Source organism: Micromonospora sp. NPDC007220 (assembly GCF_040634035.1).
Classification (GTDB): Bacteria; Actinomycetota; Actinomycetes; order Mycobacteriales; family Micromonosporaceae; genus Micromonospora; species Micromonospora reichwaldensis.
In genome coordinates this window covers 55285-168454 of record NZ_JBEYEU010000004.1, presented here as the reverse complement: position 1 = coordinate 168454, position 113170 = coordinate 55285, and the positions used below count along the sequence as shown (strand labels likewise).

The 113170-nt window shown below is 74.0% G+C and carries 107 protein-coding genes, 2 pseudogenes and 1 riboswitch (1 of these 110 cut by a window edge); of the genes and pseudogenes, 33 read left to right on the top strand and 76 right to left on the bottom strand.

What is annotated here, in order from left to right; translation table 11 throughout:
- On the bottom strand, nucleotides 1-236 hold the 5' end (the start) of the coding sequence (locus ABZ573_RS11330; protein ID WP_151455192.1) for an ATP-binding protein. 1030 nt of this gene lie to the left of the window's left edge; only the first 236 of its 1266 coding nucleotides appear in the window; the start codon lies at nucleotides 234-236; the stop codon falls past the left edge of the window.
- Between the two features lie 171 nt (nucleotides 237-407).
- Between ABZ573_RS11330 and ABZ573_RS11325 the strand changes: the two genes are divergently transcribed.
- From ABZ573_RS11325 to ABZ573_RS11315, 3 genes and pseudogenes are all read left to right on the top strand, one after another.
- Entirely contained in the window at nucleotides 408-2048 is a 1641-nt protein-coding gene (locus tag ABZ573_RS11325) for a PspC domain-containing protein (RefSeq protein ID WP_358117573.1), read from the top strand.
- Nucleotides 2045-2230: pseudogene (locus ABZ573_RS11320) on the top strand (hypothetical protein); the annotation flags it as partial. The gene ABZ573_RS11325 and the pseudogene ABZ573_RS11320, both read left to right, overlap by 4 nt.
- An 820-nt stretch (nucleotides 2231-3050) precedes the next feature.
- Nucleotides 3051-4304, top strand: coding sequence for a phosphatidylserine decarboxylase (locus ABZ573_RS11315; RefSeq protein ID WP_151457468.1), 1254 nt, complete (start codon nucleotides 3051-3053; stop codon nucleotides 4302-4304).
- A gap of 67 nt (nucleotides 4305-4371) precedes the next feature.
- On the opposite strand, the gene ABZ573_RS11310 is transcribed toward ABZ573_RS11315, so the two are convergent.
- The 3 genes from ABZ573_RS11310 to ABZ573_RS11300 all read right to left on the bottom strand — a co-directional run bounded on the left by ABZ573_RS11310 (nucleotide 4372) and on the right by ABZ573_RS11300 (nucleotide 7637).
- Complete coding sequence (locus tag ABZ573_RS11310) at nucleotides 4372-5292, bottom strand: CDP-alcohol phosphatidyltransferase family protein (protein WP_358117570.1); 921 nt, start codon at nucleotides 5290-5292, stop codon at nucleotides 4372-4374.
- A gap of 362 nt (nucleotides 5293-5654) precedes the next feature.
- Nucleotides 5655-6575 carry an NUDIX domain-containing protein gene (locus ABZ573_RS11305; RefSeq protein ID WP_358117567.1) on the bottom strand — a complete coding sequence of 307 codons (921 nt, stop codon included), beginning with the start codon at nucleotides 6573-6575 and terminating at the stop codon, nucleotides 5655-5657.
- A gap of 114 nt (nucleotides 6576-6689) precedes the next feature.
- Nucleotides 6690-7637: an NUDIX hydrolase gene (locus tag ABZ573_RS11300; protein ID WP_151456081.1), complete on the bottom strand. Its 948-nt coding sequence runs from the start codon at nucleotides 7635-7637 to the stop codon at nucleotides 6690-6692.
- A 144-nt stretch (nucleotides 7638-7781) separates the two neighbouring features.
- Here ABZ573_RS11300 and ABZ573_RS11295 point away from each other — a divergent pair, with 144 nt between their 5' ends.
- Complete coding sequence (locus ABZ573_RS11295; RefSeq protein WP_151456082.1) at nucleotides 7782-8099, top strand: PspC domain-containing protein; 318 nt, start codon at nucleotides 7782-7784, stop codon at nucleotides 8097-8099.
- A 7-nt stretch (nucleotides 8100-8106) separates the two neighbouring features.
- Here ABZ573_RS11295 and guaA read toward each other — a convergent pair whose 3' ends face one another.
- Entirely contained in the window at nucleotides 8107-9663 is a 1557-nt protein-coding gene (guaA, locus tag ABZ573_RS11290; protein ID WP_151456083.1) for a glutamine-hydrolyzing GMP synthase, read from the bottom strand.
- A gap of 286 nt (nucleotides 9664-9949) precedes the next feature.
- Between guaA and ABZ573_RS11285 the strand changes: the two genes are divergently transcribed.
- Nucleotides 9950-10648, top strand: a complete 699-nt coding sequence (locus ABZ573_RS11285; RefSeq protein ID WP_192581494.1) for a bacteriorhodopsin — start codon at nucleotides 9950-9952, stop codon at nucleotides 10646-10648.
- A gap of 25 nt (nucleotides 10649-10673) precedes the next feature.
- Nucleotides 10674-11708: a Brp/Blh family beta-carotene 15,15'-dioxygenase gene (locus ABZ573_RS11280; protein ID WP_327029561.1), complete on the top strand. Its 1035-nt coding sequence runs from the start codon at nucleotides 10674-10676 to the stop codon at nucleotides 11706-11708.
- Between the two features lie 14 nt (nucleotides 11709-11722).
- On the opposite strand, the gene ABZ573_RS11275 is transcribed toward ABZ573_RS11280, so the two are convergent.
- On the bottom strand, nucleotides 11723-13417 hold the full coding sequence (locus ABZ573_RS11275) for a GMC family oxidoreductase (protein ID WP_358117560.1): 1695 nt from the start codon (nucleotides 13415-13417) through the stop codon (nucleotides 11723-11725).
- 136 nt (nucleotides 13418-13553) lie between these two features.
- On the opposite strand from ABZ573_RS11275, the gene ABZ573_RS11270 reads away from it, so the two are divergent.
- Nucleotides 13554-14678 (top strand): LCP family protein, encoded by a 1125-nt coding sequence (locus tag ABZ573_RS11270; RefSeq protein ID WP_358117557.1) that lies wholly within the window; start codon nucleotides 13554-13556, stop codon nucleotides 14676-14678.
- Nucleotides 14679-14684: 6 nt separating this feature from the next.
- Here ABZ573_RS11270 and ABZ573_RS11265 read toward each other — a convergent pair whose 3' ends face one another.
- The 4 genes from ABZ573_RS11265 to guaB form a co-directional block, all read right to left on the bottom strand.
- Complete coding sequence (locus ABZ573_RS11265; protein WP_358117554.1) at nucleotides 14685-16142, bottom strand: M1 family metallopeptidase; 1458 nt, start codon at nucleotides 16140-16142, stop codon at nucleotides 14685-14687.
- A 155-nt stretch (nucleotides 16143-16297) separates the two neighbouring features.
- On the bottom strand, nucleotides 16298-17707 hold the full coding sequence (locus tag ABZ573_RS11260; RefSeq protein ID WP_358117551.1) for a M1 family metallopeptidase: 1410 nt from the start codon (nucleotides 17705-17707) through the stop codon (nucleotides 16298-16300).
- A gap of 49 nt (nucleotides 17708-17756) precedes the next feature.
- On the bottom strand, nucleotides 17757-18875 hold the full coding sequence (locus ABZ573_RS11255) for a GuaB3 family IMP dehydrogenase-related protein (protein WP_151456090.1): 1119 nt from the start codon (nucleotides 18873-18875) through the stop codon (nucleotides 17757-17759).
- 29 nt (nucleotides 18876-18904) lie between these two features.
- On the bottom strand, nucleotides 18905-20467 hold the full coding sequence (guaB, locus tag ABZ573_RS11250) for an IMP dehydrogenase (RefSeq protein ID WP_327029566.1): 1563 nt from the start codon (nucleotides 20465-20467) through the stop codon (nucleotides 18905-18907).
- 185 nt (nucleotides 20468-20652) lie between these two features.
- On the opposite strand from guaB, the gene ABZ573_RS11245 reads away from it, so the two are divergent.
- A complete protein-coding gene (locus tag ABZ573_RS11245; protein WP_132230961.1) occupies nucleotides 20653-21063 on the top strand; it encodes a DUF5319 domain-containing protein in 411 nt (136 codons plus the stop codon).
- A gap of 143 nt (nucleotides 21064-21206) precedes the next feature.
- Here the strand turns inward: ABZ573_RS11245 and ABZ573_RS11240 are convergent, their stop codons facing one another.
- Nucleotides 21207-22031, bottom strand: a complete 825-nt coding sequence (locus ABZ573_RS11240; RefSeq protein WP_358117546.1) for a LuxR C-terminal-related transcriptional regulator — start codon at nucleotides 22029-22031, stop codon at nucleotides 21207-21209.
- A 252-nt stretch (nucleotides 22032-22283) separates the two neighbouring features.
- On the opposite strand from ABZ573_RS11240, the gene ABZ573_RS11235 reads away from it, so the two are divergent.
- Nucleotides 22284-22667, top strand: coding sequence for a WhiB family transcriptional regulator (locus ABZ573_RS11235; RefSeq protein WP_089003203.1), 384 nt, complete (start codon nucleotides 22284-22286; stop codon nucleotides 22665-22667).
- Nucleotides 22668-22850: 183 nt separating this feature from the next.
- On the opposite strand, the gene groL is transcribed toward ABZ573_RS11235, so the two are convergent.
- Nucleotides 22851-24497 carry a chaperonin GroEL gene (gene groL / locus ABZ573_RS11230; RefSeq protein WP_151456655.1) on the bottom strand — a complete coding sequence of 549 codons (1647 nt, stop codon included), beginning with the start codon at nucleotides 24495-24497 and terminating at the stop codon, nucleotides 22851-22853.
- A gap of 70 nt (nucleotides 24498-24567) precedes the next feature.
- Nucleotides 24568-24882: a co-chaperone GroES gene (gene groES / locus ABZ573_RS11225; RefSeq protein WP_088998427.1), complete on the bottom strand. Its 315-nt coding sequence runs from the start codon at nucleotides 24880-24882 to the stop codon at nucleotides 24568-24570.
- A gap of 249 nt (nucleotides 24883-25131) precedes the next feature.
- Between groES and ABZ573_RS11220 the strand changes: the two genes are divergently transcribed.
- The 7 genes from ABZ573_RS11220 to ABZ573_RS11190 all read left to right on the top strand — a co-directional run bounded on the left by ABZ573_RS11220 (nucleotide 25132) and on the right by ABZ573_RS11190 (nucleotide 32558).
- Nucleotides 25132-26355: a methyltransferase domain-containing protein gene (locus ABZ573_RS11220; protein ID WP_358117542.1), complete on the top strand. Its 1224-nt coding sequence runs from the start codon at nucleotides 25132-25134 to the stop codon at nucleotides 26353-26355.
- 63 nt (nucleotides 26356-26418) lie between these two features.
- Nucleotides 26419-26898: a Cys-tRNA(Pro) deacylase gene (gene ybaK, locus ABZ573_RS11215; protein WP_357580248.1), complete on the top strand. Its 480-nt coding sequence runs from the start codon at nucleotides 26419-26421 to the stop codon at nucleotides 26896-26898.
- A 193-nt stretch (nucleotides 26899-27091) separates the two neighbouring features.
- Complete coding sequence (locus tag ABZ573_RS11210) at nucleotides 27092-28189, top strand: substrate-binding domain-containing protein (RefSeq protein ID WP_151456652.1); 1098 nt, start codon at nucleotides 27092-27094, stop codon at nucleotides 28187-28189.
- A 105-nt stretch (nucleotides 28190-28294) separates the two neighbouring features.
- Nucleotides 28295-29119, top strand: coding sequence for an ATP-binding cassette domain-containing protein (locus tag ABZ573_RS11205; RefSeq protein WP_151456651.1), 825 nt, complete (start codon nucleotides 28295-28297; stop codon nucleotides 29117-29119).
- Nucleotides 29116-30375: an ABC transporter permease gene (locus tag ABZ573_RS11200; RefSeq protein ID WP_151456650.1), complete on the top strand. Its 1260-nt coding sequence runs from the start codon at nucleotides 29116-29118 to the stop codon at nucleotides 30373-30375. The genes ABZ573_RS11205 and ABZ573_RS11200 overlap by 4 nt, the downstream gene beginning before the upstream one ends.
- Nucleotides 30376-30403: 28 nt before the next feature.
- Complete coding sequence (locus tag ABZ573_RS11195) at nucleotides 30404-31585, top strand: ROK family protein (RefSeq protein WP_151456649.1); 1182 nt, start codon at nucleotides 30404-30406, stop codon at nucleotides 31583-31585.
- A 235-nt stretch (nucleotides 31586-31820) separates the two neighbouring features.
- A complete protein-coding gene (locus ABZ573_RS11190; protein ID WP_132230952.1) occupies nucleotides 31821-32558 on the top strand; it encodes a DUF4142 domain-containing protein in 738 nt (245 codons plus the stop codon).
- A gap of 665 nt (nucleotides 32559-33223) precedes the next feature.
- On the opposite strand, the gene ABZ573_RS11185 is transcribed toward ABZ573_RS11190, so the two are convergent.
- From ABZ573_RS11185 to ABZ573_RS11120, 14 genes are all read right to left on the bottom strand, one after another.
- Nucleotides 33224-34804 (bottom strand): Na+/H+ antiporter, encoded by a 1581-nt coding sequence (locus tag ABZ573_RS11185; protein WP_327029571.1) that lies wholly within the window; start codon nucleotides 34802-34804, stop codon nucleotides 33224-33226.
- Between the two features lie 170 nt (nucleotides 34805-34974).
- The gene (locus tag ABZ573_RS11180; RefSeq protein WP_358117534.1) at nucleotides 34975-36756 is read right to left on the bottom strand and encodes an ABC transporter ATP-binding protein; all 1782 of its coding nucleotides are present in this window, start codon (nucleotides 36754-36756) and stop codon (nucleotides 34975-34977) included.
- Nucleotides 36756-38456, bottom strand: a complete 1701-nt coding sequence (locus tag ABZ573_RS11175; RefSeq protein ID WP_358117531.1) for an ABC transporter ATP-binding protein — start codon at nucleotides 38454-38456, stop codon at nucleotides 36756-36758. Before ABZ573_RS11175 ends, ABZ573_RS11180 begins: the two co-directional genes overlap by 1 nt.
- 103 nt (nucleotides 38457-38559) lie before the next feature.
- Nucleotides 38560-38814, bottom strand: a complete 255-nt coding sequence (locus ABZ573_RS11170) for a hypothetical protein (RefSeq protein ID WP_091627865.1) — start codon at nucleotides 38812-38814, stop codon at nucleotides 38560-38562.
- Nucleotides 38815-38832: 18 nt separating this feature from the next.
- Nucleotides 38833-39879 carry a tRNA (adenosine(37)-N6)-threonylcarbamoyltransferase complex transferase subunit TsaD gene (gene tsaD, locus ABZ573_RS11165; protein WP_358117528.1) on the bottom strand — a complete coding sequence of 349 codons (1047 nt, stop codon included), beginning with the start codon at nucleotides 39877-39879 and terminating at the stop codon, nucleotides 38833-38835.
- The gene (gene rimI, locus ABZ573_RS11160; protein WP_151455735.1) at nucleotides 39872-40327 is read right to left on the bottom strand and encodes a ribosomal protein S18-alanine N-acetyltransferase; all 456 of its coding nucleotides are present in this window, start codon (nucleotides 40325-40327) and stop codon (nucleotides 39872-39874) included. Before rimI ends, tsaD begins: the two co-directional genes overlap by 8 nt.
- A gap of 120 nt (nucleotides 40328-40447) precedes the next feature.
- The gene (tsaB, locus tag ABZ573_RS11155) at nucleotides 40448-41125 is read right to left on the bottom strand and encodes a tRNA (adenosine(37)-N6)-threonylcarbamoyltransferase complex dimerization subunit type 1 TsaB (protein ID WP_151455729.1); all 678 of its coding nucleotides are present in this window, start codon (nucleotides 41123-41125) and stop codon (nucleotides 40448-40450) included.
- A 151-nt stretch (nucleotides 41126-41276) separates the two neighbouring features.
- The gene (locus tag ABZ573_RS11150; RefSeq protein WP_358117524.1) at nucleotides 41277-42227 is read right to left on the bottom strand and encodes a maleylpyruvate isomerase family mycothiol-dependent enzyme; all 951 of its coding nucleotides are present in this window, start codon (nucleotides 42225-42227) and stop codon (nucleotides 41277-41279) included.
- Nucleotides 42228-42256: 29 nt separating this feature from the next.
- Nucleotides 42257-42958 carry a uracil-DNA glycosylase gene (gene ung, locus ABZ573_RS11145; RefSeq protein WP_151455727.1) on the bottom strand — a complete coding sequence of 234 codons (702 nt, stop codon included), beginning with the start codon at nucleotides 42956-42958 and terminating at the stop codon, nucleotides 42257-42259.
- A gap of 60 nt (nucleotides 42959-43018) precedes the next feature.
- Entirely contained in the window at nucleotides 43019-43501 is a 483-nt protein-coding gene (gene tsaE, locus ABZ573_RS11140; protein ID WP_151455726.1) for a tRNA (adenosine(37)-N6)-threonylcarbamoyltransferase complex ATPase subunit type 1 TsaE, read from the bottom strand.
- Nucleotides 43498-44589 carry an alpha/beta hydrolase gene (locus ABZ573_RS11135; protein ID WP_327029577.1) on the bottom strand — a complete coding sequence of 364 codons (1092 nt, stop codon included), beginning with the start codon at nucleotides 44587-44589 and terminating at the stop codon, nucleotides 43498-43500. The genes tsaE and ABZ573_RS11135 overlap by 4 nt, the downstream gene beginning before the upstream one ends.
- On the bottom strand, nucleotides 44586-45704 hold the full coding sequence (gene alr, locus ABZ573_RS11130) for an alanine racemase (protein WP_358117519.1): 1119 nt from the start codon (nucleotides 45702-45704) through the stop codon (nucleotides 44586-44588). Before alr ends, ABZ573_RS11135 begins: the two co-directional genes overlap by 4 nt.
- A gap of 79 nt (nucleotides 45705-45783) precedes the next feature.
- The gene (locus tag ABZ573_RS11125) at nucleotides 45784-47253 is read right to left on the bottom strand and encodes an NAD(P)H-hydrate dehydratase (RefSeq protein ID WP_358117515.1); all 1470 of its coding nucleotides are present in this window, start codon (nucleotides 47251-47253) and stop codon (nucleotides 45784-45786) included.
- 52 nt (nucleotides 47254-47305) lie between these two features.
- The gene (locus tag ABZ573_RS11120; RefSeq protein ID WP_132230942.1) at nucleotides 47306-47674 is read right to left on the bottom strand and encodes a holo-ACP synthase; all 369 of its coding nucleotides are present in this window, start codon (nucleotides 47672-47674) and stop codon (nucleotides 47306-47308) included.
- Nucleotides 47675-47849: 175 nt separating this feature from the next.
- Between ABZ573_RS11120 and ABZ573_RS11115 the strand changes: the two genes are divergently transcribed.
- Together ABZ573_RS11115 and ABZ573_RS11110 are read left to right on the top strand one after the other, a co-directional pair.
- Complete coding sequence (locus ABZ573_RS11115; protein ID WP_327029579.1) at nucleotides 47850-48146, top strand: type VII secretion target; 297 nt, start codon at nucleotides 47850-47852, stop codon at nucleotides 48144-48146.
- A gap of 104 nt (nucleotides 48147-48250) precedes the next feature.
- On the top strand, nucleotides 48251-50020 hold the full coding sequence (locus tag ABZ573_RS11110; protein ID WP_358117511.1) for an alpha/beta hydrolase: 1770 nt from the start codon (nucleotides 48251-48253) through the stop codon (nucleotides 50018-50020).
- Nucleotides 50021-50087: 67 nt separating this feature from the next.
- On the opposite strand, the gene glmS is transcribed toward ABZ573_RS11110, so the two are convergent.
- Nucleotides 50088-52001, bottom strand: a complete 1914-nt coding sequence (gene glmS, locus ABZ573_RS11105) for a glutamine--fructose-6-phosphate transaminase (isomerizing) (protein ID WP_151457587.1) — start codon at nucleotides 51999-52001, stop codon at nucleotides 50088-50090.
- A gap of 204 nt (nucleotides 52002-52205) precedes the next feature.
- On the opposite strand from glmS, the gene ABZ573_RS11100 reads away from it, so the two are divergent.
- On the top strand, nucleotides 52206-53396 hold the full coding sequence (locus tag ABZ573_RS11100; RefSeq protein WP_327029581.1) for a pyridoxal phosphate-dependent aminotransferase: 1191 nt from the start codon (nucleotides 52206-52208) through the stop codon (nucleotides 53394-53396).
- A gap of 59 nt (nucleotides 53397-53455) precedes the next feature.
- Here the strand turns inward: ABZ573_RS11100 and ABZ573_RS11095 are convergent, their stop codons facing one another.
- A complete protein-coding gene (locus tag ABZ573_RS11095; RefSeq protein WP_358117507.1) occupies nucleotides 53456-54061 on the bottom strand; it encodes a helix-turn-helix transcriptional regulator in 606 nt (201 codons plus the stop codon).
- Between the two features lie 97 nt (nucleotides 54062-54158).
- Between ABZ573_RS11095 and ABZ573_RS11090 the strand changes: the two genes are divergently transcribed.
- Nucleotides 54159-56993: an FtsX-like permease family protein gene (locus tag ABZ573_RS11090; protein WP_358117504.1), complete on the top strand. Its 2835-nt coding sequence runs from the start codon at nucleotides 54159-54161 to the stop codon at nucleotides 56991-56993.
- A 2-nt stretch (nucleotides 56994-56995) separates the two neighbouring features.
- Nucleotides 56996-57742 carry an ABC transporter ATP-binding protein gene (locus ABZ573_RS11085; protein WP_151454578.1) on the top strand — a complete coding sequence of 249 codons (747 nt, stop codon included), beginning with the start codon at nucleotides 56996-56998 and terminating at the stop codon, nucleotides 57740-57742.
- A gap of 173 nt (nucleotides 57743-57915) precedes the next feature.
- Here the strand turns inward: ABZ573_RS11085 and glmM are convergent, their stop codons facing one another.
- From glmM to ABZ573_RS11050, 7 genes are all read right to left on the bottom strand, one after another.
- Nucleotides 57916-59271 (bottom strand): phosphoglucosamine mutase, encoded by a 1356-nt coding sequence (glmM, locus tag ABZ573_RS11080; RefSeq protein WP_151454579.1) that lies wholly within the window; start codon nucleotides 59269-59271, stop codon nucleotides 57916-57918.
- Nucleotides 59272-59381: 110 nt separating this feature from the next.
- Nucleotides 59382-59849: a 30S ribosomal protein S9 gene (rpsI, locus tag ABZ573_RS11075; RefSeq protein ID WP_121399850.1), complete on the bottom strand. Its 468-nt coding sequence runs from the start codon at nucleotides 59847-59849 to the stop codon at nucleotides 59382-59384.
- 20 nt (nucleotides 59850-59869) lie between these two features.
- A complete protein-coding gene (rplM, locus tag ABZ573_RS11070; RefSeq protein ID WP_088998398.1) occupies nucleotides 59870-60313 on the bottom strand; it encodes a 50S ribosomal protein L13 in 444 nt (147 codons plus the stop codon).
- A gap of 192 nt (nucleotides 60314-60505) precedes the next feature.
- The gene (locus ABZ573_RS11065; protein ID WP_358117499.1) at nucleotides 60506-61891 is read right to left on the bottom strand and encodes a nitrate/nitrite transporter; all 1386 of its coding nucleotides are present in this window, start codon (nucleotides 61889-61891) and stop codon (nucleotides 60506-60508) included.
- A gap of 125 nt (nucleotides 61892-62016) precedes the next feature.
- On the bottom strand, nucleotides 62017-62310 hold the full coding sequence (locus tag ABZ573_RS11060) for a hypothetical protein (protein ID WP_151454581.1): 294 nt from the start codon (nucleotides 62308-62310) through the stop codon (nucleotides 62017-62019).
- Nucleotides 62300-62557, bottom strand: coding sequence for a DUF6364 family protein (locus ABZ573_RS11055; protein ID WP_132230932.1), 258 nt, complete (start codon nucleotides 62555-62557; stop codon nucleotides 62300-62302). Before ABZ573_RS11055 ends, ABZ573_RS11060 begins: the two co-directional genes overlap by 11 nt.
- A 51-nt stretch (nucleotides 62558-62608) precedes the next feature.
- Nucleotides 62609-63304 (bottom strand): methyltransferase domain-containing protein, encoded by a 696-nt coding sequence (locus tag ABZ573_RS11050; protein ID WP_358117495.1) that lies wholly within the window; start codon nucleotides 63302-63304, stop codon nucleotides 62609-62611.
- Nucleotides 63305-63447: 143 nt separating this feature from the next.
- Here ABZ573_RS11050 and ABZ573_RS11045 point away from each other — a divergent pair, with 143 nt between their 5' ends.
- The 5 genes from ABZ573_RS11045 (at nucleotide 63448) to ABZ573_RS11025 (ending at nucleotide 71130) form a co-directional block, all read left to right on the top strand.
- A complete protein-coding gene (locus tag ABZ573_RS11045) occupies nucleotides 63448-65571 on the top strand; it encodes a molybdopterin oxidoreductase family protein (RefSeq protein ID WP_358117492.1) in 2124 nt (707 codons plus the stop codon).
- A gap of 37 nt (nucleotides 65572-65608) precedes the next feature.
- Nucleotides 65609-67048 carry an FAD-dependent oxidoreductase gene (locus ABZ573_RS11040; protein ID WP_358117489.1) on the top strand — a complete coding sequence of 480 codons (1440 nt, stop codon included), beginning with the start codon at nucleotides 65609-65611 and terminating at the stop codon, nucleotides 67046-67048.
- 76 nt (nucleotides 67049-67124) lie between these two features.
- The gene (gene nirB / locus ABZ573_RS11035; RefSeq protein ID WP_358117486.1) at nucleotides 67125-69650 is read left to right on the top strand and encodes a nitrite reductase large subunit NirB; all 2526 of its coding nucleotides are present in this window, start codon (nucleotides 67125-67127) and stop codon (nucleotides 69648-69650) included.
- Nucleotides 69651-69696: 46 nt separating this feature from the next.
- Nucleotides 69697-70041 (top strand): nitrite reductase small subunit NirD, encoded by a 345-nt coding sequence (nirD, locus tag ABZ573_RS11030; protein ID WP_358117860.1) that lies wholly within the window; start codon nucleotides 69697-69699, stop codon nucleotides 70039-70041.
- Nucleotides 70042-71130 (top strand): uroporphyrinogen-III synthase, encoded by a 1089-nt coding sequence (locus tag ABZ573_RS11025; protein ID WP_151454586.1) that lies wholly within the window; start codon nucleotides 70042-70044, stop codon nucleotides 71128-71130.
- A gap of 28 nt (nucleotides 71131-71158) precedes the next feature.
- On the opposite strand, the gene ABZ573_RS11020 is transcribed toward ABZ573_RS11025, so the two are convergent.
- From ABZ573_RS11020 to ABZ573_RS11005, 4 genes are all read right to left on the bottom strand, one after another.
- Nucleotides 71159-71782 (bottom strand): ATP/GTP-binding protein, encoded by a 624-nt coding sequence (locus ABZ573_RS11020; RefSeq protein ID WP_088998389.1) that lies wholly within the window; start codon nucleotides 71780-71782, stop codon nucleotides 71159-71161.
- Complete coding sequence (locus ABZ573_RS11015; RefSeq protein ID WP_151454587.1) at nucleotides 71763-72128, bottom strand: DUF742 domain-containing protein; 366 nt, start codon at nucleotides 72126-72128, stop codon at nucleotides 71763-71765. Before ABZ573_RS11015 ends, ABZ573_RS11020 begins: the two co-directional genes overlap by 20 nt.
- A gap of 87 nt (nucleotides 72129-72215) precedes the next feature.
- Entirely contained in the window at nucleotides 72216-72623 is a 408-nt protein-coding gene (locus tag ABZ573_RS11010; RefSeq protein ID WP_067359650.1) for a roadblock/LC7 domain-containing protein, read from the bottom strand.
- Nucleotides 72620-75793, bottom strand: coding sequence for a sensor histidine kinase (locus tag ABZ573_RS11005; protein ID WP_327029586.1), 3174 nt, complete (start codon nucleotides 75791-75793; stop codon nucleotides 72620-72622). The genes ABZ573_RS11010 and ABZ573_RS11005 overlap by 4 nt, the downstream gene beginning before the upstream one ends.
- Before the next feature lie 445 nt (nucleotides 75794-76238).
- On the opposite strand from ABZ573_RS11005, the gene ABZ573_RS11000 reads away from it, so the two are divergent.
- On the top strand, nucleotides 76239-77420 hold the full coding sequence (locus ABZ573_RS11000; RefSeq protein WP_151454589.1) for an ABC transporter substrate-binding protein: 1182 nt from the start codon (nucleotides 76239-76241) through the stop codon (nucleotides 77418-77420).
- Between the two features lie 109 nt (nucleotides 77421-77529).
- On the opposite strand, the gene ABZ573_RS10995 is transcribed toward ABZ573_RS11000, so the two are convergent.
- Both ABZ573_RS10995 and ABZ573_RS10990 read right to left on the bottom strand, forming a co-directional pair.
- On the bottom strand, nucleotides 77530-78375 hold the full coding sequence (locus tag ABZ573_RS10995; RefSeq protein ID WP_358117480.1) for an ABC transporter permease: 846 nt from the start codon (nucleotides 78373-78375) through the stop codon (nucleotides 77530-77532).
- A 101-nt stretch (nucleotides 78376-78476) separates the two neighbouring features.
- The gene (locus ABZ573_RS10990; protein ID WP_358117477.1) at nucleotides 78477-79508 is read right to left on the bottom strand and encodes an ABC transporter substrate-binding protein; all 1032 of its coding nucleotides are present in this window, start codon (nucleotides 79506-79508) and stop codon (nucleotides 78477-78479) included.
- A gap of 265 nt (nucleotides 79509-79773) precedes the next feature.
- Between ABZ573_RS10990 and ABZ573_RS10985 the strand changes: the two genes are divergently transcribed.
- From ABZ573_RS10985 to ABZ573_RS10970, 4 genes are all read left to right on the top strand, one after another.
- Entirely contained in the window at nucleotides 79774-80559 is a 786-nt protein-coding gene (locus ABZ573_RS10985; protein ID WP_151454592.1) for an ABC transporter ATP-binding protein, read from the top strand.
- A gap of 2 nt (nucleotides 80560-80561) precedes the next feature.
- Nucleotides 80562-81512: an LLM class F420-dependent oxidoreductase gene (locus tag ABZ573_RS10980; protein WP_151454594.1), complete on the top strand. Its 951-nt coding sequence runs from the start codon at nucleotides 80562-80564 to the stop codon at nucleotides 81510-81512.
- The gene (locus tag ABZ573_RS10975) at nucleotides 81509-81811 is read left to right on the top strand and encodes a cupin (RefSeq protein ID WP_088998381.1); all 303 of its coding nucleotides are present in this window, start codon (nucleotides 81509-81511) and stop codon (nucleotides 81809-81811) included. Before ABZ573_RS10980 ends, ABZ573_RS10975 begins: the two co-directional genes overlap by 4 nt.
- 76 nt (nucleotides 81812-81887) lie before the next feature.
- Nucleotides 81888-84731 carry a hypothetical protein gene (locus ABZ573_RS10970; RefSeq protein ID WP_358117473.1) on the top strand — a complete coding sequence of 948 codons (2844 nt, stop codon included), beginning with the start codon at nucleotides 81888-81890 and terminating at the stop codon, nucleotides 84729-84731.
- 113 nt (nucleotides 84732-84844) lie between these two features.
- Here ABZ573_RS10970 and thiC read toward each other — a convergent pair whose 3' ends face one another.
- From thiC to thiE, 7 genes and pseudogenes are all read right to left on the bottom strand, one after another.
- Entirely contained in the window at nucleotides 84845-86437 is a 1593-nt protein-coding gene (thiC, locus tag ABZ573_RS10965) for a phosphomethylpyrimidine synthase ThiC (RefSeq protein WP_358117471.1), read from the bottom strand.
- 17 nt (nucleotides 86438-86454) lie between these two features.
- Nucleotides 86455-87243 carry a bifunctional hydroxymethylpyrimidine kinase/phosphomethylpyrimidine kinase gene (gene thiD, locus ABZ573_RS10960; protein ID WP_358117469.1) on the bottom strand — a complete coding sequence of 263 codons (789 nt, stop codon included), beginning with the start codon at nucleotides 87241-87243 and terminating at the stop codon, nucleotides 86455-86457.
- A 341-nt stretch (nucleotides 87244-87584) separates the two neighbouring features.
- Nucleotides 87585-88178 (bottom strand): annotated as a pseudogene (locus ABZ573_RS10955) (thiamine phosphate synthase); the annotation flags it as partial.
- A 170-nt stretch (nucleotides 88179-88348) separates the two neighbouring features.
- On the bottom strand, nucleotides 88349-89119 hold the full coding sequence (locus ABZ573_RS10950; RefSeq protein WP_358117467.1) for a thiazole synthase: 771 nt from the start codon (nucleotides 89117-89119) through the stop codon (nucleotides 88349-88351).
- 4 nt (nucleotides 89120-89123) lie between these two features.
- Nucleotides 89124-89324, bottom strand: a complete 201-nt coding sequence (thiS, locus tag ABZ573_RS10945; protein WP_358117464.1) for a sulfur carrier protein ThiS — start codon at nucleotides 89322-89324, stop codon at nucleotides 89124-89126.
- Complete coding sequence (gene thiO, locus ABZ573_RS10940) at nucleotides 89315-90628, bottom strand: glycine oxidase ThiO (RefSeq protein ID WP_358117460.1); 1314 nt, start codon at nucleotides 90626-90628, stop codon at nucleotides 89315-89317. The genes thiS and thiO overlap by 10 nt, the downstream gene beginning before the upstream one ends.
- Nucleotides 90622-91248 (bottom strand): thiamine phosphate synthase, encoded by a 627-nt coding sequence (thiE, locus tag ABZ573_RS10935; protein WP_358117457.1) that lies wholly within the window; start codon nucleotides 91246-91248, stop codon nucleotides 90622-90624. The genes thiO and thiE overlap by 7 nt, the downstream gene beginning before the upstream one ends.
- Nucleotides 91243-91351, bottom strand: a riboswitch (TPP riboswitch). Its footprint overlaps the gene before it by 6 nt.
- A gap of 92 nt (nucleotides 91352-91443) precedes the next feature.
- Between thiE and ABZ573_RS10930 the strand changes: the two genes are divergently transcribed.
- Complete coding sequence (locus ABZ573_RS10930) at nucleotides 91444-92379, top strand: DUF559 domain-containing protein (RefSeq protein ID WP_358117452.1); 936 nt, start codon at nucleotides 91444-91446, stop codon at nucleotides 92377-92379.
- A gap of 439 nt (nucleotides 92380-92818) precedes the next feature.
- On the opposite strand, the gene ABZ573_RS10925 is transcribed toward ABZ573_RS10930, so the two are convergent.
- The 4 genes from ABZ573_RS10925 to ABZ573_RS10910 form a co-directional block, all read right to left on the bottom strand.
- Nucleotides 92819-93781, bottom strand: a complete 963-nt coding sequence (locus ABZ573_RS10925; RefSeq protein WP_327029595.1) for an aldo/keto reductase — start codon at nucleotides 93779-93781, stop codon at nucleotides 92819-92821.
- A 137-nt stretch (nucleotides 93782-93918) separates the two neighbouring features.
- Nucleotides 93919-94716 (bottom strand): nucleotidyltransferase domain-containing protein, encoded by a 798-nt coding sequence (locus ABZ573_RS10920; protein ID WP_358117449.1) that lies wholly within the window; start codon nucleotides 94714-94716, stop codon nucleotides 93919-93921.
- On the bottom strand, nucleotides 94713-96392 hold the full coding sequence (locus tag ABZ573_RS10915) for an ATP-binding cassette domain-containing protein (RefSeq protein WP_151457535.1): 1680 nt from the start codon (nucleotides 96390-96392) through the stop codon (nucleotides 94713-94715). Before ABZ573_RS10915 ends, ABZ573_RS10920 begins: the two co-directional genes overlap by 4 nt.
- A gap of 41 nt (nucleotides 96393-96433) precedes the next feature.
- The gene (locus ABZ573_RS10910; protein WP_358117445.1) at nucleotides 96434-97039 is read right to left on the bottom strand and encodes a methyltransferase; all 606 of its coding nucleotides are present in this window, start codon (nucleotides 97037-97039) and stop codon (nucleotides 96434-96436) included.
- Between the two features lie 172 nt (nucleotides 97040-97211).
- Here ABZ573_RS10910 and ABZ573_RS10905 point away from each other — a divergent pair, with 172 nt between their 5' ends.
- The gene (locus ABZ573_RS10905) at nucleotides 97212-98396 is read left to right on the top strand and encodes a hypothetical protein (protein WP_358117442.1); all 1185 of its coding nucleotides are present in this window, start codon (nucleotides 97212-97214) and stop codon (nucleotides 98394-98396) included.
- Between the two features lie 79 nt (nucleotides 98397-98475).
- On the opposite strand, the gene ABZ573_RS10900 is transcribed toward ABZ573_RS10905, so the two are convergent.
- The 23 genes from ABZ573_RS10900 to rplN all read right to left on the bottom strand — a co-directional run bounded on the left by ABZ573_RS10900 (nucleotide 98476) and on the right by rplN (nucleotide 113162).
- Nucleotides 98476-99528 carry a P1 family peptidase gene (locus ABZ573_RS10900; protein WP_225852014.1) on the bottom strand — a complete coding sequence of 351 codons (1053 nt, stop codon included), beginning with the start codon at nucleotides 99526-99528 and terminating at the stop codon, nucleotides 98476-98478.
- Nucleotides 99529-99590: 62 nt separating this feature from the next.
- Nucleotides 99591-100421 (bottom strand): tRNA pseudouridine(38-40) synthase TruA, encoded by an 831-nt coding sequence (gene truA, locus ABZ573_RS10895; protein ID WP_151453336.1) that lies wholly within the window; start codon nucleotides 100419-100421, stop codon nucleotides 99591-99593.
- 69 nt (nucleotides 100422-100490) lie between these two features.
- Nucleotides 100491-101051, bottom strand: a complete 561-nt coding sequence (gene rplQ, locus ABZ573_RS10890; RefSeq protein ID WP_132230911.1) for a 50S ribosomal protein L17 — start codon at nucleotides 101049-101051, stop codon at nucleotides 100491-100493.
- Between the two features lie 34 nt (nucleotides 101052-101085).
- The gene (locus ABZ573_RS10885) at nucleotides 101086-102108 is read right to left on the bottom strand and encodes a DNA-directed RNA polymerase subunit alpha (RefSeq protein ID WP_013735931.1); all 1023 of its coding nucleotides are present in this window, start codon (nucleotides 102106-102108) and stop codon (nucleotides 101086-101088) included.
- Between the two features lie 98 nt (nucleotides 102109-102206).
- Entirely contained in the window at nucleotides 102207-102833 is a 627-nt protein-coding gene (rpsD, locus tag ABZ573_RS10880) for a 30S ribosomal protein S4 (protein ID WP_327029600.1), read from the bottom strand.
- Between the two features lie 14 nt (nucleotides 102834-102847).
- Nucleotides 102848-103255 carry a 30S ribosomal protein S11 gene (gene rpsK, locus ABZ573_RS10875; protein WP_020513613.1) on the bottom strand — a complete coding sequence of 136 codons (408 nt, stop codon included), beginning with the start codon at nucleotides 103253-103255 and terminating at the stop codon, nucleotides 102848-102850.
- Nucleotides 103256-103346: 91 nt separating this feature from the next.
- Nucleotides 103347-103727 carry a 30S ribosomal protein S13 gene (gene rpsM, locus ABZ573_RS10870; RefSeq protein WP_088998365.1) on the bottom strand — a complete coding sequence of 127 codons (381 nt, stop codon included), beginning with the start codon at nucleotides 103725-103727 and terminating at the stop codon, nucleotides 103347-103349.
- Between the two features lie 262 nt (nucleotides 103728-103989).
- The gene (rpmJ, locus tag ABZ573_RS10865) at nucleotides 103990-104103 is read right to left on the bottom strand and encodes a 50S ribosomal protein L36 (protein ID WP_012184307.1); all 114 of its coding nucleotides are present in this window, start codon (nucleotides 104101-104103) and stop codon (nucleotides 103990-103992) included.
- A gap of 93 nt (nucleotides 104104-104196) precedes the next feature.
- Nucleotides 104197-104418: a translation initiation factor IF-1 gene (gene infA / locus ABZ573_RS10860; protein ID WP_007073013.1), complete on the bottom strand. Its 222-nt coding sequence runs from the start codon at nucleotides 104416-104418 to the stop codon at nucleotides 104197-104199.
- Between the two features lie 228 nt (nucleotides 104419-104646).
- Complete coding sequence (locus tag ABZ573_RS10855) at nucleotides 104647-105270, bottom strand: DUF1707 domain-containing protein (protein WP_358117435.1); 624 nt, start codon at nucleotides 105268-105270, stop codon at nucleotides 104647-104649.
- Between the two features lie 543 nt (nucleotides 105271-105813).
- The gene (gene map / locus ABZ573_RS10850) at nucleotides 105814-106665 is read right to left on the bottom strand and encodes a type I methionyl aminopeptidase (RefSeq protein WP_358117432.1); all 852 of its coding nucleotides are present in this window, start codon (nucleotides 106663-106665) and stop codon (nucleotides 105814-105816) included.
- 93 nt (nucleotides 106666-106758) lie between these two features.
- Nucleotides 106759-107412, bottom strand: a complete 654-nt coding sequence (locus ABZ573_RS10845) for an adenylate kinase (protein WP_151453332.1) — start codon at nucleotides 107410-107412, stop codon at nucleotides 106759-106761.
- Nucleotides 107413-108741 (bottom strand): preprotein translocase subunit SecY, encoded by a 1329-nt coding sequence (secY, locus tag ABZ573_RS10840; RefSeq protein ID WP_132230908.1) that lies wholly within the window; start codon nucleotides 108739-108741, stop codon nucleotides 107413-107415.
- Nucleotides 108742-108976: 235 nt separating this feature from the next.
- Nucleotides 108977-109420, bottom strand: coding sequence for a 50S ribosomal protein L15 (gene rplO, locus ABZ573_RS10835; protein ID WP_121399885.1), 444 nt, complete (start codon nucleotides 109418-109420; stop codon nucleotides 108977-108979).
- Nucleotides 109420-109602 (bottom strand): 50S ribosomal protein L30, encoded by a 183-nt coding sequence (gene rpmD / locus ABZ573_RS10830; protein ID WP_074314584.1) that lies wholly within the window; start codon nucleotides 109600-109602, stop codon nucleotides 109420-109422. Before rpmD ends, rplO begins: the two co-directional genes overlap by 1 nt.
- Nucleotides 109602-110216: a 30S ribosomal protein S5 gene (rpsE, locus tag ABZ573_RS10825; protein ID WP_132230907.1), complete on the bottom strand. Its 615-nt coding sequence runs from the start codon at nucleotides 110214-110216 to the stop codon at nucleotides 109602-109604. Before rpsE ends, rpmD begins: the two co-directional genes overlap by 1 nt.
- Before the next feature lie 33 nt (nucleotides 110217-110249).
- Complete coding sequence (gene rplR, locus ABZ573_RS10820; protein ID WP_172896629.1) at nucleotides 110250-110627, bottom strand: 50S ribosomal protein L18; 378 nt, start codon at nucleotides 110625-110627, stop codon at nucleotides 110250-110252.
- 8 nt (nucleotides 110628-110635) lie between these two features.
- On the bottom strand, nucleotides 110636-111178 hold the full coding sequence (gene rplF / locus ABZ573_RS10815) for a 50S ribosomal protein L6 (RefSeq protein ID WP_132230906.1): 543 nt from the start codon (nucleotides 111176-111178) through the stop codon (nucleotides 110636-110638).
- Nucleotides 111179-111194: 16 nt separating this feature from the next.
- The gene (gene rpsH / locus ABZ573_RS10810) at nucleotides 111195-111602 is read right to left on the bottom strand and encodes a 30S ribosomal protein S8 (RefSeq protein WP_073828943.1); all 408 of its coding nucleotides are present in this window, start codon (nucleotides 111600-111602) and stop codon (nucleotides 111195-111197) included.
- A gap of 118 nt (nucleotides 111603-111720) precedes the next feature.
- A complete protein-coding gene (locus tag ABZ573_RS10805) occupies nucleotides 111721-111906 on the bottom strand; it encodes a type Z 30S ribosomal protein S14 (protein ID WP_007465272.1) in 186 nt (61 codons plus the stop codon).
- Between the two features lies 1 nt (nucleotide 111907).
- Entirely contained in the window at nucleotides 111908-112477 is a 570-nt protein-coding gene (rplE, locus tag ABZ573_RS10800) for a 50S ribosomal protein L5 (RefSeq protein ID WP_132230905.1), read from the bottom strand.
- Nucleotides 112477-112797, bottom strand: coding sequence for a 50S ribosomal protein L24 (gene rplX, locus ABZ573_RS10795; protein ID WP_007465276.1), 321 nt, complete (start codon nucleotides 112795-112797; stop codon nucleotides 112477-112479). The genes rplE and rplX overlap by 1 nt, the downstream gene beginning before the upstream one ends.
- Nucleotides 112794-113162, bottom strand: a complete 369-nt coding sequence (gene rplN, locus ABZ573_RS10790) for a 50S ribosomal protein L14 (protein WP_007465279.1) — start codon at nucleotides 113160-113162, stop codon at nucleotides 112794-112796. The genes rplX and rplN overlap by 4 nt, the downstream gene beginning before the upstream one ends.
- Nucleotides 113163-113170: the final 8 nt, after the last annotated feature.

The following is a 113170-nucleotide window of genomic DNA, read 5'->3' as shown; positions in this document are numbered from 1 at the left end:
GCCGGTACGGCGGTGTCGCCCGGGCGCAGCGGCACGACCGCCCAGAAGGCCGCGTAGAGCAGCAGGCCGAGCCCGCTCAGCCCCAGCAGCACCATGAAGGCGACCCGTACCCGCAGCACCGAGATGCCGAGGTGGTCGGCGATGCCGGCGGCCACCCCCGCGGCCATCCGGTGCTCGGGGGCGCGGTAGAGGCGGGGTGGCTGGGTCACGGCGCTGATCGGAGACTCCCTGGTCACGGCGGGCACGGAGCGGGCGACGGTCCGTTTCCGGTGTCGGATCGATCGTCACACGACGCACCGGGGCCCGACCACGGGGACGCCCCCGACATTCGGGCCGCCGGGATCTCAGGGTGGGGTCAGGGTCGGGTCCTGAGGCCGTCCGGCGGGTCGGGGCAGCAGGATCGAGGCATGACCGAGGAAGCTGCCCACCCCGCCGACCCCCGGGCCGCTCAGCCGGGCGGGCCACCGCCGACCGCGCCACCGCCCGCCGGCTCCGCCGCGCCGCCCCCCGTGGCCGCGCCGCCCCCCGCCGGGGACGCGGGCGGGACGCCACCGCCGGGCCCCGGACCGCAGCCGTCGTTCGGCGGCGCCGGCTTCACCTCGCGGTACGGCCTGGTGCGCCCCCGCGACGGCCGCTACCTGGCCGGCGTCTGCGCCGCCATCGGCCGGGCCACCAACACCGACCCGGTCCTCTGGCGGGTGCTGCTGGCGGTGCTCGGCTTCTTCGGCGGCATCGGCATCCTGGTCTACGTCACCGCCTGGCTGATCATCCCGGGCGAGGGGGACAGCGCCTCTCCCGTCGAGTCCATGCTGGGCCGGGGCCGGTCCAGCATGTCCCCGGTCACGGTGATCGTGCTGAGCATCCTGGTCGCGATCAGTTTCGGCTACATCGTCACGGACGCGTTCCGGGCGGTGCTGCTCGGCGCCACGATCCTGATCGGCGGCGCGCTGCTGCTGAACCGCGACAACAGGGCCGCCCAGGGCGCGCCGGTCGGCCCCGTCCCGCCCGTTCCGCCCACCGCCCCGCCCGGGCCGGTGCCACCGGTCGGCCATCCCGCCCCGGTCGCGTACGCGGCCCCGCCGACCGTGGCCGTGGCCCCCGGAGCGGGCCCGGTCCCGGCCCCGCCGGCGACCGTCGCCCAGCCCGCCTGGAGCGCCCCGGTCTCCCCACCGACCGCCGAGCTGCCCGCCTGGCCGCCGGCCGCCCCGGCCCCGCCCGCCCGTCCACCCGCGGGTACGCCGACCGTCGGCTGGCCCCCGGCAGCGCCCACGTCCGGCTGGCCCGCCGCGACCTCGGGCGCACCGGGACCGGGCCACCCGGTGCCCCCGCCCCGGCCCCCGGGCTACCGGCCCCCGTTCGCCCCGCACGGCCCGTACGCCGGGCAGACCGTCGTGCCGCCCGCACCGCGCAAGCCGCCGAAGCCGCCGAAGCGACCGAAGGAGCGCTCCCCGCTCGGCGCGGTGACGTTCTCGCTGATCTTCCTCGCCCTGGGCGTGGTCGCCGTCGTCGACCTGCTGGACGTCTACGCCATCGGGGCGTCGGCCTACTTCGCGGCCACGCTGGCCACCATCGGGCTCGGCCTGCTGGTCGGCACCTGGTTCGGACGGGCCCGCTGGCTCATCGCGCTCGGCGTGGTGGCCGCCGCCGCGCTCGGCGTGGCCACCGTGGCCGAGTCCTACGACCGGATCCGGGGCGTCGACGGCAACGTCACCTGGGCGCCCACCGACCACCGCGACCTCGCCCTGCGGTACGAGAACAGCTTCGGCGACACGGTCCTGGACCTGCGCGCGGTCGACTTCGACAAGAAGAACACCGAGATCACCGTCTCCGTCAACTTCGGCGAGTGCACGGTGGTGGTGCCGCCGAACGTCGACGTCACCACGGTCGCCGACGTCAACGCCGGCGACGCGGTCGTCTTCGGCAAGCACTCCGGCGGGCTGGCGGGCGAGCTGCGGGAGACGACCGACCTGGGTCCGGACGGCCCCGGCGGCGGCACGCTGCGCCTCTACATCCACGTCAACGCCGGCAACCTGGAGGTGACCCGGTGAAGGCCCACCGCACCGACATCGTATCCTTCGCCTTCGGGCTGATCTTCCTCGGCCTCGCCGCGTGGTGGCTGCTCGCCCAGTTGCTCGGGCTCGCCCTCCCTCCGGTCGGCTGGTTCCTGGCCGGCGCGCTGATCCTGATCGGCCTGCTGGGCCTGCTGGGCGCGCTGCGATCCGGGCGGTCCGGCGCCGCGCCCACGCCCGGCGACGCCCCCTCCGGCGACGCCCTCACCGACACCACCGCCTCCGACGCGGTCGCCCCGGACACCGTCGCGCCCGTCTCCACCCCGCCGGGCGCGGAACCGGCGGGCCGGGCCACGGACCGACAGGCCACCGGGATCGACCCGACCCGCTGGGACCTCGACCGGCCCGCGCCGGCCGACGAGCCGACGGCGTGGGGCGGCCGGCGCTCCGACTGGGGCGAGCCGACCGACTGGGGCACCCGGTCCGAGTGGGACGTCTCCGCGCCGACCACCGGCGCACCGACGACGGCCGGACTGCCGCCGAGCGGACAGCCGGCGGAGGAACCGACGACCGCCGGGCAGACGGCGGAGGTGCCCACAACCGGCGGGGCGACCACGGAGACGCCGGCGACGGTCGGGCAGACGGCGGAGGTGCCGACGACCGGCGGGGCGACCACGGATACGCCGGCGACGGTCGGGCCGACGACGGGTGGCCTGCGGGCCGGGGACGAGGCCGACGAGTGGCCGACGGAGGCCGTCACCGACGTCCGGCCCGAGGCGGTCGAGGACCGCGCCGCCGACGAGGACGCCCTGTCCCGGCGGACCGACGGGCCGTCGGCCGGTGGGGAGCACCCGCGCGGCTGACCACAGCGGTGCGGCCGTCGTCGGCGGCGGCCTATGCTGGCCGTGGAGAACTCGCCTCCGCCGGCCGGCCCGCGCCGACCTGGCCGCCGCACCGACCTGGCCGCCCGCGCCGGCCGGACGCGCCGCCGTGGCGGTCCCGCCGCGATTCCCGTCTCTACCCGTCAGGAGTCCGTCCGACATGACGCAGTCCCCCGCCGTGCGCACCTTCGGCCGGTCCGGTCCGGTCCGCATCGGCGAGCGAGCCGCCCGTACCCTCGTCTCCGAGCTCGCCCGGATCAACGATCCGAAGGCCGCGCTGCTGGTCGGCGCGACGCCCGAGTCCGCGGTGCTGACCGCGGCGATCGACGCGCTGCTGCCCGGCGACACCCTCACCCTGGTGCCCGCCGGGTCGGCCTCCCCGGCGGCCCTCCGGGAGCACGTCACCGCCCAGGGTCGCTGGGTGGCCGACCGGGTCCGCGTGGTCGACACCCTCGCCGAGGCCGAGCCGGCCGCGGTGGTCGTCGCCGCGGAGCCGCTCACCGGCACGGCCGACGAGACCCGCGCCGCCGTCGAGGGCCTGACGAAGTACCTCGCCGACGGCGCGGTGCTGAGCGTGGCCACGACCGCGACGCCGGGGCGTACCGCGGGCGCCGCCGCCGAACTGGACCGGCAGGGCGCGTTGTACGGCGTCGGGGTCGACCTGGTGCTGCGCAACACGCCGCCGCTGCGGGTGTACCGGCTCCGCTACACCCCGGCCGACGCCGCGTCGGCGGCCCGGCTGGCGCCGGCGTACCGCCCGTCCAGCGTCCCGCTGACCCGTGGGATGCACATCGACTCCAACGGGGTGGCCGCGGCCGGCATCGCGCTGGGCCTGGCCGCGGTGGCCCGGGCGACCCGGCCGAAGTCGAAGCTCTGGCTGCTCCCGGCCCTGGCCGCCGCTCCCGTGGCCGCCTTCTTCCGGGACCCGGAGCGCGACGTGCCGGAGGACCCGTCGGCGGTCGTCGCCTCGGCCGACGGTCGGGTGCTGTCCGTGCAGCGGCTGCACGACGAGCGTTTCGGCGAGGGCGAGTGGCTGCGGATCGCGGTCTTCCTGTCGGTGCTGGACGTGCACGTCAACCGTGCCCCGGTGGCCGGCAAGGTGGTCGACTACTTCGTCGCCGACGGTGGCTTCGCCAACGCGATGAAGCCGGCGGCGGAGCACAACGTGGCCGCGTACACGGTGCTGGACACCGCGCGCGGCACGGTGGTCGTGGCGCAGCGCACGGGCCTGATCGCCCGGCGGATCGTGCAGCGGGCGCCGATCGGCGCGCTGCTGGCCCGGGGCGAGCGCTTCGGCCTGATCCGGTTCGGCTCGCGCACAGACGTCTACCTGCCGGCGGACGCGGCGGAGCCGCTGGTCGGCCCGGGGGACAAGGTCGTCGGGGGTTCGACCGTCATCGCCCGCTGGCGCTGAGGCCCGGGCCGGACGACACGAAGAAGGGGCGCCGCGAATGCGCGGCGCCCCTTCTCGCGTACGTGTGTCAGGCGGTACGACGCTGACGCAGCCAGAGCACCGGGCCGCTGACCAGGTAACCGACCACGATCAGGGCGAAGGTGAGCCGGATGTCGATCAGCGCGCCGATCACCGGGGCCAGCCACAGCCACGGCGGCAGCTTCAGCAGCCGGGCGAGCTTCGCGTAGGGGAAGCTGGAGACCATGGCGAAGGCGAGCAGCGCCACGCCGGCGACCAGGACGATGCCCGGCACCGGCAGCCCGATGGCGACGGTCAGCGCGAGCACTGCGGCGGCCATGGTGGTGGGCACGCCGCAGAAGAACCGGCCGTCCTTCGGCGAGACGTTGAACCGGGCGAGCCGGATCGCCGCGCACGCCGCCACGAGGGCGCAGGCCACCGCGGCGGCCGGCGTGGAGACCGAACCGGCCAGCGAGGCGTAGACCACCACGGGGGCGGCGAGCCCGAACGAGCACATGTCGGCCAGCGAGTCCATCTGCGCCCCGAACGGGCTGGCCACCCCGAACTTGCGGGCGAGCGCGCCGTCGAGGCCGTCGAAGACGACGCAGGCGATCAGGCAGAGCGCGGCGACGCGCACCTCGCCCTGCATGGCCAGGAAGATGGCCAGCATGCCGAGCATCAGGCTGCTGAGTGTGCAGGCGTTGACCACCGCGAACTTCATCCGGCGGGCGACCGTCCGCTCGCCCGGAAGCAGCGGGATCGACATCGCCGAGTCGTCGTCGACCGGGGTCGTGGGGCCGAGCGCGGGGCTGACCGGGACGATCGAGGCGACGTCGGCGCGCTCGACCCGGGTGAGTCCGTAGCGGCGTCGCGGCCGGTCGGCGTAGCGGTGCTCGGACATCGAGAGGTCGCTGGTCGCGTGCAGGTCGCCGTCGCGGCGCCCCACCCGGACCAGCAGCACCTGCCGGGCGAGCGTGCTGCTGCGGCGCAACGGGCCCGCCCAACGACGCCCTGCGGGACGCGGACTGTCAGTGGTACGACGCCGGCGCCATGGGGCTCTCGGCACGTTTCCTCCATCACCGGATCGGTTTACCGTCGCGAGGGCGGCTGTCCGGCTGTCTCGTGCCGGACCTTTCTGGCCCGGCAGCCGTTTTGCGGAGTACACCATCGCATAGGGGAACGGGGATTGGCGATAGCTGCCGGCGGTACTTATATCTGGTCTAACCGCGCGTACCGCTCTCTTATTCCCATCTCGGGCTCCATCGCCCGTTTCCTCCACCAACCCCACATCGAATGTACCGGACCCCGTCTCCGTCGGCTCGGTGAGCGGGTGCCGGGGACACCGATGTCCGGTTACGGACGCTCGTCGGTAGGGGCATTGGCCAGCGCCAGTGCGGCGATCCCGCTCAGCGGCAGCCCGGCGAGTTGCTCCGGCGTGAACCAGCCCGCGCGGGCGGTGGAGCCGCCGGCGAGCTCGGTCACCCGTGGCTCCGTGGGCGCGTCCACCGCCACCCGGTAGAGCACCCGGATGCCGTGCCAGTCGAGCGGGCGCCCCTCCGGGCCCAGCGCGGCCGGGTTGTGCAGGTTGTCGACGCCGATCAGCTCGACCACCCGACCGAGCTGGCCGGACTCCTCGACCAGCTCGCGCAGCAGCGCGGCGACCGGCTGCTCGCCGTGGTCGGTCCCGCCGCCGGGCAGGTGCCACCGGCCGGCGCCCGGGTAGCCGTCGGCGATCATGGTGAGCAGCACCCGGCCGGCAGGGTCGGTGACCAGGCCGTACGCCCCGAAGCGCTGCCTCCGGTCGGACGGGGTGGCCGGACCTTCCGCCGGCGAGCGGGGCAGATCGGACGGCAGGGGCGACACGGGCACGCCGAGCAACTCGGCGGTGAACGGCATGAGCGGCACCGCCGCCGCCTCGTCGGTCGTGAACCAGCCCAGCTCGTCGGTGCCGCCGGCCGGCTCCGGCCGGGGTTCACCGCCCCGCACGGTGACGTCGAAGACCACGCGATCGGTGTGCAGCGCGACGTCGGCGGCACGGAAGGTCGTGACGTCGGCGGACACCGCCCGCAGCCCGGTCACCTCCACCGTGAGGCCGGTCTCCTCGGCGAACTCGCGGACCACCGCGTGCGCCGGGTGCTCGGCGTGTTCGAGGCCTCCGCCGGGCACCTGCCAGACGCCCGGGACCGGGCACGAGGCGGAACCCCGGACCAGCAACACCCGCCCGTCCGCGCCCCGACACACCCCGAACGCGCCGACCCGCCGCCGCTTCTCCACCCGCCCGCACTCCCCCGCCCGCGCCGACCCGTTCCGTCGATCATGAGGTTAGCCGCAGCGGGTCCGGCGTGCCGCCCGGTCGACCTCGTGATCAAGGAACAGGGGGCCGGGCGGTCAGGCCAGGCGGGCGGCCTGGACGGCTTCCGCCGTCACCTCGGTCAGGCGGTCGGTGGGGAGGGCGCCCAGTTCCTCGCGGCCGAACCAGCGGGCCTCACAGGTGGAGCCGCCGACGTCGGCGACGGTGGGCGGGGCCGGCTTGTCGACCACGACCCGGTAGAAGGCGCGGACGCCGTGCCAGTCGATCGGGTAGCCCTCGGGGCCGAGGGAGGCCGCGTCCCGGTGGCTGGCCACCCCGAGCAGCTCGACGAGGCGCCCGGTCTGCCCGGTCTCCTCGACCAGCTCCCGGATCAGGGCCGCGCCGGGCTGCTCGCCGTAGTCGGTGCCGCCGCCGGGCAGGTGCCAGCAGCCCGCGCCCGGGTAGCCGTCGGAGACCCGGGTGAGCAGCACCCGGTCGTCCGGGTCGGTCACCACGGCGTACGCGGCGAAGCGCTGGGCCCGGTGCAGCCCGTCGGGGCCGGGCACGGCGTAGAACGAGGGGAACTCCGGCGCCTCGTCCGGAACGATGTCGGCGGACGAGGCGGGCAGGCCCAGGGCCCGCGCGGTGAACGACCGCAGCGGCAGCTCGCGGGCCTCCGCCGGGGTGAACCAGCGAACCAGGTCGGTCGGCCGGTCGACCCGGTCGGCGAGCGTCCCGCCACGGACCGAGACCTGGTAGATCAGGCGGTCGGTGTGGATGGTGATGCCCCGCTCCGGCAGCGCCCGCATGTCGGCGAGCACGTCGTGCAGGCCGGCGACGGTGACGGAGAGGCCGGTCTCGGCGGCGGTCTCCCGGACGACGGTGTGGTGGGGATCCTCACCGTGGTCGACCGCCCCGCCGGGCAGCGACCACGTGCCGGGGGTGCCGGAGCGCTCCGATGCGCGGACCAGCAACACCCGGCCGACTGAATCAGCACAAACTGCGTATGCCGCGATCCTGCGGAGCGGCTCCAGCATGGTGGTCACGGGGGCAAATTCTCCCCGGCCCGGGTTACCTCCATCGAAAAGAGTCAGATTCCTGACTGAATGCTCGCGCCTCAGGGGCGGGTCAGGGTAGGGATCCGGGCGGTCACCGAGGACGGCCCGACGACGGGCGCGGACCGTGGAGACATGACCTACACCGCCCCTCCCCAGCCCCCGTACAAGCAGCTCCGTCGCCCCGTCACGGACCGGATGGTCGCCGGAGTGGCCAGCGGCCTCGGCCGGTACTTCGCCGTCGACCCCACCCTGGTCCGGGTGGTCTTCGCGGTCACCGGCCTGCTCACCGGCGGGCTCGCGCTGCTCGCGTACCCGATCATGTGGTTCCTGATGCCCGAGGAGCCGGCCGACGCGCCCGCCTGGCCGCACCCGGCGCAGGCCCCGCCGCCCACGGTGGCGCAGCCGACCGTGGCGCCGCCCACGCAGCCGACCTATCCGCCGGCGGCGTGAGGCGGGATCACTCCCACTCGATCGTGCCCGGCGGCTTGCTCGTGACGTCCAGCACCACGCGGTTGACCTCGGCGACCTCGTTGGTGATCCGGGTGGAGATCCGCGCCACCACCTCGTAGGGCAGCCGGGACCAGTCGGCGGTCATCGCGTCCTCGCTGGAGACGGGCCGCAGCACCACGGGATGCCCGTAGCTGCGGCCGTCGCCCTGCACGCCGACGCTACGCACGTCGGCCAGGAGCACCACGGGGAACTGCCAGACGCCCCGGTCCAGGCCGGCGGCGGTGAGCTCCTCGCGGGCGATCAGGTCGGCCCGCCGGAGCAGGTCGAGCCGCTCCTGGTCGACCGCGCCGATGATCCGGATGGCCAGGCCCGGGCCCGGGAACGGGTGCCGCCAGACCATCGCCTCGGGCAGGCCGAGCTGGAGCCCGAGCGCCCGGACCTCGTCCTTGAACAGCGTGCGCAGCGGCTCGACCAGCGCGAACTTCAGGTCCTCCGGCAGGCCGCCGACGTTGTGGTGGCTCTTGATGTTGGCGGTGCCGGTGCCGCCGCCGGACTCCACCACGTCCGGGTAGAGGGTGCCCTGGACGAGGAACTCGACGTCGCCGTGGGCGGCGACCTCCCGCGCCGCGGCCTCGAAGACCCGGATGAACTCCCGACCGATGATCTTGCGCTTCTGCTCGGGGTCGGTGACCCCGGCCAGGGCGCCGAGGAACCGGTCGGCCGCGTCGACCACCTTGAGCTTGATGCCGGTGGCGGCGACGTAGTCCTTCTCCACCTGCTCGGCCTCGCCGGCGCGCAGCAGGCCATGGTCGACGAAGACGCAGGTGAGCTGGTCGCCGACGGCCTTGTGCACCAGCGCGGCGGCGACGGCCGAGTCGACCCCGCCGCTCAGGCCGCAGATGACCTCCTTGTCGCCGACCTGCTCGCGGATTCGGGCGACCTGCTCGTCGATGATGTTCTCGGGCGTCCAGGTCGGCGCGATGCCGGCGATGTCGTGCAGGAAGCGGCGCAGCATCTCCTGGCCGTGCGCGGTGTGCCCGACCTCCGGGTGGAACTGCACGCCGGCCCGGCGGCCGGCCACGTCCTCGAACGCGGCGACCGGCGCCCCCGCCGACTCGGCGGTGACCGTGAAGCCCGCCGGGGCCTCGGTCACGCAGTCGCCGTGGCTCATCCAGACCGGCAGGTCGGCCGGCAGGTCGCGGAGCAGCACGCCCGGGTCGAGCAGGCGGGGACGCAGCGGGGTGCCGCCGTACTCGCGGTTGCCGGTGCGGGCCACCGTGCCGCCGAGCGCCTGGGCCATCGCCTGGAAGCCGTAACAGATGCCGAAGACCGGCACCCCGGCCTCGAACATGCCGGCGTCGATCTGCGGGGCGCCCGGCGCGTAGACGCTGGACGGGCCGCCGGAGAGGATGATCGCCGCCGGGTCCTTCGCCAGCATCTCGGCGACCGGCATCGAGTGCGGCACGATCTCGGAATAGACGTTGGCCTCACGCACCCGACGCGCGATGAGCTGGGCGTACTGGGCTCCGAAGTCCACCACGAGGACGGGGCGAGGCGTGCTCATGGCAGCAAATCCTACCGACGACGCCGCCGCGCCCCCCGCCGGTCCGCCCCCACGCCGCCGTCGCGGCGGAGGTGACGTCGCCCACCGTACGGGCGATCCGGCGCGCCACCGCCCTTCCGGCGGAAGTGATTAGGCCTGTATGCGCTTTTTGACCCGTATACGGTGTCCGTACCGCCCGCCGCCGGGGCACGCACGGGACCCGACGGGTCCGGGCGGCTGCCCGGCCGTACGCCCGGGTCGTCAGCAGCGGCGGGCGCGGGACGCCGGGAGCCGGCCGGGGGTGGGCATGACCGAGTGGTGGCTGTGGATGTACGTCGCCGCCATGGCGGGCGGAGTCGTGCTGTTCAGCCGGTGGCGCGCGGACCCGCGGGGAGTCCCGCGCAGCGAGTACCGGGTCGCGATCGCCATCCCGCTCTGGTCCGGCTCCTGGTACCTGCTCATGGCGCTGGGCGGCGGGCGCACGGAGGTGGCCGGCCACACGCTCTACTGGGCGCGGTACGTCGACTGGGTGGTAACCGCCCCACTGTTGCTGGTGGCCCTGATGCTGACCGCGACGCACTCCCTGCCCGGACGCTGCTGGCGGCTGATGGGCGTCCTCGCCGGGGCGAACGTGGTGGTGATCCTCAGCGGCCTGTTCGCCGACCTCACGGCCGACGGCGCGGCCCGCTACACCCTGTACGCGATCGGGGTGCTGGCCCTGCTCGCGGTCTACGCCCTGATCTGGGGACCGCTGCGCGCCCACGCGCACCGCCAGCCGGAAGAGATCGCGGGGGTCTACACGGAGGCCGCACTGCTGCTCAGCGCGCTCTGGGCGGGCTATCCCGTGTTCTGGATCCTCGGCCCATCCGGGGTCGGCCTGTTCAGTTCCGCCACCACCAGCCTGCTCCTCGTCGTGCTGTCCATCGTGTCGAAGGTGGGCTGGAGCATCCTCGATCTCGGCCGGCTACGCGCCCTGTCAAACCGTGGTCACCTCACCGTCGTCTGACCCGGCCACCGGAGCCGGCTCCCGGGTGCCGGCGTCGGACGACCGGGCGCCCGCCCGGACCCGACGACCGCCGGCGGGCACGACAACCGGCGCGGCGGAGGGCCCGGGGCGGCCGGACCGGCTGCTGCGGCGCGCCGGGACCGCCTCGCAGCTCGCGCTCGGCGGGCTGCTGGCGATGTCGCCGCTGATCGACGCCGCCGGGCCGGGCGGCTCGCCGGCCTTCCTGGTCGCGGGACTGCTCCTCGGGCTGCCGCACGGCGCGGTCGACCATCTCGTGCCCGCTCGACTGTCGGAGCGCGCCCGGCCGCTGGCGGCGCGCGTGGCGCTGCTGGTGGTCTACACCGCCGTGGCCGGCGCCGGGCTGGCGGCCTTCCTGGCCGCGCCGGACCTGGCGCTGGTCGGTTTCCTCCTCGTGTCGGTCGTCCACTTCGGCACCGCCGACGTGGCGTTCCACGCCGAGCGGGACCGCCGGCCGGTCCGGGCGAGGGTGACCGCCGTGCTCGCGCACGGGGGACCGCCGGTGGTCGTCCCGTTGGCGCTGTGGCGGGACCAGGTCGACCCGTTGCTGGCGGCAGTGGCACCTCGGGCACCGGCGCTGCTCACCGTCGAGGTGCGGGCGCTGGCGCTGGCCACCGTGCTGGGCGCGGTCGCGGTCACCGCGATCCGGTACGCCCGCGCCGGACGCGCCCGCGACGCCGTCGAACCCGTCCTCCTCGCCGGGCTGTTCGGCACCGTGCCGCCGGCCCTGGCCGTGGGGGCGTACTTCGCGGCCTGGCACTCCTGCCGCCACGTCGCCCGGTTGCTGCGGCACGACCCGCGTAACACGGCCGACCTGGCGGCCGGACGGGTCGGGCCGCCGCTGCGGCGCTTCGCCCGGCAGGCGGCAGCTCCCACGGCGGTGGCCGTCGCCGCGCTGATCGCCCTGGTCGCCTGGCCCGGCCACCGGTCGGACCCGCTGCCCGCGACGTTCGCCGTGCTGGCCGCGCTGACCCTCCCGCACGCGGTCCTGGTCGCCTGGACGGAGCGACGCGGGCCGGAGCCGTCAGGCTGGACAAGGTGACCACTGGGCCCTGGTCAGCTGCGCAGGGCACCGGGGGCGTCGGCCGGCACCGCCGGGAGGCGCGGTGGCACCGGCTCCAGCCGGCGGTACGGCTCACCCAGCGGCGGCCTCGGGTCCGCGTCGCCCCTGTTGGGCCAGAAGGACATCGCGCGTTCCGCCTGGGCGGTGATGGTCAGCGACGGGTTCACCCCGAGGTTCGCCGAGACCGCCGCGCCGTCGACCACGTGCAGCCCCGGGTGGCCGAACACCCGGTGCCACGGGTCGATCACGCCGTCGGCCGGGGTGGCGCCGATCACCGCTCCGCCGAGGATGTGGGCGGTCATCGGGATGTCGAACGGCTCGGTCAGGGCGCCGCCGGGTGTACCGCCGATCTCCTCGGCCAGCAGGCGGGCCGCCTGGTTGCCGGCCGGGATCCAGGTCGGGTTGGGCGCGCCGTGGCCCGGCCCGGAGACCAGGTGCCGGCCGAACGGGCCGCGCCGCAGCCGGGTGGTCAGCGAGTTGTCCACCGACTGCATGACCAGGGCGATCACCGTCCGCTCCGACCAGCCACGCACCGACAGCAGCCGGGCCGCCGTGCCGGGCTGGCGCAGCAGGATCCCCAGCCAGCGGCGGACCCGGCGCGGCCCGCCGTCGACCAGCAGCGACTGGAGCAGGCCCATCGCGTTCGAGCCCCGGCCGTAGCGGACCGGCTCGACGTGGGTCTGCGGGTCGGGGTGGAACGAGCTGGTGATCGCCACCCCCTCGGTGAAGTCGAGCCCCTGGGCGCGGGCCTGCCGGCGGGGCACCGAGGCGCCGAGGATCGCCTCCGAGTTGGTCCGGGTCAGCTCGCCGAGGCGGGGCGAGAGCGCGGGCAGGGCACCCTCCGCCTTCATCGCGTGCAGCAGCCGCTGGGTGCCGAGCGCGCCGGCCGCGAAGACCACCTGGTCGGCGTGGATCACCTGCCGCCGCGCGCGCAGCCAGGCCCCCGTGCGCACCGTGTGCACCGCGTATCCGTCGCCGGCCGGGCGGACAGCCGTGACCGTCGTCAGCGGGTGCACCCGCGCGCCGAGTCGCTCGGCCAGCCAGAGGTAGTTCTTGACCAGCGTGTTCTTCGCACCCTGCCGGCAGCCGGTCATGCACGCGCCGCAGTGCGTGCAGCCGGTGCGCTCCGGCCCGGCGCCACCGAAGTAGGGGTCGGTGGCCCGCTGGCCGGGGCGGCCGATGAACACGCCGACCGGGGTGGCGTGGTGGGTGTGCCCCACCCCCATCCGGTCGGCCACCGCCCGCATCGCCCGGTCCGCGCGGGTGACGAGCGGGTACGTGGTGGCGCCGAGCATCCGCTTCGCCTGGTCGTAGTGGCCGGCCAGCTCGTCGCGCCAGTCGGTGACGTCCCGCCACTGCGGGTCCGTGTAGAAGGCGTCCAGCGGCTCGTAGAGGGTGTTGGCGTAGACCAGTGAGCCGCCGCCGACCCCGGCGCCGGAGAGCACCAGCACGCCGCCGCCGGCCTTCCGGTCGGCCGGGCGCAGCAGGGTGAGCCGCTGGAGGCCGTAGCAGCCGAGGCGGGGCGCCCACAGGAAGCGCCGCAGCCGCCAGGAGGTCTGCGGGAACTCGTCGTCGGCGAAGCGACGCCCGGCCTCCAGCACCCCGACCGAGTAGCCCTTCTCGGCCAGCCGGAGCGCGGTGACGCTGCCGCCGAAGCCGGACCCGATGACGAGCACGTCGTACCGCATGACCGCATCATTACCGCTCGGTAGCCATCGCGCCAGCGCCCGATTTCGCGGGATCATGCTCCGGTCCACGATCCCGGAGGCGCCCGCCCACAACTCGGCGCCCCCGTCGAGGCGTTGTCATCACCGGGGGTGTCGCATGACTCAGCGGACAGGGGCGCCACGCCCGCGATGGGTGCTGGGGCTGGCCGCCCTGGCGGTCGTGGTCCTGGTGGCCGCGGGCGCCCTCGTCGTCACCCGGCTCGTCCGCGACGACGGGCCGCGGCGCGCGATCGGGCCGACGGGCGCCACCGGGACGCCGCAGGCGAGCCCCACCCCGAGCCCGAGCCCGACCGCGACGCCGGGCGCCGGCATCACCGGCCCGCTCAACCTCCTGCTCGTCGGGGTGGACACCCGGGTCAGCGTGCCGGGCTGGGAGCCGCACGGTGACGCCGTGCTGGTGCTGCACGTGCCGAAGGGACTCGACCGGGCGTACCTCTTCTCCCTCCCCCGCGACCTGCTGGTCGACATCCCGGCCTTCCCGAAGGCCGGCTACCGCGGCGGCAGGACCAAGCTCACCCACGCGATGAGCTACGGCAGCCGGGTGCCCGGCAAACCGAAGCAGCCGAGCACCGCCCAGGGCTACGAGCTGCTGCGCAGCACGGTCAGCGGCTACACGGGGCTGCGCTTCGACGCCGGCGCGGTGCTCACCTTCAACGGCTTCGACCGGCTGGTGGACAGCCTCGGCGGGGTGGACCTCTACGTCGATCAGCGGGTGGAATCGCTGCACCGCCGCCCCGACGGCCGGCACCGGGAGCCCGCGCCGGGCGGTGGCGGCTACACCGGGCCACAGATGGTCTACGAGAAGGGCGAGCGGCACCTCACCGGCTGGCAGGCGCTGGACTACGCCCGGCAGCGCTACGTCACCGGCGGCGGCTACGCCCGGCAGCGCCACCAGCAGCAGCTGGTCAAGGCGCTGGCCACGAAGATCCTCGGCGAGGACCTGGCCCGGCAGCCGGAGCGCGTCCAGCAGGTGGTCGACGCGCTCGGCGACACCCTGGTCTACGCGGGCGGGCCGCGCGTCGTGGACGTCGCGTACGCCCTCGGCGGGCTCACGCCGGAGAGGTTCGTGCTGGTCGACCTGCCCGGCGCTGGCGTCGGCAGGGGCAGCGCCTACCGGGGCGAGGAGCTCACGCAGACCGGGCGGAAGTTCCTCACCGAGCTGCGCGCCGGCCGGGCCGACGCCTACCTCGCCGCCAACCCGAAGCTGCGCGTCACGCGCTGAGCGTCGTCACACCCGCTCGGGACGGTCCGGCCGCTGCTTGCCGTACAGCCACGCCTCGAAGAGGTCGTCGAGCTGCTTGCCCGAGACCCGCTCGGCCAGCGCGACGAACTCGGCCGTGGTCGCGTTCGCGTCGCGCTTCTGCGCCGCCCAGGTCTTCAGGATCTCGAAGAACGCCTTGTCGCCGACGGCCACCCGCAGCGCGTGCACGGTCATCCCGCCACGCTGGTAGACCGACTCGCTGAACAGGTTCGCCACCCCCGGCTCGCCCGGCGGCGTCCGCCACACCTGGCCCGAGGAGCCCGCGTACCGGGCGTCGAACTCCTGCTGGGCGGTGCGCCCGCCGTCGTGCTCGGCCCACAGCCACTCGGCGTACGTGGCCAGGCCCTCGTTGAGCCAGATGTCCTGCCACCTCGCCAGCGACACGCTGTTGCCGAACCACTGGTGCGCCATCTCGTGGGCGACCACGGCCGTGTTCTCGCCGCGGGAGAAGAAGCTCGCGGAGTAGACCGGGCGGCTCTGCGTCTCCAGGGCGTACCGGATCCGGGCGTCGGAGATCACCACACCGCCGTACGCCTCGAACGGGTACGGCCCGAAGACGCTCTCCAGGTAGTCGGTCACCTTGACCGTGTCGGCGATCGACCGGTCCGCCGCGCCCGAGGGCAGGTCGGTGGTGACCGCGTGAAACACCGGCCGTCCCTTGTGCTCGCCCTCGGTGATCCGGAACTTCCCGATGACCACGGTGCTCAGGTAGCTCGCCATCGGGCTGCGCTCGGCCCACTTCCAGGTGGTCCAGTCGCCGGTCGTGCTCTTTCCCGCCGGCACACCGTTGCTGACCGCCGTAAGCCCCTTCGGCACGGTGATCTCGAAGTCGTAGGTGGCCTTGTCCGAGGGATGGTCGTTGACGGGGAACCACGTGCTCGCCGACTCGGGCTGGCCGAGCGCGATCGCCCCCTCGTCGGTGTGCAGGAAGCCGCCGCTGCCGAGGACCTCGTTGCGCAGGGGCTCCGGCTTGCCGTCGTACGCGATCTCGACGACGAAGCCGTTGCCGGCGATCAGGCCACGGGCCGGAGTCACCACCAGCTCGTCGCCCTTGCGGCCGTGCTTCGCCGGGGCCCCGTCCACCGTCACGGACCGCACGGTCAGCCCGGCCAGGTCCAGGTTGAACGCGGACAGGTCGCCGGTCGCCGCCGCCTGCACGGTGGTGGTTCCGGTCAACCGGTCCTCCGCCGGGTCGTAGCGCACCTTGACCGTGTAGCGGCTGACGTCGTACCCGCCGTTGCCGTAGGTCGGGAAGTAGGCGTCGCCGACGCCGGCCGCGCCGAGGAGGAACTGGCGCGGCGCGGCCGGCGCGGCGGTGCTCGGGGCCGGAACCGGTTCCTCGGCCGACCCGCAGCCGGCCAGCCCCAGCATCCCGGCCAGTAGCAGGCCGGTGCCCGCGCACAGCGTCCGCCGCGACAGCGTCATCGCCTCTTCTCCTCCCTGCGTCGCCGGCTGCCCCACCGACGAGCGTGGTGGACCCGCGCCGGCGGGTGCCGCCAGCCCTGCCGCACGGGGGCGGGCGGGCAGGCGGTGCCGCGCCGGGTCCGGCCGCAGCCTACCGATCGCCGGCGGGAGCCGCGTCAGGGCAGGGCGGGGGCGCTCCCGCCGACGAGCCAGGCGTCGAAGAATGGGCGCAGGGGCTTGCCGGCGACCCGCTCGGCCAGGGCGATCAGGTCGTCGGTGGTGGCGTTGCCGTCGCGCCGCTCGGCCGTCCAGGTCCGCAGGACGCGGAAGAACGCCTCGTCGCCGACCGTGCGGCGCAGCGCGTGCACGGCGAGCGCGCCACGCTTGTAGACGGCCGCGCCGAACAACCGGGACCGTCCGGGGTCGACGGACGGCCGGGACCAGTCGGTCGCGGCGTACTCCAGCTCGAAGTTGCGCTGCGCGGTACGACCGCCGTCGTGCTCCTCCCACAGCCACTCCGCGTAGCTGGCGAAGCCCTCGTTGAGCCAGATGTCGCTCCACCGGCTCAGCGCCACGCTGTTGCCGAACCACTGGTGGGCCAGCTCGTGCGCGACCACCCCCGGGTTGGGTCGCCCGCCACGGAAGAAGCCCGGCCCGTAGACCGGTCGGGACTGGGTCTCCAGCGCGTAGCCGATCCGGGCGTCGGTGACCACGACACCGCCGTAGGACTCGAACGGGTACGGCCCGAAGCGGCTGGCCAGGAAGTCGGCGATCTCGCCGGTGCGGGCCAGCGAGGCGGCCTCCGGCCCGTTCTCCGGCAGGCTCGCCGGCACCGCCGTGACCATCGGTTTACCGGCGTGCGTGCCGCTGCGCACCCGGTAGTCGCCGATCACCAGGGTCGTCAGGTAGCTGGCCATCGGCGACCGCTCGGCCCAGCGCCAGGTGGTCCAGCCGTCGGCGCTGGTCTTCTCCCCCGGCACCCCGTTGCTCAGCGCGGCCAGCCCGTCCGGGACGGTCACCTCGATGTCGTACGTGGCCTTGTCGGACGGGTGGTCGTTGACCGGGAACCAGGTGGCCGCCGACCAGGGCTGGCCGAGGGCGATCGCGCCGTCGTCGGTGTGCAGGAAGCCGCCGCTGCCGAGCTGCCCGTCGGCCTTGGCCGCCGGCACGCCGGAGTAGTCCACCTCGACGACGAACCGGGCGCCCCGGGGAAGGCCGTCGCGCGGGGTGACCACCAGCTCGTCGCCGTCGCGGGCGGACCCGGCCGGTCGGCCGTCGACGGCCACCCGCGACACGTCCAGCCCGGCGAGGTCCAGGTTGAACCGGGACAGCCCGGTGGTGGCGGTGGCCGTCAGCGCGGCCCGCCCGGCGAGCCGGTCGGTCGCCGGGTCGTAGCGCACGGCGAGCCGGTAGCCCGCGACGTCGTAGCCGCCGTTGCCGGCCCCCGGCACGTACGGGTCGCCGAGGTCGGTCGCCCCGGGCCGGAAGCCGCCCCGCTCGTCGCCGCTCGTGCAGGCCGGGGACACCAGGGCCGCGACGACGGCGACGGCGAGCGCGGGGCGGATCCGACGGCGGGTACGACGCACCGGCCGAGCCTATCGGCGCGGCCGGTGCGGGTGGTGCTGCTTGCGCAGGTCAGCGGTCGAGGACCAGGCCGACCTTCTGGAACTCCTTCAGGTCGCGGTAGCCGCACTTGGCCATCGCGCGGCGCAGGCCACCGAAGAGGTTGAGCTGGCCGTCCGGCTCGTCGGCCGGGCCGAAGAGCAGCTGCTCCATCGAGCCGAGCGGGTCGCCGGCGGTCTCGAAGGCGCCCCGGGGCAGCGACGGGTGGCTGGCGGCGGAGTGCCACCAGGCGCCACCGGCCGGCGCCTCGGCGCAGAGCGACAGCGGCTCGCCGAGCATCACCGCGTCGGCGCCGCAGCCGAGCGCCTTGGCGATGTCGCCCGAGGTCTCGATGTCGCCGTCGGCGATCAGGTGCACGTACCGGCCGCCGGTCTCGTCGAGGTAGTCCCGGCGGGCCGCCGCCGCGTCGGCGATCGCGGTCGCCATCGGTACCCGGATGCCCAGCACCGACTCGGTGGTGGACCACTCGTCGCCGCCGATGCCGACGATGACGCCGGCCGCGCCCGTACGCATCAGGTGCAGCGCGGTCTTGTAGTCGGTGCAGCCGCCGACGACGACCGGGAGGTCCAGGTCGGCGATGAACTCCTTGAGGTTGAGCGGCTCGTCGGTGGTCGAGACGTGCTCGGCGGAGACGATGGTGCCCTGGATGACGAGGATGTCGACGCCGGCGTCGAGGATCACCGGGGCCAGCGCCAGGGTGTGCTGCGGGGAGACCCGCACCGCCACCGTGCCGCCACCGGCGCGCAGCTCGCGGACCCGCTCGGCGATCAGGTCGGGGCGGATCGGCTCCGCGTAGACCTCCTGGAGCCGCTTCGTGGTGCGGGCGTCCTCGTCGAGCCCGGACAGCTCCTCCAGGACCTTGGTCGGGTTCTCGTAGCGGGTCCACAGGCCCTCGACGTTGAGCACGCCGAGGCCGCCGAGCTGGCCGAGCCGGACGGCGGAGGCCGGGCTCATCGTCGCGTCCGACGGGTGCCCGACGCAGGGGATGCCGAACTGGTACGCGTCGAGCTGCCAGGCGGTGGAGACGTCGTCGACGTCCCGGGTCCGGCGGCTCGGCACGATGGCGATGTCGTCCAGGTGGTAGCCGCGCTGCGCGGTCTTGCCCAGCCCGATCTCGACCACGTCACGCATGGGGGACTCCAGTTGTCGCAGGGGGATGGTCAGCGGGAGTGGTAGTTGGGCGCCTCGACCGTCATCTGGATGTCGTGCGGGTGGCTCTCCTTGAGCCCCGCCGCGGTGATCCGGATGAGCTGACCGCGGCGGTGCAGCTCGGGGATGCTCTCCGCGCCGACGTACCCCATCGCCGCGCGCAGCCCACCGGTGAGCTGGTGGGCGACCGCGGACAGCGGGCCACGGTAGGGCACCTGGCCCTCCACGCCCTCGGGGACCAGCTTGTCCTCGGCGAGCACGTCCTGCTGGAAGTAGCGGTCCTTGGAGTAGGACTTGGCCTGGCCCCGGGACTGCATCGCGCCGAGCGAGCCCATGCCCCGGTATGCCTTGTACTGCTTGCCGTTGATGAAGATCAGCTCGCCGGGGCTCTCCTCGCAGCCGGCCAGCAGGCTGCCGAGCATCACCGTGTCGGCGCCCGCGACGAGCGCCTTGGCGATGTCGCCCGAGTATTGGATGCCGCCGTCGCCGATGACCGGGACGCCGGCCGGCCGCGCGGCGCGCGCGGCCTCCATGATCGCGGTGATCTGCGGTACGCCCACCCCGGCGACGATCCGGGTGGTGCAGATCGCGCCCGGCCCGACGCCGACCTTCACGCCGTCGGCGCCCGCCTCGACCAGCGCCCGGGCGCCGGCGTAGGTGGCGACGTTGCCGCCGACGATGTCGATGGTGACGTCCTTCTTGAGCTGGGCGACCATCTCCAGCACCGCCCGCTGGTGGCCGTGCGCGGTGTCCACGATCAGCACGTCGACGCCCGCGTCCACCAGCGCCCGCGCCCGCTTGTAGGCGTCGTCGCCCACCCCGACGGCGGCGGCGACCCGCAGCCGGCCGGCGTCGTCCTTGGTGGCGTTCGGGTACTGCTCGCTCTTGGTGAAGTCCTTGACCGTGATCAGGCCGCGCAGCCGGCCCGAGTCGTCGACGATCGGCAGCTTCTCGACCTTGTGCTGGCGCAGCAGGTCGAGCGCGTCCTCCTTGCGCACCCCGACGGGGGCGGTGACCAGCGGGGTGCGGGTCATGATCTGGTGGACCGGGGTGGCCGGGTCGGAGACGAACCGCATGTCGCGGTTGGTGACGATGCCGACGAGCTGGCCCTCGCCGTCCACGACGGGCACCCCGGAGATGCGGTAGCGCCCGCAGAGGGCGTCCACGTCGCGCAGGGTGTCGTCGGGGCTGGCGGTCACCGGGTTGGTGATCATGCCGGACTCGGAGCGCTTCACCAGGTCGACCTGGAGCGCCTGGTCCTCCAGGGAGAGGTTGCGGTGCAGCACGCCGATACCGCCCTGGCGGGCCATGGCGATCGCCATCCGGGCCTCGGTCACCGTGTCCATCGCGCTGGACAGCAGCGGGATGCTCAGGCTGATGTTGCGGGTCAGCTTCGTCACCGTGTTGACCCGGCTGGGCACCACGTCCGACTCGCCCGGCTGGAGCAGCACGTCGTCGAAGGTCAACCCGAGTGGGACCACCCGGGCGGAGCCGGCGGGCAGCTCCGGCAGGTGGCCGCCCAGCTCGCCGTTGTCGGCGCCGGCCGGTAGATCGGTGCTGGGCGAAAATTCCACGATTGCTCCCCTGAGCTGCTCGGACGGGCTTCAGCGAGGTGGCGCGGGCGGGCACCGGCACACGCCGGGTGACGGGCGCGTCGTCCCATCGTACCCACCGGCACGGGCCGTCCCCGGGCGGTGGCAGCCCAGGTCACCGGTGGCGGGGGCGGACGCGGCCCTGGCGTTGGGTCTACGGTGAGGGGGTGCACGACGAGCCCATCGACCCCTTCAACGGCGACCCGGCAGATCCGGCCGCCGGCCTGCACGATCCGGGCGACGACGCCCCGCTCGACCCGCTGACCGACGTCGAGCGTCAGGACGTGCTGGAGGATCTCGCCGACCTGGAGATCTACCAGGCGCTGCTGGCGCCGATCGGGGTGCGCGGGCTGGTCATCGAGTGCGAGGACTGCCGGGAGCCGCACTACTTCGACTGGGACCTGCTGCGGGGCAACCTGCGCCACCTGCTCAGCTCGGGGCGTCCCCGGGTGCACGAGCCGGCCTACGACCCCGACCCGGACCACTACGTCACCTGGGACTACGCCCGTGGCTACGCCGACGGGGTGCACGACACCCTGACCGAGGGCGCCGACGAGGAACCCGACGCCGAACGCTGAGGCGGGCCGGGGCCGCACCGGCAGGGCCCGGGCCGTCCGCCCGGCTCCACGCCCCGAGGCCCCCGGCTCCACGCCCCGAGGCCCCCCGGCTCCCGCTCCGAGGCCTTCCGGGCGGCCGTGCGGCCGGGGGTGCGGTTCAGGCCTCAGGCCACCAGGCCGGCGCGGAAGCCGGCCGCCACCGCGTGCGCGCGGTCCCGCGCGCCGAGCTTGCGGAACAGCCGCCGGGCGTGGGTCTTCACGGTGTCCTCCGAGACGAACAACTCCCGGCCGATCTCGGCGTTGCTCTTGCCCTCCGCCATGCCCAGCAGCACCTGGAGTTCGCGTTCGGTGAGCCCGACCTGGGACCGGCCGCCGCGCGGGCCGGGCCCGGACCGCCGACCGGAGGGCGTGGCCTCGGCCGGCTCGTCGGCGGGCTCGGCCGGGTCGTCGCCGCGCTGCGACGGCACCACCGTCGGGGTGCCGCCCGGGCCGTCGGGGGCCGTCGCCTGCCAGCCGGGTCCCGGTTCGGCCGGCGGCCGGCCGGCCGGGCTGTTACGGGCGGGACCGCCGACCGCCGCGGTGTCCCGGGCCGGGTCGGTGGCCGGGCGTCGGGCTGCCCGGCCGGGCGAGGAGAGCAGCAGCAGGGCCTTGGCCACCGCGCTGGTCAGGTCCTGGTCGACGCCCTGGATGAGGCCCCGGGCACCCGCGCTGATGGTGGCCGCGGCGGCCTCCGACTCCTCCGTGCCGAGCAGCAGCACGGAGGCCTGCGGCGCGCGGGCGAGCACCCGCCGGACGAAGCCCGCGCTGTCCGGCCGGGTGAGGGCCGTGTCCGCGAGCACCACGTCGGCCGGGCGCTCGGCCAGCCGCAACATCACCTCGGGATCGGAGACGGCCGTCCGCACCACGGCGGACAGCCCGAGCCGTGCCGCCGCGGACGCCAGATGCTGCGCCGCGAGCGGTGTCCGAACGCACACGAGAACCGTACGCACAGTGGTCTCCTCTCCGTCCAGAAGCAGACCATGACCGGGTCGGGTCGCGAGGGGGTTCGGGCAATCCTCCGAACTTTTCCGACAAGTGGGGCATATGCCGCTAGTTGCCGGAAGTTTTCGATCACAGGTGTGTGAGCCGGCAACGGCCCGGGTACGGAGGTCCCAGGCCGGAAACGGCGCGCCTGCGCGGACCGTCGCCCGGACGCCGATTCACCAGGATCTGCGCGGTGCCGCGCGGGAGGAGGGGTGCTGATGTCGAACGTACGCAGACTGCCCGGACCCATCGTCGACCTCTGGGACTGGCAGCGGCTCGGTGCCTGCCGGGGCCGGGACAGCGCGCAGTTCTTCCACCCGGACGGCGAGCGTGGCTCGTCCCGCCTGCGCCGGGAGTCCGGCGCGAAGGCCGTCTGCCGCGCCTGCCCGGTGCGGGCCGAGTGCGCCGCCCACGCCCTCGCCGTGCGCGAGCCGTACGGCGTCTGGGGCGGCTTCAGCGAGTCGGAGCGGCTGCGGCTGCTCGCCGTCGGCTGGGAGGACCTGGCCGACCGCCGGCAGAGCCGGGTCGACGTGGCCCGGCTGGAGGCCCGCCTGGGCCAGCCGCACCGGTCGACCGTCCCCGCCCAGCGCAAGATCGCCTGAGCCGGCAACCTCCGCGATAGACCACACCGACGCCGCGTCCCCGCCCGGGGACGCGGCGTCGCGGCGTTCCCGCCCGGGTTCACGAGGCACCGGCCGGCCGACGGTCACGCCCCCGGCCCGCCGAAAGGCATCGGGGCGCACCGCCACAGGGACGGTGCGCCCCGACTGGGCGTACGGCGAGGGTCAGAAGCCCGGGCCGTGCTGGTGGCCGTGGCCGTGGCTGTGGCCGTGCCCACCGGCGGCGGCCGGCTCGGCCTTCTCCGGCTTCTCCACCACGAGGCTCTCCGTGGTGAGCAGCAGGCCGGCGATCGACGCCGCGTTGGTGACCGCGTTGCGGGTCACCTTCACCGGGTCGACGATGCCGGACTTCGCCAGGTCGACGTACTCGCCGGTGGCGGCGTCGAGGCCGTGGCCCCACTCCTTGCCGGCGACCTTCTGCACCACGACGTAGCCGTCGTGGCCGGCGTTCTGGGCGATCCAGCGCAGCGGCTCGACCAGCGACTTGCGCACGATCGAGACGCCGACCTTCTCGTCCCCGGTGAAGCCGAGGTCGTCGTCGAGCGCCGGCAGGATCTGCACCAGGGCGGCGCCGCCGCCGGGGACGGTGCCTTCCTCGACCGCGGCCTTGGTGGCGGCGATCGCGTCCTCGATGCGGTGCTTGCGCTCCTTCATCTCGACCTCGGTCGCGGCGCCGACCTTGATGACCGCGATGCCGCCGGACAGCTTGGCCAGCCGCTCGGCGAGCTTCTCCCGGTCCCAGTCGGAGTCCGAGGCCTCGATCTCCTTGCGGATCTGCGCGACCCGGTCGGCGACCTCGCTCGACTTGCCGCCGCCGTCGACGACCGTCGTGTTCTCCTTGTCGACCACCACGCGCCGGGCGGTGCCGAGCACCTCCAGGCCCACCTGGTCGAGCTTGTAGCCCAGCTCGGGCGCGACCAGCTCGGCGCCGGTGAGGATCGCCATGTCCTGGAGCATCGCCTTGCGCCGGTCACCGAAGCCGGGGGCCTTGACCGCGCAGACCTTGAGGGTCTTGCGGATCGAGTTGACCACCAGCGTCGACAGCGCCTGGCCGTCGACGTCCTCGGCGATGATCAGCAGCGGCTTGCTGTTCTGGAGGACCTTCTCCAGCAGCGGCAGCAGCTCCTCGATCGCCGAGATCTTCTGGGTCGTGATCAGGATGTACGGGTCCTCCAGGACCGACTCCTGCGACTCCATGTCGGTGACGAAGTTGGGCGAGATGAAGCCCTTGTCGAACTGGAGACCCTCGGTCACGTCCAGCTCGGTGTGCAGGGCGGAGCCCTCCTCGACGGTGATGACACCGTCGCGGCCGACCCTCTCCATCGCCTCGGCGATCAGCTCGCCGATCGTGGCGTCCTGCGCGGAGATCGTCGCGACGTGCGCGATCGACTTCTTGTCGGCGACCTCGACCGCGCGGCCGAGCAGCGCCTCGGAGACCTTGGCAGCCGCCGCGTCGATGCCCCGCTTGAGGCCGGCCGGGTTGGCGCCGGCCGTGACGTTGCGCAGGCCCTCGCGGACCATCGCCTGGGCCAGCACGGTGGCGGTGGTGGTCCCGTCGCCGGCGACGTCGTTGGTCTTGGTCGCCACCTCCTTGACCAGCTGCGCACCGAGGTTCTCGTAGGGGTTGGTGAGCTCGATCTCCTTGGCGATGGTCACGCCGTCGTTGGTGATCGTGGGCACACCGAACTTCTTGTCCAGGACGACGTTGCGCCCGCGCGGGCCGAGGGTGACCTTGACCGCGTCCGCGAGGGCGTTGACACCGTGCTCGAGCAGGTGCCGGGCGTCGTCCGAGAAGCTCAGGATCTTCGCCATGAATGTCCCTTCGAAGCGACGTCGCCCCGGCCCGGCGAGCCGGACCGGGGCGACGACACTGATCGGTTGCTTACTTCTCGATGACCGCGAGGACGTCGCGGGCGGAGAGCACCAGGTACTCCTCGCCGGCGTACTTGACCTCGGTGCCGCCGTACTTCGAGTAGAGGACGGTGTCGCCGACCTTCACGTCGACCGGCACGCGGTTGCCCTTGTCGTCGATCCGGCCCGGGCCGACAGCGAGGACGGTGCCCTCCTGCGGCTTCTCCTTGGCGGTGTCGGGAATCACGATGCCGGAGGCGGTGGTGGTCTCGGCCTCGTTCGCCTGGACCACGATGCGGTCCTCGAGCGGCTTGATCGCAACCTTGGTCGCGGTAGTCACGGGCATACCCTCCCGGGTACTTGGTTTCGTTACCGGCCGGCATGCCGACCAGCGTCAATCTGCCACATGCCACCGGGCGGGGCCGTCGTCGCGGGTGCCGGTCCGCCTGGCGTTCAGCAGCCGGACCATGGGGCCCGGAAGCTGGCACCCTCGGGGTGAGAGTGCTAATCGCAGGTTATTCCTCGGCTAGCACTCCGTCAAGGAGAGTGCCAACCCGCCGGCCGGCGCGTCGGGTCCGCCGACCACAATGACCGGGTGGATCTCGACCAATTCGCCGCCCTGCGTACGCCCGAGGGGTCGGCCGCGCTCGCCGCCGCCGCGCGGGTGGCCGGCGGCGATCCGCTGACCGCGGCGGCCGCGCTCCGCTCGACGGGACTGCCGGCCGACCTGGCGTCGGCCGCCCTCACCCAGGCCGAGCTGCGCCGCCGGGCAGTCGGCAAGTTCGGGCCGGCGGCGGCCGGGATGTTCCTCACCCGGGCCGGGCTGGAGCAGGCCACGCGGGGCGTCGTCGCGGCACGGCGGGCCGAGCGGCTGCGGGCCGCCGGGGTGCGCGTCCTCGCCGACCTCGGCTGCGGCCTCGGCGCGGACGCGCTCGCCGCCGCCCGCGCCGGCATCCGGGTGTACGGCGTGGAGGCCGACCCGCTGACCGCCGCGATGGCCGCCGCGAACGCCGAGGCTGTCGGGCTGGCCGAGCTGTTCACGGTGGAGTGTGGCGACGCCACGGCGTTCGGCGTGGACCGGGTCGACGGGGTGTTCTGCGACCCGGCGCGCCGGAAGGCGGGCACCGGGCGGCGGATCTTCGACCCGAACGCCTACTCGCCGCCCTGGGACTTCGTCGTCGGGCTGGCGGAGCGGGTGCCGCACACCGTCGTGAAGGTGGCGCCCGGCATCGACCACGCGCTGGTCCCGGCGGGCGCCGAGGCGGAGTGGGTGAGCGTCGACGGCGACCTGGTCGAGGCGGCCCTGTGGTGCGGCGAGCTGGCGCAGGTCCCCCGCCGCGCCACCCGGCTGCACGGCAAGGAAGGGCCCCCTGTCGACGCCTCCGGCAGCGGAAGGGTCCCCTGCTGGCAGTTGACGGGCTCCGGGGACGCCGAAGCACCGGTCGGCCCGGCGCGCCGCTTCCTGTACGACCCCGACCCGGCGGTGGTCCGCGCGCACCTGGTCGCGGAGCTGGCCGAGACGCTGGGCGCGACGCTGGCCGACCCGAGCATCGCCTACCTCTACGCGGACGCGCCGACGCCGACGCCGTTCGCCCGCTGCCTGGAGGTCACCGACGTGCTGCCGTTCTCGCTCAAGCGGCTGCGGGCGCTGCTGCGGGAGCGCCGGGTCGGGCGGGTGGAGATCCTCAAGCGCGGGTCCGCCCTGGAGCCGGAGAAGCTCCGCCGGGACCTGCGGCTGACCGGGGGCGAGGCGGCCAGCCTGGTGCTGACCCGGGTCGCCGGGGCGCCGACGGTGCTGGTCTGCCGGCCGGTCGGGTAGCGCGCGAGGGCGTCCGGCCTTTTCGGCTCGCGGGTCGTACGGGGCCGGGTTAGCTTGACCGTCATGGCGGGACAGGGCACTCCGGCGACCGCGCTGCTGACGAAGCGGAAGATCGCCCACAGCACCCATCCCTACGACGTCTCCCCGGACGCGCCCCACTACGGCGCGCTGGTCGCGGCGGCCCTGGGGGTGCCGCCGGAGCGGGTCTTCAAGTCGCTGGTCGCCGAGGTCGACGGCGCGCTGACGGTGGCGGTCGTGCCGGTCACCGGCGAGCTGGACCTCAAGGCGCTCGCGGCGGCGGTCGGCGGCAAGCGGGCCGCCATGGCCGACCGGGCGGTCGCCGAACGGGCCACCGGCTACGTGCGCGGCGGGATCAGCCCGCTCGGCCAGCGCCGGCGACTGCCCACGGTGCTCGACTCGTCGGCGCTCGACCATCCCACCGTCTACGTCTCGGCGGGCCGGCGCGGGCTTCAGCTCCAGCTCGCCCCGCAGGATCTCGTCGCCCTCACCGGGGCGGTCACGGCCCCGCTGTCGGCCCGCTGAGCTGCGCCGCTCCCGTCAGCCACGAGAGAGCGCTCCCCGGTGGACGACGGCCGGGTGTCAGGGACGTTGCTGAATTGTTACTGCCGACAACAAACTCGCCACCTCGGCGCTCTTGTGCCCACGGCGCGAACCGGAATACGTTGCCGGACACAACAAACCAACATCATCCCCCACCCCCGAAAGGACCCTGCTGATGCGCAAGGGCTTCCTCACCTTCGCCGCCGTGGGCCTGCTGGCCGCCGGCGGCCTGACCGCCTGCGGCGACGACTCCGGTTCCGATGCCGGCGGCTCCACCGAGAAGAAGCCGAAGATCGGCGTGATCCTTCCGGACAGCAAGTCCTCCGCCCGCTGGGAGGGCGCGGACCGAAAGTTCCTGACGGAGGCGTTCCAGGCGGCCGGCGTCGACTTCGACATCCAGAACGCCCAGGGCGACAAGACGGCGTTCCAGACCATCGCCGACCAGATGATCACCAACGGCGTGACCGCCCTGATGATCGTCAACCTGGACTCCGGCACCGGCAAGGCCGTCCTCGACAAGGCGAAGTCCCAGGGCGTGGCGACCATCGACTACGACCGGCTCACGCTGGGCGGCTCGGCCACCTACTACGTCAGCTTCGACAACGAGGTCGTCGGCAAGCTCCAGGGCGAGGGCCTGAGCAAGTGCCTGACCGACAAGGGCGCCAAGAACCCGGTGGTGGCGTACCTCAACGGCTCCCCCACCGACAACAACGCCACCCTGTTCAAGAACGGGTACGACTCGGTGCTCAAGCCGAAGTTCGACTCGAAGGAGTACACCAAGGGCCCGGACCAGAACGTGCCGGAGTGGGACAACACCCAGGCGGCCACGATCTTCGAGCAGATGCTGACCCAGCAGCGGGGCAAGATCGACGGCGTGCTCGCCGCCAACGACGGCCTCGGCAACGCGGCCATCTCGGTGCTGAAGAAGAACAAGCTCAACGGCAAGGTCCCGGTGACCGGCCAGGACGCCACCCCGCAGGGCCTGCAGAACATCCTCTCCGGCGACCAGTGCATGACCGTCTACAAGGCGATCAAGGAGGAGGCGAAGGCCGCCTCGGACCTGGCCATCGCGGTCGCCAAGGGTGAGAAGAAGGAGACCGGCCAGACGGTCAAGGACCCGGAGGGCGGCCGGGACGTCCCGTCGGTCCTGCTGACCCCGAAGCTGATCTTCAAGGAGAACGTCAAGGACGTCATCGCCGACGGCTTCGTCACCAAGGACGAGGTCTGTGCCGGGGCGTACGCCAAGCTCTGCGCCGACGCCGGCATCAGCTGACCCGTACCCGATTCCACGCGCACGCCGCCCGGCACGGACCCTGTGCCGGGCGGCGGTTCGCGCCGGACGGGATCCGAGACCTCCCCTCCACCTGAAGGAGCCCCCGTGTCCGCAACCCCCCTGCTGGAACTACGCGGGATCGACAAGAGCTTCGGTCCCGTCCAGGTCCTGCGCGACGTCGCCTTCACCGCCCACCCGGGCGAGGTGACCGCGCTGGTCGGCGACAACGGCGCCGGCAAGTCGACCCTCGTCAAGTGCATCAGCGGCATCCACCCCACCGACGCCGGCGAGTTCCGCTTCGACGGCCGGCCGGTGACCATCAACAGCCCCCGCGACGCCGCCGCGCTCGGCATCGAGGTCGTCTACCAGGACCTCGCGCTCTGCGACAACCTCGACATCGTGCAGAACATGTTCCTCGGCCGGGAGAAGCGCAGCGGCATCGTGCTCGACGAGCCGACCATGGAGCAGATGGCCGCCGACACCCTCGCCGGGTTGAGCGTGCGGACCGTCAAGTCGCTGCGCCAGCACGTCTCCAGCCTCTCCGGCGGCCAGCGCCAGACCGTCGCGATCGCCAAGGCCGTGCTCTGGAACAGCAAGCTCGTCATCCTCGACGAGCCGACCGCCGCGTTGGGCGTCGCGCAGACCGCCCAGGTGCTCGAACTGGTCCGCCGGCTCGCCGACAACGGCCTCGCCGTGGTGCTCATCTCGCACAACATGAACGACGTCTTCGCCGTCTCCGACCGGATCGCCGCGCTCTACCTCGGCCAGATGGTCGCCCAGGTGAAGACCACCGACATCACCCACTCGCAGGTGGTCGAGCTGATCACCGCCGGTCGCTCCGGCGGGCTCGGGCTCGCCGCCGAGCCGACCAACGGCGGCAACGGGAACGGCGCAGGGCCGGCCGGCAGCAACTCAGGAGGCGTCCGATGACCACCACCGTCGTGCACAAGGACGGCCCGGCGGCCGTCACACCGCCGGCCACCCTCGCCAGCCACGTCCGCAACTACGTCGGTCGGGTCCGTGGCGGCGACATCGGGGCGCTGCCCGCCGTACTCGGCCTGGTCGTGCTCTGCACGGTCTTCTCGATCATGCAGCCGACGTTCCTCAGCGCCGGCAACTTCGCCAACCTGTTCACCCAGGGCGCCGCGGTCACGCTGATCGCCATGGGGCTGGTCTTCGTCCTGCTGCTCGGCGAGATCGACCTCTCCGCCGGCTTCGCCAGCGGCGTCTGCGCCGCCATCCTCGCCAACGTGGTCACCGTGCTCGGCTACCCGTGGTACGTGGCCGTGATCGCCGCGATCGTCACCGGCGTGGCGATCGGCACCACCCTCGGCTTCCTCGTCGCGAAGATCGGCATCCCGTCGTTCGTGGTGACCCTCGCCGGGTTCCTCGCCTTCCAGGGCATCGTGCTGATGCTGATGGAGGAGGGCGCCAACATCTCGGTGCGCGACGAGGTGCTGGTGGCCATCGCCAACCGCAACCTCCCGCCCGTCCTGGGCTGGCTGCTGGCCGCGGTGGCGGTCGCCGGCTACGCGGCCGTGCAACTGCTCCGGCACCGTACGCGGGTCGCCCGGGGTCTGGTCACCGACCCGATCGCGGTGGTCTTCGCCCGCATCGGCGGGCTGGCGCTCGTCCTCGGCGTCGCGGTCTTCATCCTCAACCTGGAGCGCAGCCGCAACGTCGTGATCAGCTCGCTCAAGGGCGTGCCGATCGTGGTGCCGATCATCGCGGTGCTGCTGGTCTTCTGGACCTTCGTGCTCCAGCGCACCAGCTACGGCCGGCACGTCTACGCGGTGGGCGGCAACAAGGAGGCGGCGCGCCGCGCCGGCATCAACGTGGACCGCATCCGCATCTCGGTCTTCGTCATCTGCTCCTCGATGGCGGCCGTCGGCGGCATCGTCGCCGCCAGCCGGGCCAACTCGGTGGACCCCAACACAGGCGGCAGTGATGTACTGCTCTACGCGGTCGGCGCGGCCGTCATCGGAGGCACCAGCCTCTTCGGCGGCAAGGGCCGGGTGCTGGACGCCGTCCTCGGTGGCGCGGTCGTCGCGGTCATCGACAACGGGATGGGCCTGATGGGATACAGCTCGGGGGTGAAGTACGTGGTCACCGGCGTGGTGCTGCTGCTCGCCGCGAGCGTGGACGCGTTCTCCCGCCGGCGTTCCACCGCCACCGGCAACCGCTGACCGCGCGGCACCGGAAGTGACGACGGCGATGCGCGCAGGACCGAGCCAGGACGAGATCCGCCGGCAGAACCTGGGCGCGTTGCTGCGGTACGTGCACGTGCACGGGGCCACCACCCGTGCCGAGCTCACCACCACGCTGGGGCTCAACCGCAGCACCATCGGCGCGCTGACCGCCGACCTGGCCGGCGCCGGGCTGGTCAGCGAGGGGACGCCGAAGGAGACCGGTCGGGCCGGGCGACCGTCGCTGGTCGTCCGGCCCGAGTCGGACCGGGTGCACGCGTACGCGTACAGCATCGAGGTGGACCGGCTGCGCGCCGCGCGGATCGGTCTCGGCGGCGCGGTGCTCGACCGCCGGGAGCTGGACCGCCCCCGGGGTCTGACCGCCGCGGAGGCCGCCCCGCTGCTGGCCGGGGCGGTCAAGGACATGCAGCAGAGCGCGCCGGCGGACGCCGTCTGCGTCGGCGCGGGCGTCGCGGTCTGCGGCATGGTCCGCCGCGACGACGGGCTGGTCCGGCTGGGCCCGACCACCGGATGGGTGGACGAGCCGATCGGCGCGGCGCTCGGCGCCGAGCTGGGCTGCGACGTGCCGGTCACGGTCGGCAACGTGGCCGACGTGGCGGCCTTCGCCGAGCACGCCCGGGGCGCGGCGGCCGGCTGCGACAACGTCATCTACCTGTACGGGGACGTGGGCGTCGGCGCCGGCATCATCGCCGGTGGGCGGCGGCTGACCGGGCACGGCGGCTACGGCGGCGAGGTCGGCCACATGGTGGTCGTCCGCGACGGCGCGCCCTGCGAGTGCGGCTCCCGGGGCTGCTGGGAGACCGAGATCGGCGAGCACGCGCTGCTGCGAGCGGCCGGCCGCTCCGACGCGCGGGGCCGCGACGCGCTGCTGGCCGTCTTCGACGCCGCCGACCGGGGCGACCTGCGGGCGCAGACGGCGGTACGCCAGGCCGGCGACTGGCTCGGCTTCGGGGTCGCCAACCTGGTGAACATCTTCAACCCGGAGATGGTCATCTTCGGCGGCGGCATGCGGGACCTCTACCTCGCGGCGGCGGCCCAGGTGCGCAGCCGGCTCAACTCGATGGCCCTGCCCGCCTGCCTGGAGCACGTCCGGCTGCGCACCCCGAAGCTCGGGGACGACGCGGCGCTGATCGGCGCCGCCGAACTGGCCTTCGAACGCCTGCTGGCGGACCCCCTCGACGTCGGCTGACCGGCCCCGCCCCGCCCGCCCCGCCACCTGCCCCGTCCCGTGCGGTGCCGTCCCACCTGCCCCGTGCCGTGCCGTGCCGTGCCGTGCCGACGAATGGTGAACGGGTGCCGGAGCCGGTGGGCCGGTCCGGTGAACCGATCGGTCGGTCCGTCCGTACCAGTGCGCGGACGGGCGAAGGCGGAGGCGTCGCCCGGCCCGGACTCGTTTCGGACCGGACCGAGGAGACAGCACGGACATGACACCGCTCAGATCCGCCCGTCGCCGACAGGGACACCGCAGCAGTCGCCTGGCGGCGCTGCTCGTCACGATCGCCGCCGGGCTCGGGGTGCTGCCCGGCGTGGCCGTCGCCGCGCCGGGCGGTCAACAGCTCAACGCGGCCGACGCCGCCCTGCTCAACGGGGTACGCCTGGCCGGTCTCTGGGAGATGCCGGCCGGGCAGCTGGCCGCCGACAAGGGGCAGAGCGCGAAGGTGCGCGAGATCGGCGCCGGCATCGCCACCGAGCACGAGGAACTGGACCGGCTCACGGTCGAGGCGGCCAACAAGCTCGGAGCGAGCATCCCGAGCGACCCGACGGCCGAGCAGAAGGGCTGGCTGACGGAGATGCAGAACGCCTCCGGCGCCCGCTTCGACCAGATCTTCGTCACCCGGCTCCGGGTCGCCCACGGCAAGATCTTCCCGGTCATCGGGGCGGTCCGCGCCAGCACCCGCGATCCGGTGATCCGCAAGCTCGCCGACGACGCGAACCGGTTCGTCCTGCACCACATGCAGATGCTGGAGAGTACCGGGCTGGTGCGCTGGCCGGAACTGCCGCCGGCCGCCCTGCCCGCCCCCGGCGACGACGGCCTGCTCGCCGCCGCCTCCGCCAACTCCGGCCCGCCGATCGGGGTCAGCAGCACGGTGGTCTGGCTGGTCTTCCTCGCCGCGCTCGGCACGGGAGGCGTCGCCACGTACCGCATCCTGCGCCGCACCTGACCACGGCGGTCCTCCCGGCGGCCACGGGCCGGGAGGCCGTCGAACCGCAGGGAATCCTGCCGCTGGCGCCCTGGCGCCCTGGCGGTGGGCGGCTTGGCGATGTGGCGGCCTGGCGGCTTAGCGATGCGGCGGCTGGGCGGTGTGGCTGCCTGGCTGCTCGTGGCCCTGCTTTCACGGCCCTGCCGTCCGTAGCCGCCCACCGTCGTTACTTTCGGTAATCGTCAGGGGTGTCACGCCGTCGCCATCGGACACCCGCCTCGGCCCCTTTGCTCTGCAGCCATCCACGCACCAGCTACGGACGGTGGCTGGTGCGTCGGCGGCTGCAGAGCAAAGGGGGCGTGAGGGCATTCGGCCGGCTCGGCGATCGCGAGAAGAAACCGCTGGTCAGCCTGGCTAAGCGCTGAAACGAGGCCGCTCACGCTTGGAAGCCAGGCAAATTCGACTACCGTGCGTGACATTAGCGGCCCTCCGCAAGCATCGTCACGATGAGTTACCGGCGACGGGATCCGCTCAGCGGTCGGCTGCGTGCCGGCACGACGGCGCGGCCCGCGGGCCCACACGCCCGGCACGCCCGCGCGCCCCGCACACCCGGCAGGCCCGCACGCACGGCCCGCACGCACGCCCGGCCCGCCCGCACGCACGGCCGGCGCGACGGGCGGCCACGGCTACTCGTTGACCTCCGGGCCCAGCAGGCGAATCTCCTCGATGTCGAGGACGGCCTGCAGCTCCCGCAGGACGATGTCGTCGATCTCGTTCGTGTCCCGCAGCCTGGTGATCTCGCGCCGCTTGTGTTCGAGCACGGCCAGCCGCAGTCGCCGGTCGAGGTCCCGGGCCTGCTCCGCCGACCGGCTCTCCTCGTCGGTGGAGCGGACGTCGTCGAGGTGCTGCTCGTAGTCCGCCCGGATCCGGTCGACCGCGGCCGGCGCCGCGCCGAGCCGGTCCGCGACCTCGGGGAGCACCGCCAGCGCGGCCTCGGTGGCCCGCATCCGGGCCAGCCGCAGCTCGCCGACCCGCCGGGTGTCGCCGACCAGACCCGCCCACCCGACGACGGCGGGCAGCGTGGTGCCCTGGATCAGCATCGTCAGCAGGATGACCACGGCGGTGGTGAAGATGATCAGATCACGCTCGTGCACACGGGTGCCGGCGGGCGTGGTCACCGGCACCGCGAGGGCGGCCGCGAGGGAGACCGCGCCCCGGAACCCCGCCCACCCGGCCGCCGTGCGCACCCGCCAGTCGACCCGCTCGTCCTGCTCCGCCGCCCGGCGATCGACGACGAGAAAGGCGAACGCCGCCAGGTGGACCCACAACATCCGGGTCAGCACGACCACGCCTGTCACCACCACCGCGATGACCAGCGCCCGCATCACCGACAGGCTGGTCACGTCGCGCAGGGCGCGCGGGATCTGCATCCCCAGGAGCACGAAGAGTCCGCCGTTGATCAGGAACGTGGCGAGGTCCCAGAAGCCGTACGCCAGCACCCGGGAGCGGGCCCGGATGACCCGGGGGGCGGCGTACGCCAGCACGAGGCCCGCGACCACCACCGCCAGGACGCCACTGGCGTGCACGAGCTCGGCGAGGAGGAACGCGACGAACGGCGTGAGGACGCTCAGCGCGCCCTCGCGCAGCGGGTCGTCGAGCCGCCGCCGGAGCAGGATCACCGCCCAGCCGACCAGCAGGCCGGCGGCGATGCCACCGGTCGACGCAAGGACGAACCGCTCGGTCAGCCCGAGCAACCCCGGCTCGGTGCCGCCCACGATCAGGCCCAACCCGACGGAGAAGAGCACCAGCGCGGTGCCGTCGTTGATCAGGCTCTCCGCGTGCAGGGTGGTCAGGATCCGGCGTGGCATCCGCTTGGCCAGGCCGGCGACCGCCGCCGCGTCGGTCGGCGCGAGCACCGCGCCGAGCACCCAGGCGGCGGCCGGGTCCACGCCGAACCGCTGCACGACGAGCGACACCGCGACCATCGTCGCCACCACCAGCCCCACCGCGAGCAACGCGATCGCGAGCAGGTTCGTGCGGATCTCGCGCAGGCTGGTGGTGATGCTCTCCTTGTAGAGGATCGCCGGCAGGAACAGCAGCAGCACCACGTCGGGCTCCAGCACCACGTGGGACAGCGGCGGCAGGAGCGCGAGCAGCGCGCCCATCGTGATGAGCAGGACCGGGGGCGCCACGCTGTACCGTCCGCCGAGGGTCGTGCCTACCAGCACCGTGACGCCCAGTACCACGATCAGTTCGAGACCGCCCACGTCGCACCCCCGTCACCGGCCGACGGCACGGTGACGGGTACGCGCCGGTCGCCTGCCGCTCCACCATCGTGGTACGGCGGTCCGGCGCGGCACCCACGAACCCGGAAACAGACAACATGCCCGCCGGTGTCGACGGCGGCGGCCTCGGGCACGGCACGCCGCGCGGCGCGTCAGGAGCCGGTGCCGTGCCAGGAGCGCCAGAGGGCCGCGTAGGAGCCGTCGGCCGCGACCAGTTCGTCGTGCGAGCCGATCTCGGCGATCCGGCCGTCCTCCACCACCGCCACCCGGTCGGCGTCGTGCGCCGAGAAGAGGCGGTGCGCGATGGCCACGACCGTACGGCCCTGGAGGACGGCCGCGAGGGACCGCTCCAGGTGCCGGGCGGCGCGGGGGTCGATCAGCGAGGTGGCCTCGTCCAGCACCAGGGTGTGCGGGTCGGCCAGCACCAGCCTCGCCAGCGCCAACTGCTGCGCCTGCGCGGGCGACAGCGGGTGCCCGCCGGCGCCGACCACGGTGTCCAGCCCGTCCGGCAGCCCGTCGGCCCACTCCAACGCGTCGACGGCGGTCAGCGCCGACCTCACGGCCGCCTCGTCGGCGCCCGGTCGCACCATCGCCACGTTCTCCCGCAGCGTGCCGATGAAGACGTGGTGCTCCTGGGTTACCAGGGCGACGTGCGTACGCAGCTCGGACAGGGGCAGCTCGTCGAGTCGCCGGCCGGCCACCGTGACCGAGCCGGTACGGGGCGCGTGCACCCCGGCGAGCAGCCGGCCGAGCGTGGACTTGCCGGCGCCCGAGGGACCCACCATGGCCAGCTTCTCTCCCGGCTCCGGCAGCAGGGTCACCCCGTGCAGCACGTCCCGGCCCTCCCGGTACGCGTACCGGACGTCCCTGGCGGCGAGCCGCCGCTCCCCCGGTGGCGGAGGATCGGGCGGGCCCGCAGAGCCCGCGGCGGGCCGGGTCGGGGAGCCGGCCGGCGGGTCGGCGTCGGCCACCCCGAGCAGGCGCGCCATGGAGGCGCCGCCGACCTGCAACTCGTCCAGCCAGGAGAGCAGCCGGTCGACCGGGTCGATCAACGCCTGCACGTAGAGCGTGGCGGCGGTGACCTCGCCGAGGCTCACCCAGCCCTTCAGGTGGAACCAGCCGCCGATGATCAACGTGGCCACCACCGGCAGCACGTAGCCGATCTCGGCGATCGGGAAGAACACTGTGCGCAGCCGCAGGGTGTAGCGCTCGGCCGCGTACGACCGGCGGATGTCGGCGTCGGTGCGGGCCCGGCGGCGCGCCTGCTGCCGCAGCGCCTCCGTGGTCCGCGAACCCTCGACGGTCTCGCTGATGCCGTCGGTGATGTCGGAGTAGGCGGCGTTCTCCCGCAGGTAGCCGGCAGGCGCGCGGCGCAGGTACCAGCGGGTGCCCGCCCACAGCAGCGGCACCGCGAGCAGGCAGGGCAGCGCGAACAGCGGGTCGACGAGGAGCAGCGCGCCGACGATGAAGCAGCCGGTGACGATCGCGATCAGCGTCTCCGGCACCGCGAACCGGACCGTCCGCGACAGCGCGGAGACGTCCCGGGACGTCCGGGTGAGCAGGTCGCCCGTGCCGGCCCGCTCCACGGTGGCCAGCGGCAGCGCCAGGATCCGGTCGACGAACTCCTCGCGCAGCTCGGCCAGCACCCGCTCGCCGAGCCGGGCCGACGCCAGGTGGGCGAAGCGGACCAGCACCGACTGCACCAGCACGAACCCGGCGATCAGCAGGGCGATCCGGTCCACGGTGACGCCGGACGTGCCGCGGGAGATCCCCTCGACCAGGTCGCCGAGCAGCCACGGCGCGACCAGGCCGGCGGCGGCGGCCAGCGCGTGCAGGCCGAGCGCGGCTCCGAGCGCCCTCGGATGCCGGCGGGCCAGCGTGCGGGCGTAGCGGCGCACCTGGCGCCCGTCGGCGACCGGCAGAGCGGTGGCCATCAGTCCTCCCCCCGGCTGACCGTCGCCCGGTAGCGCGGCTCGCCGTCGAGCAGTGCGGTGTGCGACCCCTCGGCCGCCACCTTGCCGTCCTCCACGAAGATCACGTGGTCGGCGCGGTGCAGCACGAGCGGGCTGGTGGTGCAGACCAGGGTGGTCCGGCCCGCCCGGGCGGCGCCGAGCCGGTCCGCGATGCGGGCCTCGGTGTGCGCGTCCACGGCGCTGGTCGGCTCCACCAGCAGCAGGATCTCCGGGTCGGCGACCAGCGCCCGGGCCAGCCGCAGCCGCTGCTGCTGGCCGCCGGAGAACTCCCGGCCGCGCTCGGCGACCGCGCTGTCCAGCCCCGCCGGCAGGGCCTCGACGATGTCGGTGGCGCTCGCCGCCGTCAGCGCCGCTTCGAGCGTCGCGTCGTCGGCCCGGTCGCGCGGGTCCAGCTCCGCGCGGAGCGGGCCGGTGAACAGGTGCGCGTCGTTGTCGGCCACCAGGATCCGCTCCCGCACCGTCGCCAGCGCCACCTCCCGCAGCGGTACGCCGTGCAGCGTCGCGTCCGAGTCGACGTACCGGCCGAGGCGGTCCACGACCGCCGCCGCGTCCTCGGGGGCGGTGGCGGCGAGCGCGGTGAACCGGCCCGGCCGTACCGTCACGCCGGAGGCCACGTCGACCAGCTCGCCGGGGCCGTCCGGCAGGGCGGTCGGGCGGGCCGGGTCGAGCAGTTCCGGGGTGAGCCGCAGCAGCCGCACCACCCGCCGGGCGGCGACGTGCCCCCGGGTCAGCTTGTCCACCGCCTCGGTGAGCTGCCGCAGCGGGCTGACCAGGAACGCCGTGTAGCCGTAGAACGCCACCAGCTCACCGGCGCTGATCTCGCCGCGCAGCGCGAACCGGGCGCCCAGCCAGGTGACCAGCACCAGGAACGCCCCCGGGAGCAGCACCTGGGCCGCCTCCAGCAGCGACTCGACGCGGGCCACCCGCAGGCCGTCGGCGCGCAGCGCCTGCGACCGCGACCGGTAGCGGGCGGAGAGCACCGGCTCGCCGCCGACGCCGCGCAGCACCCGCAGCCCGGAGACGATGTCGCCGGCCCGGGCGGTCAGCGCCCCCTCCGAGTCCCGGTACGCCTGCTGCTGCCGGTGCAGCGGCCGGATGAGCAGCCCGACGACCGCCATCAGCAGCGGCACCCCGAGCACCACGACCAGTCCGAGCGGCACGGAGGCGCCGAGCAGGAGCACCCCGACGGTCACGATCGCCACGATCGCGCCGGTGCCCCGGGCGGTGATGTCGATGGCCGCACCGATCTGGCTGATGTCGGCCGTACCGATGCTCACCACCTCGCCGGCGGACACCCGCCGGGGCAGCGCGGCGCCGAGCCGGTTCGCCGCGCCCACGGTCAACTGCACCGTCCGGTACGCCCCGGCGAGGAAGTTGTGCACCGCGCAGTAGTGCCGCAGGATCCCCGCGGCCGCCTGGAACACGCCCAGCCCGAGCAGCACCAGCCCCCAGGTGAGCAGCGCCTCCTCGTCGCGGCGGGTGAGCCCGTCGACGGCCCGGCCGACGGCCGCCGGCACCAGCGCCTGGGCGACCATCCAGACGACGCCCAGCAGGATGCCGACGGTGAGCAGCGCCTTGTGCCGCCCGGCCAGCCACACGAGGTAGCGGGTCGCCGAGCGGATGTCGGGTACGCCGGGGTCACCGGCCGGTGAGAAGCGCATGGCCCACCGACGCTAGGTGGCGGGCCGGTCACCCCGCCAACCAATTACCGCCTCGGCGTGCCGTGGCTCACGTGTCCTCCGCCCTCGGCCGGCCGGCCCGGGCTCAGCGGTCGACCTGCGTGAAGTCCCAGGAGTGCGGCGGGCGGGCCAGCAGCGTCGCCGGGGGCTCCGGCAGCGGACGCGGGTTGCTGCGCCACTTGGAGATGACCACCACCCGGTGGTCGGTGGAGGAGAACACCTCGCTGGACAGGTGCATCGGGTCGTGCTCGAACTCGGGCAGCGCGGTGTCGCACACCCAGGTGATCAGGTCCGCGGCGCCGTACGGCTCCGCCCGCGCCTCCCACATCCGCACGATCACGTCAGCCATCCTCGGGGTTCAGACGCTGACTGTCGTCAGCGGCATGGCGGAGTCGGCGGGCAGGTCCAGCCGGCTCGGCGCGACACCCGAGGCGACCAGGTGCGAGCCGAGGGCGGCGACCATCGCGCCGTTGTCCGTACAGAGCCCGGGTCGGGGCACCCGGACCCGGATGCCGTACGCGGCGGCGCGGTCCTCGGCCATCACCCGCAGCCGGGAGTTGGCCGCCACGCCCCCGCCGATCACCAGCGTCTCGACGCCGGTGGACCGGCAGGCGTCCAGCGCCTTGCGTACCAGCACGTCGCAGACCGCCTCCTGGAAGGACGCGGCCACGTCGGCGACGGGCACCGGCTCACCGGCGCGCTGCCGCGCCTCGACCCACCGGGCCACCGCCGTCTTCAGTCCGGAGAAGGAGAAGTCGTAGCGGTGGGCGGCGAGGTCCTTGGGGGCGGTCAGGCCGCGCGGGAAGCCGATGGCCGCCGGGTCGCCGGCCCGGGCCTCCCGGTCGATGTACGGGCCGCCGGGGAACGGCAGCCCGAGCAGCCGGGCCACCTTGTCGAACGCCTCGCCGGCCGCGTCGTCGATGGTGGCGCCGAGCGGGGTGACGCCCCGGGCCAGGTCGTCGACGAGCAGCAGGGAGGAGTGCCCGCCGGAGACCAGCAGGGCGATCGCCGGCTCGGGCAGCGGGCCGTGTTCCAGGGTGTCCACGGCGACGTGCGCGGCGAGGTGGTTGACGCCGTAGACCGGCTTCTCGGCGGCGAGCGCGTAGCCCTTCGCGGCGGCCACCCCCACCAGCAGCGCGCCGGCCAGCCCCGGGCCGGAGGTGACCGCGATCGCGTCGATGTCGGCGAGGGTCACCCCCGCCTCCTTCAACGCCCGGCCCATGGTCGGCACGATGGCCTCCAGGTGGGCCCGGCTGGCCACCTCGGGCACGACGCCGCCGAAGCGGGCGTGCTGCTCGACGCTGGAGGCGAGCGCGTCGGCCAGCAGGGTGTGCCCGCGTACGATGCCGACCCCGGTCTCGTCGCAGGAGGTCTCGATGCCGAGGACCAGGGGTTCGTCAGTCATCGCTCACATCCTGCGTGCGCTGCATGACCAGCGCGTCGGTGTTGCTCGGTTGGTAGTAGCCGCGCCGCACGCCGATCGGCTCGAAGCCGTACGTCGCGTAGAGCTTCTGGGCGGGGGCGTTGTCCGCCGCGACCTCCAGCAGGACGCTGCGGACGCCGAGCCGGGCGGCCTCGGCGAGCAGGGCCTCCAGCAGGAGCCGGCCGACGCCGCGCCGCTGGGCGTCCCGGCGCACCGCGACGTTCTGCACCCACGCCTCGTCGGGCGGGGCCACGGCGAGCCCGGCGTAGCCGAGGAGGTCGCCGTCGTCGCCGGTGGCGACCAGGTAGAAGTGCCCGTTGGCCAGCTCGTTCCAGAACATCGCCGACGACCACTGCTCGGCGCCGAACAGGTCAGCCTCGATCGGCAGCACCTCGTCGACGTGCCACCACCGCAACCGCCCCAGCCGCACGCTCACGGCAACACCTCGGCTCGCGACTGCGGGGCTCGCAAACCCGGCTCACTCCTCGCGCTCACGGCGCCACCTCGGCTCGCGACTGCGGGGCTCGCAAACCCGGCTCACTCCTCGCGCTCACGGCAGCACCGGCTTGCGGGCCGTCGCCGCCACGGCGTCCGGGCGGCGCAGGTAGAGCGGGGTGAGCGCCTCCGAGGGGGCGCCGGCCCGGATGCGCTCGGCGGCCAGGGTCGCCAGCACGGCCGCGTCCGGGTAGCGGGGCTCGTCCCGCACGGGCAGGCCCAGCGCGTCCGCGTACCGGTGCGCGCCGTCGCCGACGGCGGCCGTGACGGCCAGGCCGCGGGCGCGCTCGGCGGCAACCGCCGGCGCGGACACCTCCGGGCCGACGATCCGCTGGCCCGCGCCGTCGTAGACCGCCCAGTAGATCTCCCGGCGGCGCGCGTCGCTCGCCGCCAACACCGGCTCGCCCGCGGCCGCCGGGTGACCGATGGCGTCCAGCGAGCAGACACCGTACGTCGGGACGCCCAGCACCTGGCCGATGGTGGCGGCGGTGACCAGCCCCACCCGCAGCCCGGTGAACGGGCCGGGGCCGAGCCCGGCGACGATCGCGCCCAGGTCGGCCGGGCGGGCGCCGGCCTCGGTGAGCACGGCGTCGACCTGCGGCGCGAGCAGTTCACCGTGGGCGCGGGCGTCGACCGTGCAGCGGTGCGCGCGGGTCGCGACACCGTCCGCCGCGACCGCCACCAGCGCCGCGGTCACCGCGGGGGTCGAGCTGTCCACCACCAGTACGAGCACGGTGAGCCAGCCTAGTCGCCCCTGCGGTCACCCCCGGTCACGCCCCGGCCGGGTGGGACGAGCAGCGAGGCCGACGGCGCGGGCGGCGGGCCGGGAACCGGGGACCGGTGGCACGGGCGACGGGACCGGCGGGCGGGACGAACGGCCGGGGTCAACTCGGGGTGCGGAACTTGCGCAGGAAGGCCGGCAGCAGCCAGGGGCGCCGCCCGCTGACGCGCACCTTGCCGGTGAGCAGCGCCCGGGCGCGGCTGACCCGGCCGAACATCATCAGGTTGAGCGTGCCGGGATCGTGGTCGATCCGGGCGTCCGCCCGGGCTCCGGGGTCGGCGAACGTCATCCGCCCCCGGTGCAACAGGAGCCGGACCGGGGCCGCGTACGCCGAGCGGAACTCGACCACGACGGGGCGTTCGCTCGGCGGCGCGCCGCCGTCGATGAGCCGCCCGTAGCCGTGCCGGACCACGCCGGCCACGAACAGCTCCATGAACAGCGCGGCGTCCCGGCCGGGGAGCGACCACGGCCGCCCGGCGACGCGGGCGACGTCGTGACCGTGGATGAGCAGCTCGTTGACCAGGTGCGCGCAGAGGCCGGCGAGGGGCACCCGGGCCCCGCCGAGCCAGGGCACCGTCTCGTCGGGGCGCTGCTCCGCGCAGACGGCCAGGAGCCGCCCGACGTCGGCCCGCAACCGGTCGGCCAGGGCCTGCGGCTCGCGCTCGGTGAGGTGCCGCAGCAGCACGTCGTTGAAGTCCGCCACCGTGTCGACGGTGACGTCCGGGAGCTGGCGGTGCAGACCCGGCACCGGCAGGGGCGGGTGGTCCGGGTCCACGAGGCACGCGTAGTACCACGCCAGGGAGCCCACGTGGGCCAGCGTGTCGGCCACCGACCAGTGGGCGGTGGCCATGGCCTCGGGTGGGGTGGCGCGGACCAGGTCGAGGAAGCGGTCCGTCTGCTCCGCCAGCGCCGTCCGCGCCACCCGCCACCGCTGTTCGCTGACCGTCGCCGCCATCGCCGCCTCCCGGCTCGCGTCGCTGCTCGGCGAGGTCGGCACCGCCACGGCGTACGCGCCGACCGACCGCTCGCAGCACAGGCTACAACGGACGGTCACCGCGCGGTGACCGCGAAAGTGCGCAGCTGTCAGCCGGCGGAGCGCTCCCAGTCGACCGTGGGCAGGCCGGCGTCGGCGAGCGCCTTGTTGGCCGCGCTGAACGGGCGGCTGCCCAGGAAGCCGCGGGGGTTCATCGGGCTGGGGTGCCCGGCCTCCAGCACCACGTGCCGCGGGTTGGTCACCAGGGCCGCCTTCTTGCGCGCGTAGCCGCCCCAGAGCAGGAAGACCACCCGCGAGTCCATCGCGTCGAGCGCCCGGATGGTGGCGTCGGTGAACTCCTCCCAGCCCCGGTTGGCGTGCGAGCCGGGCGTCGCCTCGCGGACGGTGAGCACGGCGTTGAGCAGCAGCACGCCCTGCGCCGCCCAGCCGCTCAGGTTGCCGCCGCGCGGCTTCGGCACGCCGAGGTCCTCGCCCAGTTCCTTGAAGACGTTGCGCAACGACGGCGGCACGCTCACGCCCTCCCGCACGCTGAAGCTGAGCCCGTGGGCCTGCCCCGCCTTGTGGTAGGGATCCTGCCCGAGGATCAGCACCCGGCAGTCGGCCGGCGCGCAGAGCCGGTAGGCCGAGAAGAGGTCCTCGACCGGCGGGAAGACGGTGCGGGTCGCGTACTCGCCCGCGACGAACTCGGCCAGCGCGGCGGTGCGGGCCGGGTCGAGGTGCGGGGTGAGCACGGCACGCCAGTCCTCCGGCAGCAGCGCCGGCAGGTCCAGGGTGGGGGCGTCGTCGGGCATCGGCAACCTTTCGCCTGTCGGGTCCGTCCCGCGCACTCTAGGCAGCCGGTACGACAGCGCTCACCCGAGGGCGGTCAGGCGCTGCGCCCAGTCGCCGCCGACCGGTTCCAGCTCGACCACCCGGGTGTCGTCGTCGCGCCGGTCGACGCGTACCCGCAGGTGGGCGTCGACGAGCTGCTCGACCAGGCCCTCGCCCCACTCCACCACGGTCACCGACTCGTCCACCGAGGCGTCCAGGTCGAGGTCGTCGATCTCGGCGCGCGGGTCGGCGGCGTCCCCCAGCCGGTACGCGTCGGCGTGCACCAGCGCCACCGTGCCGCCCCGGGCCGGGTCGGGCCGGTGCACCCGGGCGATCACGAAGGTGGGCGAGGTGACGTCCCCGAGCACCCCGAGCCCGGCCCCGAGGCCCCGGGTCAGCGCGGTCTTGCCGGCGCCGAGCGGCCCGGTCAGCAGCAGCAGGTCGCCGGCGCGCAGCAGCCCGGCCAGCCGCCGCCCGAACTCGTGGGTGTCATCGACGGTCGGCAGCTTCACGACGTGGCTCACAACGCCTCCAGGAACCGGACCAGCGCCTCGTTGACCTCGTCGGCGTGCTCCAGCATCACCACGTGCCCGCTGTCGGAGATCTTGACGAACTCGGCGTGCGGCAGTCGCCGGACGATCTCCTCGGAGTGCGTCACGGGGGTGATCATGTCCTTGTCGCCGACGACCACCAGCACGGGGGTGTCCGCCAGCGCGGCGAGCGCCGGGAACCGGGAGTGCGTGGCCAGCGTCCGCAGGTAGCGGGTCACCGTGTCGGCGGAGGTGCGGGAGTTCATCGTCTCGACGTACGACACCAGGGCCGGGCTGGGCTGGCGGGTGCCGAAGCCGTACTTGCGGGTGAGCAGCCAGGCCATGTTGGTGGTGGACCTGCGCGCCCGGTCGATCACCGGCCCGCCGTAGCGGGTGACGTTGCCGACCATGTGCAGCACCGGCGCGCCGACCCGGCCGAGCAGGGCGGGCGCGACCAGCTTGGTCTCGGCGATCAGGCCGCCCGAGGTGGCCATCAGCACGGTGCCCACGACCCGGTCGCCGAACAGCTCCGGAAACAGCTCGGCGAACGCCATGATGGTCATTCCGCCCATCGAGTGGCCGACCAGCACCAGCGGCCCCTCCGGGGCGGTCCGGTCGATCACCTCGCGCAGCGTCCGGCCGAGCGCGGTCAGGTCGTACTCGCCGGTCTCCAGCCGCCCCGACCGGCCGTGCCCGGGCTGGTCGTAGGCGACGATCCGGTGCTCGCCCCGCTCGGCGAGCAGCTCGCGCTGGAAGTGGAAGGTGCCCATGTCCAGGCAGAAGCCGTGCACCAGCACCACGGTCGGGTTGCCGGGCACGGGCCGGGTCGGCTCCACCACCTCGACGTGGATGTCGGTGCCGTCGGGCATCTCCAGCCGGAACGAATCGTCGTACCGCTGCTCGCCGAAGACCTCCCCGGCGTACCGGTCGGTGGGGTCGGCCTTGAGCTTGCGGACCAGGGCGCGTTCGGTGGCGACGCCGGCCGCGAGCCCGGCGGCGGCGACCCCGACGGCGGCCAACGCGCCGATGGCCGCCTTGGCGTGTCCGGTACGCGGCAGCGGGATGCGGGAACGGGTCGTCACGGGCGCTCGCCGTCGTAGACGCGGGGCACCCGGGTGCTGCCGAACCGCGTGACGATCTCGTAGTTGATGGTGCCGACGGCCTCGGCCCAGTCGTCGGCGGTGGGCCCGCCGTCGGCGCCGCTGCCGAAGAGGGTGACCTCGTCGCCGGCGGCCACCGGGTCGTCGCCGCAGTCGAGCACGAACTGGTCCATGCAGACCCGGCCCGAGATCGTCCGGCGCTTGCCGCCGAGCTGCACCGGGCCGCTGTTCGAGGCGTGCCGGGGCACCCCGTCGGCGTAGCCGAGCGGCACCACCGCGAGGTTCGCCGCCCGCTCGGTGGTGTAGGTGTGCCCGTACGAGACGCCGGAACCGGCGGGGACGCGCTTGGTCAGCATCACCCGGGCGCGGGCCGTCATCGCCGGGCGCAGCCCGTAGCGCTCGCCGGCCACCGGGGAGAGGCCGTACACGGCCAGCCCGGGACGGACCAGGTCGAAGTGGGTGTCGGGCCGGGTCAGGGTGGCCGCCGAGTTCGCCAGGTGCCGGTAGCGCGGCCGAAGGCCGGCCTGTTCGGCCATGCCGATCCCCTCGTGGAAGACGGCGATCTGACGGTCGATGGTCGGGTGGCCGGGCGAGTCCGCGTACACGAAGTGGCTCCACACCCCGACGACCTCGACCAGGCCGTCGGCCTGCGCCTTTGCGGCGGCGTCGAGCAGGGCCGGCCAGTCGGCGACGGTCGCGCCGCCCCGAGCCAGCCCGGTGTCGATCTTGAGGTGCAGCCGGGCCGGCCGACCGGCGGCGTGGCCCGCCGCGACCATCTCGTCGAGCTGGGGCAGGCTGGCGACGCCGAGGTCGACCCCGGCGGCGACGCCCTCGTGCAGCGGCAGCCCGGGCGCGAGGAGCCAGGCCAGCACCGGCGCGGTGATCCCGGCCCGGCGCAGCGTGAGCGCCTCGTCCAGCGTGCAGACCCCCAGCCAGTCGGCTCCGGCGTCGAGGGCGGCGCGGGCGGCCGGGACCATGCCGTGGCCGTAGCCGTCGCCCTTCACCACCGCCATCAGCTCGGCGGCGGTGCCGGACCTCAGCCGGCTCACGTTCTCGCGGATCGCGTCCAGGTCCACGCGTACCTCGGCCTGCCACATGCCCCCAGCCTACTTTCCACGCCGATCCCCCCGGCCGAGGCCGGCGCAGCCGGCAGGAGCCACCGCCGGCGCGGCCGGGTCAGCCGAGGCGGGCGAGGACCGGGCGGAGGGCGTCGGCCACGTCGGGCGCCGTCACCGGCCCGCCCCGGGCCGCCTCCCGGCCGGCCAGCCCGTGCAGGTACGCGGCGGCGGCCGCCGCCCGCTCCGGGGGCAGCCCGGCCGCGAGCAGCGAGCCGAGCAGCCCGGCCAGCACGTCGCCGGTGCCGCCGGTGGCCAGCGCCGGGGTGCCGGTCGGGTTGACGTACGCCCGGCCGTCCGGCGTGCCGATCACCGTGCGGTCGCCCTTGAGCAGCACCACCGCGTTCATCCAGGCGGCCAGCCGCAGGGTGGCGGCCACCCGGTCGGCACCCGGCTCCTCCCCGCAGAGCCGGGTGAACTCGCGGTCGTGCGGGGTGACCACGATCGGGGCGTCCCGCGTGCGCAGCCGGCCGGCGAGCGAGCCGTCGACCAGCAGCGTCAACGCGTCGGCGTCGAGCACCACCGGCACGGGGGCGGCGAGCACCGCCCGCAGCTCCGCGGCCGCCTCCTCGCCGGTGCCCAGGCCGGAACCGCAGACCCACGCCTGCACCCGCCCGGCGTCGGCGACCCGGCCGGTCGCGATCACCGACGGGTGCCGGCGCAGCACGTCGGCCCGGGCCGAGCCGGCGTAGCGGACCAGGCCGGTCGGGCCGGCCAGCGCCCCCGCGACGGAGAGCACGGCCGCGCCGGGGTAGGTCGCCGAGCCGGTCGCGACGCCCACCACGCCCCGGCTGTACTTCTCCGAGGCCGGGCCGAGCCGGGGCCACCAGTCGACGACGTCCGACCACTCGGTCACGCCCAACGCCGGGCTGCCCCGCAGCCACGGCTCCAGCCCGATGTCGACCAGCTCCACCTCACCGGCGAGCGCGGCGGCCGGGCCCACCACCAGGGCGGGCTTCAGCGCGCCGAACGCCACCGTCACGTCGGCCCGTACCGCGCTGGGGCGGCCCGACGCGGTCAACTGCACTCCCCCGGTGTCGACCGCGACCCCGCTGGGCACGTCCACGGCGATCACGGCGGCCGGTGCGCCGTCGCGCCCACGGTGCCGCACGAGGCTGGCGGCGAGCTGGTCGGCGGTGTCCCGCAGCCCGCCGTGCCCGCCGATCCCCACGATGCCGTCCAGCACCAGGTCGACGGTCCCCGGCGGCCGGTCGACGACCCGCCCGCCCGCGGCCCGCAGCGCGGCCAGCCCTTCCGCGTGCGCCCGGCCGGGGGCCAGCAGCAGCGCCGACACGGCGGCACCCCGCCGGGCCAGGTGCGCGCCGGCGAGGAGCGTGTCGCCGCCGTTGTCGCCCGAACCGACCAGCAGCAGCACCCGCGCGGCGTAGACGCCGCCCCGGTCGGCCAGCAGCAGCGCACAGCGGCGGGCCAGCCCGGCCGCCGCGCGCTGCATCAGCGTCCCGGGCGGCAGCGTGGCCATCAGGCCCGCCTCCGCAGCGCGTACGTCCGCGACCCGCCACACCGATCTCATGCCACCCCGTCCCGTCCGACTCCCGGCGCGCCGCGACCCGGCACGCCCCCGATCACCGCTCCGCGACCACCATCGCCGAGGCGATCCCGCCGTCGTGCGACAACGAGAGATGCCAGCGGTTGACCCCGCGCTCGGTGGCCGCCGCCGCGACCGTGCCGGAGACGGTCAGCCAGGGCCGGCCGTCCGGGTCCGGCACGACCTCGCAGTCGTGCCAGCTCAGGCCGGCCGGGGCGCCGAGCGCCTTGGCGACCGCCTCCTTGGCCGCGAAGCGGGCGGCCAGCGACTCGGGCGAGCGCGGGTTGCCGGAGCGGGTGCACCGCTCGGCCTCCGTGAAGAGCCGGTCGGCGAGCAGCGGTGTCCGTGCCAGGGCCTTGGCGAACCGCTCGACGAGGACGACGTCGATGCCGACAGCGACGATCACCCGCTCACCCTACCGGCGCGGGCGGCCGCAGATTAGCCCTCGGCACCGCGCGCGGCAACGCCTGTGGACGACGCGGCCGTACGCGGGCGGGCCGTCGTCCACAGGCCACGCGCGGGGGTGTGGACGACGCCTAGCGTCGCGGCCGTCGATGTTTTCGCGAGGCGGGGGGCCGAGGATGACCGAGGAGCCGTTGACCGTACGACCGGACGCGCTGCGCCGGGCCGCGCGGGGGCTCGACGACGACGCGTACCGGCTGGCGCACGGGCTGGCCGGGGCGTCCGGGCTGGTGGTGCCGGCCCCGGAGTGGTCGACCGGGGCGGCGTCGGCCGGGCTGGAGTCGGCCGTACACGCCTGGTTCGGCGGGCTCGGCGCCCGGGTGGCCCACACGGCCGGGGCGGTCCGTTCCGCCGCCGAGGCGTACGAGGCGGTGGACGACCGGGCGGCCGGCCGCCTCACCGCGCTGCCCCGGTGAACGCGCCGGCACCTTCGGCGCCGGGTCGGTCGGCCCCGGCCGGGCACGCGACGCACCCGGTCCCGCTGGCGCCCCCGGCACGCCCGACACCTCCGACGCGCCCGGTGCACCCCGCCGACCGCGCGGCGGACGTCGGCTACCGGCAGCTGTGGGCGGCCGATCCCGACGCGTGGCGGGCGGCCGGGGTGGCCTGGCGGGGGCTGACCGGCCCGGTGGCGCGGCGGGCCGACGAGCTGGCCGCCGGCGCGGCGATGCTGCGGTCCGGCTGGTCGGGCGGGGCCGGCGTCGCCGCCGACGCCCGGCTCGCGGCCCTGCGCACCGAGCTGACCGCCGTCTCCCCCGCCCTGATCGAGGCAGACCAGGTGCTGGCCGAGTTCGCCGGCCGGCTGGCCGCCGCCAAGGCCCGGCTCGCCGCCGCGGTGGCCCGCGCCGACACGGCCGGACTGCTTGTCGACCGGCAGGGCCGGGTCACCGCCGACCCCGCCCGCGCACCGGCGACCACACGCTCGGGGACGGGCACAGCCGGGCCGGGCGCGTCCGGGGCAGGCGCACCCGTGGTCCGCGCGCCCGGAGCCGGCGCGTCCGGAGCCGGAGCGGGCGGGGCTGGCACACCCGGAGCCGGGGCGGGCGGATCGGGCGGATCGGTCGGGGCGGGCGGCGCGGCCGGAGCCGGGGCGGGCGAGGTGAGCGCGGCGATCCGGGCGGCGCTGGAGCGGGCCGGCGCGGCCGACCGGGAGGCCGCGGGCCGGCTGGACGCGCTGGCCGACGCCGCCCGCGCGGGGTGGGCCGAGCGGCCGCCGCCCGGCCGCCCGAAGGCCGCCGCCGACCCGGCCTCGGTGCGGGCCTGGTGGGCCGGGCTCACCCCCGCGCAGCGCCGGTGGCTCGTCGCGCACGAGCCGGGGCTCCTCGGCCGCCTCGACGGGGTGCCGGTGGCCGCCCGCGACCAGGCCAACCGGCTGCTGCTCGGGGCGCGGCGGGAGGAACTGCTGGCCGCGCGGCGAAGGCTGCTGGAGCGGGTGCCGCGCGGGCCGGTCGAGCTGGCCGGGCTGTCGCGGATCGGGAAGTCCCTGGCCGGGCTGGACGCGCTGGCCGCCCGCCTGGCGGGCGACGAGCAGCCCCGGGCGTACCTGCTGGGGCTGGGCACGGGCGGCGAGGGACGGGCGGTGGTGGCGCTGGGCAACCCCGACCGGTCGGCCCGGGTGCTGACCTACGTGCCGGGGATGACCGCGGGCCTGCACGACGTGCCCGGCGAGTTGGGTCGGGCGGCCCGGGTGCTGGCCCGCTGCGCCGCCCTCGCCCCCGAGGAGGAGGCCGCCGCGGTGCTCTGGCTGGACTACGACGCCCCCGACTTCCTGCACGAGGCGGCGTGGCCGGGCCAGGCCCAGAACGCCGGCCCGGCGCTGCACCGGTTCCAGGAGGGGCTGCGGGAGACCCACGACGGGCCGCCGGGCCGGCAGACCGTGCTCGGGCACAGCTACGGCTCGCTGGTGGTCGGCACGGCCGCCCGCGATCACGGGCTGGCCGCCGACGCGCTGGTCTTCGTCGGCTCGCCCGGGGTGGGGGTCGCCCATGCGGGCGAGTTGGGCGTGCCGCCCGGGCAGGTCTGGGCGAGCACCGCGCCGGACGACGTGATCCGGTGGGCCCGGCCGCCGGACGAGCTGGCCCGCCGGTCCCTGCTGGGCGCGTCGCCGGTCGGCCCGGCGATCGGGGCGCTGCTCGGCGCGCCGGAGCGGGAGCTGTGGTTCGGGCAGGACCCGTCCCACCCGGGCTTCGGCGGGCGTACGTTCCCCAGCGGCCGGCACGGCCACACGGGCTACTGGGCGCCCGAGAACCCGGCCCTCGACGGGATGGCCCGGGTGGTGCTCGGCCGCTGACCTGCGCAACGCGGCGGGCGCCGCCCACCGGCGCGGGTGGACGGGGCCCGTCGTGGGGCGGTGCGGCCTACTCGACCGTGACCGACTTCGCCAGGTTGCGGGGCTGGTCCACGTCGTGCCCCCGGGCGGCGGCGATCTCGGCCGCCAGGACCTGCAACGGCACGGTGGTGACCAGCGGCGCGAGCAGCGTCGGCGTACGCGGCACGCGGATCAGGTGGTCGGCGTAGCGGACGACCGCCTCGTCGCCCTCCTCCGCGATCACGATGGTCCGGGCGCCGCGCGCCCGTACCTCCTGGATGTTGGAGACCACCTTGTCGTGCAGCATGCCCCGGCCGACCGGGGAGGGCACGATGCAGATCACCGGGGTGCCCTTGTCGATCAGCGCGATCGGGCCGTGCTTCAGCTCGCCGGCGGCGAAGCCCTCGGCGTGCATGTACGCCAGCTCCTTGAGCTTGAGCGCGCCCTCCAGGGCCACCGGATAGCCCACGTGCCGGCCGATGAAGAGCACGGTCGGCTCGGCCTTCAGGTCGCGGGCCAGCTCGCGGACGGGCTCGATCCGCTCCAGCAGCTCGCGCAGCTTGCCCGGCATCTCCTGGAGCTGGGCGACGACGGCGGCCACCTCGTCGGCGAACTTGATGCCGCGCACCTGGGCCAGGTGCAGGCCGATCAGGTAGCAGGCGACGAGCTGGGTGAGGAACGCCTTGGTGGACGCGACGGCGATCTCCGGCCCGCCGTGGGTGTAGAGGACCGCGTCGGACTCGCGGGGGATCGTGGACCCGTTGGTGTTGCAGATGGCCAGGACGCGGGCCTTCTGCTCCTTCGCGTGCCGCAGCGCCATCAGGGTGTCCATCGTCTCGCCGGACTGCGAGATCACCACGATCAGCGTGGACCGGTCGAGGACCGGGTCGCGGTAGCGGAACTCGCTGGCCAGCTCCACCTCGCACGGGATCCGGGTCCAGTGCTCGATGGCGTACTTGGCGACCAGGCCGGAGTGGTACGCGGTGCCGCAGGCGACGATGAAGATCTTGTCGACGTCGCGCAGGTCCTGGTCGCTGAGGCGGACCTCGTCGAGCATGATCTCGCCGGAGTCGGTGAGCCGGCCGAGCAGCGTGTCGGCGATGGCCTGCGGCTGCTCCTCGATCTCCTTGAGCATGAACCAGTCGTAGCCGCCCTTCTCGGCGGCGGAGGAGTCCCAGTCGATGTGGAAGTCCTTGCCGCTGGCGGGCTGGCCGGCGAAGTCGGTGATCTCGATGGTGTCGCCGGTGATCAGGACGATCTGGTCCTGGCCGAGCTCCACCGCCTCCCGGGTGTGCTCGATGAACGCGGCCACGTCGCTGGCGAGGTAGTTCTCGCCGTCGCCCCGCCCGACGACGAGCGGCGAGTTGCGCCGGGCGCCGACCACCGCGCCGGGCACCGCGGCGTCGACGGCGAGCAGCGTGAACGCGCCCTCCAGCCGCTGGCAGACCACCCGCATGCCGGCGGCGAGCAGCTGCGGCCCGTCGGGGTGGCCGGCGGCGCGCAGGTCGGCCAGCGCGGCGGAGAGCAGGTGCGCGGCGCACTCGGTGTCGGTGTCGCTGGTGAACTGGACGCCGTCGGCCTCCAGTTCGGCGCGCAGCTTGGCGAAGTTCTCGATGATGCCGTTGTGGATCACGGCGACGCGGCCGTCGGGGGCCAGGTGCGGGTGGGCGTTGCGGTCGGTCGGGCCGCCGTGGGTGGCCCAGCGGGTGTGCCCGATGCCGGTGGTGCCGTCCCCGATGCCAATCGGGCTGGCCGCGCAGGACGTGGGATCCTCGGCGGCCCGCTCGGAGAGCACCTTCTCCAGGTTGGCCAGCTTGCCGGCCTTCTTCTCGGTCAGCAGCGCGCCGTCGCAGACGATGGCGACGCCGGCCGAGTCGTAGCCGCGGTATTCCAGCCGCCGCAGTCCGTCGAGCACGATGCCGAGCGCCGGGCGCGCGCCGGCGTAACCAACGATTCCACACATGTCCCGCAGCCTAACCTAGTTCCACTCATCGCGCGTGCGCGAAAGCCGGGTAAACGATCACCCAACTTGAGCGATCGGAGGGGAAGCGGCACTCTCCGTGACATAGCTCCGCCGGGCGACGGTGCTGCCGGCGACGGTTCCGGGCGGTCGGGGCCGCCCTCGGCAGGGGTTGAAGCCGCGCCGGGAGTCCGTAGGCTGGCGGGCGTGACGACCGCCGACGTGGATCCGCTGGTGGCCCGGATGCGCCCGTTCGGGACGACCGTCTTCGCCGAGATGTCCGCCCTCGCCGTGCGCACCGGCGCGGTCAACCTCGGTCAGGGCTTCCCCGACACCGACGGGCCGCCGGAGATGCTGGCCGCCGCCGCGGAGGCGCTGCGCACCGGGCAGAACCAGTACCCGCCGGGCCCGGGCGTCCCGGCGTTGCGCGCGGCGGTGGCGGCGCACCAGCGCCGGTTCTGGGGACTGGAGTACGACCCGGACGGCGAGATCGTGGTGACGGCGGGCGCCACCGAGGCGATCGCGGCGGCCATCCTCGGGCTCTGCGAGCCGGGCGACGAGGTCGTCTGCTTCGAGCCCTACTACGACTCGTACGCCGCCTCGGTCGCGCTGGCCGGCGCGGTCCGGCGCCCGGTCACGCTGCGTCCCGCCGCCGACGGCCGGTACGCCTTCGACCCGGCCGCCCTGCGCGCCGCGTTCGGCCCGCGCACCCGGCTGGTGCTGCTGAACTCGCCGCACAACCCGACCGGCAAGGTGTTCACCCCCGACGAGCTGGCCCTGGTCGCCGAGCTGTGCCGGGAGCACGGCGCGTACGCGGTGACCGACGAGGTGTACGAGCACCTGGTCTTCGCCGACGCGTCCACCCCGCACGTCCCGCTGGCCACTCTGCCCGGCATGCGGGAGCGGACGCTGCGCATCTCGTCGGCCGGCAAGACGTTCTCCTGCACGGGTTGGAAGGTCGGCTGGGTGAGCGGGCCGGCGGCGCTGGTCTCGGCGGTGCTGCGGGTGAAGCAGTTCCTCACCTTCGTCAACGCCGCGCCGCTCCAGCCGGCGGTCGCGGTGGCGCTGGCCCTGCCGGACGCCTACTTCGCCGACTTCCGCGACGACATGCAGGCCCGCCGCGACCAGCTCGTCGGCGGGCTCACCGACGCCGGGTTCGAGGTGCTCCCGCCGGAGGGCACCTATTTCGTCACCGCCGACGTCAGCGCGCTGGGCGGGCGGGACGGGGTGGAGTTCTGCCGGTCCCTGCCCGAGCGGTGCGGGGTGGTCGCCGTGCCGACGCAGGTCTTCTACGACGACGCCGAGGCCGGTCGGCACCTGATCCGCTTCGCCTTCTGCAAGCGACCCGAGGTGCTGACCGAGGCCGTCACCCGGCTGCGCCGGCTGTCCGCGACCTGAGCTTCCCGGCGGCCGGCCGCGCTCGACGCCGTCCGCGCCGGTCCACGCGTACCCGAACGTCAGCCGGCCGCCCGGGTCGGGCCGGTCCCCCGCTCCGGCGGCACCGCCTCGGAGCGGGGCGCCCGGAGCCGGGCGAGCGCCGCGCCGCCGTCGGCGAGCAGCACCTGCTCGGCGTCGTCGACGAAGGCCAGGTCGGCCTCGACGTGTCGACTCGCCGCCGAGAGCAGCAGGCCGACCACCGGGTCGTCGGCTCGGCGGCGCAGCCCGTCGAGGTTGCGCAGCTCCCGCATCAGGTGACCGCGCTGGTTGCCGAGCACCGTGCGCACGGTCGCCGGCTCGCCGGAGCGGGCCGCGGCGGTCACCTTGAGGAAGAAGTCGTCCCGGAACCCACCGCTGCGCGGGCTGGGCTCGCCGAGCCAGCGCGCCAGCTCGGCCCGGCCCTCCGGGGTGATCTCGTAGACCACCCGGTCGGGCTTGACCGGCTGGGGCTGCCGCTCGGCCACCACCAGGCCGTCGCGGGAGAGCCGGTCGAGGATCTGGTAGAGGTGCCCGATGTTGAGCGGCCCCCACTGCGGGCCGACCGCCTCCTCGAAGGCGCCCTTCAGCTCGTAGCCGTAGCTGGGGCCGCCGGCGAGCAGGGCCAGGACCGCGTGCTGTATCGCCACCGTCTACTCCGATCCGACCCGGGGGCTCACCGCCGCCGGGCCTTGCATTGTCACAATGTATCGCGCACAGTGTGCTCAGCACACGGGGAGGCGCGACATGCTCGACATCATCTGGAGACAGCTTCGCGGCCGTGCGGGACGGTCGGTGGCGCTGCTGCTCGGCGTACTGGTGGCGACCACCGGTTTCGTCGTGCTGACCGGCGCCACCACCACCTCCCGCCTCGACGTCACGGGCTCCGTCGAGCGGAACACCGACGCCGCCTACGACATCCTGGTCCGCCCGAAGGGCACGCGTACCCCGCTGGAGGCCGAACGCAGGCTGGTCCAGCCCAACTACCTCTCCGGCCTGTTCGGCGGCATCACGATGGCGCAGTACGACCAGGTGAAGGCGGTCACCGGGGTGGACGTCGCCGCCCCCATCGCCATGCTCGGCTACTCGACCGCCCCCGTCCCCACCGCGATCGACCTGACCGACGCCGTCGACCGCTCGCTCGACCGGCAGGTCATCCGGATCGACCCGCGCTTCGTCGCCGAGCGCGGCCTCTCCACCGCCCCGGGCCACGCCCGGTACGTGTACATCACCACGCACCCGATCATCCACGCCCGTCCTGACATGCCCTCCAGCAGCGACGCCACCCCCTACACCGACGGCCGGAGCTACCCCTGGGACGACAAGTGTGGTCCCTCCCCGCGCGAGGTCCTGCCCGACGGCCGCACCCACTCGATCTGCGACCGGCGGCATTACATGGGCAGTCTGGGCGCCTACTCGGAGCGGGAGGACTGGACGGTGATGGCTGTGCGGCTGCTGCCCGACGGCCGGTTCGAGGCCCACGTCAACGTCCTCACGGACGGGGAGGGTCACGGGCCAGGTTACGTGACCACCTCGGACCGGCTCCAGATCAAGTACAACCTGACCGTGCCCTTCCTGCTGGCCGCGGTGGACCCGGCCGCCGAGGACCGACTCGTCGGCCTGGCCGGGACGGTGGTCGAGGGGCGGGCGCTCCGTCCCGACGACTCGGTCGTCGAGGGACGTGGGGGAGGCAACTTCACCGTCCCGGTCCTCACGACCAGCCGTCCCTTCCTCGACGAGGCGCTGCGCGTCGACGCCACGCGGCTGCCCGCCGCACGCCCGGGCGGCGTGCCGTTGGCCGATCTGGAGCGGGAGCTGCGGCGGGGGCCGGCGATCCCCGCCGGGGACGCCAGCGCCGACGTCGTCTCCGGTTGGCGTTCCCGGTTGAGCGGGGGCCTCTCCCCGACCGGCTGCTGCTTCGGCCAGCTCCAGGACATCGTGCAGGCCGGGCCCGCGGAGTACGACCGGTTCCCCGACGGCACCCTGCGGGTCCGTCCGCTCCCGCCGGCCGCACCCGAACTCTACGGTGGGCACCAGGACTTCAACCCGTACCCGCGCCCCTGGCTGACGGAGGACGTCGGTGCCCGCCCGCTGCGCGAGCTGCCGCTGAAGAAGTCGACCCCCAAGAAGCCCCTCTGGCGCGACTGGCGGGCGGTGGGGGTCTTCGACCCACAGAAGCTGACCGGGTTCAGCGACCTGGGCAAGGTCCCGCTGGAGACGTACGAGCCGCCGCGGGCCGCCGGCGCCGACGCCGCCAGCCGGGACGCGCTGGGCGGGCAGCCGCTGGAGCCGAGCGGCAATCCCGCCGGCTACCTCGCCGCCCCGCCGCTGCTGCTGACCAGCCTCGCCAGCGTGCCGAAGCTGCTGGCGGGCGGCGGCAGTCCGCAGCTCGCCGCCCCGATCAGCGCGATCCGGGTCCGGGTCGCCGACGTGGGCGGCTACAGCGACCGCGCCGCCGAGCAGGTCCGGCTGGTCGCCGAGCGGATCGCCCAGGTCACCGGGCTCGACGTCGACATCACCCTCGGCTCGTCCCCCGCCCCGCAGGCCGTGGAGCTGCCCGCCGGGTCGTTCGGCCGGCCGGCGCTGCGGCTGACCGAGGAGTGGTCGGCGCTCGGGGTCGCCTCGGTGATCACGAAGGCAGTGGACCGCAAGAGCGTCGCGCTCTTCGTACTGGTGCTGGTGGTCTGCGCGCTCTTCCTCGGCAACGCGGTCGCCGCCGCCGTCCGGGACCGCAGATCGGAGCTGGCGGTGCTCGCCTGCCTGGGCTGGCCCGCCCGGCGGATCGGCGCGCTGATCCTCGGCGAGGTGGCCGCCCTCGGGCTGGCCGCCGGTCTGCTCGCGCTGGCGCTGGCCGTCCCGCTCGGCGCCGCGCTCGGCATCGACGTGGGGTGGCGGCGGGCGCTGCTGGCCGTACCGGTGGCACTGCTGCTGGCGCTGGTCGCGGGCCTGACGCCGGCCCTGCGGGCGGCGCGCGCCCACCCGGCCGCCGCGCTGCGCCCGGCGGTGGCGACGGCCCGGTGGGTACGCCGGCCGCGCACCCTGGTCGGCCTGGCCCTGGCCAATCTGGCCCGTACGCCCGGCCGCACCCTGCTCGGGGCCGGCGCCCTGGCCATCGGGGTCGCCGCGCTGACCCTGGTCGCCGCCGCCGGGTACGCGTTCCGCGGCGCCATCGTCGGCAGCCTGCTCGGTGACACGGTGTCGCTGAGCGTGCGGGGCGCGGACACCATGGCCGCCGTCGCGACGGTGCTGCTCGGTGCCGCCGCGGTCGCCGACGTGCTCTACCTGAACATCCGGGACCGGGCCGCCGAGCTGGCCACCCTGCGCGCGGTCGGCTGGAGCGACGCCGCGCTGGGCCGCCTCATCGCCTACGAGGGGCTGGCCCTGGGTCTGCTCGGCGCGGTCACCGGCGCCGGCCTCGGGCTGACCGGGGCGGCCTGGCTGGTCGGCGCCCTGCCCGGCACGTTGGTCGCGGTCGCCGCGTCGGTGGCGGCGGCCGGTGTCCTGGTCACCTCGGTGGCCGCCCTGGTCCCGGCCGCGCTGCTGCGCCGGCTGCCGACCGCCCGACTGCTCGCGGAGGAGTGACGATGGAGACGACGACGGGCAGCACGGTCCGGGTCGCCGGGCTGGTCCGGCGCTTCGGGGCCGGCCCGCAGCAGGTGACGGCGGTCGACGATGTCTCCCTGGAGATCCCGGCGGGGGCGGTGGTGGCGCTGACCGGGCCCAGCGGCTCCGGGAAGTCGACGCTGCTGCACATGATCGGCGCGATCGAGCAGGTGGACGCCGGCACGATCACCGTGGACGAGCAGGAGATCACCGCGCTCGGCCGGTCCGCCCTGACCCGGTACCGGCAGCGGGTCGGCTTCGTCTTCCAGCGCTACCACCTGCTGCCCGCCCTCACCGTGCTGGACAACGTGGTCGTGCCGGTGCTGCCCCGCCGGGGGCGGGCCGACCACGCCGCCCGGGCCCGGGAGCTGCTCGACGCGGTCGGCCTGGCCGGGCGGGAGCGGGCCCTGCCGGCCCAGCTCTCCGGCGGCCAGCAGCAGCGGGTCGCGATCGCCCGGGCGCTGATGGGCTCCCCCGGGCTGCTGCTCGCCGACGAGCCGACCGGCAACCTCGACTCGGCCACCGGCGGGCAGATCCTCGATCTGCTACTGGACCTGCGCGACCGGCACGGCATGACGGTCCTGCTCGCCACCCACGAGCGGGCGGTGGCCGCCCGGTGCGACCGGCTGATCCGCCTCGGCGACGGGCGGATCGTCGAGGACGTGGACCTCACCGACGGCGAGGACCCGGCGGCCACCTTCCGGCGGGCCGCCGGCCTGCGCCTGTAGACCCGGCCGGCCGGGCCGGGCACCGTGGCCGGTCCCGGACGTCGGCGGCGCCATGGCCGGTCCCGGACGTCGGCGGTGCCGACGCGGGGGCTGCGCGGCACCCGGCCGCCGGACCGGTCCGGGAAAGGCGACGGCCCGGGCCGCCGATGGCGGGCCCGGGCCGATGCGAAAGGTCAGGCAGTCGGGCTGGCGGTGCGGACCTGCTCGGCGATGCGCTCCGCGACGCTTCGGGCGACCTGCTCGGTGGCCGCCTCGACCATGACGCGGACCAGCGGCTCGGTGCCGGACGGGCGCAGCAGCACCCGGCCGGTCTCGCCCAGCTCCGCCTCGGCCCGCTCGACCTCGGCCCGGACGGCGGGTGCGGCCGCGCCGACCGTACGGTCGCCGACGGGGACGTTGATCAGCACCTGCGGCAGCCTGGTCACCACGGCGGCCAGTTCCGCGAGGGACTTGCCGGTGGCGGCCAGCCGGGACATCAGGTGCAGGCCGGTCAGCACGCCGTCGCCCGTGGTGGCGTACGCGGGCATCACGATGTGCCCGCTCTGCTCGCCGCCCAGCGCGAGGCCGGACGCACGCAGCTCCTCCAGCACGTACCGGTCGCCGACCTTGGTCTCCAGGAGGCGGATGCCCTGCGCGGACATGGCCAGCCGCAGGCCGAGGTTGCTCATCACCGTGGCGACCAGGGTGTCGTCGGTGAGCGTGCCGGCCTCCCGCATCGCGAGCGCGAGGATCGCCATCACCTGGTCGCCGTCGACCTCGTCGCCGTCGGCGGTCACCGCGACGCACCGGTCGGCGTCGCCGTCGTGGGCGATGCCGAGGTGCGCGCCGTGCTCGACCACCGCGGCCCGCAGGGCCTCGAGGTGGTTGGAGCCGCACTCGTCGTTGATGTTGAGGCCGTCCGGCTCGGCGTAGATGGCGACGACCTCGGCCCCGGCCTCCCGGTACACCACCGGCGCCACCTCGGCCGCCGCGCCGTTGGCGCAGTCGACCACGACCTTGAGGCCGTCGAGGCGGTGCGGCAGGGTGCCGATCAGGTGCTGCACGTAGTGGTCCGCGCCGTCGAGCAGGTCGTGCACCCGGCCGACGCCGGCGCCGACCGGCCGCTCCCAGGCGGTGGTGGCGTTCGCCTCGACGGCCGCCTCGATCCGCATCTCGATCTCGTCCGGCAGCTTGTGCCCGCCGGCGGCGAAGAGCTTGATCCCGTTGTCGGGCATCGGGTTGTGCGAGGCGGAGAGCATCACGCCGAGGTCGGCCTTGGCCTCGGCGGTGAGGAACGCCACGGCCGGGGTGGGCAGCACGCCCACCCGGACCACGTTGGCGCCGGCGCTGGTGAGCCCGGCGACCACGGCGGCCTCCAGCATCTCGCCGCTGGCCCGGGTGTCCCGCCCGACCACGGCCAGCGGGGGATGGCTCCGGTCCGACTCGGCGAGCGTGTGAGCGGCGGCGACCGCCACCGCCAGCGCCAACTCAGGCGTGAGATCCGCGTTCGCCCGCCCGCGTACGCCGTCCGTGCCGAACAACCGGCCCATACCCGCCAACCTCCGATGAAACGGTCCAGGAAAGGCGAACGGCCGGGCCACCTCCCGTCGAGGGGAGGTGAACCCGGCCGTCCGTCAGAAGTACAACGCGCCGCTGATGATCAGCGCTTCGAGTACTGGGGAGCCTTACGGGCCTTCTTGAGGCCGTACTTCTTGCTTTCCTTGACCCGGGCGTCCCGGGTGAGGAAGCCGGCCTTCTTCAGCGCCGGACGGTCGTCCGGCTCGCTGACGATCAGGGCCCGGGCGATGGCCAGGCGCAGCGCGCCGGCCTGACCGGTGGTGCCGCCGCCACGCAGGTTGGCGATGACGTCGAAGGCCTCCGGCTTCTCGGCGGTGACCAGCGGGTCCTTGATCAGCTGCTGGTGCACCTTGCTCGGGAAGTAGGCCTCGAGGTCACGGCCGTTGCACGTGATCTTGCCGCTGCCGGGGACGATGCGCACCCGGACGATGGCCTCCTTGCGCCGACCCACGGTCTGGATCGGGCGGTCACCACGCGGCGCGCGGGCGACGGGCGCCGGCGCCTCGGTGGCCTCCTCGGGGGCAACCTCGGTCTCGGTGATGTCGGTCATGCTGTTTCCTTCGCCCGCGCTCACTGCGCGATCTGCTTGATCTCGAACGGCACCGGCTGCTGCGCGCCGTGCGGGTGCTCGGCACCGGCGTAGACCTTCAGCTTCTTGATGAGCTGACGGCCGAGCTTGTTGTGCGGGAGCATGCCCTTGACGGCCAGCTCGATGGCCCGCTCGGGACGCTTGGTCAGCAGCTCGTCGTAGCCGACCTGCTTAAGACCACCCGGGTAGCCGGAGTGGCGGTAGGCGACCTTGGTGTGACGCTTGTTGCCGGTCAGCGCGACCTTGCCCGCGTTCACGATGACGACGAAGTCGCCCGTGTCGACGTGCGGCGCGAAAGTCGGCTTGTGCTTGCCGCGCAGCAGCGTGGCGGCGTGGGTGGCCAGGCGGCCCAGCACGACATCAGAGGCGTCGATGACGTGCCACTGACGCTCGATCTCACCCGGCTTCGGGCTGTACGTACGCACAGGTATACCTTGTCTCGTCGTCGGTCTGGGGTCGCGCGCCGAGGTTACCGGGCGCGCACGAACGACCAAGCGTACCTCAGGCGGCACGCCTCTGGATGTCGTACAACAGCAGGCAACGATACCCGCCGCCCCGTCGGCAGGTCAAAACGGGGTACCGCCCCCGCCTGGCCCCACGAGGATACATGGCGGCGGTCACACGCCGGTCAGCCGGCGCGGGCCCGGCCGCAGGTAGACCAGCCAGGTCACCCCGAAACAGAGCGCGTACGCGACGATGAAGGCGACGTACGCCGCGTCCGCGCTGCCCCCGGTCAGGAACGACTGCCGGAAGGCGATGTTCACCAGCACCCCGCCGGAGGCCCCGACCGCCCCGGCGATGCCGATCACCGAGCCGGTCATCCGCCCGGCCCGGCGCTGCGCCGCGACCGCGTCCCGCCGACCGGCGGCCACCTGCGCCGTCGCCCGGGCCCGGAAGATCGCCGGGATCATCTTGTAGGTCGAGCCGTTGCCGATGCCCGAGAAGACGAAGAGCGACAGGAAGCCGAGCAGGTAGAGCCCGAAAGACCGCTCCCGGGCGGCGTGGAGCACCAACGAGGCGCCGGCCGCCATCGCGACGAAGTTCCAGAAGGTCACCCGGGCCCCGCCGAGGCGGTCGGCGAGGTGCCCGCCGACCGGCCGGACCAGCGAGCCGACCAGCGGGCCGAGGAAGGTGAGCCAGGCGGCGTCGACCGGGGTCGGGAAGCGCTCGGCGAACTGGAGCTGGAGCACCTGGCCGAAGGCGAAGCAGAAGCCGATGAACGAGCCGAAGGTGCCGACGTAGAGCAGCGACATGATCCAGGTGTGCGGGTCGCGGGCCGCCTCGCGCAGCGCGCCGGGCTCGTTGCGCGCCCCGGAGATGTCGTCCAACCCGCGCGCCGCGGCGAGCGCGGCCAGCACGATCAGCGGCAGGTAGACCGCCGGCACCAGGCGGGGGTACGCGGCCCCCGCCGTCGCCAGCACCGCCAGCCCGACCAGCTGCACCGCCGGCACGCCGAGGTTGCCGCCGCCGGCGTTGAGCCCGAGCGCCCGGCCCTTGAGCCGAGACGGATAGAACAGGTTGATGTTCGCCATCGAGGAGGCGAAGTTGCCCCCGCCGACGCCGGTCAGGCAGGCCAGCACCATCAGGGTGGAGTAGGAGACGCCGGGCTCCAGCAGCACCGTCATCGGCACGGCCGGGACGAGCAGCAGCAGCGCGCTGACGATCGTCCAGGTCCGCCCGCCGAAGCGCGCCACGGCCAGCGTGTAGGGCAGCCGCAGCGCCGCCCCCAGCGCCGCCGGCACGGCGGTGAGCAGGAACTTCCCCGCCGGGTCGATGCCGTACTCGGGGCCGAGGAAGAGCACCGTCACCGACCAGAGGCTCCACACGGAGAAGCCCACGTGCTCGGCGAAGATCGAGACCCGGAGGTTGCGGCGGGCGACCGGCGCCCCGGTCGTACGCCAGAACTCGGGGTCCTCGGGCCGCCAGTCGTCGATGCGATGCCGGCGGCCGGCGGCCGGCGGAACGACCTCGGCCGGGGGTGTGGTGGGGGCCAGTGTGCTCACGGCGACTCCTCCTCGTCGGGTGCGACCTGGAGGAACGCTAGGAATCCGGGATTACCCCGGGGTGCCCGTCGCGGGTCGGGCGGGAAACGGAGACCGCACCGGGGACGGATGCCGCCGGTGAGATTTCAGAGTTCCTGGAGGATGCGCAGCGCCCGGCCGACCCTGAGCATGGTCCCGGTGTCGGCGACGTCCACGCACTCGGTGAACCACTTCTTCATCGGCGAGGAGATCCGGTCGGGCATCACCACGTACGCGCCCATCGGCACCGCCAGGGGCGAGTCGCGCAGCAGCGCCTCCTCGACCACCTCGACCACGATCACGATCGGCACGTCGGTGGAGTTGTAGACGTCGGAGCTGATCACCAGTCCGAGCCGTTCCCGGGCGCCGTCGATGCGCCAGACCTCGCCCCTACGCAGCACGCGGGCGCCCGCCGAAGAGCGCGTCGTCGACCATGCCCACCTCGCGGGCGTCGGCGAGGGCGGCGGCTTCGAGGTCGAGTCCGGCCCGGCCGACGGCGGCGGCGTGCGCGGTGAAGACCTCGCGCAGCGCCTTCTCCCGGGCCGCCTGGTCCATCCACGCCGACAGGGAGAGCCCTTCACGCTTGGCGAACCGCCGGGCCTCCTCGATCGTCTCGTCCGAGAACGACAGGGTCACCTTGGCAGTCATGCCGTGGAGACTACCCACCGGTATGACCGGCAGTCATCCCGTCGACCCCGACTATTCGCGACGGCCGCCGAACACGGCAAACCGCCACTGCTTGAAGAAGCAGTCGACGTCGACCAGGCCGGCCTCGGCCAGCCAGCGGCACTGCGCGGCGACCGGCGCCGGCCGGTCGTACGCCATCCGGCCCTCGGCGGCGGCGATCTCGTCGGCGTCGGAGCCCAGCGCCGCGGCCTGCCCCAGCCACACCTCGTGGTACCGCCGGTCGAGCGCCGGGGTGGGGCCGGCGACCTGCTCGGCGTTGACGAAGACGCCGCCGGGGGCCAGCGCCGCCGGCACCCGCCGGTAGAGCTCGCGCTTGCCCGCGTCGTCGAGGTGGTGGATGGCCAGCGCGCTGACCACGGCGTCGTAGCGGCCGGCGGGCAACTCCCCCGCCAGGTCGGCCCGGACCGTCCGGTGCGCGACGCCGCGGGAGCGCAGGTGGTCGGCGGCGACGGCGAGCATGGCCGGCGCGGCGTCCACCAGGGTCAGCCGGATCCCCGGCACCGCCGCGGCGAGCAGCAGCGACAGCAGCCCGGTGCCCGCGCCCAGGTCCAGCACCTCCGGGGTACGCCCCGCGGCGAGCGCGGCCCGCAGCGGCGGCGCGGCCACCTCGACGGCGGTGCCGTAGAAGGCGTCGAAGCAGGGCACCAGGCGCCGTCGGGCCTCGTCGTAGCTGCCCGCGACCGCGTCGAAGGCCTCGGCCACGTTCATCGCGCCTCCCAAATGTCAGGATTGTTGTCCCATATTGTAAACGCGAGCCGGCCCGATGCCCGCATGCGGTGTGAGCGGCTCTTGACAGGACCGAAACAGACGGGACCCGGACCGGAAATCGCCCCCCGGCACGCTTTGCCGACATGACAGACGGTGCACACGCGGCGACCGGACCGGGGCGGACGCCCCGGGAGGTGGCGACGCACTGCCCGTACTGCGCCCTCCAGTGCGGGATGACGCTGCGCGAGGAGGCCGGCCGGGCGACGGTGCTCCCCCGGCAGTTCCCCACCAACCGGGGCGGCCTCTGCCAGAAGGGCTGGACCGCCGGCGAACTGCTCGACCACCCCGAGCGGCTGACCACCCCGCTGCTGCGGGACGCGGCCAGCGGCGAACTGCGCCCGGCGAGCTGGGCCGCCGCCCTCGACCGGATCGTCACCGGCCTGCGCACCGTCCAGCAGGGACACGGCCGCGACGCGGTCGCCGTCTTCGGCGGCGGCGGGCTCACCAACGAGAAGGCGTACGCGCTGGGGAAGTTCGCCCGGGTGGCGCTGCGCACGAGGCACATCGACTACAACGGACGGTTCTGCATGTCCTCGGCGGCGGCGGCCGGGATGCGCGCCTTCGGCATCGACCGGGGTCTGCCGTTCCCGCTGGCCGACCTGGGCCGGGCCGACACGCTGCTGCTGGTCGGCGCGAACCCGGCGGAGACCATGCCCCCGCTGGTGCGCTGGCTGACCGAGCAGCGCGAGCGCGGCGGCCGGCTGATCGTGGTCGACCCCCGGGTCACCGCCACCGCCCGCCAGGCCGACCTGCACCTGCAACCCCTGCCCGGCACCGACCTGGCGGTGGCGAACGCGCTGCTGCACGTCGCGCTCACCGAGGGCTGGATCGACCGGGAGTACGTGGCCGCCCGTACCACCGGCTTCGAGGCGGTCCGCCGCAGCGTGGCCAGCTGGTGGCCGGCCCGCGCCGAGGCGCTCTCCGGGGTGCCGGTGGCCGACCTGGAGGCGACCGCCCGGGCCCTCGGCACCGCCGAACGCGTGATCATCCTGACCGCGCGCGGCGCCGAGCAGCACGCCAAGGGCGTCGACACCGTCGCCGCCTTCGTCAACCTGGCGCTCGCCCTCGGGCTGCCCGGCCGCCCCGGCTCCGGCTACGGCTGCCTGACCGGGCAGGGCAACGGGCAGGGCGGGCGGGAGCACGGGCAGAAGGCCGACCAGCTTCCCGGCTACCGCAGGATCGACGACCCGGCCGCCCGGGAACACGTCGCCGGGGTCTGGGGGGTGCCGGCCGACGAGCTGCCCGGGCCGGGCGTGCCGGCGTACGAGCTGCTGGACTCGCTGGGCACGCCCGACGGGCCGAAGGCGCTGCTGGTCTTCGGCTCCAACCCGGTGGTCTCCGCGCCCCGGGCCGCCCGGATCGAGGGCCGGCTACGCGATCTCGACCTGCTGGTGGTCGCCGACTTCCTGCTCTCCGAGACCGCCGCGCTCGCCGACGTGGTGCTGCCCACCGCCCAGTGGGCCGAGGAGGACGGCACGATGACCAACCTGGAGGGCCGGGTGCTGCGCCGCCGCGCGCTGCGCCCGCCGCCGCCCGGCGTCCGTACCGACCTGGAGATCCTCGCCGACCTCACCGCCCGCCTCCAGGGTGGTGCCGGTGGGGCGGACGCCAGCGATCCGCGGGTCGTGTTCGCGGAGCTGCGGCGGGCCTCGGCCGGCGGGATCGCCGACTACGCCGGGGTGAGCTGGGAGCGGATCGACGAACGCGACGGGGTGTTCTGGCCCTGCCCGGCCGAGGGCGGCCCGGACACCCCCCGGCTCTTCGCCGACCGCTTTCCCACCCCCGACGGGCGGGCCCGGTTCCACGCCGTGGAGCACCGGCCGGCGGCCGAGGAGGTGTGCGCCGAGTACCCGCTGCACTTCACCACCGGCCGGGTCCTCGCGCAGTACCAGTCGGGCACCCAGACCCGCCGGGTCGCCGCACTGCGCCGGGCCGCCCCGGACGCGTTCGTCGAACTGCACCCCGACCTGGCCGGGTGGCTCGGCATCGGCGACGGCGAGCCGGTGCGGGTGGTCTCCCGTCGGGGCGAGTTCTGCGCGCCGGCCCGGTTCAGCACCGCGATCCGGCCGGACACCGTCTTCGCGCCGTTCCACTGGGGCGGCGGCGCGCGGGCCAACTCGGTCACCAACGACGCCGTCGACCCGGTCTCCGGGATGCCGGAGTTCAAGATCTGCGCCGTCCGGCTGGAGAGGGTGGAGCAACCATGAGCGAGCGAATCGTCCGGCAGGGCCCGGTGACGCGGCCGTGAGCGAACGCGTCGTGATCATCGGCAACGGGATGGCCGGTTCCCGGCTGGCCGGCGAGCTGCACGCCCGGGGCGGGGACCGGAAGGTCACCGTGCTCGGCGCGGAGCCGCACCGGGCGTACAACCGGATCATGCTCTCCACCCTGCTGGCGGGCAAGGTCGGCGAGCCGGACGTGGAGCTGGCCGAGGCCGCCGGGCAGGGCGTCGACCTGCGTACCGGCGTGACGGTCACCGCCATCGACCGCGCCGCCGGCACGGTCCACACCGACGACGGCGACCGCGTCGCGTACGACCATCTGGTGCTCGCCACCGGGAGCCGGGCCGTGGTGCCGCCGCTGCCCGGGCTGGACGGGCCCGGGCTGCCGGAGCGGGTGGTGCGGTTCCGCACGCTTGACGACTGCCGCCGGATCCTCGCTGTGGCCGACGGCGCGCGCAGCGCCCTGGTGCTCGGTGGCGGGCTGCTCGGGCTGGAGGCGGCGCGCGGGCTCGCCGCCCGGGGTCTCGACGTCGGGGTGGTGCACCCGGTGCCGTACCTGATGGAGCGGCAGCTCGACCCGGCCGGCGCGGCCGTCCTGGCCGGCACGCTCGCGGGCCTCGGGGTGACCACCCACCTGGCCGTGTCGGCCACCGGGGTGGTCGCGGACGCCGACGGGGTCCGCCTCGACCTGGCCGACGGCCGATCACTCGCCGCCGACCTGCTGGTCCTCTCCTGCGGGGTACGCCCCGACACCGCCCTCGCCCACGCGGCCGGGCTGGCCGTGGAACGGGGCGTGCTGGTCGACGACCGGCTGCGCACCAGCGACCCGCGCATCTCGGCGGTCGGCGACTGCGCCCAGCACGACGGCAACCTCACCGGGCTGGTCGCCCCGGCCTGGGCGCAGGCCCGGGTGGTGGCGCAGGTGCTCACCGGAGAGGACCCGCAGGCCCGCTACCGGCCCCGCCCGGTGGTGACCCGGCTCAAGGCGACCGGCATCGACCTCGCCGCCATGGGTGACCCGGGCGACGGCGGGGCCGGCGAGGAGCTGACCTTCGCGGACCCGTCCCGGGGCACGTACGCCCGGCTGCGCATCCACGACGAGCGGCTGACCGCCGCGATCCTGCTCGGCGACAACCCGGCGGTCGGCACGGTCATCCAGCTCTTCGACCGGGGCCAGCCGGTGCCGGCCGACCGGCGCTCGCTGCTGCTCGGCCGGGCGTTCGGCGCGGCGGCAGCGGCGCCCGCCGCGACGCCGGCCCTGATGCCGGACGCGGCGACCGTCTGCCAGTGCAACAACGTCAGCAAGGGGGCGCTGGTGGGCTGCTGGCGTGCCGGGGCCCGGACGGTCGACGCCGTGGTCGCCGCGACCCGGGCCGGCACGGGGTGCGGCGGCTGCCGGGACGCGGTCGCCGGCATCGTCGGCTGGCTGTCCGAGGTGGATTCGGCGGAGGTGGCGTCATGAACGAGCGAAGCGAGCGAATCAGCAAACTCAGTGCGACGGTGCCTCATGACGGCACGCAGCGGAGCGGAGTGCGGTCATGAGCGGGCGAATCAGCAGGTTGGTCGTCGTCGGCAACGGGATGGTGGGGCAGCGCTTCGTCGACGCGCTGCGCGCCCGTGACCCCGGGGGGCGGTGGCGGGTCACCGTGCTCGCCGAGGAGAGCCGCCCGGCGTACGACCGGGTGCGGCTCTCGGCGTTCTTCGACGGGGTCGGCGCCGAGGAGCTGAACCTGCACACCCCCGACGACGGGGTGGAGCTGCGCCTGGGTGAGCCGGCCACGGAGATCGACCGGGAGCGGCGGCTGGTGCGCACCGCGACCGGCGAGCACCCGTACGACGCGCTGGTGCTGGCCACCGGCTCGTCCGCGTTCGTGCCGCCGGTGGCCGGCGCGTCCCTGCCCGGGGTCTTCGTCTACCGGACGCTGGACGACCTGGAGGCGATCCGGGAGCACGCGGCGGGCCGGCGGACGGGGGCGGTGATCGGCGGCGGACTGCTCGGGCTGGAGGCGGCGAACGCGCTGCGGCTGCTCGGGTTGGACACCAGCGTGGTGGAGTTCGCGCCCCGGCTGATGCCGGTGCAGGTGGACACGGCCGGTGGCGCGATGCTCCGCCGGTACGTCGACGAGCTGGGCGTGACCACCCGCCTGGGCGTGGCCACCACCGCCGTCCGGCCCGGCCCGGACGGCACGGTCGCCGGGCTGGAACTGGCCGACGGGAGCGTGCTCGACGCCGACCTGGTGGTGGTCGCGGCGGGCATCCGGCCCCGCGACGAGTTGGCCCGGGCGGCCGGGCTCGCCCTGGGCCCGCGCGGCGGCGTGCTGGTCGACGGCGCCTGCCGTACCGCCGACGAGCGGATCTGGGCGGTCGGCGAGTGCGCGGCGGTCGACGGCGTCTGCCACGGCCTGGTCGCCCCCGGGTACGCGATGGCCGAGGTGGTCGCCGACCGGCTGGTCGGCGGGGCGGCCACCTTCCCCGGCGCGGACACCGCCACCAAGCTGAAGCTGCTCGGCGTGGACGTGGCCTCGTTCGGCGACGCGCACGGCACGACGCCGGGCTGCCTCGACGTGACGTTCACCGACCCGGCCACCCGGGTCTACGCCAAACTGGTCCTCTCCGACGACGCGCAGACCCTGCTCGGCGGGGTGCTGGTCGGCGACGCGAGCGCGTACCCGACGCTGCGGGCCAGCGTCGGCGGTCCGCTGCCCGGGCCGCCGCTGGCGCTGCTCGCCCCCGAGGGCGCGGCGGGCGCGGGCGCCGGCGCGCTGCCCGCCGCCGCGCAGGTCTGTTCCTGCAACGCGGTGACCCGCGCGGACGTGGACGCGGCGATCGCTGGCGGCTGCGCGGACGTGCCGGCGCTGAAGGCGTGCACCCGGGCGGGTACGAGCTGCGGCTCCTGCGTGCCGATGCTCAAGCAGCTCCTCGACGCGGCCGGCGTGCGGCAGTCCACCGCGCTCTGCGAGCACTTCGACGCCAGCCGGCAGGAACTCTTCGACATCGTCCGGGTCCGTGGCATCCGCACCTTCTCGCAGCTCGTCGCCGAGCACGGGCGGGGCCGCGGCTGCGACATCTGCAAGCCGGTGGTCGCCTCGATCCTCGCCTCCCTCGGCACCGGCCACGTGCTGGACGGGGAGCAGGCGTCGTTGCAGGACACCAACGACCACTTCCTGGCCAACCTGCAACGCGACGGCAGTTACTCGGTGGTGCCCCGGATCCCCGGCGGCGAGATCACCCCGGAGAAGCTCATCGTGATCGGCGAGGTGGCCCGGGACTTCCAGCTCTACACGAAGATCACCGGCGGGCAGCGGATCGACCTGTTCGGGGCCCGGGTCGACCAGCTGCCGCAGATCTGGCGCCGGCTGGTCGACGCCGGCTTCGAGTCCGGCCACGCGTACGGCAAGGCGCTGCGCACGGTGAAGTCCTGCGTCGGCGAGACGTGGTGCCGGTACGGGGTGCAGGACTCGGTCGGGCTGGCCGTCGCCCTGGAGCTGCGCTACCGGGGGCTGCGCGGTCCACACAAGATCAAGTCGGCGGTCTCGGGCTGCGCCCGCGAGTGCGCCGAGGCGCGCAGCAAGGACTTCGGCATCATCGCCACCGAGACCGGCTGGAACCTCTACGTCGGCGGCAACGGCGGCTTCCGGCCCCGGCACGCCGACCTCTTCGCCACCGACCTGTCGACGGAGGCGCTGGTCCAGCTCATCGACAGGTTCCTGATGTACTACATCCGCACCGCCGACCGGCTGCAACGCACCGCCGCCTGGATCGAGGCGATGGAGGGCGGGCTGGACCACCTCCGCGCGGTGATCGTGGACGACTCGCTCGGCCTCTGCGCCGAACTCGACGCCGCGATGGCCCGGCACGTCGACGCCTACTCCGACGAGTGGCGCGACGTGCTGGAGGACCCGGTCCGGCTGCGCCGGTTCGACTCCTTCGTCAACGCCCCCGGGGTGCCCGACCCGTCCATCACGTTCGCGCGCGAGCGGGGCCAACCGGTCCCGGTGGGCCCGGCGCAGGCCGGCGAGGGCCGGCAGCCGGTCACGCTGGGCATGCCGGAGGTGCGGCGATGACCACCACGACGCCCCGACTGCCGGAGGTACGGCGATGACGATCACGATGCCCAACCCGACGCGCACCTGGACGCCGGTCTGCCCGCTCGACCGGCTGGACCCCGACCGGGGCGTCGCCGCGCTCGTCGACGGCGTGCAGGTGGCCCTCTTCCGCACCGCCGACGGGCTGTTCGCCCTCGACAACCGCGACCCGGTCGCCGGGGCGTACGTGCTGTCGCGGGGAATCGTCGGCAGCCGGGGCGGGGTGCCGACGGTCGCCTCGCCCCTGCACAAGCAGGTGTACGACCTGCGCACCGGGGTCTGCCTGGACCTGCCCGGCGTCGCCGCTCCCCGGCACGACGTGCGCTGCCGGGACGGCCTGGTCGAGGTGCGGCTGCGACAGGAGGAGTGAATGCGCGACGAACTGGCGGGCTTCACCATCGGGGTGACCGCCGACCGCCGGCGGGACGAACTCGCCGCGCTGCTCCAACGGCGCGGCGCCCGGGTGGTGATCGCCCCGGCCCTGCGGATCGTGCCGCTGGCCGACGACACCGACCTGCGGGAGGCCACCCGGGCCTGCCTGGACCGGCCGCCGGACGTCCTGATGGCCAACACCGGCATCGGCATGCGCGGCTGGTTGGAGGCGGCCGAGGGCTGGGGGCTGGCCGAGCCGCTGCGCAACGTCCTGGCGGACGCGTACGTGGTGGCCCGGGGCCCCAAGGCGCGCGGGGCCATCCGGGCCGCCGGCCTGCACGACCAGTGGTCACCCGACTCGGAGAGCTGCGACGAGGTGATCGAGCACCTGTGCCGGCGCGGCGTGGCCGGGCAGGTGGTCGCCATGCAGTTGCACGGCGAGCGGCAGCCCGAGTGCACGCTGGCGCTGGAGGCTGCCGGGGCCACCGTGATCGAGGTGCCCGTCTACCGCTGGGCGCCGCCGACCGACCCGGCCCCGCTGCACCGGCTGATCGACCTGGTCGCCGGCCGGCTGGTCGACGCGGTCACCTTCACCTCGGCCCCGGCGGCCGAGGCGCTGCTGCGCGCCGCCGGGGACCGCTCCGAGGCGGTGCTGGACGCGTTCCGGGGCGACGTGCTCGCCAGTTGCGTGGGCGCGGTCACCGCGGAGCCGCTGCTGCGGCGCGGGGTGCCGGTCAGCGCGCCGGCCAGGGCCCGCCTGGGCGCCCTGGTCCGGACCATCGTCGACGAACTGCCGCGCCGGACGGTCACCCTGAAGGTGGCCGGTCACCTGCTCACGCTGCGCGGGCACGCCGCCGTGGTCGACGGCGAACTGCGTCCGCTCGCGCCGGCGCCGATGGCGGTGCTGCGGGCGCTGTGCGGCTCGCCGGGTCGGGTGCTGTCCCGGACCGCCCTGCTGCGTACGCTGCCGCGCGGCGCCGACGAGCACGCCGTGGAGATGGCGGTGGCCCGGCTGCGCGCCGGGTTGCGCGCGCCCCGGGTGGTGCAGACGGTCGTCAAGCGCGGCTACCGCCTCCGGGTCGACTGACGCGACCCGGAGGCGGGAGCCGTCCCGATCAGCCGACCGGCGCCGGGTAGCCCCGGCCGTGCTCGGCCTCGAGGCGGAGCATGGCGTGCTCGACGACGGTCACCAGCACCTGCTTGACCGCGTCCCGGTGCCGGGCGTCGGTCAGCACCAGCGGCACGTCCGGCGAGATGGCCAGCGCCTCGCGGACCTCCTCCAGCTCGTACTGCGGCGCGCCGTCGAAGCGGTTCAACGCCACGACGTACGGCAGCCGACGGTTCTCGAAGTAGTCCAGCGGCGCGAAGGCGTCGGTGATCCGGCGGGTGTCCACCAGCACGGCCGCCCCCACGGCGCCCTTGATGATCTCGTCCCACATGAACCAGAACCGGGTCTGGCCGGGCGTGCCGAAGAGGTACAGGATCAGGTCCTCGGCCATGGTGATCCGGCCGAAGTCCATGGCGACCGTGGTGGTCTGCTTCCCCGGCACCTTGGACGGGTCGTCGATGCCGACACCGGCCGCGGTCATCACCGCCTCGGTTCTCAGCGGGGTGATCTCCGAGATCGCGCCGACCAGGGTCGTCTTGCCCACGCCGAAGCCACCCGCGACCACGATCTTCGCGGAGATGATTCCCCGGTTTCGGCGGGCCCCGGCGGGGTCATAGCCTGCGAAGTCCACTTAGCACCCTTCCAAGGATTTCCATCCGCTCCTCGAACCCCTCGGCGGGAGCGGCAGTGTGTAGCGTCAGCAGGCTCTCGGCCACCATGTCGGCGACCAGCACCCGGGTGACGCCCAGCGGCATCCGGGTGTACGCGGAGATCTCGGCCAGCGACTGCGCCCGGCCCTCACAAACGTTGGCGATGCGGTGCTTGTCGTGCCCCGCGAAGCGGGCCTCCGCAGCCTGGGTCGCGCTGGCCGTCAGGACCGCCTCCAGGGCGATGTCCATCCGGGCCTCGGTCCGGCCGCGGGTGACCGCGTACGGCCGTACCAGCGCACCACGTGGGTCCACGCGCCGTTGGTCCATCGACGATCACCTCCTCTCCCGGCCGGGCCCCTGGTCGGGCACCGGATCCTCTCGTTCCTGGCGACGCACGTCCGCGCGTCGCGCCCGCTAGGACCGCACCGCGTCCCGGGGCAGCGGCACCAGCGCCGCACCGACCCGCTCGACCAGCAGCGCCATCTCGTAACCCACCTGACCGACGTCGCAGCTGCGGGCCGCCAGCACGGCCATCGACGAGCCGTCGCTGATCGACATCAGGAACAGGTAGCCGCTGTCCATCTCGATGACCGTCTGGAGCACACCGCCGGCGCTGAACATCCGGGCGGCGCCCTCGGTCAGGCTGACCACGCCCGAGGTGATCGCCGCGAGCTGGTCCGCCCGGTCCGCGGGCAGGTCCCGCGAGGAGGCGAGCAGCAGCCCGTCGGCGGACACCGCCACCACGTGGGCGATCCCCGCCACGCTGTCGGCGAAGTTGGTGAGCAACCAACTCATGTCCTGCATGGCCGCTGGCCTGTTCATCGACTCGTCTCCTTGGTCGAGGTGCTGTCCTGGTCCGTGCCGGCCGCCCGGCCGCGCTGCACGCCGCGGTGGTAGGCCGACAACAGGCCCCGAACTTCGTCCGGGGTACGCCGGCTGCGGTCGCGGCCGCTCCGGGGTTCGATCCCGCCGGGCACGAGCTGTGCCTGCGGCTGCCGCTTGGGCAGCCCCGAGCGGGTGGTGCCGGCGGTGGCGGGGGCCGCCGCCCGGCTGGCCCGGGTCCAGCCTTCGTCTGCCGCCGTCCGCCAGGCGTCCGTGTCGGACGCGGGCGCCGCCGGGGGCGGGTCCGCGACCGGCGCGGCGGGGGGCGCCGCAGGGGGCGCGGCGGGAGGTGTGGCCGGCGGGGCGGGTCGCGCCGCGGCCGGCGGGGTGTACGACGGCGGTGCCGGCTGCACGGGCAGCGGAGCGGTGTCGGTGCTGCCCGGCGTACGCGTGGGCAGTCGGGGCGCGCGGGGCTGTGCCGGTGCCGGCTGGGCGGCGGCCGGCTGGGCGGCGGGTGCTGCGGCGCTGGGCGCCCCGGCGGCCTGCTGGGCCGCGGCCGACTGGCTGAAGTCGGGGCGGGTGAAAATGGCCGTGGCGTCGTTACCGTGCGACCGGAACCACACCGCCTCCATCTCCCGGAAGATCGGTGCCTCGGCCGGCAGTTCGGCGCGCGGGGTGATCGGCGCGGCGGGGGCGGGCGGGGCCGTGGCGGCCAGGCCGGCCCCGAGGCCGCGGCCGGCGCCCGGGTCGGTGCCGAAGCCGGTCTCCCGGGCGGAGCCGGCGAACCCCGCCGACAGCCCGGTGGCCGGCGAGCCGGCGATCGGGCCGACCGGCAGCGCCGGAGCGCCCGGCGCTTGCGCATCCCCGCCGGGGACGCGCTTGGGCAGCGCGTCGACCGTGGGGTACGCGACGGTCGGCGTACCGACCGAGGGGCCTCCGCCGGCGAAGGAAGGCCGGGTCGGGGGTGCCGCCGGGGGCGGCGACATCAGGCCGCCGGCCTGCACCGGGGCTGCGGTGTCCCGCGCCTGCTCCGGGGCCTGCCACGGCGTCGGGGCGGCGGACCGCCACTGGTCGGTGAGGGTGGCCGAGGCGGTACGCCCCGCGCCGGCCGGCTCGCCGAGGCCGGCCGGGGTGAGCGGGTTCTGCTCGACCGCGAGCGGCTGCCGGGGGCGGGTGATCTGCTGGTCCCGGCTGTGTACGGGCGGCAGCACCACCGTCGCGGCGGGGAGCGTCACCTGGGCGACGGTGCCGCCCTCCACGTTGCGGCGCAGCTCCACGCGGATGCTGTAGCGGGAGGCCAGCCGGCTGACCACGGCCAGACCCATCAGCCGGAACGCCGCGACGTCGACGCTCGGCGGGGCGGCCAGTCGCCGGTTGAGCGAGTCGAGCTGGTCGTCGGTCAGGCCGAGGCCCCGGTCCTCGACCTGGATCAGGACGTAGTCCCGGATCCGTCGGGCGTCGGCGACCACGGTGGTGGTCGGCGGCGAGAAGCGGGTGGCGTTGTCGAGCAGCTCGGCGACGAGCCGCACCACGTCGTTGACCGCGTGTGCCGCCACCGAGATGTCGGTGTCGACGGTGCCGAACTCGATCCGGTTGTAGAGCTCCACCTCGGACTGCGCGGCCCGCAGCACGTCCACCAGGAGGGCGTCGTCGCGGCGCGGCACGGCGGAGTCGGCGCCGGCCAGGACGAGCAGGTTCTCGTCGTTGCGGCGCATCCGGGTGGCGAGGTGGTCCAGCTCGAAGAGCTGCGCGAGCCGCTTCGGGTCCTCCTCGCCGCGCTCGATCGCGTCGAGCTCGCCGATCATGCGGTCGACCAGGGTCTGACTGCGCCGGGCCAGGTTGAGGAACATCGCCGAGACGCTGGTACGCAGCGCGGCCTGCTCGGCCGCCACCCGGACCGCCTCGCGGTGTACGACGTTGAAGGCGAGCGCGACCTGGCCCACCTCGTCGCGGTTGTTGAGCTGGATCGGGTCGCGTACCTGCCGGACGATCTCCTCGACGCCGCCGTCGCCGACGTTGCCGACGTTCTGCAGCCGCTTGACCGCGTCCGGCAGGTCGTGGTTCGCCACCGAGAGGGCGCCCTCCCGCAGCCGGCGCAGCGAGTGGTTGAGCGAGCGGGCCAGCACCACGGCGAGGGTCACCGCGACGATGAGGGTCAGCAGCACCAGCGCCGTCTCGATGAAGGCCTGCCGGATGACGTCCGACCGGGCCTGGTCGGCCTGGCTGAGCAGCCGGTCCTGGAGCCGGATCTCGGCCCACCGCATGAGGTCGTTGACCGCGCCGATGGCGGCGGTGGCGTCCTGGGCGGTCACCGGCGAGGTCTGCCCGACCGAGCGGGTGATGTCGGCGGCCACCCGGTCGGCGAGGGTGACCGCGTCACCGGAGACCGTGCTGTCGACCAGGGCGCGCTGGGTCGGGTCGGCGGCCAGGGAGAAGGCGACCAGCGCCTCCTGCTGGCTGGTCAGCGTGGCCACGAAGGAGGAGAACTGCTCCTCGTCGAGCTTGCCGGCGACGAGGGCGGTGTAGACGACCGACTGCTCCTCGGCGACGGCCGCCTTGGCGCGGGCGAACGCGGCGACCGCGCGCCGGGCGTCCGAGAGCCGCTCGTCGCCGGGCAGCTGGGCCAGCCCGTCGCCGTACGCGACCAGGTCGGTGATGATGACCCCGTAGCGGAGCGCCGCCTCGGCGACCGCCATCTGCTGGCGGTCCAGCACCTCCTGCCGGGTGCTGGCGAGCGTCTCCAGGTGCTCGTCGATGGTCGCCAGCCGCTCCCGTACGGCGGCCGGCACCTCGCCGACCCGTCCGCGCTCCGCCCGGTACGCCTCGACCCGCTCGTCGGTGCTGCGCACCCGCAGGTTGTAGGCGTCGGCCTTCTGCTGCGGCGTCGACAGGAAGGCGGCGGCGGCCATCCGCTCGGCGTGCAGGTCCTGCGTCAGCGCGGAGACGTCGATGGAGAGCGCCGTCAGCGCCCGGGCCTGGTTGGCGTCGAAGGTGTTCTCACCGACGGCGACGAGTCGGACCGTGGCCAACGCGAGCACCGCGGCGACCGGCACGACCAGGATCAGGGCGAGCTTGGAGCGGATCCGCACGTCGCGGAGCCGGGGCAGCCGACGCCGCTTGGGCTGTTCGGTGTCGCCACTCGCGGGCAGGGTCGTCGGTCCGGTGCTCACGACATCGCCTCCGTCGTTTCTTCCACGCCTGCCCCGCCGACTCGCGCCCGGTGCAGCGGACTGCGCCACACGCGGCACGGCCGCGATTTCATCAGAACTGATCCTGTTTGGGAAGTCGCGACGGGGTAGGAAACGGTCTGAGGGCTCGCATCCCGTGATCCGGTCAACTAATACCTTCAATTCTCCATGCCCGTGAACAGGGCATGTAACTCCAGAGTGGTCATCCGTGTCGTATTAGTAAGCGTTTGCAAACTTCCCGTTGCCCCACCATGTGGGATACGTGTCCCGAAACGCATCCGAGGCTCCGCTTGACCGCGGGGCGCGGCGTTGGCAAGGTTTTGCAGGCTTCGCGCACACCGTACGGCAGACCGATCCCGTTCCTCTACTGAGGACGGACAACCCGGCGGTGACCGGGTACCGCCCGGGCCGCATCTGGAGGACTGAGTTGAGCCCCATCCGCTCCGCGACCGCCGCGGCGCTCGCATCGGCCGTGCTGGCCACCACGCTCACCGGCTGCCAGTTCGGGGCGGACGAGCAGGACACGAGTCCCATCGTCATCGCCGCGGACCTCGAGCTCTCCGGCGCGGCCGCGCCCGTCGGCAAGGCGTACCAGCGGGCGCTGGAACTGAAGGTCGAGCAGCTGAACTCCTCCGGCGCGCTCAACGGCCGGAAGGTCGAGCTGCGGGTGAAGGACAACCGGTCGGACGCGAGCGAGTCGCTGCGCAACATCGGTGACTTCAGCGCTGATTCCCAAGTCAGCGCCATCATCATGGGCGGCTGCAACGAATGCGCCGTCGGTGCCGTCCGCACCATCAACGAGAAGCGAATTCCCACCATTGCGCTCGCCGCCTCCAGCGCCGTGTCCACCCCGGTCGCCGACCGGCGGTACGTGTTCAAGCTCTCCCCGAACGCGGCCGACAGCGCCGCCGCCCTCGCCGGCGAGATGCGCCGCAAGGGCGTCCGCAAGGCGGGCGTGCTGCACAGCGACGACGCCTACGGCCGCGAGGGGTTGACCGCGCTGCGCGCCGAGTTCGCGAAGGCCGGCGTCAAACTGCTGCGCGAGGAGGCCGTGCGCACCACCGCCACCGACGTCGCCAAGCCGGTCAAGGACCTGATCGACAAGAAGCCGGACGCGCTGGTCGTCTGGACCCCGGCGGAGCAGGCGACGCTGGCCGCCACCGCCGCCCAGCAGGCCAAGTACAAGGGCGAACTCTTCTTCGACGCGACGGCGGCCGGCGACCTCTTCCTCGGTGCCGCGTCCGGGGCGACCGAACGCACCACGCTGGTCTTCACCCAGACCATGGTGATCGACGACGTCATCGCCACCACCCCGGCCAAGGCGGCCCGCCGCCAGTGGTTCCAGGACTACACCGCCCGCTTCGGCGGCTACAACGGATCCTCCTCGTTCGCGGCTGACGCGGTGCAGCTCATCGCCGACGCCGAACTCCGCTCGGGCGGCGAGCCCGGCGAGGTCGACCGCGACGGCGTCCGGAACGTGCTGGAGACGACCCAGCTGGACGGTCTCTCCGGGCCGATCCGGATGACCCCGGACAACCACTCCGGCCTGATGCCGCAGGCCCTCACCACCCTGGTCGCGCGCAACGGGCGCTGGCGCCTCGCGGGCTGACCGGCCGGTCGGTGGTGGACGGGACCCGACGCACGGGACCGCGTCGGACCAGCGCGTCGGTGTGGCCCGCCGTACCCCGGCGGGCCACACCATCGACCGTTCCGACCGGTCAGCGGGCCGACGTGGTGGCGCGGACCCACGGCAGGGCGAGCCGCTCGACCAGGGACAGTGCGCTGTAGAGCAGGATGCTCATCAGCGCGATCAGCACGATCGCCGCCCAGGCGGTCGCGGTGTCCCCCACGCCGTTGTACTGCAGGATCTGGTAGCCCAGCCCCGGCTTGTCGGAGTAGAACTCGCCGATCACCGCGCCGATCGCGGCCAGCGGCATCGCCACCTTGAGCCCGACGAAGATCTGCGGCAGCGCGGCGGGGAGGCGCACCTTGCGGAACGCCTGCCACCACGAGGCGTTCAGCGACCGGGCCAGCTCGGCCAGGTCGTTGGGGGTGGTGGTGAGACCGGTCGCCGTGGAGAGCACGACCGGGAAGAAGCAGAGCAGGAACACCATGGTCAGGATCGGCTTCGTACCCCAGCCGACCGAGACCACCAGCAGCGGCCCGAGGGCGATCTTCGGCACCGCGTTGACCGCCACCAGCAGCGGCGCGAACATCCGCTCGACGCGGCGGGAGCCGGCCAGGGCCATCCCGATCAGCACCCCGGCCACCGCCGACAGCAGGAAGCCGACCACCGTCATCGTGGTGGTGACCCCCAGCGCCGGCATCAGCACGTCGGCGCCCGCGACCAGCGCCTTCCACACCGCCTGCGGCGGGGGCAGCGACACCGGGTGCACCAGTTGCAGGCCCGACGTGACCAGCCACCAGGCGGCCACCGTGATCACCGCGCCGAGCAGCGGCAGCCCGACGGCTGCCGGGCGTACGCCGGAGCGGCGCGGGGCCGTGGGCCGGCGCGCGGGCTCCGTTCCGGTGCGGACGGACCGGGTACCGGTCGTCTCCGTCACGGATTTCTCCTCTCCTGCCGGCCGGGCCGGCACGCGACGGGGGGTGCGGTCGACCGGGTCGCCCCGGTCGACCGCACCCCCCGTGCCACGGTGGGCGGCTGTCAGGCCTTCGGCGCGAGGCTGAAGTCGATGATCTGGTCGGGGGTGATGTTCTGCTTGAGCGCGCCGGCGCCCTGCAGGATCGCGATGCTCTTGGCGACCCGGCCGCTGTCCAGGGTGCCGAGCTGGGTGCCGGAGTTGCTGGAGCGCACGTAGCCGGCCATGAGCTGGAGCTCGGCGGCGGCCGCGGCGGGGTTGGCGGCGTCAACGTTCTTCTTCAGCAGCTCGCCCGCCTCCTGCGGGTTGGTCAGCGCGTAGTCCAGGCCCTTCAACAGGGCCCCGGTGAACCGCTTGACCATCTCCGGCTTCTCCTTGGCGATCTTGGAGGAGGTGATCAGCACGTTGCCGTAGAGGTCCTGCATCACGTTGCTGTAGGGCAGCATGACGGCCTTCTGCTTGGTCACCGTCTCGATCGTGGGCTGGCCGACCACGAACTGGCCGATGCCGTCCACCGTGCCGGAGCCGAGCATGCCCATCAGGGCCTGCGCCTGGCCGGGCACCCACTGCACCTTGCTGGCGTCCACGCCGGCCATCCGGGCGTACGTCGGGAAGAGGTTGCGCACGACGGAGCCCTCGGTGTCGGCGAGCTTCTTGCCCTCCAGGTCCTTCGGCGACGCGATGCCCTTGCCCTCGACGGTGGCGATGGCGGCCATCGTGCGCTGCTGGATCGCGGCGACCGCGACGAAGTCCTTGGCCTGGCCGCCGCCGAGCTGGAGCAGACCGCCGGTGAGGTCGATCGGGCCGAACTGGGCCTGGCCGCCGACGATTGTCGAGATCACGGCGTTGGTGCCCTGACCCGGCTTGATGTCGACGTCGAACCCGGCCTCCTTGAAGAAGCCCTTCTCCTTAGCGACCCAGGCGTAGGCGTCACGGCCGAAGTTGCCGAACGAGGTGAGGTAGGTCACCTTCTCCAACGCCGCGCCGTTGCCGCCCTTGGCGTCGGCGCCGGAGTCCGAGTCGCCGCTGCACCCGGAGACCAGGGCGAGGGCGGTGGCCAGCGCAGCGGCAGCGACCGTACGGGTCAGCCTTCTCATCAGTGCACCATGTCCTTTCCGACCGGAGCGGCACGCCGCCGCCGGAGGGGGTTGTCTGGCGGGCCGGCCGAGGGGTTGGGCCGGCAAACCGTCGTGAGGGGACTCTTAGCTGGCACAGCGTACGAGAAACCGGCCCTGACAATGCCCGGCGTATGGGTTTCGTTACGGAAAAATCCTCGCTTCCACCCCGGACGTCGTGTCGTCCACACCAGGCGGTTACCCTGGGCCGCGATCGCTGATCGCCGACTCAGGAGGTCCGCCGGAGATGATCAAGCTTTCCGGGGTGTCCCGCACCTTCGACGGCCGCAGCGGCCGGGTCGAGGCGCTGCGCGGCATCGACCTCGACGTGGCGGCGGGCGAGTTCGTCGCCGTACTCGGCCGCTCCGGTTGCGGCAAGTCCACGATGCTGCGTCTGATCGCCGGCCTGCTCCCGGTCAGCGAGGGCAGGATCACCGTGGCCGGTGCGCCGATCACCAAGCCCCGCCCGGACATCGCGATGCTCTTCCAGCGGCCGGCCCTGCTCCCCTGGCGCACCGTCCTGGACAACGTCCTGCTGCCGGTCGAGATGTTCGGCTGGAAGCGGGCCAAGCACCGCGACCGGGCCCGGCAACTGCTGGAACTCGCCGGACTGGGCGGCTTCGAGAAGCGGCTGCCGCACGAACTCTCCGGCGGCATGCAGCAGCGCGTCTCGCTGTGCCGGTCGCTGATCGGCGAGCCCCGGGTGATGCTGATGGACGAGCCGTTCTCCGCGCTCGACGCGCTCACCCGCGAGGAACTCTCCGGCGAGTTGCAGCGCGTGCACATGACGTCCGGGGCCACCGTCGTCTTCGTCACCCACTCGATCGACGAGGCGGTGCTGCTGGCCGACCGGGTGGTCGTACTCAGCCCTCGCCCCGGCCGGATCCGCAAGGTGGTCGACGTGAACATCCCGCGACCGCGCACCCTCGGCCGCAACGCGCACCTGGCGGACGTCGCCCGGGTCAGCGCCGACCTGCACGAACTCCTCATGGAGCGGGACCTGCCGGTGACAGCCGGCGCGGAAACACGATGAGCATGCGGGTCACCGTCTTCACCGAGCCGCACCGGGGCGCCAGCTACGACGACCAGCTCCGCTTCGCCCGGCTGGCCGAGGACGGCGGCTTCGAGGGCTTCCTCCGCGCCGACCACTACCAGGCGATGGGTGACGAGCCCGCGCCCCCCGGCCCGACCGACGCCTGGCTGACGCTGGCCGCGCTGGCCCGCGAGACCAGCCGGATCCGGCTCGGCACCCTGGTCACCTCCGCCACCTTCCGGCTGCCCGGCCCGCTGGCCGTGATGGTGGCCCAGGTGGACCAGATGAGCGGCGGCCGGGTCGACCTCGGCATCGGCGCCGGCTGGTACGAACGCGAGCACACCTCCTACGGCATCCCGTTCCCGGGCATCGGCGAGCGCTTCGACCGGCTCGCCGAGCAGTTGGAGATCATCACCGGGCTGTGGCGGACGCCGCCGGGCGAGACGTACAGCTTCACCGGCGACCACTACCGGCTGGTGGACGCCCCCGCCCTGCCGAAGCCGGTGCAGGTGCCCGGCCCACCGGTCATCGTGGGCGGACGCGGCCCGAAGCGCACCCCCGACCTCGCCGCCCGCTACGCCGACGAGTTCAACATGCCGTTCAAGACCGTCGCGGAGACCGCCGCCGCGTACGAGCGGGTGCGGGAGGCCTGCGACCGGGCCGGCCGGGCCGAGTCGGGACGCGCCCCGCTCACCCTCTCCGCCGGCATCGTGGTGGCGATCGGCCGCACCGACGCCGAGGCGCAGCGCCGCGCCGCCCCGCTGCACGCCACGAGCGCGCTGCCGCCGGAGGACGCGGTGGTCGGCTCGCCCGCGCAGCTCGTCGACCGGATCGGCGAGTTCGCCGCCGTCGGCGCCACCCGGGTGCACCTGCGCCTGATCGACTTCGCCGACCTCGACCACCTGGAGCTCATCGCCGCCGAGGTGCTCCCCCGACTGGACGGAACCCGATGACCGACGCACACCTCGAACTCGGCCCGGTGGGCCAGGAGATCGTGTACGAGAACGACCGCGTCCGCGTCTGGCACATCCGGCTGGAGCCGGGCGAGCGGCAGCCGCTGCACCGGCACGACCACCCGTACCTCGTGGTGGCGATCCAGGGCGCGAAGAACGTCGTACAGACGATCGACGGCACCCTCATCGACGCCGACGAGCCGACCGGCGGGGTGGTCTACCGGGATCCGGGCGCCGTGCACATGCTGACCAACGTGGGCGACACGACGTACCTGGCCCGGCTGGTCGAACTGAAGTAACCGCCGGCCGGCGGGTCGCCCCCCGCTCGCGGCGCGCCGGTGGCGGCCTGGTCAACAGGTGCGTAACGTGCCGGACATGGCCTTTCGGACCTGGGGCAGACTGCTGCTCACCGCGCTCGGGGTGAGCCTGCTGGCCGGGGCCGGTCAGCTCGGCATCGCCTTCGGCTTCGGCATCGTCCGGCTCTCCGGCACCTTCACCGGCGCCACCATCAACCAGTGGCCGGCCCAGCTCGTCTGGGCGGGCTGGTTCGCGGCGAACGCCGCCGTGGTGGGCGCGGTGCTCACCGAGCGCCTGGCCCGCCGGGACGGCGGGCTGGCCGGCACCGGGCGCCTGCTCGCCGTCGCCGGCGCCGCCGCGCTGGGCGCCACCGTCGTCGCGCCGCTCTGCATGCAGCCGGCCCGGGCGGCCGAACTCGTCTCGATGGACCCGGTCTGGGCCGTCGGCATCTGCGCGGTCCTCGGTGCGCTGGTGGGCGCGGGTGCCGCCGTCGCCGTCCTGCTCCAGCCGCCGGTGGGATGGAACGTGGCGGCGATCGCGGGCGCGCTCTGGCTGCTGGCCCTGGTCTCGGTGGCCCCGTCGCTGGTCTCGACCGGCCCGCTGGGCACCGTACGACTGGGGGTGCTGGAGCCGGCGTCCCTCGACGCCGGCGCGGTGCAGGGGCTGGCCCTGGTGGTCCTGCCGCTGGTGGCCCTGCTGGCCGGCGCGGCGACCGGCGGACTGGCCCGGTGGCGGGGCCACCCGCCGCTGGTCAGCGGCGCGACGGGGGTGGCGGGACCGGCGCTTGTCGCGTTCGCCTACCTGACCGCCGGTCCGGGCGACACCGCCGACCGCTACCAACTCACGCCGTACTACGCGGCGCTGCTCGCGGTGGCCCTCGGCGCGCTCGGGTCGGCCGCGGCCGCGCTGCTGCGCTGGCCGCTCGTCACGCGCACCGCCCCCACCGGGGCCATCGAGCCGACCGACATCCTCCGGCCCCTGCCAACCGGTCCGGCCCTGCCGCAGACCCCGGCGCCCACCGGCGGGAGCGACGAGCCGGAGACGGTCGACCTGGCCGGCGCCACCCTGGTCGTCGCCGACCAGGCCAGCGGCGGTACGGGCTCCGGCGCGGTCACCGCCGCCACCGGCGACGGCCCGGCACCCCGGGCCGTGCCCCCGCACTGGGACTGGCCCGCCGATGGAGGAACAGTCCCGGCTCCCGCCGCCAACGTCCGGGCGGGCGCGGTTCCCGCGTGGACGGCCGAACCGCCGGCTTCGACTCCCGGCAACCCGCCCACAGTCGACCGGGGCCGCGAACCGGAGCCCACCCGCACCCAGGACAGCACCGACGAGCGCGCCCCGGGCACGTCGTCCGCACCGGGTGCCCCGGCCCCACCCTTCGCGGCCGCACCGGTCGCACCGGTGGCACCGGTCGCACCGGCCGCACCGGCGGCACCGGCCGCACCGGCCGCACCGGCGGCACCGGCCGCACCGGCCGCACCGGTGGCACCGGTGGCACCGGTCGCACCGACTGTCCCGGCTGCACCGGCTGCTCCGGTCGCGCCGCTGGCACCGACCGGCCCGGCCACCCCGACCGTCCCGGCGGTGCCGGTCGCCGACGAGGCGCCGCCAGCCGGGAAGACGGCCCCCGACGCGCAGCCCGCCGGGGAGGTGACGGCCGCCGCACGGTCGACCGGAGGGGCGACGACTGCGGCACAGCCGGTCGGGGCGGCGGCGCCCGACGGACAGCCGGCCAGCGCAGCGACTCCCGCAGGCCAGCCGGCAGAGGGACCAACACAGCCGGCCGAAAGACCGGCACCCGCAGGACAGCCGGCAGAGGCAGTCGCCGACCAGCGGGTCGTCCCGAACGCGCCCAAGCCCCGCCGCACCCGTAAGCCCCGCTCGACGCGCCAGCCCGCCGCCCCGGCGGCACCGGAGGGTGCGGGCCCGGTACCCGTCGTCACGGGCGCCCCCGAGACCGGGGCCGCCGAGCCCGGCGCGGCGATGTCGTCGCCGTCCACAGACGCCTCCGCCGCGCCCGACACCACGCCCAGCACGACCGCACCCGGCACGACGACCAGCCCCCAGCTCGGTGCCCCGGCCAGCACCGGACCCGACACCGCGACCGGCCCCGCGCTCGACGACACGACCGGGTCCGAGCCCGGCACCACCATCGGGTACGAGTCCGGCACCACGACCGGGTACGAGTCCGGCAACACGACCGAGGCCAGGTCCGGCAGCGCGACCGACGCCAAGCCCAGCAGCACGACCGGTCCCGAGTTCGGTGCCGCTGCGGCCGACGCCGCGCCCGGCAGCACGGCCGTTGCGGGTTCCGGCGTACCGCGGCCGGACGACAGCGGCCACCACGCGGTGCCGCTCTTCGCGGCGGACGGCGAGGCGGCTCCCGGCCGGGCCGTCGGGCCGGACGCCGGCACCGCTCCCCCGCCCACCCCGGCCTGGCCCGTCTCGCCCCGGCCCCAGGCCGACGGCACGGCCGAGGCCGCACAGCCGGCCACGGAACCCGCGCCCGACCCGGCACCCCGGCCCCGCCACCGGGCCCCGATGCCCGACCTGGCCCGGGCCGCGAACTGGGAGGCGCTCACCACCGCACGACGGGGCGGTCCCGTCCCGGCGCCCGTCGACGCCGCGCCGGAGAACGGCATCCCCACCGCCCGGGCGGAGGCGCCCGCGCCCGGCTCCCCGTCGCCCGCCGAGGCCGAGCAGCCCACCGGGCGGGGCCGGGGCCGGCTGGGTCTGTTCCGCCGCAACCGGCCCCGGGCCGAGGACGCCCCGGGCGACCGGGAGTCCGAGCCGCTGCCGGCGCAGGACGAGGAGTACGTGGACTGGGTCGCCGGCCTCAGCAAGCCGGTCCCGGACAACGAACCCGAGCAGGAGAGCGGCCGGCGGTCGTTGCGCTCCACCGGCCGCCACCACCGCGACTGACCCGACCGGGCGACGCCAGCCCCGCCCGGGGTGACCGGAGCCGGGGCGGCGCCGCCCTTTCTCCCGGACGTCGGCGGGGACGGGTGTCGTCGCCGGACGCCCGGTCGCGCCGCTCAGGCGAGCGGCAGGTAGACCCGGCCGCCGGAGGAGAGGAACTCCTCCGACTTGTCCTGCATGCCGCGCGCCGCGTACTCCTTCAGCTCCTGGGTGATCTTCATGGAGCAGAACTTCGGGCCGCACATCGAGCAGAAGTGGGCGGTCTTCGCCGGCTCCGCCGGCAGGGTCGCGTCGTGGTACGAGCGCGCGGTCTCCGGGTCCAGCGACAGGTTGAACTGGTCTTCCCAGCGGAACTCGAACCGCGCCCTGGACAGCGCGTCGTCCCACGCCTGCGCGCCCGGGTGCCCCTTGGCCAGGTCGGCCGCGTGGGCCGCGATCTTGTACGCGATCACGCCGGCCTTCACGTCGTCGCGGTCCGGCAGCCCCAGGTGCTCCTTCGGGGTCACGTAGCAGAGCATCGCGGTGCCGAACATGCCAATCATCGCCGCGCCGATCGCCGACGTGATGTGGTCGTACGCGGGGGCGATGTCGGTGGTCAGCGGGCCGAGGGTGTAGAACGGCGCCTCGTGGCACCACTCCTGCTGAAGGTCCACGTTCTCCTTGATCTTGTGCATCGGCACGTGGCCGGGGCCCTCGATCATCACCTGCACGTCGTGCTCCCAGGCGACCTTCGTCAGCTCGCCCAGGGTGCGCAGCTCGGCGAACTGCGCCTCGTCGTTGGCGTCCGCGATCGAGCCGGGGCGCAGCCCGTCGCCGAGCGAGAACGTCACGTCGTAGCGCGCGAGCAGCGAACACAGCTCGGCGAAGTTCGTGTAGAGGAAGTTCTCCTCGTGGTGCGCCAGGCACCAGGCCGCCATGATCGAGCCGCCCCGCGACACGATCCCGGTCACCCGGTCCACCGCCAGCGGCACGTACGGCAGCAGCACCCCGGCGTGCACCGTCATGTAGTCGACGCCCTGCTCGGCCTGCTCGATGACGGTCTCCCGGAACACCTCCCAGCTCAGCTTCACCGGGTCGCCGCCGACCTTCTCCAGCGCCTGGTAGATCGGCACGGTGCCGATCGGCACCGGCGAGTTCCGCACGATCGCCTCGCGGGTCTCGTGGATCCGCTTCCCCGTCGACAGGTCCATGACGGTGTCCGCGCCCCACCGGGTGGCCCAGGTCAGCTTCTCCACCTCCTCGGCGACCGACGAGGAGACCGCCGAGGTGCCGATGTTGGCGTTCACCTTCACCAGGAACGCCTTGCCGATGATGGCCGGCTCGCACTCGGGGTGGTTGACGTTGAGCGGCAGCACGGCCCGTCCGGCGGCGATCTCGTCCCGGACGAACTCCGGCGCCATCCCCTCCCGCACTGCCACGAACTCCATTTCCGGCGTCACCACGCCGGCCCGCGCGTACGCGAGCTGGGTGGGGCGGCGGCCGTCCGCGCCCGCGAGCGGGGTGCCCGCGCCCCGCACCGGTGCGACGTCGCCGCGCTCGGCGATCCACCCCGCACGCAGCGGCGGCAGCCCCACCTCCGGATCGGAGCCGGGGCCGGAGGTGTCGTAGAGCCGCAGCGGCGGGTTGTCACCGGTCAGTTCCACCTCGGCGAACGGCACCCGCACGTCCGGCCGGGACCCCTCCACGTACACCTTGCGACGTGCCTGCATGACAGCCTCCCTGGTGGTCAAGCGGACCAGCCGAAGTGGTCCAGCGGGCCGCGTCCCGCGCCCAGCTCCCAGTGCCGCGCGCCGGTCAGCGCGCGGAGGACGTACTCCTTGGCGGCGGCGACCGCCGTCGGCACCTCGTCGCCGAGCGCCAGCCGCACCGTGATCGCCGCCGAGAACGAGCACCCGGTGCCGTGGTTGTGCCGGGTGTCGACCCGCGGCGCGCGGAGCAGGGTCGTGACGCCGCCGCCGTGCAGCACGTCGACCGCCTCACCGTCGGCGTCCACGTCGCCGCCGGTCACCACCACGTGCGCCGGGCCGCCGGCCGCGAGCGCCTCGGCGGCGGCCGCCATCTCCTCGACCGTGGTCACCGGGCGTCCGGTGATGGCCGCGGCCTCCGCGCAGTTCGGCGTCGCCACCTGCGCGTACGGCAACAGCCGCTCCACGGCGGCGACCACGCCCAGCCGGTGCCCGCTGGTGGCGACGAGCACCGGATCGACGACGAGGTGCGGCAGCCGGCCGTCCCTGGCGGCGTCCGCCACCGCGTCGGCGACCGCCGGAGTGCCGAGCACCCCCGTCTTGACGGCGCGGACGGTGAAGTCGGCGAGCACGCTGTCGAGCTGCTCGGTGACGGTGCGCGGCGGCAGCGGCAGCACGGCGTCGACGCCCCTCGTGTTCTGCGCGGTGACCGCGGTGAGCACGCTGGTGCCGTACGCGCCGAGGGCCGCGAAGACCTTCAGGTCGGCCTGGATGCCGGCACCTGCGCCGGAGTCGGAGCCGGCGATGGTGAGCACGGTCGTCGGGGTCATCGTTCCTCTTCCGTGATGGCGTACGGGATCTCGCGCCGGGCCTGCGCGATCGTCGCGCTTGAGGGCTGCGGGGTGGTGACGGCTGCGGGCTGCCCGGTAGTTGCGGTTGAGGGCTGCGGCCGACCGTGCCCACTCCGGGCGGTCAGGCTTGATCCCTCCGTGGGCACGGTCGGCCTCAGCCCCGTCCCGGAGACCTCCGTGCGGCCCCGCCGGCTGCGCGTCGTCCCAGCAGGATCCGAGCTGCCGCGCCGGGTCCGGCTCGCCCCATCGAGAGGATCTGTGCTGTCGTGCCGGGTCTGGTCCGCCGCGTCGGAAGGATCTGGGCTGTCGTGCCGGGTCCGGCTCGCCGCGTCGGTGGCTGCCGTGAGGGTGGCGGCTGCCGCCTCGGGGTCGTCGGCGCGCATGATCGCGCCGAGCACCGCCACGCCGACGGCTCCCGCTTCGACGCAGGCGGCCACCTGGTCCGGGCTCTGCACTCCGCCGAGCGCCAGGACCGGCACGGGGCTGTGCCGGATCAGCGTGCCGAGCCCGTCCGGGCGCAGGGGTGGGCCGTAGCCGGGCTTGGTGCTGGTCGGGTAGACGGGCGAAAGGGTCGCGTAGTCCTCGGTGGTCAGGCGCGCCAGCTCCGCCCGGTCGTGGCAGGAACGGCCCACCAGGCCGAGGCTCGGCGGCGGGTACGGCCCTGCCGACGGCAGGTGCACCGCGTCGCCGTCGAGCGGGTCGGGGCCGGCGACGATCAGGGTGCCGCCCGCCTCGGCGAGGATCGCGCGCAGCTCGGCGGCGAGGGCGGCGCGCTCGGCCCGCGGGAGGTCCTTCTCCCGCAGCACCACCCAGCGCACTCCCCCGGCCACCGCCCCCGCCACGACCTCGGCCAACGGCCGCCGAGCCTGCCGCCGGTCGGTCAGCAGCAGGACGCCGGCCGGCCCGCCCGAGATCTTGGTAGGTTCGGGCCCCTCCAGGGGCTCTTCCCTACCAAGATCCAAAGCCGAAGCTGGCGCGACGGCCGGAGCCAGCGCCGAAACGACAGCCGGGGGTGCCGAAACAGCGCCCGGAGCCGGCGCGGCGGCCGGGGGCGAAGCGCAACCGGGGCCGGGGGCGGGGCGGGTCACAGGTCCGGCCGTCCCTCGTCCGGGGTGGAGGCGAGCGCGTGGAAGCGCCGGCCGATCCGGCCCGCCCCGTACGCGAGCCGGCCCGCCTCGACCGCGTACCGCATCGCGGTGGCCATCGCCACCGGGTCGGCGGCGCGGGTGACCGCGCTGGCGAGCAGCACCGCGTCGCAGCCCAGCTCCATGGCCAACGCGGCGTCCGAGGCGGTGCCGATGCCGGCGTCCAGGATCACCGGCACGTCGACGCTCTGCCGGATCAGCCGGATGTGGTGCGGGTTCGACACACCCAGGCCGGAGCCGATCGGCGCGCCCGCCGGCATCACCGCCGCGCAGCCGACGTCGGCCAGCCGCCGGGCCAGGATCGGGTCGTCCGACGTGTACGGCAGCACGACGAACCCGTCGTCGACGAGTTCCTCGGCGGCGCGCAGCAGCTCCACCCCGTCGGGCAGCAGCGTGCGCTCGTCGCCGATCACCTCCAGCTTCACCCAGTCCGTGCCGAACGCCTCCCGGGCCAGGTGCGCCACCTTGACCGCCTCGCCCGCCGTGTAGCAGCCGGCGGTGTTCGGCAGCAGCCGTACGCCGCAGCGGTCGAGCAGGTCCAGCAGCCCGCCGGCCGTGCCGGGGGCGGTGTCGACGCGGCGCAGGGCCAGGGTGACCAGTTCGGTGCCGGAGGCACGGATGGCGTCCTCCAGCACGCGCAGGTTGGCCGCGCCGCCGGTGCCGAGGATCAGCCGGGACGTGAAGCTCACGCCGCCCAGGTCGAAGCTCACCGCGTCACCCGCCCTGGGCGGCGCTGAGCACCTCGACGCGGTCGCCGTCGCGCAGCACGGTCGCCGGCCAGCCCGTACGCGGCACCACCTCCCCGTTGACCGCGACGGCGAGGCCGCGCTGCTGGTCGGTGACCACGCGGACCAGGTCCGCCACGGTCGAGCCGCCGGGCAGGCTGCGCCCGGCACCGTTCACCGTCAGTTCCACGTGTGCTCCTCCTCGGTCGACAGGGGGCCGGACCGACCATCGGCGGCCATGACGCCCGGTTCCCCGCCGGACGCCCGCATCGCCCCGGCCACCGGCACCGCACCGGTCGCCGGCGTCGCGCCCACCACCGGCCCCGACCCGGCCGCCCGCGTCGCGCCGGACCCCGGCGCCGGCTGCCCGGGCCGCTGCTGCGGGTCGCGGAGCCCTGCTGCCGGCGGCACACCGGCCACCGGCGGCGGGAACCGGGCCGGGGTGAAGGGGGCGAGCAGTGGGTCCGCCGCACCCGTGACGACCAGCTCGGCGATCAGGTCGGCGGTGACCGGGGTGAGCACGATGCCGTGCCGGTGGTGTCCGGTGGCGGCGACCACGTCGGGCCGGCCGGGCAGCGGGCCGAGGATCGGGGCGTTGTCGGGGGTGCCGGGGCGCCGGCCGGCGAGTGTCTCCACCAGGTCGTACTCGGCCAGCTCGGGCAGCAGGTCGACGGCGGCGCGGAGCAGGCGCAGCACCGCCCCGGCGGACACGTCGGTGTCGGAGCGCTCCTCGACGGTCGCGCCCACCACCACCTCCCCGTCGGCGCGGGGCACGAGGTAGACGTGCTCGCCGTCGGCGTACCCCCGGATGACGTGCCGGAAGCCCGGCGCGCCGCCGCCGGGCGCGTGGAGCCGGACCACCTGCCCCTTCACCGGCCGCACGGGCAGCCCTGTCAGGGCCGCCGCGCCGCAGCCGGCCGCGACCACGGTGACCGCGGCGTCCACGTCGGACAGGGAGCGCACGGCGGCGGGCACCAGCGTGGCGCCGGCCCGCTCGGCGGCCGTGCGCAGCGCGGGCACGAGCCGGCGCGGGTCGACCTGGTGGTCGGTTTCGGCGAGCGCGCCGCCGCGCACCCGGGGTGCCAGCGCCGGCTCGCGGTCCCGCAGCGCCGTGGGGCGCAGCGGCGTCACCGGCAGCCCGATCCCCTGCTGGTACGCCCACAGCCGCCGCGCCTCGGCCAGGTCGTCGGCGGTCAGCCCGACCATCAGCGTGCCCTCGGTCCGGTAGCCGACGTCCACGCCGGCGGCGGCGGTCAGCTCGGCGGCGAACGCCGGCCAGCGGGCGGCGGAGGCGGTCAGCAGCCCGGTCAGCTCGTGCTCGCCGAAGTACGCCTCGGCGACCGGGGCGAGCATCCCGGCGGCGACGTGGGACGCGCCGGAGCCCGGGGCGGGATCGTGCACGACGACCCGCAGTCCGCGCTGCGCGCAGCGCCAGGCGATCGCCAGCCCGACCGGTCCCGCCCCCACCACGGCGACGTCCGGTCGGTTCAGCACCCCAGCGCTCCCAGCAGCTCCGCCGTCGCCCGACCCGGATCCGCCGCCCCGGAGAGGGCCCCCACCACCGCCACCCCGTACGCCCCGGCGGCCAGCAGCGCGGGCACCCGCGCGGCGGTCACGCCGCCGATCGCGACGACCGGCACGTCTACGGCGTCGGCGACGGCGCGTACCCCGGCCGGGCCGATCGGCGCCGGCAGCCCCGTCTTGGTGCCCGTGGCGTGGCAGGGGCCCACGCCCAGGTAGCTGGCCCCGGCGGCGACCGCCTCGGCGGCCGTCCCCGGCTCGCGGGCGGTGGCGCCGAGCACGGCGGTCGCGCCGAGCACCCCGCGGGCCGCCCCGACCGGCAGGTCGTCCGCGCCGACGTGCCCACCGGCGGCACCGGCCGCCAGCGCCACGTGCAGCCGGTCGTTCACCAGGCAGGTGACGTCGTACGGGGCACAGAGCGCGACCACCCGACGGGTCAGGTCGTACGCCTCCCGGTCGGTGGCGTCGTCCTCGACGCGGACCTGCACGACCAGTTCCGCGCGGGCCACCGCGAGGGCGGCCCGCAGCACGGTGAGCGGGTCCCGCCCGGGTCGGGTGTCGGTGATCAGATGCAGTCGCCCGAGGGACGGCACGGCAACACTCCTCCCTGCGCCGGCATTACCCGGATCAGGTTCGACGGTCGGGGGCTGACAGCCCCCCTCTCAGCCCGGTCCACCGGGCTCCCGTGGGTCACTTGCGGGTGTCACCGTACGACGGATCGCCGGATCCGCCAAGGTCAGGACGCGGATTTCACATCGACAGCCCGAACCCGAGGGACGGGGCGGCGCGTGACCGTCCCGTCACGCGATGCCGTCCGGATGCCCTCCGCCGCCCGGGTACCACCCCGCCTGGCCTTCCTGCCGTTCCGGGCCAGCGCCGCGATCGCCGACGGCCTCCTGACCCGGACGATGCTGCGCGGGCCGTCCTGGCAGCGCCTCCTGCCCGACGTCCACGTGCACCGTGACGGCTATCGGGCGGACGACCACCGGATGTGGTGCGACGCGGTCGCACTGTCGCTGCCGGTCGGCGGGGCGATCGCCGGCCGCAGCGCCGCGTACCTGTGGGGCGTCGACCTGCTTCGCCGGGACGCGCCCGTCACCGTGCTGCTGCCACGCGCCGCGCGGATGCGCGCCCACCCCCGTCTTCGGGTGAACCGGTCGGTGGTGCCGGATTCCGATCGCACCCGCCTCGGCGGGCTGCCCGTCACCACTCCCCTGCGCACCGCCTTCGACCTGGGCCGCCAGGCCCCTCGGGACGAGGCCCTGGTCGCCGTTGACGCGCTGCTGCACCGCCGGGTGGTGCAACTCGCCGCACTACGCGCGTACGCCGACGCACGGCCCGGCTGGCCCGGCCTGCCCCTGCTGCGGAAAATCCTGGCGCTAGCGGAGCCGCTGGCCGAGTCCCCGATGGAGACCCGCCTACGGCTGCTCCTGCTCGACGCGGGGTTGCCACCCGCGATCGCCCAGCACGACGTTCGTAACGCCGACGGGCGCTTCGTCGGCCGGGTGGACCTGGCGTGGCCGACCCTGCGCGTCGCGGTCGAGTACGACGGCGACCACCACCGCGAGCGCGCCCACTTCCGCCAGGACGTCGCCCGACTGAACGCCCTGCGCGCGGCCGGCTGGATCGTCCTTCGCTTCACCGCCGACGACGTGCTCCGACACCCCACCCGCACCGTCGCCCTGGTGAGCCAGGCCCTCCGCGAGCGCCACCCCTCCGCCTGACCCCTCGCCGCCAAACCACGGCCAACCAGCCACCCCGGCAACCGGCCACCCCCGGTGGCCGGCCACCCCGGTAGCCGGTAGGTAGGCCGGGGTGGCCGGCCGAGTAGCCGGGTGGCCGGCCGCCCTACCCGGTGGCCGGCCGGCCCGGTGGAACACCATGGGTGCCTCCGCCGCCCCTTGACACCCATGACGTTCCACCGACGGGTGCGGTAGGGGTGTGTCCCCCGCTCCCGGGCATCGGCACCGGCACCGGCACCGGCACCGGCACCGGTGGAACATGGCGGGTGTCTCCGAGGCCCGGTGACACCCGTGACGTTCCACTCAGCCACCCACAGACCCCACAGCCAACGGTCGCCGGGCGACGGGTAGCGCACCGCCACCGGTGCCGCACCGCCCCCGGTGCCGCAGTGCTGCGGCGCCCGGACGGCGTCGACGTGGCTCAGAAAGTCGCGCGCAGGGCTTCGAGGTCCTCGTCGGTGGGCTGCCAGGTGCCCGCCGCCGCGTTGGCGCGTACCTGCTCGGGCGTGGTGGCGCCGGCGATCACCGAGGTCACCGCCGGCTGGGCGGCCAGCCCGCCGATGGCCACCTGGAGCATCGACAGCCCGCGCTCGGCGGCGTACGCCTCGATCGCCTCGATGGTGTCCCAGTCGGCGGCAGCGAGCCGCTGGGCGTACCGGCCGCCACCGGCGAGGCGGCTGCCGGCCGGCGGGGCCTCGTTGCGCTTGTACTTGCCGGTGAGCAGCCCGTTGGCGAGCGGGAAGAACGGCAGCAGCCCGAGGCCGAAGCGCTCGCACGCCGGCACCACCTCGGCCTCGGCGCCGCGCTCCAGCAGGCTGTAGTGGTTCTGTGCGCTGATGAACCGGGATCGGCCGTTCGACGAGGCCACCCAGTCGGCGTCGGCGATCTGCCAGCCGGCGAAGTTGGAGTTGCCCAGGTAGCGGACCTTGCCGGCGCGGACGAGGTCGTCGAGCGCGGCGAGCGTCTCGTCGATCGGGGTGCCCGGGTCGGGTTCGTGCATCTGGTAGAGGTCGATGTGGTCGGTGCCGAGCCGGCGCAGCGACGCCTCCACCGCCCGGGCGATGTAGCGGCGGGCGCCCCGGGCGCCGAAGTCGGGGCCGTTCATCCCGTTCATGTCCATGCCGAACTTGGTGGCCACCACCACGTCGTCGCGCCGGCCCTTGAGCGCCTGGCCCAGCAGTTCCTCGGAGCCGCCCTGCGGCTCTCCGTAGATGTCGGCGGTGTCGAAAAAGTTGATCCCGGCGTCGAGCGCGGCGTCGACCACCGCCCGGGTGCCGTCGAGGTCGAGCTTGCGGCCGAAGTTGTTGCAGCCGATGCCGACCACGGACACCACGAGCCCGGAGTCGCCCAACCGGCGGTAGGTCATCTCAGTCACGTGATCCACCCTATGCCCGCCAGCCCGGCGTACGCCGCAGACCACAAAGCCCCACCACGGACGCACAGGCTGCGAAGCCCACCACGCAGCCGGCGACGCCGCGCACGGGCCGCGAAGCCGCCCTACGTCTCGTGGACCGTGGACCGTCAGTCGAGCACGTCGGCGACGAGCCGGCGCGCGGCGGCGAGCGTGCCGGCCAGCTCGTCCGGCGTGTGCCCGACCCCGCCCAGCAGCGCCTGCGCCCGCCCGGTGAAGTCGGGCGGCACGCCCGGCAGCCGCCCGGCGGAGGCGATCATGCCCTTCTCGTTGACCAGCCACCGCCCGGCCCGGGCGTGCAGCACCTGGGCGAGTACGCCGACCACCCGGAACAGGCAGCCGGCCACGTACCCGCTGTCGCCGGCCACGGCGGCCTTGGCCGCGCCGCCGATCAGGAAGCGGGCCTCCCAGCCGCCGGCGGTCAGCGCGTCGGCCAGGGCGGGCGGGTACGCGAGCGTCTCCTCCCGCAGCGCGGTCAGCTCACCGGTCGGGTCGCCGAGCACCCGGCAGTACGCCACCTCGCCGGCGTAGGCGGGTGAGTAGAAGCCGAGCGGATGCCCGGCCTGCACGCCGACCTCGTAGCGGCCGGCCCGGCAGTCGGCCCAGATCCGGTGCACCCGGTCGAGGTCGCGGTAGATCCAGTCGACGGCCGCCCCGCCGACCCGCAGCCATCCGCCACCGTCGACCCAGGGGCCCCACCCACCGGGCGGGGTCAGCTCGACCGCCTCGTCGGCCACCGAGGCGGCGACGGCGCGCAGCCCCGGCACGTCCAGCTCGCCCCGGTAGTAGAGGCCGAGGTCCCAGTCGGAGTCGGGCCGGTGCTCGCCCCGGGCCCGGCTGCCGCCGAGCGCGACGGCGACGACCCCGTCGACGGCGCAGAGGCGGTCGGCCAGGTCGGTGGGGATCACGCCACGTCCCAGACCGGCTCCGGTGTCTCCACCACCTCGTTGTCGCCCCGGAAGAGCACGAACCGGTCGAAGGTGCGGGTGAACCAGCGGTCGTGGGTCACCGCCACCACGGTCCCCTCGAACGCGGTCAGCCCGGCCTCCAGCGCCTCCGCCGAGGCCAGGTCGAGGTTGTCGGTGGGCTCGTCGAGCAGCAGCAGCGTCGCGCCGGAGAGCTCCAGCAGCAGCACCAGGAAGCGCGCCTGCTGACCGCCGGAGAGCGTGCCGAAGCGCTGGTCGCCCTGCCCCGCCAGCTCGTACCGGCTCAGCGCCGCCATCGCGGCGTGCCGGTCCATGCCGGTCCGGTGCTCGTCGCCCCGCCAGAGGATCTCGACGAGGGTCTTCGTCATCAGTTCCGGCCGGTCGTGGGTCTGCGAGAAGTGCCCGGGGCGCACACGCGCGCCGAGCCGGGCCACCCCGTCGTGCACCACCGGCGCGAGCGCGGCGGCGCCGTCGACCGGCCCGTTGGCCGGGTCGGGGTCGGTGCCGCCCCGGGCGAGCAGCCGCAGGAAGTGCGACTTGCCCGTGCCGTTGGCGCCGAGCACCGCGACCCGGTCGCCGTACCAGATCTCCAGGTCGAACGGGAAGGTCAGGCCGTCGAGCTCCAGCTGGTCGCAGATCACCGCGCGCTTGCCGGTCCGCCCGCCGGTGAGCTGCATCCGGATGTCCTGGTCCTTCGGCGGTACGGGCGGCGGCCCGGCCTCCTCGAACTTGCGCAACCGGGTCTGCGCGGCCTGGTAGCGCGACGCCAGCCCGTCGTTGTACGCGGCCTTCTGCTTGTACATCAGCATCAGCTCGCGCAGCTTCTGGTGTTCCTCGTCCCACCGCCTGCGCAGCTCGTCGAGGCGGGCGTGCCGGGCCAGCCGGGCGGAATGCCAGCTCGCGAAGCCACCCGGGTGCACCCAGGCGCTGCCGCCCTCCACGGCGACCACCCGGTCGGCGGTCTGGGCGAGCAGTTCCCGGTCGTGCGAGACGTAGAGCACCGACTTGGTCGACTCCCGCAGCCGCCCTTCCAGCCACCGTTTGCCGGGCACGTCGAGGAAGTTGTCCGGCTCGTCGAGGAGCAGCACCTCGTCGGGGCCGCGCAGCAGCAGTTCGAGGGCGAAGCGCTTCTGCTGGCCGCCGGAGAGGGTCCGGACGGGTCGTTCCCGGGCGCTCTCCCAGGGCAGACCGAGCACGATGGTGGCGACCGTGTCGAAGAGCACCTCGGCGTCGTACCCGCCGACCTCGCCCCAGGCCGCGAGCGCGTCCGCGTACGCCAGCTGGGCCTTGCCGGCGGCGGTGCTGTACTTGCCGCGGACCTCGGCGGCGCGCATGGCCTCCTCGGTCTCGACCAGCCGGCGGCCGGCGTCGCGCAGCACGGGCGGGGCCAGCGACAGGGCCAGGTCGGCCAGCGTCGACTCGTCGCCGATCATCCCGATGAACTGGCGCATCACGCCCAGCCCGCCGGCGCGCGCGATCGCGCCGGTCTTCACCGGCAGGTCCTCGGCGACCATCCGCAGCAACGTCGTCTTGCCCGCGCCGTTCGGCCCGACCAGGGCCACCTTGGCACCCTCACCGACCCGGAACGACACGTCGGAGAAGAGCTCCCGGCCGTCGGGAAGGATGTGCCCGACCGCTGCCACGTCCACGTATCCCACGTCGGCATCCTGCCCGAGCACGGGCCGGGCGGCCCAATCAATTACCGGGTGACCCGCAGCACCCGGTAGCCCTTCTGGCTGGCGTGGCGCCCCACCTGCCAGCCCTGCTCGACCAGCCAGCGCTGCAACGAGTCCCCGCCGAGATAGCGGGCCACCACCAGCCAGGCGACGCCGTCCGTGGCGAGCCGGGGCAGCCAGCGCAGCAGGATCGCGTGCAGCTCGTCCTTGCCGACGTGGATCGGGGGGTTGGACCAGATCTCCGCGAAGGTCAGCTCGGCGGGTACGTCGTCCGGCGCGGCGACGCGTACCCGGTCGGCCGCGCCGACCCGGGCGGCGTTGGCCGCGGTGAGTTCCCGGGCCCGTTCGTTGACGTCGACGGCCCACACGGTCGCCGTGGGGGCGGAACTGGCGAGTACGCAGGTGATCGGGCCGAAGCCGCAGCCGAGGTCGAGCAGGGCGCCGGTGGACCCGGCGGACGGCAGGTCGGCCTTGCGCAGCAGCACCGCCGTGCCGGGGTCGAGGCGGGCGGCGGAGAAGACGCCGGCGGAGGAGGCCAGGGTGTAGTCGCGGCCGGCGACGGAGAACTCGACCTCGCGCGGGTTGGCGGCGGTCGTGGGTTCAGCGGTGAAGTAGTGTTCGCCGGTCACGTCGGCAATTCTCGCACCGCCGCCGGCCACGCCAGCGCGGACCCGGCAGGCGGGCGCGACCCCGCTCGACACAGGCCCCGCGGCGCGGATCCCCAACACGAGCCGAAACGACTCCGCCCACAATTTCCCATTATTCGCACCTAAAGGGACAATGCCTCCTACTCTGGGCGGCATGGTGTATCGGTACGAGTCCGATGAGGACGCATTCATGGAGTACCCGGAGCCCGGGTCCGACGGGCCGGTGCTCGGTGCCGGTCCGCCTCCCCCGGCCGGCCCCTCCCCGTCCCGCTTCCCGACGCCGTCGCTGCCCCGTGCCAACCGGATCGCGCTGCCCTCCGCCGCGCCGGAACCGGTCCGCGCTGCGGCGCAGGTGTCGCCGCCGCCCTCCGCCGCGCCGGAGCCGGTCCGGGCCGCGGCGCAGGTGTCGCCACCGCCGTCCGCCCACGTGCGGACGCCCGCCGAGGGGCAGTCGCCGGCCCGGCCGCCCGCGCCGGTCGAGCCTCCTCCGCCGGTCGAGCCCTCTCCGCAGGTCGAGCCGGCCGCGCCGGTCGAGCCGCCGCCCTCAGCCGGGCGGTCGCAGCGGGGTGGCGGTGGCAGGTTGTGGCAGGTCGTGGTCGGCGGCGCGGCCGTCCTCGCGCTGCTGGCGCTCTGCGGCCTCGGTGCCGCCGCCCTGCTGGCCGAGCGCAACGGGACGCCGCAGAACACGCCCACGTCCCGACCGGAGGCGGCCGAGTCCGCCGACGTCGGGGCGCAGCCGCTCGACTCGCGGGACACCGACCAGGCGCCGCTGACCGCCAAGGAACTCTTCCCCGGCAAGCAGCTCGTCGTCGCGGACGGGGAGCCCGCCTACAAGGTGTTGAAGAGCCAGTCCAGCGCCGCCTGCGCGGTGGCGGCCACCGGTGAGGTCGCCGACCTGCTGGTCCGCCTCGGCTGCACCCAGGTGGTCCGGGCCACGCTGCGGACGCCCGACGGCGGCCACCTCGTCACCACCGGCTTGTTCAACCTGACCGACCGGGCCAACGCCGAACGCGCCCGCGACCGGATCCGCCTGCTGCTCGACGAGCGCGAGGGCCGGTTCCGGGGCATGGCGGCCGACGAGGACAGCGCGGCGATCGCCACCGCGCCGGCCCGCGTCGGCTGGCAGGTGCGCGGCCACTACCTCGCGTACGCGGTGGTCATCCGCAGCGACGGCGAGACGATCGGGTCCGGCGACACGAAGGCCCGGGAGATCCTCTTCGACATGATCGAGCTGCACCTCAATCGGGGCGTGCTGGAGCGCCGGGCGGACGGCGGCACGGCCGGCCAGCCGACCGACGAGGGCGCGAGCGACACCGGCAGGCAGGACGGGGGCGACTGACCGGGCCGCGACGGCGAGCGCGCGCAACGGGTACGTGGGCCACGGCCGCGTACCCGTTCCGCGTCCCGCCCCCGGCCACCTACGTCCGGAGCTCGACCCGGTGTGCCCGCAACAGGTCGAGCATCCGGTCGTGCGGCACCGCGTGCTTGACCCGCCCCTTGACCCCGACGGTGGTGCGCGCCATGAACAGCGAGTTCAGCAGTGCCTCCTCCACGGCCTCCAGCACCGCCGCGAAGACCGGCTCCAGGTCGGACTCCGGCGCCGTCGGTGCCTGCGTGTCGGCGGTGGAGAACGCCAGGGCGTAGTCGCCGCTGCCGCCGGCGAAGTCCGAACCGACCCGCGCCATGGCGAAGACGGCCCGACGGGCCACCCGACCCAGTTGCCGCGCGTCGAGGCGGCCGTCCGTGGCGACCACGATGACGCAGGAGTTCCCCGGTTGCTCCGGCCGGCCCGGCAGCGACAGGCTCGGCACTCCCACCTGCTCGGGGCGGATCGGCACCCCGCACACCTGTAGCAGGCCGGAGAAGTTGGACTGCACCAGCACACCGACGGTGACGGAGCCACGGGAGGTCGTGGCGAGCCGCGAGGACGTGCCGATGCCGGCCTTGAAGCCGAGGGCCGCCGTGCCCGTACCGGCGCCGACGGCACCCTCCGCTGGCAGTCCGCCGCGGGCCTCCGCCAGCGCCGCGAGGACGTGCTGCTCCCGCACCGGCCGGGCCCGGATGTCGGACAGGAACCCGTCGTTGGTCTCCGCCACCACCGGGTTCAGCGACTCGGCCGTCTCCCGGCCCGGCTGCCCGAGCATGTACGTGACCAGCGCGTCCGCAGCCCGGAACGTCGACAGCGTCGCGGTCAGCACCACGGGCGTCTCGATCTCGCCCAGCTCGGCCACCTGGGTCGAGCCGACCATCTTGCCGTGCCCGTTGCCCACGAACAGCCCCGCCGGCAGCGACCGACGGTCGGTCAACTGGTCCGGGACGATCGCCGTCACCCCGCTGCGGATGCTGTCCCCCTCGACCAGCGTGGTGTGGCCCACCCGCACGCCGGGCACGTCGGTGACGGCGTTCAGCGGTCCCGTCGGCAGCGTCCCGACGACGATGCCGAGGTCCCGTCCACGGCGAGGTTCCTGCACGGCTTCCGCTCCTTGACGCTCGACGATGCTCTGCCGGGTGCCGGGAGGCAGGCCCCGGGCGGTCAGCCCTCCACGGGTACGCGCAGCCGGCGGGTCGCCTCGGCGCGGTGGGCGTACTCGGCCGGGTCCTCGGGGTAGCCGACGGCGACCAGGGTCAGCCCGTGCGCCGGTGCCACGGTCACCTCGCTGGAGCGTTCCCGGTGTACGAGCAGGCTGCCCGGCCACTCGACCGGCCGGCGCCCGTCGCCGGCGACCAGCATGGCGCCGACGAGGCTGCGCACCATCGCCTGGCAGAACGCGTCGGCCTGCACGGTGGCCACGAGGATCCCGTCCGGGTCCCGCCGCCAGTCCAGCCGGGTCACCTCGCGCAGCGTGGTGGCGTTCTCCTTGCGCCGGCAGTACGCGGCGAAGTCGTGCTCCCCCACCAGCCCGGCGGCGGCGGCGTTCAGCGCGGCCAGGTCGAGCGGCTTCGGCCAGGCCAGGATCTCGTGCCGGCGCAGCGGCTCGGCGCCCCACGGCGCGTCGGTCACGCGGTACTCGTAGCGGCGGAAGGTAGCCGAGAACCGGGCGTCGAAGTCGGCGGGCACCTCGGCCATCGCGCGTACCCGGACGTCGGTGGGGAGCAGCCGGGCCAGTCGGCGCAGCAGCCGTCCGTCGTGCTCCCGCCACACGGCGGCCGGCAGGTCGAGGTGGCAGACCTGCCCGGTGGCGTGCACCCCGGCGTCGGTGCGGCCCGCCACGGTCAGGCCGGTCGCCGTACCCGCGCCGAGGACCAGGTCGAGGGTCTCCACGAGCACCCCGGCGACCGTGCGCCGGGTGGGCTGGGCGGCCCAGCCGGAGAAGCCCGACCCGTCGTACGCGACGTCCAGCCGCAGCCGGGTGCGCTCGTCCACTCGTACCTCCGCCTCACGGGGTCGGGCCCGGCACCCCACGAGGGGTGCCGGGCCCGACGGTGGCCTGGATCAGGCCTTGTCGTTCTCGCCGGCCTCGTCGCTGTCCTCGCGGGCGGCGGCGGTGTCGCCGGACGCCGACACGGGCGCCTCGGCGTCCTGGTCGCCCGAGTTCGACTTCGGGGCCTCCTCGGCCGGGGCGAGCGCCTCGACCTTGTCCTGCTGCGCGGCCTTGCGGGCGGCGGTCTTCTTGTTCGCCTTCGGCTCGGCGACCTGAAGCTCCTCGACCAGCTCGATGATCGCCATCGGCGCGTTGTCACCCTTGCGCGGACCGGTCTTCACGATCCGGGTGTAGCCACCGTTGCGGGTGGCGAACCGGGGGGCGATCTGGTCGAACAGGGCGTAGACCACGTCCTTGTCCTTGACGACGCCCAGCACCCGCCGGCGGGACGCCAGGTCGCCGCGCTTGGCCTTGGTGATGAGCTGCTCGGCCAGCGGACGCAGCCGCCGGGCCTTCGTCTCGGTGGTCTTGATCTTGCCGTGCTGGAACAGCGCAGTGGCCAGGTTGGCCAGCATCAGCCGCTCGTGCGCGGGGCTGCCGCCGAGGCGGGGGCCCTTGGTGGGCGTGGGCATGCTTGGTGCTCCTCAGGTGTGGCGGCAGCGCGGACTAGAGCTGCTCGGTCTCGCGATAGTCGTCGGTGTCGTAGTCGGCCTCGCCGAAGGCGTCCACGACGTGCGCCGGGTCGAAGTTCGGGGCCGAGTCCTTCAGCCCCAGACCCATCCCGGCGAGCTTCATCTTGACCTCGTCGATCGACTTCTGACCGAAGTTGCGGATGTCGAGGAGGTCGGCCTCGGTACGCCCGATGAGCTCACCAACGGAGTTGATGCCCTCGCGCTTGAGGCAGTTGTAGGAGCGGACGGTCAGGTCCAGCTCCTCGATCGGCAGCGCCAGGTCGGCCGCGAGCTGGGCGTCCTGCGGGGACGGCCCGATGTCGATGCCCTCGGCGGTCTCGTCCAGCTCCCGGGCCAGACCGAACAGCTCCACCAGCGTCGAGCCGGCGGAGGCCAGCGCGGTACGCGGGCCCATCGACGGCTTGGTCTCGACGTCGATGATCAGCCGGTCGAAGTCGGTCCGCTGCTCGACACGGGTCGCCTCGACGCGGTACGTCACCTTCAGCACCGGCGAGTAGATCGAGTCGACCGGGATCCGGCCGATCTCGGCGCCGGCCTGCTTGTTCTGCGCCGCCGTGACGTAGCCGCGACCCCGCTCGACGGTCAGCTCCATGTCGAGCCGGCCCTTGCCGTTGAGGGTGGCGAGCTTCAGGTCCGGGTTGTGCACCGAGACGCCGGCCGGCGGCTGGATGTCGCCCGCCGTCACGTCGCCCGGGCCCTGCTTGCGCAGGTACATGCTGACCGGCTCGTCGTGCTCGGAGCTGACGCAGAGCTCCTTGATGTTCATGACGAGCTCGACCACGTCCTCCTTGACACCGGGGATCGTGGTGAACTCGTGCAGCACGCCGTCGATCTTGATCGAGGTGACCGCCGCACCCGGGATCGACGACAGCAGCGTGCGCCGCAGCGAGTTGCCCAGGGTGTACCCGAAGCCCGGCTCCAGCGGCTCGATGGTGAACCGGGACCGGGTCTCGTTGATCGACTCCTCGGAGAGAGTCGGTCGCTGGCTGATGAGCATGTCTTCTCTTCTCTTCCGGGGCGCCCGCCATATGACGCCCACGACAAAGTGTTCCGGTGGCCCGCCCCGGAAGGGCGGGCCACCGCAACGAGCTCCGACTACTTGGAGTAGAGCTCGACGATCAGCTGCTCCTGGACCTGCGTGTCGATGACCTGGCGGGCCGGGAGCGAGTGCACGAGCACCTTCATCTGGCTGGGGATAGCCTCCAGCCACGCCGGAACCGACTTCGAGCCGGCCTGAGCCTGCGCGACGATGAACGGGGTGAGCTCCTTGCTCTTGCCCCGGACCTCGATGATGTCGTGCTCCTTGACGCGGAACGACGGGATGTCGACCTTCTTGCCGTTCACGGTGAAGTGACCGTGCTTGACGAGCTGGCGGGCCATGTCCCGGGACTGGGCGTAGCCAGCCCGGTAGACCACGTTGTCCAGCCGCGACTCGAGGATCTGCAGGAGAACCTCACCGGTCTTGGCCTTCTTGCCCACGGCCTCTTCGTAGTAGCCGCGGAACTGCTTCTCCAGCACGCCGTACACGCGGCGGGCCTTCTGCTTCTCACGGAGCTGGAGCAGGTACTCCGTCTCCTTCGTGCGGCCGCGGCCGTGCTGCCCGGGCGGGAACGGCCGGGACTCGAACGGGCACTTCGGACCATCGCACTTGCTGCCCTTGAGGAACAGCTTCATCTTCTCCCGCCGGCAACGGCGGCAGTCAGCACCGGTGTAACGAGCCATCTCTCTCTAACCTCTCAGACCCGGCGACGCTTCGGCGGACGGCACCCGTTGTGCGGCTGCGGCGTGACGTCGGCGATCTGCCCGACCTCGAGCCCGGCTGCCTGCAGCGAACGGATGGCGGTCTCCCGGCCGGAGCCGGGTCCCTTGACGAACACGTCGACCTTGCGCATGCCGTGCTCCATCGCCCGACGCGCGGCGGCCTCGGCGGCCAGCTGCGCGGCGAACGGGGTCGACTTGCGGGAGCCCTTGAAGCCCACCTGGCCCGAGGAGGCCCAGGAGATGACCGCACCGGTCGGGTCGGTGATCGACACGATGGTGTTGTTGAAGGTGCTCTTGATGTGCGCCTGCCCGTGGGCGACGTTCTTGCGTTCCTTGCGCCGGACCTTCTTGACAGCGGCTCCGGCACGAGCCTTCGGTGGCATAAGTCTGTGCGCTCCTAGTTGACTTTCCGGAACGGACCGCGAGATCCGGGCCTGCCTCGATCCGACATAGACCCGGATTCCGGTTTACGTCCTACTTCTTGCCGGGCTTCTTCTTGCCGGCCACGGTCCGCTTCGGGCCCTTGCGGGTCCGCGCGTTGGTCTTGGTCCGCTGGCCACGCACGGGCAGGCCCCGGCGGTGCCGGATACCCGCGTAGCAGCCGATCTCGACCTTGCGGCGGATGTCAGCGGCGACCTCGCGGCGCAGGTCGCCTTCAACCTTGTAGTTGCCCTCGATGTGGTTACGGAGCTGGACCAGCTCCTCGTCCGTGAGGTCCCGGACGCGCTTGTCCGGCGAGATGCCGGTGGCAGAGAGCGTCTCCAGGGCCCGGGTGCGACCCACGCCGAAGATGTAGGTGAGCGCGATCTCCATCCGCTTCTCGCGGGGGAGGTCGACGCCGACTAGACGTGCCATGTGCGGGCGTACTCCTCGTGATGTTCTGGCGGAGGTGTGGACCCGTCCCACCCCGCTACCGACCGTTCCGCCACCGGCGTCGTGCGCCGGCGACCAGGTCGGTCGCTGCCCGAGCGGGCCCCGGCCTCCGACCGGGGGTCAACCACGATGAGGTACGCGACGCGCACCGCCCGCGGCTGGGACGAGCATGTGATTCGGTGTCTGGATCTGCGGCCCGGACCGATTTCGACCGACCGTTGTCACACGGCCGGCCGGAACTGGTTCAGCCCTGGCGCTGCTTGTGGCGCGGGTCGGTGCAGATGACCATGACCCGGCCGTGCCGGCGAATGACCCGACACTTGTTGCAGATCCTCTTGACGCTCGGCTTGACCTTCACGGTTGCCTTACTTCCCATCTGGCCCGACGACGCGCCGAGGCGCGACACCGGACGTCGAAGACGGACACGGGGACGTCCCGGCCGCCGTCAGGCTTACTTGTAGCGGTAGACGATGCGCCCGCGGGTCAGGTCGTACGGCGAGAGTTCGACGACGACCCGGTCCTCCGGCAGGATGCGGATGTAGTGCTGCCGCATCTTGCCGCTGATGTGAGCCAGCACCTTGTGGCCGTTCGCGAGCTCCACCCGGAACATGGCGTTCGGCAGGGGCTCGATGACCCGACCCTCGATCTCGATGGCTCCGTCTTTTTTCGGCATGTCCTCCGCTGTCCTGACGTCGGTTACTCCGGACGGCCCACAACGTCTTACACGGGCCACCGATCAAGATCAGCTTGCCCGCGCCAGCCGCGGCTCCGACTCCCACCGAAGCGCAGGATGGGCATGCCGGAGTGGACGCTGTGCGCCGATCAGAAAGTGTACGCCCGCCTGCGGGCCGTCGCCAAACCGGCCGGGAATCGGTGCGTCGAACCGGACGGAACGGGCCATTCACACCTCGGCGTCGGCCCCGCCGGGCCGGCCCTCCCGCTGGGCCGCCCGCAGCTCCCCCACCGGGCTCCGGTGCCCCTCCTCGGCGGCAGCCAGCTCGCGCTTGCGCGCCCGCTTGGCCCGGCGGCGCTCGCGCCGTCGCTCCCGCTGCTCAGCCTCCCGCCGCGGCTCCCCGCTGACGAGGCCGGCGACCGTGCGCACCACGAGCACCCCTCCCCACGGCCCGGCCACCCAGACGGGCCAGAAGTAGAGCAGGTCCGTGGAGAGCGCGGACGTCACCGCCCAGACGGTCACCGTGATCGCGACCACCCGCAGGTACGGCAGCCAGACCTCGGCCAGCCACCGGGCCGTCACGGACGAGGTCGCCGACGACCGGACACCCTCCGCCGGCGACGGGACGGTCTCCGGCCGCGTGGCGAGCTCCGACGCCGCCGGGGACGCCGGCGCCGGCAGGTCGATCACCAGCGCGTCCAGCTCGCCGTAGGTGCGCGCGGCGTACGCCCGCTGCAACCGCTCGTCGTACTCGTGCAGGTCCAGCCGGCCCTCGTCGACGGCCACCCGCAGCCGCTCCGCCACCGCCTGGCGGTCGGCGTCAGCGGCCCGCATCCCGTCGCGTCCCTCCATGCCCGCAAGCATGCCACCGCTCCACCAGCCACTGCCCCTCCCGCCGCTGCGCGTCCGGGACCCGGTCGGGCGCCCCGGCCGGCGGTCGGGGCGGCGGCGCGTCGGAGCCCCGACTCGTGCCGGTCCGGCATCGCGCAGCCGGGCCCCGCGACTCCGGCCCTCGGTGCGGTCGCCCTCCGGCCCCTGTGGGGCGGTCGCCGTCCGGGCCCTCGGGTCGAGTCGCCGTCGAGGCCCTCGGTGCGGTCGCCCTCAAGCCCTCGGTCCGCGTCGCCGTCCAGGCCCTCGGTGCGGTCACCATCCGGGCCCTGGGGCGGTCGCCGTCGAGGCTCTCGATGCGGTCGCCCTCAAGCCCTCGGTCCGCATCGCCGTCCAGGCCCTCGGTGCGGTCACCATCCGGGCCCTGGGGCGGTCGCCGTCGAGGCCCTCGATGCGGTCGCCGTCCAGGCCCTTGAGGCACGTCGCCCTCCGGCCCCTTGGGCGGCTGGTGCGTGCCTCAGAGGGCGGGAGGACGGGATGCGGCGCCCGGCGGAGCGCTGCTGGGGCTCAGCGAGCCGGCGAGTCCGCAGGCTGCCGGGAGGTGACCAGCTCGCCCAGGCGGGCGCGCCCGCCGTCCGGCGCGGTCAGCACCCAGACGCCGTCCGGGAGCAGCGCCATCGTGTGCTCGACGTGCACCGCCATCGACCGGTCCCGGGTGATCACGGTCCAGCCGTCGGAGAGCTCGACCGTCCGGGGCGAGCCCATCGTGATCATCGGCTCGATGGCCAGCGCCATGCCCGGCACCAGACGCGGACCCTTGCCCGGCCGCCCGTGGTTGAGCACGTGCGGGTCCTGGTGCATCTCGGTGCCGATGCCGTGCCCGCCGTAGCCGTCGACGATGCCGTACCGCCCGCCCTTGCGGACCGCGTCCTCGACGGCGTGCGAAATGTCGGTGAGCCGGCCCTTGCCGCTGGCCGCGCCGCGGGCGGCTGCGGCGATGCCCGCCCACATGGCGTCCTCGGCCACCGACGCCATCTTCAGCAGCGCCGGTTCGACCTCGCCCACTCCGACCGTGATGGCGGCGTCGCCGTGCCAGCCGTCGAGCACCGCACCGCAGTCGATGGAGATCATGTCCCCGTCGCGGAGCACCTGCCGCGCCGACGGGATGGCGTGCACGACCTGCTCGTTGACCGACGAGCAGATCGACGCGGGAAAGCCGTGGTAGCCCTTGAAGGAGGGGGCGGCACCGGCCTCGCGGATGGTCGACTCGGCGATGGCGTCCAGGTCGGCGGTGCTGACCCCTGGGGCAACCGCCTCCCGCATCCGACGCAGCGCCTCGGCGACCACCAGCCCGGCGGCCCGCATCTTCTCGATCTTGTCAGGGGTCTTCAGCTGGATGTCCAGCTGGGGACGACGCATGGAGCCGTTACCTTTCGTTGCAGATGCCGAAGAGCGGGGCACGTCAGGCGTACCCCGCTCTTCGCACTCTATCCGCCGGAACCCGGCGGGACGTCAGCCGCCGTACGAGCGCAGGGCGTCGATGGCGCGGACGGTGACGTCCTCCACCGGGCCGGTGGCGTCGATGCCCACCAGCTTGCCCTGGGCGCCGTAGTAGTCGACCAGCGGCGCGGTCTTGTCCGCGTACTCGCGCAGGCGGGTGGCGATGGTCTCCGGCTTGTCGTCGTCGCGCTGGAACAGCTCGGCGCCGCACCGGTCGCAGATGCCGTCACGCGAGGTGGCGTCGAACTCGACGTGCCAGATCTTGCCGCACCCCCGGCAGGTACGCCGACCGGAGAGCCGCCGGATCACCTCGTCGTCGTCAACGACCAGCTCCAGCACCAGGTCCAGCGCGGTGCCCAGGTCGGCGAGGAGCTTGTCCAGCGCGGCGGCCTGCGGCGTCGTGCGCGGGAAGCCGTCGAGCAGGAAGCCCTCGGAGGCGTCCGGCTCGGCGAGCCGGTCCCGCACCATGTTGATGGTGACCTCGTCGGGCACCAGCTCGCCGGCGTCCATGTAGCGCTTCGCCTCGACGCCGAGCGGGGTGCCCTGCGAGACGTTCGACCGGAAGATGTCGCCGGTCGAGATCTTCGGGACCGAGAGGTGCGCGGCGATGAACTCGGCCTGCGTGCCCTTGCCCGCACCCGGCGGGCCAACCAGAACGAGTCTCATCTACCGCAGGAACCCTTCGTAGTTCCGCTGCATGAGTTGGCTCTCGATCTGCTTCGTGGTCTCCAGACCGACGCCGACCATGATCAGCACAGCGGTGCCGCCGAACGGGAAGTTCAGGTACTGCTGCTTGTCCAGCCAGATGAAGAAGAAGTTCGGCAGGATCGAGATGATGCCCAGGTAGAGGGCGCCCGGCAGCGTGATCCGACTGAGGATGAAGTCGAGGTAGTCGGCGGTCGGCTTGCCCGGGCGGATGCCCGGCACGAAGCCGCCGTACTTCTTCATGTTGTCCGCGACCTCGGTCGGGTTGAACGTGATCGAGACGTAGAAGTACGTGAAGAAGATGATCAGCAGGAAGTAGACCGCGATGTAGATCGGGCTGGTCGGGTCCACCAGGTTGTTCTGGATCCACGCCTGCGTCTTGCCCGGGTTGTTCTGGTCGAAGAACTGCAGCGCCAGCTGGGGCAGGTAGAGCAGCGAGGAGCCGAAGATGACCGGGATGACACCCGCCTGGTTGACCTTCAGCGGGATGTAGGTCGAGGTGCCGCCGTACATCCGCCGGCCGATCATGCGCTTGGCGTACTGCACCGGGATCCGGCGCTGCGCCTGCTCGATGAAGGTGACCGCGGTGATGACCACCAGGACCAGCGCGATGACGAGGAGGAACTTGCCCCAGCCACCGGTCTGCTTGATCTGCCAGCCCTCGCTGGGGAGCCGGGCGGCGATCGAGGTGAAGATCAGGACGGACATGCCGTTGCCGACGCCGCGGTCGGTGATCAGCTCACCGAGCCACATCACCACGCCGGTGCCGGCGGTCATCGTCATGACCAGGAGGCTGAGGGTCAGCCAGTCCGGGATCCCGGTCCCCTCGGGGATGATCGGGAACTGGTCGCACTGGTTGTTGAAGAGCTGCCCGGAGCGGGCCAGCGCCACGAACGCCGACGCCTGGAGGACACCCAGGCCCAGGGTCAGGTAGCGGGTGTACTGGGTGATCTTCGCCTGGCCGGACTGGCCCTCCTTGCGGAGCTGCTCCAGCCGGGGGATCACCACCGTCAGCAGCTGCAGGATGATCGACGCTGTGATGTAGGGCATGATGCCCAGCGCGAAGACCGAGAGCTGCAGCAGCGCGCCGCCGGAGAAGAGGTTGAGCAGGTTCATCACGCCCGTGGAGCCGTTCTCCATGGCGTCGATGCACTTCTGGACGTTGCCGTACGAGACACCCGGGCTGGGCAGCGTCGCCCCGAGCCGGTAGACCGCGATGATGCCTACTGTGAACAGCAGCTTCTTGCGCAGGTCAGGCGTACGGAACGCACTGAGAAAGGCGGACAGCAACTTCTTCCTCCTGCGCGAGGCGGGCCGCCGGTGATCCCTGGCGGGGCGGGTTGGGTGCCGGGCGAGTGCCCGATATCCATGGCTGGGAAGGGACTCTAACAGCCCGATCCCCGTCCGGGCAGATGTGCCCGGCTACATAAACCGAATCCGATGTTACCCGGCGCACACATGCCAGGCAGACCATGACGCCCGCCCAGTTTCGAGAACTGAGCGGGCGCCTTGGATCGTGCAGCCCTTACAGCTCGGTGACGGAGCCACCGGCGGCGGTGATCTTCTCCTTGGCCGACGCACTGAACGCGTGCGCCGACACCTGGAGAGCGACCCCGCCCAGGTCCCCGGTGCCGAGGACCTTGACCGGGTGGCCCTTGCGGACCGCGCCGGCCTCGACCAGCTCGAGCGGGCCGACCTGGCCGCCGTTCGGGAACAGCTCGGCGAGCCGGTCCAGGTTGACCACCTGGAAGACCACCTTGAACTTGTTCTTGAAGCCCTTCATCTTCGGCAGGCGCATGTGGATGGGCATCTGCCCACCCTCGAACGCCGCCGAGATGTTCTTGCGGGCCTTGGAACCCTTGGTACCGCGACCGGCGGTCTTGCCCTTGGAGCCCTCACCGCGACCCACACGGGTCTTCGCGGTCTTGGCACCGGGCGCCGGGCGCAGGTGGTGGACCTTGATCGTCATTACTCGACCTCCTCGACCTTCACGAGGTGGTTGACCGTGAAGATCATGCCGCGGATCTCCGGACGGTCCTCCTTGACCACCACGTCGTTGATCCGCTTGAGACCGAGCGAACGCAGCGAGTCACGCTGGTTCTGCTTGGTCCCGATCCCGGACCGGACCTGGGTGACCTTCAGGCGAGCCATCAGGAAGCCACCCCCGCCCGCGACGCCAGCATGGCGGCCGGCGCGACGTCCTCGACCGGCAGGCCACGACGGGCGGCGACGGCCTCGGGGGACTCGAGCCCCTTCAGCGCCGCCACGGTGGCGTGCACGATGTTGATCGGGTTCGACGAACCGAGGCTCTTGGAGAGCACGTCGTGGATACCCGCGCACTCCAGCACGGCACGCACCGGGCCACCGGCGATGACACCCGTACCGGCGGACGCCGGCTTGAGCAGCACCACACCGGCCGCGGCCTCACCCGTCACCGGGTGCGGGATCGACGCGGCGATCCGCGGCACCTTGAAGAAGTGCTTCTTGGCCTCCTCGACGCCCTTGGCGATCGCCGCGGGCACCTCCTTGGCCTTTCCGTAGCCCACACCGACGGTGCCGTCGCCGTCGCCCACGATCACCAGGGCGGTGAAGCTGAAGCGACGACCGCCCTTCACGACCTTGGCGACGCGGTTGATCGCGACGACCCGCTCGAGGTGCGGGGTCTTCTCGACGGGCGCGTTTCCGCGGCCGCCCTCACGGCGGTTGTCGCGGCGACCACCCTCGTTGCCACCGGACCCGCCGCCACGGCGCTGTTGACCTGGCATCAGCAGCCTTCCTTCTCTCTCGTGACGGGGTTTCTAGAACTCGAGCCCGGCTTCGCGGGCGGCGTCGGCAAGCGCGGCGACCCGCCCCGCGTACCGGTTGCCACCGCGGTCGAAGACGACCTTGGAGACGCCGGCGGCCTTGGCACGCTCGGCGAGCAGGGCGCCGACCTTGCCGGCCAGGGCGCTCTTGTCGCCCTCCGTGCCGCGCAGCGAGGCGTCCAGGGTCGAGGCCGACGCCAGGGTGTGACCCTTGGTGTCGTCCACGATCTGGGCCACGATGTGCCGCAGGGAGCGGGTGACCACGAGGCGGGGACGCTCGGCGGTGCCGCTGACGTTCTTGCGGACCCGGAAGTGCCGGCGCGCACGCCCGACGGCACGCTTGGCGGCGACGCCGCGGCGGCGCTTGAGCAGCGTGGCGCTCACTTCTTACCTGCCTTTCCAGCCTTGCGGCGGATGACCTCGCCCTGGTACTTCACGCCCTTGCCCTTGTAGGGCTCCGGCGGGCGGATCTTCCGGATGTTGGCGGCAACCTCACCGACGAGCTGCTTGTCGATGCCGGCCACGTGGAACAGCGTCGGCCTCTCCACCGTGAAGGTGATGCCGTCCGGCGCCGGCACGTGCACCGGGTGCGAGAACCCGAGCGCGAACTCCAGGTCCTTGCCCTTGGCGGTCACGCGGTAACCGGTGCCGGCGATCTCCAGGCTCTTGCGGTACCCCTCGGTGACGCCGACGATCATGTTGGCGACCAGGGTACGGCTGAGGCCGTGCAGTTCCTTGGCCTTGCGCTCGTCGTTCGGGCGGTTGACGTTCAGCTGCCCGTCCTCGGCCCGGTCGATCGTGATCGGCTCGGCCAGGGTGTGCGAGAGCTCGCCCTTCGGGCCCTTGACCTTGACGGTCTGCCCGTCGATCGTGATGTCGACGCCGGTCGGCACCGGGATCGACTTACGTCCAATACGCGACATTTCTACCTGTCTCCCGTTACCAGACGAAGGCGAGGACTTCCCCGCCAACGCTCCGCTTGCGGGCCTGCCGGTCGGTCAGCAGCCCCTGGGACGTCGAAATGATCGCCACGCCCAGCCCGCCGAGCACCCGCGGGAGCCCGTCCGACTTGGCGTAAACCCGCAGACCGGGCTTGGACACTCGCTTGATGCCGGCCAGGCTCCGCTCCCGGTTCTGGCCGTACTTCAGCTCGACGACCAGTCGCTTGCCGACGGCGCCCTCCTCGGGCTCCTCGACCGACCAGGTGGCGATGTAGCCCTCGGCCTTGAGGACCTCGGCGATGTTCGCCTTGATCTTCGAGTAGGGCATCGTCACCTGGTCGTGGTACGCCTGGTTGGCGTTACGCAGACGCGTGAGCATGTCTGCGATCGGGTCGGTCATCGTCATGGATTTCGTCAGCCTTTCTCGCCGGGGTTCCCGAGGCGACACGCCCCGGGCCTACGGCGAAGAGCAATACGTGATCGGTGCAAGGGGTCCCGGCCCGAAGGCCGGGACGCGGTCGCCCTTACCAGGAAGCCTTGGACACGCCCGGCAGCTCACCGCGGTGGGCCATCTCCCGGATGCAGACCCGGCAGAGACCGAACTTGCGGTAGACCGCCTTGGGGCGCCCGCACCGCTGGCAGCGGGTGTACGCGCGAACCGAGAACTTCGGCTTCGCGGCCGCCTTGATGATCAGCGCCTTCTTGGCCATCTCAGTTCTCCTTGAACGGGAAGCCCAGGAGCTTGAGCAGCGCCCGGCCCTCGTCGTCGGTCGTGGCGGTCGTGACCACCGTGATGTCCATGCCCCGCTGCCGATCGATCTTGTCCTGGTCGATCTCGTGGAACACCGACTGCTCGGTCAGACCGAACGTGTAGTTGCCGTGCCCGTCGAGCTTGCGCCCGTCCAGACCGCGGAAGTCGCGGATACGCGGCAGCGCGATCGACAGCAGCCGGTCCAGGAACTCCCACATCCGGTCGCCGCGGAGGGTCACCTTCGCGCCGATCGGCATGCCCTCGCGGAGCTTGAACTGCGCGATGGACTTGGTCGCCCGCCGCACCTGCGGCTTCTGGCCGGTGATGGTGGCCAGGTCCCGGACGGCGCCGTCGATCAGCTTGGCGTCCCGGGCGGCCTCGCCGACACCCATGTTGACGACGATCTTGACGAGCCGCGGCACCTGCATCGGGTTGCCGAACTGGTGCTGCTCCTGCAGCTGCGCCACGATCTCGTTGCGGTACCGCTCCTTGAGGCGCGGCATGGTCTTGGTTTCGGTAGCCGTGGTCATCACAGGTCCTTACCGGTGCTACGCGCGATGCGGACCTTCTGGCCGTTGTCGTCGATCCGGTAACCGACGCGGGTCGGCTTGCCGTCGGAGTCCAGGACCTGCACGTTCGAGACGTGGATCGGGGCCTCCTGGGTGACGATGCCACCGGTCTTGGCGCCACGCTGGGTGGTGCTGATGCGGGTGTGCTTCTTGACCCGGTTCACGCCCTCGACCAGGACCTTGTCCTGCCGCGGGTAGGCCGCGATGACCTTACCCTTGGCACCCTTGTCCTTGCCGGCGATGACGACGACCGTGTCGCCCTTCTTGACCTTCACGGTCACAACACCTCCGGCGCGAGAGAGATGATCTTCATGAACCGCTTGTCCCGCAGCTCCCGGCCCACCGGGCCGAAGATGCGGGTACCGCGCGGGTCCCCGCCGTCCTTGATGATGACGGCGGCGTTCTCGTCGAAGCGGATGTACGAACCGTCCGGCCGCCGCCTCTCCTTGGCGGTGCGAACGACGACGGCCTTGACGACGTCGCCCTTCTTCACACCGGCACCCGGGATCGCGTCCTTGACGGTGGCCACGATGACGTCGCCGATACTCGCGTAGCGCCGACCGGAGCCACCGAGAACCCGGATGCACAGGATCTCCCGGGCACCCGTGTTGTCGGCGACGCGCAGTCGCGACTCCTGCTGAATCACGTCTATCT

Excerpts from the sequence above, each read along its gene's own strand:
- ABZ573_RS11325 (WP_358117573.1), top strand. The coding sequence starts at position 408 with ATGACCGAGGAAGCTGCCCACCCCGCCGACCCCCGGGCCGCTCAGCCG.
- ABZ573_RS11315 (WP_151457468.1), top strand. The coding sequence starts at position 3,051 with ATGACGCAGTCCCCCGCCGTGCGCACCTTCGGCCGGTCCGGTCCGGTC.
- ABZ573_RS11295 (WP_151456082.1), top strand. The coding sequence starts at position 7,782 with ATGACCTACACCGCCCCTCCCCAGCCCCCGTACAAGCAGCTCCGTCGC.
- guaA (WP_151456083.1), bottom strand. The coding sequence starts at position 9,663 with ATGAGCACGCCTCGCCCCGTCCTCGTGGTGGACTTCGGAGCCCAGTAC.
- ABZ573_RS11285 (WP_192581494.1), top strand. The coding sequence starts at position 9,950 with ATGACCGAGTGGTGGCTGTGGATGTACGTCGCCGCCATGGCGGGCGGA.
- ABZ573_RS11275 (WP_358117560.1), bottom strand. The coding sequence starts at position 13,417 with ATGCGGTACGACGTGCTCGTCATCGGGTCCGGCTTCGGCGGCAGCGTC.
- ABZ573_RS11270 (WP_358117557.1), top strand. The coding sequence starts at position 13,554 with ATGACTCAGCGGACAGGGGCGCCACGCCCGCGATGGGTGCTGGGGCTG.
- ABZ573_RS11265 (WP_358117554.1), bottom strand. The coding sequence starts at position 16,142 with ATGACGCTGTCGCGGCGGACGCTGTGCGCGGGCACCGGCCTGCTACTG.
- ABZ573_RS11255 (WP_151456090.1), bottom strand. The coding sequence starts at position 18,875 with ATGCGTGACGTGGTCGAGATCGGGCTGGGCAAGACCGCGCAGCGCGGC.
- ABZ573_RS11235 (WP_089003203.1), top strand. The coding sequence starts at position 22,284 with ATGTCGAACGTACGCAGACTGCCCGGACCCATCGTCGACCTCTGGGAC.
- groL (WP_151456655.1), bottom strand. The coding sequence starts at position 24,497 with ATGGCGAAGATCCTGAGCTTCTCGGACGACGCCCGGCACCTGCTCGAG.
- groES (WP_088998427.1), bottom strand. The coding sequence starts at position 24,882 with ATGCCCGTGACTACCGCGACCAAGGTTGCGATCAAGCCGCTCGAGGAC.
- ybaK (WP_357580248.1), top strand. The coding sequence starts at position 26,419 with ATGGCGGGACAGGGCACTCCGGCGACCGCGCTGCTGACGAAGCGGAAG.
- ABZ573_RS11210 (WP_151456652.1), top strand. The coding sequence starts at position 27,092 with ATGCGCAAGGGCTTCCTCACCTTCGCCGCCGTGGGCCTGCTGGCCGCC.
- ABZ573_RS11200 (WP_151456650.1), top strand. The coding sequence starts at position 29,116 with ATGACCACCACCGTCGTGCACAAGGACGGCCCGGCGGCCGTCACACCG.
- ABZ573_RS11195 (WP_151456649.1), top strand. The coding sequence starts at position 30,404 with ATGCGCGCAGGACCGAGCCAGGACGAGATCCGCCGGCAGAACCTGGGC.
- ABZ573_RS11190 (WP_132230952.1), top strand. The coding sequence starts at position 31,821 with ATGACACCGCTCAGATCCGCCCGTCGCCGACAGGGACACCGCAGCAGT.
- ABZ573_RS11180 (WP_358117534.1), bottom strand. The coding sequence starts at position 36,756 with ATGGCCACCGCTCTGCCGGTCGCCGACGGGCGCCAGGTGCGCCGCTAC.
- ABZ573_RS11175 (WP_358117531.1), bottom strand. The coding sequence starts at position 38,456 with ATGCGCTTCTCACCGGCCGGTGACCCCGGCGTACCCGACATCCGCTCG.
- tsaD (WP_358117528.1), bottom strand. The coding sequence starts at position 39,879 with ATGACTGACGAACCCCTGGTCCTCGGCATCGAGACCTCCTGCGACGAG.
- ung (WP_151455727.1), bottom strand. The coding sequence starts at position 42,958 with ATGCCCGACGACGCCCCCACCCTGGACCTGCCGGCGCTGCTGCCGGAG.
- alr (WP_358117519.1), bottom strand. The coding sequence starts at position 45,704 with ATGTGGCAGGCCGAGGTACGCGTGGACCTGGACGCGATCCGCGAGAAC.
- ABZ573_RS11125 (WP_358117515.1), bottom strand. The coding sequence starts at position 47,253 with ATGAGATCGGTGTGGCGGGTCGCGGACGTACGCGCTGCGGAGGCGGGC.
- ABZ573_RS11115 (WP_327029579.1), top strand. The coding sequence starts at position 47,850 with ATGACCGAGGAGCCGTTGACCGTACGACCGGACGCGCTGCGCCGGGCC.
- glmS (WP_151457587.1), bottom strand. The coding sequence starts at position 52,001 with ATGTGTGGAATCGTTGGTTACGCCGGCGCGCGCCCGGCGCTCGGCATC.
- ABZ573_RS11090 (WP_358117504.1), top strand. The coding sequence starts at position 54,159 with ATGCTCGACATCATCTGGAGACAGCTTCGCGGCCGTGCGGGACGGTCG.
- ABZ573_RS11085 (WP_151454578.1), top strand. The coding sequence starts at position 56,996 with ATGGAGACGACGACGGGCAGCACGGTCCGGGTCGCCGGGCTGGTCCGG.
- glmM (WP_151454579.1), bottom strand. The coding sequence starts at position 59,271 with ATGGGCCGGTTGTTCGGCACGGACGGCGTACGCGGGCGGGCGAACGCG.
- rpsI (WP_121399850.1), bottom strand. The coding sequence starts at position 59,849 with ATGACCGACATCACCGAGACCGAGGTTGCCCCCGAGGAGGCCACCGAG.
- ABZ573_RS11055 (WP_132230932.1), bottom strand. The coding sequence starts at position 62,557 with ATGACTGCCAAGGTGACCCTGTCGTTCTCGGACGAGACGATCGAGGAG.
- ABZ573_RS11050 (WP_358117495.1), bottom strand. The coding sequence starts at position 63,304 with ATGAACGTGGCCGAGGCCTTCGACGCGGTCGCGGGCAGCTACGACGAG.
- ABZ573_RS11045 (WP_358117492.1), top strand. The coding sequence starts at position 63,448 with ATGACAGACGGTGCACACGCGGCGACCGGACCGGGGCGGACGCCCCGG.
- nirB (WP_358117486.1), top strand. The coding sequence starts at position 67,125 with ATGAGCGGGCGAATCAGCAGGTTGGTCGTCGTCGGCAACGGGATGGTG.
- nirD (WP_358117860.1), top strand. The coding sequence starts at position 69,697 with ATGCCCAACCCGACGCGCACCTGGACGCCGGTCTGCCCGCTCGACCGG.
- ABZ573_RS11025 (WP_151454586.1), top strand. The coding sequence starts at position 70,042 with ATGCGCGACGAACTGGCGGGCTTCACCATCGGGGTGACCGCCGACCGC.
- ABZ573_RS11015 (WP_151454587.1), bottom strand. The coding sequence starts at position 72,128 with ATGGACCAACGGCGCGTGGACCCACGTGGTGCGCTGGTACGGCCGTAC.
- ABZ573_RS11010 (WP_067359650.1), bottom strand. The coding sequence starts at position 72,623 with ATGAACAGGCCAGCGGCCATGCAGGACATGAGTTGGTTGCTCACCAAC.
- ABZ573_RS10990 (WP_358117477.1), bottom strand. The coding sequence starts at position 79,508 with ATGAGAAGGCTGACCCGTACGGTCGCTGCCGCTGCGCTGGCCACCGCC.
- ABZ573_RS10985 (WP_151454592.1), top strand. The coding sequence starts at position 79,774 with ATGATCAAGCTTTCCGGGGTGTCCCGCACCTTCGACGGCCGCAGCGGC.
- ABZ573_RS10980 (WP_151454594.1), top strand. The coding sequence starts at position 80,562 with ATGCGGGTCACCGTCTTCACCGAGCCGCACCGGGGCGCCAGCTACGAC.
- ABZ573_RS10975 (WP_088998381.1), top strand. The coding sequence starts at position 81,509 with ATGACCGACGCACACCTCGAACTCGGCCCGGTGGGCCAGGAGATCGTG.
- ABZ573_RS10970 (WP_358117473.1), top strand. The coding sequence starts at position 81,888 with ATGGCCTTTCGGACCTGGGGCAGACTGCTGCTCACCGCGCTCGGGGTG.
- thiC (WP_358117471.1), bottom strand. The coding sequence starts at position 86,437 with ATGCAGGCACGTCGCAAGGTGTACGTGGAGGGGTCCCGGCCGGACGTG.
- thiD (WP_358117469.1), bottom strand. The coding sequence starts at position 87,243 with ATGACCCCGACGACCGTGCTCACCATCGCCGGCTCCGACTCCGGCGCA.
- ABZ573_RS10905 (WP_358117442.1), top strand. The coding sequence starts at position 97,212 with ATGGTGTATCGGTACGAGTCCGATGAGGACGCATTCATGGAGTACCCG.
- rplQ (WP_132230911.1), bottom strand. The coding sequence starts at position 101,051 with ATGCCCACGCCCACCAAGGGCCCCCGCCTCGGCGGCAGCCCCGCGCAC.
- ABZ573_RS10885 (WP_013735931.1), bottom strand. The coding sequence starts at position 102,108 with ATGCTCATCAGCCAGCGACCGACTCTCTCCGAGGAGTCGATCAACGAG.
- rpsD (WP_327029600.1), bottom strand. The coding sequence starts at position 102,833 with ATGGCTCGTTACACCGGTGCTGACTGCCGCCGTTGCCGGCGGGAGAAG.
- rpsK (WP_020513613.1), bottom strand. The coding sequence starts at position 103,255 with ATGCCACCGAAGGCTCGTGCCGGAGCCGCTGTCAAGAAGGTCCGGCGC.
- rpsM (WP_088998365.1), bottom strand. The coding sequence starts at position 103,727 with ATGGCACGTCTAGTCGGCGTCGACCTCCCCCGCGAGAAGCGGATGGAG.
- infA (WP_007073013.1), bottom strand. The coding sequence starts at position 104,418 with ATGCCGAAAAAAGACGGAGCCATCGAGATCGAGGGTCGGGTCATCGAG.
- ABZ573_RS10855 (WP_358117435.1), bottom strand. The coding sequence starts at position 105,270 with ATGGAGGGACGCGACGGGATGCGGGCCGCTGACGCCGACCGCCAGGCG.
- map (WP_358117432.1), bottom strand. The coding sequence starts at position 106,665 with ATGCGTCGTCCCCAGCTGGACATCCAGCTGAAGACCCCTGACAAGATC.
- ABZ573_RS10845 (WP_151453332.1), bottom strand. The coding sequence starts at position 107,412 with ATGAGACTCGTTCTGGTTGGCCCGCCGGGTGCGGGCAAGGGCACGCAG.
- rplO (WP_121399885.1), bottom strand. The coding sequence starts at position 109,420 with ATGACGATCAAGGTCCACCACCTGCGCCCGGCGCCCGGTGCCAAGACC.
- rpmD (WP_074314584.1), bottom strand. The coding sequence starts at position 109,602 with ATGGCTCGCCTGAAGGTCACCCAGGTCCGGTCCGGGATCGGGACCAAG.
- rpsE (WP_132230907.1), bottom strand. The coding sequence starts at position 110,216 with ATGCCAGGTCAACAGCGCCGTGGCGGCGGGTCCGGTGGCAACGAGGGT.
- rplF (WP_132230906.1), bottom strand. The coding sequence starts at position 111,178 with ATGTCGCGTATTGGACGTAAGTCGATCCCGGTGCCGACCGGCGTCGAC.
- rpsH (WP_073828943.1), bottom strand. The coding sequence starts at position 111,602 with ATGACGATGACCGACCCGATCGCAGACATGCTCACGCGTCTGCGTAAC.
- ABZ573_RS10805 (WP_007465272.1), bottom strand. The coding sequence starts at position 111,906 with ATGGCCAAGAAGGCGCTGATCATCAAGGCGGCCGCGAAGCCGAAGTTC.
- rplE (WP_132230905.1), bottom strand. The coding sequence starts at position 112,477 with ATGACCACGGCTACCGAAACCAAGACCATGCCGCGCCTCAAGGAGCGG.